We start from the raw sequence: 95929 nt of genomic DNA, 5'->3' as shown, positions 1-95929 counted from the left end.
AAAACGCTCGACTGGGATACCCCAGCCGAGCGTTTACGTGATCTAATTCAAAGCACCTAAACCATCAGGTGTTGCAACGACCGCTAGAAACCGCCATGGTTCCGGGGCTTGACTCACTGTTCGGTGGGGGGTCAGTGCACGTATTCGAGCAGGTCGAGCCCGACCGAGCGCATGCCGTCCAGCACCGAGAGGCGGGAGGACAGGTTGTGGTCATCGAAGAAAATCGACACGGCATAGGCGACGCCGGCGCGCGGTCCGCGCAACACGCCCACCTCGCTGCGCACCCCGTTGTCGGAGCCTGTGGAGTTCACCAGTAGCACGCCGTGCGACGCCGACCGGTGGGCGTGCGGCTCGAAGCCGAACGCGCTGGCCACCATGGACAGGTCGGAGTTCAGCGACAGCCAGCCGAGCACCCGTTCGCTGCCCTCGTCGTCGAGGATCTCCCCGCGCGCCAGGGCCGTGAACAGCCAGGTGAGTTCGCGGGCGCTGCCCACCGACAGGTTCGGGGCGTCGTCGGGGCCACGGGCGTCGCGGACGAGGTCGAGCAGGCCGGTGCCGCTCAGGCCGAGTTCCTCGGTGCGACGGCGCACGGCCTCCAGGCCCACCGCGCGCAGCAGCACGTTGGTGGCCAGGTTGTCGTTGGTGGCCCCCACCAGTGCGGCGAGGTCGGCGACGGGCAGCGACGGCGCCTGCAGGTGCTGCCAGAGCCCGGAGCCGTCGACCGAGTCGCGCACCGAACGGTCGAGGATCGTGTACGCGCCGAAATCGGCGTCGCGCAGCCGCGAGGCCACCTCGATGAGCAGCAGCACAGTGCCGACGCCGGCGGTGGGCATGACGACGTGGTCATCGACGGAGAACAGCACCCGGCCGGTGGCCAGGTCGGTCGCCCGCGCCGACACCTGCGCACCGCCCATGGCGAGCTCGCCGAGCGAGTGGAAGCCACGCTCGAAGCTGGACGGCACCGAGGATTCCCGGTGTCTGCCGCCGCGTTCGATCGCGTGCCTGGACCGGCGTTCGGATTCCTGTGCTGGCGCGACCACTACTGCGTTGTCCTCTGACTATCGGTACTGCGACATCCCCGCGAACACCCTAACCCACGGGTCGCGGGGCCGGAGAAGACCGCTACCAGATCGTGACGCGCTTCTCTGGGGCGAGCCACGCGGCATCCGTCTCGGTCACGCCGAACGCCGTGTAGTACTCGTCGATGTTGCGCACAATCTGGTTGCACCGGAACTCGTTCGGCGAGTGCGGGTCGATCGCGAGCAGCCGGATGGCCTCCTCGTCGCGCATCTTCATCTGCCACGCCTGCGCCCAGGAGAGGAAGAACCGCTGGGCCCCGGTGAACCCGTCGATGACGGGCGGCTCGGCGCCCTCGAGGGACAGCAGGTACGCCTCCCAGGCGATGGAAAGGCCGCCGAGGTCGCCGATGTTCTCGCCGATGGTGAGGGCACCGTTCACGTGGTGATCGGGCACCTGCGCCGGGTGCAGCGCGTCGTACTGCTCGATCAGCGACGCCGTGCGCTGCTCGAACGCGGCCTTGTCGGCCTCGGTCCACCAGTCGGTGAGCCGGCCGTCGCCGTCGTACTTGGAGCCCTGGTCGTCGAAGCCGTGGCCGATCTCGTGGCCGATGACCGCGCCGATCGCACCGTAGTTCGCTGCGGCATCCCGGTTCACGTCGAAGAACGGCACCTGCAGGATGGCCGCGGGGAAGACGATCTCGTTGAAGCCCGGGTTGTAATAGGCGTTGATGGTCTGCGGGGTCATGAACCACTCGTCGCGGTCCAGCGGGTTGCCGATCTTGCCCAGCTCCCGGTGGAACTCGAACTCGCCGGTGGCGCGCACGTTCTTGATCAGGTCGCCGGGCTCGATGGCCAGGCTGGAGTAGTCACGCCACTTCACCGGGTAACCGATCTTGGGGGTGAACTTGTCCAGCTTCTCCAGGGCGCGAACCCGGGTCTCCTCGGTCATCCAGTCCAGACCCGAGATGCTGGCCCGGTAGGCCTCGACGAGGTAACCGACGAGAACGTCCATGCTCGTCTTGGCGTCGGGCGAGAAGTGCCGATCGACGTAGATACGGCCGACGGCCTCGCCGAGGGCGCCCTCCACGAGCGAGACGCCGCGCTTCCAGCGGGCACGGATCTGCGGGGTGCCGGTGAGGGTGCGGCCGTAGAAGTCGAAGTTCGCCTCGACGAAGTCGTTCGACAGGTACGACGCGCTCGAGCGGATGACCTGCCAGCGCAGCCAGTCCCGCCAGGCGTCGAGCCGGTCTTCGGTGAGCATCTCGGCCAGGCCGACCACGAAGCTCGGCTGGCGCACGACGACCTCGGCGAAGGACACGGCCGGGGCGTCCAGGCCCTCCAGCCACAGGTCGAGGTCGGCGCCAGCGGCGAGCGCGGACAGCTGGTCCCAGGTCTTGAGGTTGTAGGTCTTCTCGCTGTCGCGGGTGCGCACGTTGTCCCAGTGGTGGCTGGCGAGCTCGGTTTCCAGGGCGAAGATGCGCCCGGCGCGCTCCGCGGCGGCGTCGACGCCGGCGAGGGTGAGCATCCGTTCGACGAAGGCAAGGTAGGCCTCGCGCACGCCGGCGAACTTCTCGTCACGGTAGTAGGACTCGTCGGGCAGGCCCAGGCCGGCCTGCTCGACGAAGACCAGGTAGCGCTCGGGGTTGCCCGGGTCGTTGTCGACGAAGAGCTGGAAGGTGCCCGCGACGCCGGACCGCTCGAGGCGGCCGAGGGTGGCGAGGAACACCGGCACGCTGCTGATGCCGTCCACGGTGGCCAGGTCGGCCGCGAGCGGGGTGGCGCCGAGCTGCTCGATGCGTTCCTCGTCCATGAAGCTGGCGTAGAGGTCACCGAACTTGCGCTCCTCGGTGCCCTCGGCGGCGGTCTGCGCCTCGAGGATGATGGCCCGCACGGCCTTCTCGGCCTCCTCGGCGAGCAGGTAGAACGAACCCCAGCGGGCCTTGTCGTTCGGGATCTCGGTGCGGGCGATCCACTTGCCGTTCACGTGGCGGAAGAGGTCGTCCTGCGGGCGCACGCCCGGGTCGAGTTCGTCGGTGTCGATTCCGGATGCCGTCGCCTGATCAGTCATCGCACCAGCCTAAACCTCACCGTGAAATGGTGGGGGATCTGGCGGGCGTGGGACCATGGGCCGTGGTGGGGGATGCGGCGGCATGGGAGCATAAGGACAACGGCGCTCCACACGGGTCGCCCTCGACCCAGGAGATCCCCATGCGCGTCATCACCCTGCCCGAGTTCGGCTCCGCCCTCGAACTGACCGAGATCGACACCCCTCAGCCGTCTGCGGGCGAGGTCCGTGTGCGCGTGCACGCGGCATCCGTCAACGGGTTCGACCTGGCCGTGGCCGCCGGCTACCTCAATGGCCTGATGGAGCACCGGTTCCCGGTGGTGCTGGGCAAGGACTTCGCGGGGATCGTGGATGCCGTCGGCGACGACGTCACCGCATACGCCGTGGGCGACCGGGTCTTCGGCGTCGTCACCAAGGCCCACCTGGGCGACGGTTCGTTCGGCGAGTTCGTGGTTGTCCCCGTCGCGACGGGTCTGGCGAAGCTGCCCGAGCAGGTCGACTTCGCCCGTGGCGCCGCCCTCGGGCTGGCCGGTACGGCAGCGCAGGCCGCCGTGGATGCCGCCGAGCTCAGCGCCGGCAGCACCGTGCTGGTCGTCGGCGCCACCGGCGGTGTCGGCAACCAGGCGCTGCAGCTCGCCGCCGCGGCGGGCGCCACCGTGATCGCCACCGCCCGCACCGCCCTCGGCATCGCCCAGGTGCGCCTGCTCGGCGCCAGCGAGGTCGTTGACCACACCCAGAACCTCAGCGAGGCCGTGCTCGCCGCCCACCCCGACGGTGTCGACGTCGTGCTGCACTTCGCCGGCGATGCGGCCACCGTGCTGCCGGCGCTGCGCACCGGCGGTCGCCTGGTCTCCACCCTGATCGGCTCGCCCGACCAGCTCGCCAGCGACACCGTGACCGTGGTGCCGATCCTCGCCGACCCCACCCCCGAGGTGCTGACCCGTCTGGCCGAGAGCCTCGCTGCCGGCCGCACCTCCGTGACCGTGCAGGGCAGCTACGCCCTCGCCGACGTTGCCGAGGCCTTCGACGACTTCGAGTCCGGCGCGCGCGGCAAGCTCGTCATCCTGCCGTAGAGCGTGTCGCCGGCGCCCGGGCTACCGGGCTGCCGGCGGGTCGAGCCGATACGATCTGGTGTATGCGGGCACGGGCACTGGGACGATCGGTCGGCCTCGTTATCGCGGGTCTGGCCATCAGCGCAGCGGCGCTGCTGTGGTTCGCCGTCGCAGCCGGGAATCCGACGCCCGACGCAGCCCCCTTCCGGTACCTGATCTTCGGCGTGCTCCCGGTCTTGTACGATCCGAGCCGGCCGGCGCTCTGGGCGATCCTGGGGGCCATCGCCCTCGCCGTGCTCTTCGCCGCCGGTATAGCGATGCTCGAACGCCGGGCCACGAACAGATCCCGCCGGTCCTCGAACTCAAGCCGTAACCCGCTGTCGCCGAGAATCGTGATGGCCAGGGACGGGGGCGTCTTCGCCGGCCCCGTGACGGTGACCGTGCTGATCCCCGCGCACAACGAGGAGCTCTCGCTGCCGGCGACCCTGGCCTCGCTCTTCGCCCAGTCGCATCGGCCGGAGCAGGTCATCGTCGTCGCCGACAACTGCACGGACGACACCGTCGCCATCGCCCGCGCGCACGGCGTCGAGGTCTTCGAGTCGGTGGACAACAGCAAGAAGAAGGCCGGCGCCCTGAACCAGGCCCTCAGCCGGGTGCTCCCCGGGCTACTCGACAACGACGTGGTCATGGTCATGGACGCGGACACCGCACTCGACGACGGGTTCCTGGCCGAGGCCGTCGCCCGTTTCACGAACGATCGGGCCCTGATGGCGGTCGGGGGCCTCTTCCGCGGTGAACCGGGGTTCGGCCTGATCGGGCTGCTCCAGCGCAATGAGTACGTGCGGTACTCCCGGGAACTCGCCCGGCGGCGCGGCCGCGTCTTCGTGCTCACCGGCACGGCTTCGCTGTTCCGGCCGGTCGCGCTGCGTTCCGTCGCCGAGAACCGCGGCGTCACCCTGCCGGGCGTGCACGGCGATATCTACGACACCCACGCGCTCACCGAGGACAACGAGCTCACCATCGCCCTGAAATCGCTCGGCGCCCTGATCACCTCCCCCGCACACTGCACAGTGGTGACCGAGCTGATGCCGACCCTGCCCGCCCTCTGGCAGCAGCGCCTGCGCTGGCAACGCGGCGCCCTGGAGAACATCGGCGCGTACGGGCTGACCCCGGCGACGCTGCGCTACTGGTCGCAACAGCTCGGCATCGGCTACAGCGTGATCGCCCTGACCTCGTTCCTGACCCTGATCCTGGTCACCCTGCTCGCCGTGAGCAGCTGGGTGTGGTTTCCGTTCTGGCTCGGCCTCGGCGCGATCTTCGCTGCCGAACGCGTGGTCACCGTGTGGGAAGGCGGCTGGCGGGCCCGGTTGCTCGCGCTCACCGTGCTCCCCGAACTCTGCTTCGACATGTTCCTGAACGTGGTCTACGTCAAGGGCATCATCGACATCACTCTCGGCCGACAGGCCAACTGGGAACACGCGAACCCGTCGACCCGCACGGTGAGGGCGGTCTGATGCCGGTGCCAGTGTTCCTCCCGGTGCTCTCCCCCACCGGCATCCTGTTGCCGGATTCGGCCGTGGCCACGCACTTCTTCGCGATCTTTTCCGCGTTCGTCGGGATCAATACAGTCATCTATGTTGTGCTCGCTGTGGCGAAGATCCTTCCGAAGATCTACCTCACGGATTGGCTCGGGGGCCGGAACCGTCGGTCCGTGGACCGCAGCATCTACGGCGCGGATCCGGCGCCCGGGCAGCCGGCAGAGCGCGTGCGCGACACCGCTCCTCCGCACCCGCAGTAGCGCGCTGGCCGGCACCGCCTCACAGCGCGAGGTCGCGGCGGCGGATGCCCACGGCCGCAACGGCCGCCAGCAGCACGGCCAGCGCCGGCATCCACCACGCCCCGCTCCAGTCCACCTCGGCGGCGGCCACGATCGGCGTGTGGCTGAACGGTGAGAGGTCGCGCAGCCACTGGGGCAGGTCGAGCAGATCGCCGAACTGACCCACGACCACCGCGGCGAGCAACAGGCCCCAGCTCAGGCCGATACTCAGGCGCGGCAGCAGCGCCACGAGCACCGCGGCGACGCTGAGCAGCAGCAGCGCCGCCGGCAGCTGGGCGGCACCGGCCGCCAGCACGCTGTCGATGCGGTCGCCGGCGTTCGCGGAACGGAGGAGCCCGGCCGCCGCACCGGCCACGGCGGCCGCGAGCACCAGCACGATCCCGGCCAGGCCGACGATGACGTAGTCGAACAGCCAGCGGATGCGGCCGAGGCTCGTGCTGAGCATGGCCTCGGCAATCCCGGCGGCCTCCTCCTGACGCGCCCGGAGCATCGCCTGGATCGCGGCGGCCGTGGCCAGCACCCCGACCAGGCTGAACAGGGTCGCGGTGAACAGGTCGATGATCGCGCCCCGGCCACCGGCCAGGCCCACCAGCACATTCTGGAAGACCGGGTTCCCCTCCATCAGCTCGACCACGGTCTCGCCGAGGCTGCCGGCCAGCAGCCCGAACAGCAGCCCGGTGATGGCCCAGCCGAGGATCGCGGGCCAGTGCAGCCGCCAGGCCAGTCCCAGCGAGCCGTGCAGCAGCCAGCCGGCCGCCGGTCGGCCGGCCCGCTCGGCGAAGACGCTCGAGCCGGTGTCGCGGCGGGACTGCAGCAGTACGGCAACGGCCACGAGCAGGCCGGCGAGGGCGACCGCCAGCAGCAGCGGTGCCGGGTTGTTCTCGGTGAACGCACGGGTGCGCTGGCCCCAGCCGATCGGGGACAGCCAGCTCGGCCAGGCGCTTGTCAGGCTCAGGCCGTCGGCGGACGGGGTGCCGCCCGCGTCGCCGGCGGCGCGCAGCACATAGGCCAGACCGACCACCGCGGCCGCCAGTCCGTTCGCACCGCGGGAGGTGCGCATCAGCTGCGCGGCCACCACCCCCACACCGAGAAACGCGACACCGGTGGCGGCCAGAGAGGCGCCCGTGACGAGCGAGCCGAGCGGGTCGAGCCCGGCGATGACCAGGGCCAGCGCCACCGCGGCTCCCGCGGCCAGGCTCGCGACGACGCCGAACAGCACCGTGGCCAACAGTGGCACCACCCGTCCGGCGACGGTGGCGCCGATCAGCTCGCTGCGGCCGGCCTCCTCCTCCGCGCGGCTGTGCCGCACCGCGAGGAACGTGCTCATGAACGCCACGGCGGCGGCGAGGTTGGCGAACATGCTGAAGAACAGCAACGCGTCGGTGGTGGGGCCCCTCGGTTCACCGCGGAGCATCAGGATGCTCGGCGTGCCCACGGCGATCTGCACGAGAGCTTCCCGGTCGGCGAGTGTGCCGAAACTGGCGGGCACGGCGATACCGGCGAGCAACGCGATCACCGCGAGCGAGAGGAGCCAGATCGGCAGTTGCAGGCGGTCCCGTCGCAGCCGCAGCCGCAGCATCGGCCACAGGGTGGGCACCGCTGCTCGCACGTACGTCGGGGCTGCCTGGCGTGCCGGGGCTGCCGGGGCCGTCATCGCCGGTGCCGGTGCTGCGGAGAGTGAGCGCCGGCCGGGTCTGAACCGACGTTCTCCGGCCCGTTCGGGGCGGCCGACGCGTCATCGTAGTGGCGCAGGAACAGGCTCTCCAGGGTGGGCGGCGCCACGGTGAGCGCCTGCACCCGCAGCTCGGCGAGTGCCGGCAGCATCCCGGGCAGCGCCTGGGCGTCGACCGTGAAGCTCACCCTGTCGTCACCGACCGAGAGGTCACGCGCGCCCGGCAGCCGTGCGGCGAGGCCGGCCAGTTGGGCATCCGTGAGCCCGGCGGCGGCGAAGGCCACCTCGGTGCGGGTGAGGTGGCGCAGCTCGGCCAGGGTGCCGGTCTCGATGATCCGGCCGGAGCGGATGATGCTCACCCGGTCGCAGAGGCGCTCGACCTCGCTGAGGATGTGGCTGGAGAGCAACACCGTGGCACCGTCGGCGGCCGCGGCGACGATCTCGGCCCTGAAGACGGCATCCATCAGCGGGTCAAGGCCCGAAGTGGGTTCGTCGAGGATGAGCAGGTCGGCGGGCACGGCGAGCGCCGCGACGAGGGCCACCTTCTGCCGGTTGCCCGTCGAGTAGGTGCGGCCCCTCTTGGTCGGGTCGAGCTGGAAGCGCTCCAGCAACTGCCGGCGCCGCGCCTGATAGGCCGGATCGCCGGTGCGGGCCCCGCGCAGCCGGGCGAGCAGGTCGATGGCCTCGCCGCCGGAGAGGTTGGGCCACAGGCTCACGTCGCCGGGGACGTAGGCGATGCGGCGATGCAGCACGGAGGCATCCGCCCAGGGATCACCGCCGAACACGCTGGCCGAGCCGCCGCCGGCGCGCATCAGGCCGAGCAGGATGCGGATGGTGGTGGATTTGCCCGCGCCGTTCGGGCCGACGAAACCGTGCACCTCCCCCTCGGCCACCGACAGGTCGAGGCCGGCGAGGGCCTGCACCCGGCCGAACCGCTTGGTGAGGTCACGCGTCTGAACAACGGGGCTCATAGCCGTGAGAATACGCCCGAACCATGGTCGGCGTCCTCCCCCGTCGGTGCGGATAACTAGAGTCGAAGCATCGAACTTCTACGCCCGCAACCCATCGACCGTGAGATCCGCCGGCTGGCCCTGCCTGCCCTCGGCGCCCTCATCGCCGAGCCCCTGTTCCTGCTGTCCGACTCGGCCATGGTCGGCCACCTCGGCGCGGTGCCGCTGGCCGGTCTCGGCCTGGCCAGCGCGGTGCTGCAGACCATCATCGGCCTGATGGTGTTCCTCGCGTACAGCACCACCCCCGCCGTGGCTCGCTGGCTCGGTGTCGGCGACCGGCGCCGTGCGGTGTCGGTGGGGGTGGATGGCCTGTGGCTTGCGCTCGGCCTCGGCGCCGTGCTCGCCGTGGCCGGCTGGTTCGCGGCCCCCGCGCTGGTGGCCGCGTTCGGTGCCGACCCCGAGGTGACCCGCGCCGCCGCCGACTATCTGGCCCTGTCGATGCTGGGTGTGCCCGCGATGCTGCTGGTCTTCGCCGCGACCGGACTGCTGCGCGGCCTGCAGGACACCCGCACCCCGCTCTGGGTCGCCGGGCTCGGCTTCCTGACCAACATCCTGCTCAATCTGTGGTTCATCTACGGCATGGGCCTCGGCCTGATCGGGTCGGCGCTGGGCACGGTGCTCGCCCAGTGGGGCATGGTGGCCGTGTATCTGGTCATCGTCGTGCGGCACGCCCGCCGCGAGCGTGCGCCGCTCCGACCGCACCGTGCGGGGCTGCTCCGCGGGGCCACCAGCGGCGGCTGGTTGTTCCTGCGCACCGCGAGCCTCCGCGCCGCCATGCTGTTGGCGGTGTTCGTGGCCACCAGCCTCGGCTCCCCCGAGCTCGCGGCATTCCAGATCGCGATGACCCTGTTCGCCACGCTGGCCTTCGCCCTCGACGCCCTCGCCATCGCCGCTCAGGCCCTGGTGGGCCGGGGTCTCGGCGCCGGTGACCTGCAGCAGGTGCGCCAGGTGCTGCGCCGGTGCCTGGAGTGGGGCATCGGCGGCGGCGTGCTGCTCGGCCTGGTCGTGGTGGCCGCCAGCGGGGTGCTCGGCGGGGTGTTCACCAACGCCGCTGAGGTCACCTCGCTGCTGCCGCCGACCCTCGTTGTGCTCGGCCTGTCCGTGCCGCTGGGCGGCCTGGTCTTCGTGCTCGACGGGGTGCTGATCGGCGCCGGCGACGCCCGCTACCTCGCGATCACCGGCCTGGTCAACCTGGCCGCCTTCGTCCCGCTGGCCGGCCTGGTGCTGCTCTTCGCTCCCGCCGGTGCCGCGGGGCTGGCTTGGCTGATGGCCGCGTTCGTCTTCGGTTTCCTCGGCGCCAGAGCGGTGACCCTGTCCCTGCGCGCCCGAGGCACCCGCTGGGTGCGCCTGGGCGCCTGACCGGCCCGCGAACTGTGAGAAAAGCCCCAGAATTTCGCGATTTCTGGGGCTCAGCTCACAGTTCGCGGGGGCGGTAGCGTGGGTGGAATGACGAAGACTCGCGGACGGCGCGAACTCACCCGCTGGCGGAACGCCATCTTCATGCTGTTTTTCGTGAGCGGGCTCGGGCTGGCGTCGTGGGTGTCCCGCATCCCCACCGTGCGCGACGATCTGGCGCTCCGCACGGACCAGGTGGGCCTGCTGATCTTCGGGCTCTCCGCGGGCTCGATTCTCGGACTCGTCGCGGCCGTCTGGCTGCTGTCGGCGTTCGGCGCCCGCCGGGCCCTGGTGATCAGCATCGCCACCTCCTCGGCGGGACTGGTCCTGGTGGGCGCCGCGGCCACGGTGTGGGGGTCGTCGCCGATCGCGTTCGCCGCCCTGGCCCTGGTGGGCTTCGGCATGGGCTCCACCGACGTCATGATGAACGTCGAGGGGGCAGCGGTCGAACGCGAACTCGGCGTCACCCTGATGCCGTTGCTGCACGCCTGCTTCAGCCTGGGCACCGTGGCCGGGGCGCTGCTCGGCGCCGGGGCCGCCGCCCTCGCCGTGTCGGTGGTCTGGCACCTCAGCCTCGTCGCCGCCCTCGCGCTGGCCGCCGCCGCGATCGCGGTACGGTTCGTGCCGCTCCGCCCGGCCCTCGGCGACCCCGCAGACCAGTCCGCCGCGCACACCGTCGTGCGGCCGAACTGGGCCGAACGGATGCGCACCAGCCTCGCGGTGTGGCGCGACCCGAGCATCCTGCTGATCGGGGTGATCGTGCTGGGCATGACCTTCGCCGAGGGATCGGCCAGCGACTGGCTGGCCCTGGCCGTAGTCGACGGGCACGGCCAGAGCGACGCCACCGGGGCGCTGGTCTTCGGGGTGTTCGTCTCGGCGATGACGGTGGGCCGGGTGCTCGGCGGCCCGGTGCTGGACAGGTTCGGCCGGGTTCCGGTGCTGCGGGCCTGCTCGGTGCTCGGCGTGGCCGGCCTGCTGCTGGTGATCCTGGCGCCGGCCATCTGGCTGCTCATCGTCGGCACCGTGCTGTGGGGCCTCGGCGCCTCGCTCGGCTTCCCGGTGGGCATGTCGGCCGCCGCGGACGACACCGCCAACGCGGCCGCCCGGGTGAGCGCCGTCGCCATGATCGGCTATTTCGCGTTCCTGGTCGGGCCACCGGTGTTGGGCTTGATCGGCGAGCAGTGGGGCATCCTGAACGCCCTGTTCGTGATCGTGGTGCTCATGGCCCTCGCCGGGCTGGCCGCCCCGGCTGCACGCGAGCGCACGCAGACCGCCGCCGCCGGTTAAGCTCGTTCAGTGCGCCTCGTAATAGCAAGATGTTCAGTTGACTACGCCGGACGGCTCAGCGCGCATTTGCCGCTGGCCACCCGCCTGCTCATGCTCAAGTCCGACGGCAGCCTGCTCGTGCACTCGGACGGCGGCTCGTATAAGCCGCTCAACTGGATGAGCCCGCCGTGCAGCCTGGCCGTCTCGGCGCCCGACGAGCTGCAGGCCGAGGCCGGGATCACCGAGCTGTGGACGGTGACGCACGCCAAGACCGCCGACCAGCTCATCGTGAGCCTCTACGAGGTGGAGCACGACTCCGCGCACGAGCTCGGCATCGACCCGGGCCTGATCAAGGACGGTGTCGAGGCGCACCTGCAGAAGCTCCTCGCCGAGCACATCCACCTGCTCGGCGACGGCCACACCCTGGTGCGCCGCGAGTACATGACGGCGATCGGCCCCGTCGACATCCTGGCCAGGGACGCCCAGGGAGCCTCGGTGGCCGTGGAACTCAAGCGCCGCGGCGACATCGACGGCGTCGAGCAGCTCACCCGCTACCTCGAGCTGATGAACCGCGACCCGCACCTGGCGCCGGTGGTGGGCGTGTTCGCCGCGCAGCAGATCAAGCCGCAGGCGCGCACGCTGGCCGAGGACCGCGGCATCCGCTGCCTGGTGCTGGACTACGACGCCATGCGCGGGCTCGACGACACCGCGTCCAAGCTCTTCTAGGCTCCCGTGCCTGACCGGTCCCCTGCCGTGTCGTCCGAGGCGGCCGGCGATACCGCGCCGCTCGACCTGCTCGCCCGGCGGGTGCTCGGCCTCCTGCCCATCGAGGGCCGCATCGTTGTGGGCATCGCCGGCAGCCCCGGGGCGGGCAAGACCACCCTGGCCGAGCGGCTGGCGCGGCGCCTCACCGAGCTTGCCGGGGCGGATGCCGCCGTTCCGCTGGCCGTGCACCTGCCGATGGACGGCTTCCACCTGGCCAATGCCACCCTCGACAGGCTCGGCCGGCACGACCGCAAGGGTGCCATCGACACCTTCGACGGCTGGGGCTTCGTGGCGCTGCTGCGACGCCTCAGGGCCGAGACCGACCACCCTGTCTACGCCCCGACCTTCGACCGTGCGGTCGACGAGGGGGTGGCGGGCGCCCTAGTTGTGGAACCGGGCACCCGCATCGTGATCGTCGAGGGCAACTACCTGCTCGTGGACCGGGAACCCTGGAACCTGGTGCCCGGCCTGGCCGCTGAGGTGTGGTTCTGCGAGACCCCGGGCGCCGAGCGTCTGCAGCGCCTGGTGGCGCGGCACCAGCGGCACGGACGCAGCCCCGGGGCCGCCCGGGACTGGGCCGAGAACGTCGACGGAGCCAACGCCGTGCTCATCGAGCGGTCAGCGCCGCGCGCCGCGTTGCGAGTCTCCGGCCTCGACGCCACGGTCATCCCCTCGGCCTGACCGGCCCCGCCGCCGCAACTGTTCCCCGTGCGGGCACAGTTGGCCGGGTTCTCGGAGAGAGGCACGACCCGGCGGCATCCGCTCGCCGGCAGGGATGCGGCCGGCCGCGGGGTCGCGCGCATACCTTGTATCAACCTCGCATGCAAGGGTTTGCCCCCTCCGGCCCTAGGATATTGCGAGTGAACCCCACTCTGACGCGCACCTGGAGCGCCATCCTCTTCGACCTCGACGGAACCATCACGGATTCCGCCCCGGCAATCACGAACTCGTTGGCGCGCACCTTCGCTCTGCTCGGGCGCCCGGTTCCCTCCGACACCGAGCTGATGAAGTACGTCGGCCCGCCGCTGCTGGCCGCGTTCGGCGAGTACGCCGGCATGACGCCCGACGAGGCCCAGGAGGCCCTGGCCGTGTACCGCGCCGACTACCAGGGCCCCGCGTCGCTGGACACCGCCGTGTACCCGGGCGTCGCCGGCCTGCTCGAGCGCATCCACGAGTCCGGCATCCCGCTCGGCTTGGCCACCAGCAAGCCCGAGCACACCGCTATCGCGATCCTTACGCACTTCGAGCTGGCCCAGTACTTCACCGTCATGGTGGGCGCCACCGAGAACGAGACCCGCAGCAACAAGGCCGACATCGTCGAAGAGGCCCTGGTGCGCTTCGCCGCCGTCGGTGTCGACACCTCCGCCGTCGTCATGGTCGGCGACCGCATCTATGACGCCGAGGGCGCCAACGCGAACGGCGTTCCCACCATCCTCGTCGAGTGGGGCTACGGCTCCCCCGCGGAGGCCGCTTTGGCCACCGCCGTGGTGCACTCCACCGACCAGCTCGGCAAGCTCCTCCTCGGCTGACCCGTCGCCTTCCGGCGGCGCCGAGTTGCCGCACAGTGCCCCGTCACGTGTCGTGGTGGGGCACTTTTCGGCAAGTCGCAACGGCACGGGCGGCGATGACCAGCCCACCCGGATGGGTAGGCGCAGTCAGGCCGGCCGGCCAGATCCGGGTAGGCTGACGCGGTGAAGTCGCTCGCCAACCCCCGCTCAATGGAACTGCTCGACGCCCTGCACGCCGTCGTGCAGAGCTCCCCGCCCGACGTCGCCGGCGGCTTCTCGGCCCTGCTGGAGCCGTTCATCGGGCACAGCGCGCTGATGATTCTCACCGACGACTGCACCGGCCGGCCTCAGAAGGCGGCCGGCGAGCCGTCGGTCATCGACGACGTCACCCTCGTCGAGCTCGACGCCGTGCGCCGCTCGCTCACCAGCGAACCGTCCGACCCGTGGGGCCGGCGTGCCGTGCTCGGTGGCACCGACCGTCCTGTCACGGCCTGGACCGCTTCCACCGGCGCCCTGCTGGTGCTCACCGACCCCGAACTCACGCCGGCCGGCGCGGCCGACCCCGAGGCGACCCTCGCGCTCGTCGGCCGGTTGTGGCAGCTCGTGGCCACGAGCATCCGCCAACAGGTGGCCGCGGCCAGTCCCGCCCACCTGCTCGACACGCGGCCCGCGTCGGCCGAGCGTGCCAAGCTCATCGCCGATCTCACGGATGCCCATTCGACCACCCTCGAATCCCTGCTCGCGGTGCTGCGCTCGCCCACGGTCAGCGCCGAGGCCGCCCGCCAAACCGCCACCGATCTCGCCGCGAGCGCCATGGTGAACCTGCGGGCGGTGTCTGACCGTTCGCTCGCCCAGGAGCCGGTGGCGGCGGCCTTCGCCAGGCTGCGGGACGATCTGCGGCCGTTGGTGCGGTTCGGTGACCTCGACGTGCAGTTCGTCGAGCCGCCGGCGGACGGGCCTGCCCTGCCCGGTGAGGTCGCGCACGCGGGCCGCGCCATCGTGCGCGGCGCCGTGCTGGCCCTGGTGGAGCAGGCCGGGGTGAGCCGGGTACGCGTGCAGTGGGATTGCGACGGCCGCAACCTGCTGATCCAGATCCGCGACGACGGCGCGGGCGTCCTCAGCACGGACTCCCCCGGTGTCGTCCCTCTCACGGCCAGGGTCGCCGCGCTCGGCGGCACCTTCGGCGTGCAGGCCACCGCCGGCTGGGGCTCCGAGCTCACGGTGTCGCTGCCGTTGGACGCACCGTCGGCCCCGCTGGCCCCCGCCACCGAGTGGGGGTTGAGCCCACGGGAGCAGGGGGTGCTCGCCCTGGTCGCCTCCGGCGCGCGCAATAAGGCCATCGCCGCCGACCTCTCGATCAGCGAGAACACGGTGAAGTTCCACGTGGCCAACCTGCTGCGCAAGGTGGGCGCCTCCACCCGCGCCGAGCTGGCTTCGCTGGCCCGCTAGCGTCGCACTTTCATCAGGAAAAAGGTCGCTTACAAGGACCCGAAGCCCGTTTCCGTCCTTGCAACCTCACTTTTCCCCACAAACGGCGCCGTGCTGCGCCGGGTCGCCTAGTCCCTGGGCAACCGGATCGCGCTGGTCCAGCCGAAGTCGCCGGCATCCGCGCCGCCGGCCGTGGCGGCCCGGGTGACGTGGCTGCGAGCGTGTTCGATCGCGGCGTCAAGGTCGATGAAGAGGTGGTTACGGTGCCGCAGCGACGTGATCACGCCCACCCGGGTGACGAGTTTGAGGTGCCGCGGCTGGATGCCCTTGACGAGCACCGTGATGCCGCGCCGCTCGAGCGCCTGGATCATCTCGGTGATCACCCGGGCGCCGGTGGCGTCGAGGATCTGCAGTTGCGACATCCGGATGATCACCACGGTGATGTGGCTGGTCTGGTTGACCCGTTCGAGCATCCGCTCGGCCGCACCGAAGAATAGGGCGCCGTCCAGCCTGAACAGCGCGATGCGCTCATCGCCGGGAACCGGGGTGCCGGGCAGTTCCTCCCGGTGCACGCCGCTGGAGGCCGACACCGCCCGTAGCGCGAAGAACGCGGCGACGGCGATGCCGATACCCACGGCCACGATGAGGTCCACCGAGACCGTCACCAGGGCGGTGATGACGAACACCGTGGCATCCGACCCCGTGGAGCCGATGATGCTGCGCACGGTGGCGATCGAGATCATCCGGGCCGCGGTCACCATGAGCACCCCGGAGAGCGCGGCGAGCGGGATCTGCGAGACCACCCCGGTGGCGAGGTAGACCACGCCGACGAGCACGATCGAGTGCACGATCGCCGCCAGCCGGGTGCGGCCGCCCGAACGGATGTTGACCGCCGTGCGGGCGATCGCGCCGGTGGCCGGCATGCCGCCGAAGAAGCCGGAGGCGATCGAGGCCAGGCCCTGGCCCACGAGCTCGCGGTCAGCGTCGTACGGGCCGGTGTCGGACAGGGTGACGGCCACCCGCGCGGAGAGCAGGGACTCGATCGCGGCGAGCGCCGCGATGGTGAGGGCGGGGCCGACCAGGGAGCTCAGCAGGGCGGGGTCCAGCTGCGGCAGCGCGGGCGACGGCAGTGAGCTGGGCAGTTCGCCGATGCGGGCCAGCGGCAGGTTGGCAAGGTTGGCGATCACGGTCACCACGATGATGGCCACGATCGACCCCGGCAGCTTCTTGTGCACCAGGGGCGCCAGCAGCATGATCGCGGCGACCACGAGCACCATGGCCACGGGGACGATCACGGTGGACCAGTCGACGGTCTGGAACGACTGCACGGCGGCCACGAAGGCGTTGCTGCTCGGACCGGCCTGGGAACCGATCGCGGCGGGCACCTGCTGCAGGAAGATGATCACGGCGATGCCCAGGGTGAACCCCTCGATCACCGGCCAGGGGATGAAGCTCACCGCTCGGCCGAGCTTGAGCGCGCCGGCGATGATCACAATGAGGCCCGCCATGAGGCTGAGCACCGCGACGACGCCGACGCCGTGGGCGGCCACGACCGGGCCGAGCACCACGACCATGGCGCCGGTGGGGCCGGAGACCTGGATGTTGGAGCCGCCGAACACCGCGGCGATGACGCCGGCCACTATGGCGGTGATCAGGCCGCTCTCAGCGCCGGCACCGGAGCTGACCCCGAAGGCCAGGGCCAGCGGCAGCGCGATGATGCCCACGGTGAGGCCGGCCACGATGTCGCCACGCCAGGTGCGCTTCACATCGCGGTAGTCCTGCCAGCTGGGCAACAGCGCGCGCAGGTAACGGCCGGTCCTGCCGGCGGCGACGGTGATCACACTCACCGGGACACCGCGTCACTGGAGACGGCAGCGTTGGACGCCGCATCCGTCGACCCGAGCCGGGGTCGGCCGACCGTGCTGATCAGGCGCTGCTGGGTGGTCTCGAGGATCTCGACGAGCAGCTGCCGGGCCACCGCGAGCAGATCGGCGACCTGCGGGTAGGCCAGGCCGTAGAAGACCAGGCTGCCGCGGCGCTCTGCCACCACCAGGTTGTGCCGGCGCAGCACCGACAGGTGCTGGGAGAGGTGCGAGGCCTCCAGGCCGGTGTCGGCGAGCAGGTCGGAGACCGATAGGTCGGTGTCCGCGTGGGCGAGTACCTCGAGCACCCGCACCCGAACCGGATGCGCCATCCCCTTGAACAGGTTGGCCTTCACCTCATACAGCGGACGGTTCGCATCCGTGAAGGTGTCGGTCCGGTCGTCATTCAGCGATTCCATGAATTCATCATATCGCGCTACCAGCGGATGACCCCGGACCAAGGTCCCGTCGCCGGTGCCGGCAAACGGCCGGGCTTCGGGTTACTCCGCGTTGGGGTCGGCTACCGTGGCGGCCGGGGCGGCGGCCGGCACGTTGCGGTGGGTGCGCCAGAAGTACTCGCGCTTGAGGCTCTCCCAGCGGTCCATGCTGACGGCGTTTACTGAGGTCGACTTTTGGTCGGACACGAATTGCTCTTTCTCTTGACGTGCTGTCACCACATCGAGCGGCGTTCGATGTGGTGGGGCAGGGCGTCATTCAGGAGGTTGCCGTGATGAGCGTGGCGCCACTGTCGGTGGGTTTCGGTCGCCATCGACCTTCTCGGCCTGACGAATTTCCGGGGCCGAATAATCAGTTTAGATCTCCGCCCTTGCCCCCGTCAGGGGACGAAGGTCCCGAACCGGCGGGTCTGGGAGCCGGCTGGGAGCACCCCGATTCAGCACATACATAGGTGCGGGGACCAGACTGGTCGAGGCCCGAATCTGACTGGAGACACCTGCGTGCGTACACTTCCCACTTTCCTCACCCTGACGGCGGTCGCCGCCGTCGCCCTGACCGGCTGCGCGGCGTCACCCGCGTCGTCGCCAACACCGTCGGCCACGACGACCCCGGTCGCGTGCACCGATCCGGGTGCGACGTCGGATGCCGTCACCGTCGCCGGTGATGCCACTGCCGAACCGACCGTGACCTTCGAGGCCCCTCTGGCCACGAAGGCGACCGAACGCACCGTCATCACCGAGGGCACCGGAGACGCCATCGAGGAGGGTGATTCCGTGGCGATCTCCTACGCCGCGTACAACGCCACCACCGGCGCCAAGCTCACCGCCGGCGGCTTCGGCGACGCCGCCGGCCTCACCGTGAACGTCGTCAACGGCCAGGGCGTCATCCCGGGCATCCTCAAGGGTGTGGCCTGCTCCAACGTGGGCGACAGGGTGGCCGTGGTCTTCCCGCCGGCCGACGGCTTCGGCGAGACCGGCAACACCGACCTGGGTGTGGCCGCCACCGACCAGCTGCTCTTCGTGATCGACATCAAGGAAAAGCTGCCGACCCGCGCCACCGGGGAAGACCAGGAGCCCACGGACGGCTTCCCCACCGTGAAGCTCGCCGATGACGGCGCGCCCACCGTGACCATGCCCAAGAGCGACCCGCCCGCCGACCTCGCCGTCGAGGTGCTCAAGAAGGGTGACGGCGCGGCCGTCACGGAGACCTCCACGGTGACCGTGCAGTACACCGGCGCCATCTGGGACACCGGCAAGGTGTTCGACCAGAGCTGGGGTGTCGGCCCCACGTCGTTCCCGGTCTCCGGGTTGATCACCGGCTTCACCCAGGGCCTGGTCGGCCAGACCGTCGGCTCCCAGGTGGTCATTGTCATCCCGCCGGGCGAGCTGGGTTATGAGGGCGGCAACGAGACGGCCGGCATCAGCGAAACAGACACTCTCGTCTTCGTCGTGGACATCATCGCCGCAGCCTAGGTGTCTCCCCGGCGGCCTGCCCAGTGTCTGCACAGGCCGCCGGGCTAGTCTTCCGGGAGACCGCTCACCGCGGTTCCGGACGACGGATCAGTACCCGGCACGCGACAAGACTGGCCACAGGAGTTCTCATGTCGTGGATCGTTTTGATCGTGTCCGGTGTTCTCGAAGCCGTCTGGGCGACGGCCCTCGGCAAATCCGTCGGCTTCACCAAGCTTTGGCCCACCGTGATCTTCGGTGCCGGCCTGGTCTTGAGCATGGCCGGCCTCGCGTTCGCGATGCGCAGCATCCCGATCGGCACCGCATACGCCGTCTGGGTGGGGATCGGCGCGGCACTGACCGTGCTCTATGCGATGATCTTCGGCGGCGAACCGGCGTCGCTCATCAAGATTCTGCTCATCCTGGGCCTCGTCGGCTGCGTCATCGGCCTCAAGCTCGTCGACGGCGGCCACTAGCCCTCCCTCCTCCGGCTCGCGACGTCTCTCACGATCGGCGGATGCTGCCGCCACCGTGATCGTCGCTGCTATATCAGCGCCTGTCGCCCCGGTCCAGGTGTAGGCCTTCCCCAGCGGCGGGGCTCTTGCTGTTCAACTTGATGAGCGACTGCCCGGGATCAACACTGGCCGGGGGTCGCAGCCAATAGACGCCCCGGTTCTCGAAGATTTGCCAGCCCTGGGCGTGGAGCAGCCGGTGGTGTGGGGGGCAGAGCAGGATGCCGACGCGGATGTCGGTGGCGCCGTGATCGCGGACCCATTCGTCGAGATGATGCGCCTCGGTTCGGGAGGGTGGCCTGTCGCAGTCGCCCCATCGGCAGCCGCCGTCGCGGGCAGCCAGGGCGATGCGTTGCGCTGCGGTGAAGATGCGTTCTTCGCGGCCGAGGTTGAGGGGTTGGCCGTCGTCGTCGAAGGTGATCTCGACGGTGCCGCTGGTGCAGATGATCCTGTCGACGCTCTGCTGGGACACGGGTGCGGGATTGCCCTCGATGAAGCCGTGCCCGCTGCCGTCGGGAATCGGAACGAGAACCTCGGCCGGGTCGACTGCCGGCGCGAGTGCTGGTGCGGGTGAGGGAGTGGCTGTTCCGGCCAGCCCGTCTCCGGCGGGCACCGGGGACGGCGCCGGAACGAGGATCCGAACCGCCGGGGTGCGGCCGCCGAGCATGCGGTTCGGGTTGACCGTGCCGCCCGCCTTGAGCAGTTCGATGAAGGTGTCGGCCGTGAGTTGGTCGGTGCTGCGCGGGTCGTCCTGGACGGCTTGGGCCCAGGCGGCCCGGTTCGGGTCGACGAAGCGCACGCCGCCGCGGCGCGGTCCCGTGGCGCTGTCGTACACGGAGAGCAGGAAAGCGCCCTGCTCGGGTGGGAACTGTCCGTTCAGGTGCACCTGGCCGGAGTCACCGGTCCAGATCCGCAGGTACCGGTCGTCCCACGCCTTCTGTTCCCGGGTGGCGATGCCGGCTTCGTCGATGGTGTCGCGCACGCGGCGGGACCGTTTGAGCAGCTCGTCGACAGTCATCTCTGTGGCGTCGGCGAGGAGCTCCTGTACGGCAGCCCGAAGGGCCTCGGCGGTGATCACCTCGTCGATTTTCCCGAGGCCTGCACGGATCGCGTGTGCCGCGGCGACGGAGAGGGTTCCGGTGGCGACGGCGGCCGAGATCGGGCTATACCAGGGCAACAGCGCCGCTTCGGCACCTGCGTCAGCCGTGTCACCTTTACCGAGCCCGTCCTGGCAGGCGCCATCCAGCCCGACCTCCTCGCCGAGGAGCCGGCGGGCCGCTTCGTCCTCCGCAGCGGCGGCCTGAGCGACCTCGGTATCGCCGAGCATCGTGCCCACACCCACAAGCTTCCGGGCCTCGGCGCGGGTAGAACCGGTGAGGGTCTGGATCAGCTCGGCCGGCGACAGAAAACCCTGCCGGGCGGCGAGGCCCCGTTGGCCCAACTCGGGCCGGGAACGGTGCGCGAGGGTCTTCGCCAGCCATACCGATCGGGTCTCCACCAAGCCACGCAACCTGGCCAGGTCTCTCTGGCCGGCGATCAGCTCCGCGTCGGAGAGCGCGTCGTAGTCGGCGCTGCACGCACCGAGGTGCTCCACCGCTTCTACCGCGGCGCTCAACGACCCCGGCAGCGGAGCCGTCGGCGCCGCGCCATCCGGCGCGGAACCGGGTTCGGAGACAGCTACGATGGTGACCATGCGATGAGAATAGCTCAATATCGAACGTTTGTGTGGTGGAAGCCACGGCTGTGGAGAACTTTTTCACACGTTCTCAGCCATCCGATCCGGGTGCCATGATTCTCCTCGGCGCCCGACAGGCAGCGAAGCTCAGAGAGCGTGGGGCGGGCGCTCCAGGTCGTCATCGCCGTCGGCAGCGGCCGGGTCGGTGCCGACCGAGATGATCGCGTTCTGCGCATCCACGTGCACGACGGTGGGCTGGTAGACCCTGGCCTTCTTCGTGCCCATCTGGGCGTAGGAGATGATGATGACCAGGTCGCCCTCGTGTGCCATCCGTGCTGCTGCGCCATTGACGCCGATCACACCGCTGCCGCGCTCCCCGGCGATCAGGTAGGTCTCGAAGCGGGCGCCGTTGTTGACGTTCACGATGCTCACCAGCTCGCCCGGCAGCAGGTCGGCGGCGTCGAGCAGGTCGAGGTCGACGGTCAGCGACCCCACGTAGTGCAGGGCGGAGTGCGTCACGGTGGCACGGTGGATCTTGGACTTGAACATGGTGCGGCGCATCGGAAAGAGCCTTTCGAGGATCAACTTCTCCACGATACGCGTGCCGAGCAGGGTCAAGTGTCAGGGGGCCGAACTAGAGTCGATCGAATGCCTCACTCTTCCCTGACTTCTTCGGCACCCACTTCTCCGGCCCTTCCCGCGGACCTCGCCGCCCACCCCGGCGCCGACGGCTTCGTGCGTGTGCGCGGCGCCAGGGAGAACAACCTGCAAGACGTCAACGTCGACATTCCCCGCGACGCCATCGTCGCCTTCACCGGAGTCTCCGGCTCGGGCAAGTCGTCCCTGGCCTTCGGCACCATCTTCGCCGAGGCCCAGCGCCGGTTCTTCGAGTCCGTCGCGCCGTACGCACGCCGCCTCATTCAGCAGGGTCACACCCCGCACGTTGACCTCATCACCGGGCTACCGCCGGCCGTGGCCCTCCAGCAGCGCCGCGGCTCGCCCAGCTCCCGCTCCAGCGTGGGCACCGTCACGACCCTGTCCAACTCGATGCGGATGCTCTACTCCCGCGCCGGCACCTACCCCGCCGGGTCGGACCTGCGCCTGGACTCCGACGCCTTCTCGCCCAACACGGCCACCGGCGCCTGCCCGGAATGCCACGGCCTGGGCATCTCGCACACCGTCACAGAACCCCTCCTGGTGCCCGACGCGAGCCTGAGCATCCGCGATGGCGCCATCGCAGCCTGGCCCGGCGCGTGGCAGGGCAAGAACCTGCGCGACATCACCGGGGTGCTCGGCCACGACATCGACCTGCCGTGGTCGCAGCTCAGCCGCGAGTCGCGCGATTGGCTCCTCTATACCGAGGAGCAGCCCGTCGTGGAAGTCACCCCGCAGCGAGACAGGGTCGCCAAGCCGTACAAGGGCCGGTTCTGGAGCGCGAAAAGCTACGTGATGCACACGCTGGCCGATTCGAAGAGCGCCCAGATGCGCCAGCGGGTGCTCGCGTTCGTGGAGACCGGCCCGTGCCGGCTCTGCGGCGGCAGCGGCCTGCGCGCCGAGGCCCTCGCGGTGCGTTTTGCCGGCCGGCCGATCAACGAACTCAACGCCCTCACCCTCAGCGACCTCGCCGAGGTGCTGCGGCCCACCGCCGAGCTCACCGGGGCCACCGGTTCGCACCGCTCCGCGCAGTCCGGCGAGGTCACCGAGGTGGCCGTCACCGTGGCCGGCGACCTGGTGCGCCGCCTCGAGGTGCTCATCGACCTGGGGCTGGGCTACCTCAGCCTGAGTCGGGCCACCCCCACCCTGTCCCCCGGCGAGATGCAGCGGCTGCGCATCGCCACCCAGCTCCGCAGCGGCCTGTTCGGCGTGATCTACGTGCTCGACGAACCCTCCGCGGGGCTGCACCCGGCCGACGCGGAACCGCTGCTGGTGGTGCTCGAACAGCTCAAGGCATCCGGCAACTCGGTCTTCGTGGTCGAACACAACATGGACGTCGTGCGCCGCGCCGACTGGCTCGTCGACGTGGGCCCGCGCGCGGGCGACGGTGGCGGCGAGGTGCTCTACAGCGGCCCGGTACCGGGGCTGGCCGAGGTCGAGACCTCCGTCACCCGCGGCTACCTGTTCCCCTCAATGGGCGACTCGGCGGCGCCGGCGCACCGTGAGCCGGCCGCCTGGCTGGGCCTGACCGGTGTCACCCGGCACAACCTCGTCGACCTCGACGTGCGGGTGCCGCTCGGCGTGCTGACCGCCGTCACCGGGGTCTCGGGGTCGGGCAAGTCCACCCTGGTCAGCCGGGTGCTGGCGGATGCCGTGGGCCGGGAACTGCGCCAGGGCCCGGTCGACGCCGAGCCCGCCGGCAGCGCTGCCGGAGACGGCGCGGCCGACCAGCAGGCCGCCCAGGACGCCGATGATGACGAGACCGGTGCGGACCGGGCCAGCACCGTCGTCGACACGGTGACCGGCGCCGGGGCCATCGACCGTCTGGTGCGCGTGGACCAGAAGCCGATCGGCCGCACCCCGCGGTCCAACCTGGCCACCTACACGGGCCTGTTCGACGCCGTACGGTCCACCTTCGCGGCGACGGATGCGGCGAAAGCCGCCGGCTTCGGCGCCGGCCGGTTCTCCTTCAACGTGGCCGGCGGCCGCTGCGACACCTGCCAGGGAGAGGGCTTCGTGGCCGTGGAGCTGCTCTTCCTGCCCGGCAGCTACGCACCCTGCCCGACCTGCGACGGCTCCCGCTACAACGCCGAGACCCTCGCGGTGCTCTACAAGGGCAAGTCCGTCGCCGACGTGCTGGGACTCACCGTCGACGCGGCCGCCGACTTCCTGGCCGAGGTGCCCAGCGCCGCCCGCAGCCTGGCGACCCTCCGCGAGGTGGGCCTGGGCTACCTGCGGCTCGGCCAGCCGGCCACCGAGCTCTCCGGCGGTGAGGCGCAGCGCATCAAGCTGGCCACCGAGCTGCAGCGCGCCCGTCGCGGCCACACCCTGTATCTGCTCGACGAGCCCACCACCGGGTTGCACCCGGCCGATGTGGAGCTGCTGATGACGCAGCTGGGCCGGCTCGTCGACGCGGGCAACACCGTCGTCGTGGTGGAGCACGACATGGGTGTGGTGGCCGCGGCCGACTGGGTCATCGACCTGGGCCCGGCCGGCGGCAGCGCGGGCGGCCGCATCGTGGCGGAGGGCACTCCGACGACTGTCGCGGCGCATCCGCGCAGCCGCACGGCGCCCTACCTCGCCCAACGCTTGGAGCTGGCTGTGTAAACGGTGCTACACCCGGTCAAACGGGACTTTGGTCCCCATTCCCGGAACAGCCGCGAATCTAAGCTGAGCCTGGAGTTGAGACCTTATGAAGCGCAGCACGCTGTTCCGCAGGCCCGCCGCCGAGCGACTCGACACGGGCCGGTCGGGCGATTTCGGTTACCTGCAAGCCGGTGAGGTCTACCTCGACGCCGCCTGCCAGAGCCTCCGCCCGCAGCCCGTGATCGACGCCCTCACCGACTACTACACGACCTATAACGCCTGCGGCGGACGGGTGAAATACGCCTGGGGCCTGAAGGTCGATGCCGCGGTGGCCGACACCCGCAAGGCCGTGCTCGGCTTGTTCGGACTCTCGAACAAGAGCCACGCCGTGTCGTTCACCCTCAACACCACCTACGGCCTCAACCTGCTCCTGCAGCAGCTGCCGCTGGACCGCTTCACCAGGGTCGTCACCAGCCACGTCGAACACAACTCGGTGTTCCTGCCCACCATCACCGCCGCCCGCCGGCTGGGCGTCGACCGCCTCGTGCTGGGTCGCGCCGCCGACGGCGCCCTGCTCTACGAGCCCGCGCAGCTGGAGAAGGCCGTCGTCGTCGTCAACGCCACGTCCAACATCGACGGCCGCCAGCTCAGCAACCTCGCCGACCTCGTGCGGGACACCCACGCCCGCGGCGGCATCGTCATCGTCGACGCCGCCCAGGCCATGGGCCACAGCCGGGCGCTGCTGCAGAAGACCGAGGCGGATGCGATCTGCTTCTCCGGCCACAAGATGTACGCCGCCAGCCTCGGCGGCGTCGTGGCGCGGCACGAGCTGCTCAGCTCCCTCGAGCTCGGCTTCGTGGGCGGCGGCATGGTCTCCGACGTGCGCGAGAACGACTTCGACCTCGTTCAGGGTGACCCGGCGGCGCTGCTCGAACCGGGCCTGCAGGCCTGGGGCGAGATCATCGCGCTCGGCCGGGCGATCGAGTGGCTCGGCGACGTCCGCCCCGGCGGGCTCACCCCCGCTGAGCACATCACCGGCCTGTCCAGGCGGCTCCACGACGGCCTCGCCGAGATCCCCGGACTCACACTGCTGAACACCGAGCCCAGCCCGGTGATCAGCCTCTACGCGCCCGCGCAAGACTCGCACCGGCTCGCGGTGTTCCTCTCGCACTCGCGGATCTCCGTGCGCAGCGGCTACTTCTGCGCCCACCACTACCTGAAGGAACAGCTCGGGCTACCCCCGCTGCTGCGCCTCTCCCTCGGCCTGCACTCGACCGAGTCGGACATCGACTCGGCCACGCAGGCCCTCACCCGGCTGATGAAAGGCCTCTCCTAAGTGTTCTGCATCGCCGCATTCATCGTCCTGGTCGTCATGGCCGCCTTCTCGGCCAAGTACCGCCGCTACGTCGGCAAGGCCTGGAACTGCACCTGGCGCCGGGTCACCTTCCGGCCCTGCGACACCACCTTCAAGCAGGACATCAAGGACCACCTGCTCGCGCCGATCGCCGTGCGCCGGCCGGGGCTGGTGCGTCCGGCCAGCATCGGCCTCGAGATCCTCGCCGTGCTCGTTCTGGTCACCACCATCTGGTCGGGCTACACCGTGGTCAAAAGCGCCGTCAACCTCTACGTCTACGGCACCTGCAACAAGCAGGATTCGGCATCCTGCACCCTGGGCGCCGAGGCCTGCTCGATCCCGGATGAGACACCGGGCTTCATGGAGTCGTTGGGTGAGTTCGACGTGCTCGGCGCATTCGGCAACGAATTCGGCAGCCTCGGCGAGACCTTCGCGGCCATCCCGGCCCGCCTGCAGACCTGGACCGCCGAGGACTACCTGCCCGCCAACGCCAGTTACCTCACCGAGGACACCGCCAACCCCGTCGCCGTCGAGGTCATCGACCCCGGCTGCACTTTCTGCAAGGCGCTGTTCCAGAACATCGAGGAGGCAGGCTTCGAATCGGCCTACAACCTCACCTACATCGCCTACCCGATCGCGGGCACCGAGGGCTACAAGTTCCCCAACTCGCTGCTGGTGACCCAGTACCTCGAGGCCCTGCGGCTGCACCCGCTGGACGGCGCCGAGACCCCCGTCGACTGGCAGGTGCTCGAGCGCATCTTCACCGAGAAGGCCGAGACCGGCCTGCCGTGGCAGGAAACCATCAACTCGATGGATGCCGACGAGGCCACCGCGACCCTGGTCGACTGGCTCGGCGAGTTCGGCCTCTCCGCCGACCAGATCGACGTGGTCGTGACCGAGGCCGCTTCGGACACGGTTACCGACATCATCGCCGCCAACAAGACCCTCGTGGAGGAGAAGATCGCCACCGTGAAGATCCCCACGATCATCTTCGACGGCCGCCGCCACGACGGCCTGGTCTCGGTCGACGGCCTGCAGTAGCCGGCCCCGCCCCTCGCGAGCCGTGAGAAAAGCCCCACGAATCGCGAACCTGTGGTGCTCTACTCACGGCTCGCGGCGCGAGGGTGGCATAGTGACCTCACACACCGAGGGAGCCCGATGACCGAGTGGCGTATCCGCGATTTTCATACCGACGATCTCGACGGCATCCTGCGCCTGTGGGAGGAGATCACCGCCTCCAGCACCGACCCTGTCTACGCCCTGTCTGAGGTGCTCGCCTCCTGCCAGAAGGACGATGCCGTCGTGGCCGTGCACGGCGACGAGGTGGTCGGCGCCGCGGTCGGCCGGGCCGCCCACGCGCAGGGCTGGATCGTGTTCCTCGCCACCACCAAACCGTGGCAGAGCCACGGCATCGGTTCGGCCCTGCTCGCCGCCCTCGAACGACGGATGGCACCGCACGGCCTGACCAAGCTCTCGGCGCTGATGCCGGAGACCGCCACCAGAGTCGACGCGTTCCTCAACCGCGGGTTCGAAATCAAGAACCACCTCAGCTACTTCGAGCGCCGCATCCCGGTGCAGGGCCAGTCGATCAGGGCCCTGGCCGACCTCGGCGGGCGCATCCTGCCGCGGGACCTGTGGGCGAGCGTGGGCGGCATGGTGCGCGAGAAGGAACTGCTCGAGCGGCGCCTGGTGATGCCCCTGGCCCGGCCGGAGATGGCCGAACAATACGGCGTTGTGCCGCCCAAGGCCGTGGTGCTCTTCGGCCCGCCCGGCACCGGCAAGACCACCTTCGCCAAGGCCATCGCGTCCAGGCTGGACTGGCCGTTCGTGGAGGTGTTCCCCTCCCGACTGGCCAGCGACCCGCAAGGACTGGCCGGGGCACTGCGGGAGACGTTCCACAAGATCGACGACCTCGACAACGTGGTGGTCTTCATCGACGAGGTCGAGGAGATCGCCGCCCAACGCGGTGGCGAACCGCCCTCGCCGCTGCAGGGCGTGACCAACGAGCTGCTCAAGCTCATCCCGGCGTTCCGCGAGCGGCCCGGGCGGCTGCTCGTCTGCGCCACCAACTTCATCCGCACCCTCGACTCGGCGTTCCTGCGGCACGGCCGATTCGACTACGTGGTGCCGATCGGGTTGCCGGATGCCGCCGCCCGGCAGGCCATCTGGGAGCGCTACCTTCCCCCGGCCGTGGCCGGCACCGTCGACGTCGCGGCCCTTGTCGCGGCCAGCGACGGCTTCTCTCCAGCCGACATCGAATACGCCGCCCGGCGGGCTTCCCAGCAGGCCCTGGAGGATGCCCTCTCCGCGGGCGCCGACGAGTCCGTGCCCGGCGGGCCGGGCACCCAGGACTACCTGGCCGGCATCCGCGGCACCCGCACGACGGTGTCGGCGCAGGTGGCCGCCGAGTTCCTCGAGGACATCGACAGGCTCGCGCGGCTCTGAGCGGGCTCAGGCCCGCCACAGCGTGCGCGACACGCCACAGCCGGCGCGGCTCCGTGGGACTAGCCCGCGGTGGTGTGGGAGCCGACCGACTCCTGCACGAACTCAGTGAGGGTGGCCTCGAGGGTGGCATACGCGCAGGAGTAGGCGGCATCCTCGTCGCCCGCGACGATGGCCTCGGCCAGGTCGTTGTGCCGATGGGCGGACGGTGGCGTGTACTCGGTGATCGTGAAGCGCTTCTCCTGCTCCCGGGTGCGCAGCAACGCCGCCACGGTGCTCGCGAAGTGGCCCATCACCGCGTTGCCGGAGCCCTGCAGGATCAAAGTGTGGAAGTCGACGTCGGCCTCGAGGTACCGCCGGCCGTCCTGGGCCTGGTCGGACTGGACCATGACGGCGGCGGCCCGGGCGACGGCCTCCCGTTCCTCTGTCGTCATCAGGCGCGCGCTGAGCCGCGCAGCCACGGGTTCGATGCCCAGGCGCAGCTCGAGCATTTCGCGCATCTGGGCGAAGTAGTCTCCCTGGCCGCGCCACTGGATGATCTGCGGGCTGAAGAGGTCCCACAGCTGCCGGGGCAGCACCTGCGTGCCCACGCGCTGCCGGGGTTCGACCATGCCCAGCGACTGCAGCACCCGGAGTGCCTCGCGCAACACCGAGCGCGACACGGTGAACCGTTCGCTCAGTCTGTCCAGATTGAGGATGTCGCCGGGCGCGTAGGCGCCGTCGACGATCTCCTGGCCGAGCGCATTCACCACTCGCGCGTGCAATCCCCGGTCCCGCCAGGTTTCGTCGCCCACTGCAGTCACTGTCACACCCTCACTCACCCGGCGCGACCCCGTCGCACCGATCCGTCCCAGCCTGCGTCATCGCACTCTGCACTCCGGTGATGTTGCCCACATCGCCGTCATTGTGTAACACTTCATAAATCCGATTAATCAGATTAATCAGATTACGTACTTCCTCCTTCACTATGCCGCATCCCGCGGCGAGAGGGCGACTTACGTGTTCACCACATGACGAAGGGGTCGCAGGGACGCGGCCTCGGAACGGATTCTCGAGATGAATGTGACCCGCGCGATTCAGGCGGTGGAACCAGTGGTTCCCGCCGGCAGCACCCTGCAACTCATCCTCGCGGCGACCATCGGCGTCGCCGTGATCATCGTGCTGATCACCTGGCTCAAGGTGCATCCGTTCCTGGCCCTCTCCATCGGCGCCGTCGGCGTGGGTGTGGGCGCCGGCATGGCCCCCAACGCCGCGGTCACCAGCTTCGGCGCCGGTTTCGGCTCCACCATGGCCGGCGTGGGTGTGCTCGTGGGCTTCGGCGCCATGTTCGGCAAGCTGCTGGCCGACTCCGGCGGAGCCGACCGCATCGTCGATGCGCTGGTGAGCCGTTCGAGCGTGCGCACCCTGCCGTGGACCATGGCCCTGATCGGTGGCCTCATCGGCCTGCCGATGTTCTTCGAGGTCGGCCTGGTCCTGCTCATCCCCGTGATCATCCTGGTCGCCCGGCGCAGTGGCCAGTCGCTCATCCGTATCGCCATCCCGGCCCTCGCCGGCCTGTCGGTCATGCACGGCCTGGTGCCGCCGCACCCCGGCCCGCTCGTGGCCGTCACCACCCTGAACGCCAACCTCGGCCTCACCCTGGCCATCGGCGTGCTCATCGCCATCCCCACGGTGATCATCTCCGGACCGTTGTTCAGCAAGTTCGCTGCCCGCTGGGTCAAGGTGCCCGTTCCCGAGATGTTCATCACCGCCGCCGACCAGGGACTCGAAGAGAACGTCAAGCGCCCGAGCTTCATCGCCACGGTCTCAGGAATCCTGCTGCCGGTCGTGCTGATGCTTGCCAGGTCGATCGCCGACGCGATCAACCCCGGCTCGACCGACCCGCTCAACGCCACCCTGGACTTCCTCGGCACCCCGATGATCGCGCTCGGCATCGCCGTGATCTACGCCATGATCGTGTTCGGTCGCGGCGGCGGCATGGACCGCGCTGCGGTCTCGAAGTCGCTCGCCGACTCGCTTCCCCCGATCGCCGGCATCCTGCTCATCGTCGGCGCCGGCGGTGGCTTCAAGCAGGTGCTCATCGACACCGGCATCGGCACCGTCATCGCCGACGCGGTCAACGGCTCGAGCGTCTCGGTGCTGCTGCTGGCTTGGGTCGTCGCCGCGCTGGTGCGCGTCGCCACCGGCTCGGCCACCGTCGCCACGGTCACGGCCGCCGGCATCCTCGCCCCGGTCGCCGCGAGCTTGAGTTCCACGGATGTGTCGCTCATGGTGCTCGCCATCGGCGCCGGTTCGCTGTTCCTCTCGCACGTCAACGACGCGGGCTTCTGGCTGGTCAAGGAGTACCTCGGCACCAGCGTTCCGCAGACCCTGAAGACCTGGACGGTCATGGAGTGCCTCATCTCCGTCACCGGCCTGGCCGGCGTCCTCCTCCTGAACATCGTGATCTAGCCGTGTTGGAGAATCAGCAACCCGTGCTCGTGATCATGGGAATCTCCGGATCCGGCAAGTCCACCGTGGCGGGAATCCTGGCCGGCCAGCTCGGCTGGGACCTCGAAGAGGGCGACGACCTGCACCCGCAGGAGAACATCGACAAGATGTCCTCCGGCCAGCCTCTCAACGACGAGGACAGGGCGCCGTGGCTGGACACGATCTCGTCGTGGATCATCGAGCACTCGATGGCGGGCGTGCCCGGCATCATCACCTGTTCGGCGCTCAAGCGTCGTTACCGCGACGTGCTGCGGGAGCACAACGTGATCTTTGTGCACCTGGCCGGATCGAAAGACCTGATCGGACGCCGCCTCGCCACCCGGCACGACCACTACATGCCCACCTCGCTGCTCGACTCGCAGGTGGACGCGCTCGAGCCGCCGGAGCCCGACGAGAACGCGATCACCATCGACGCGGGCCGGAAGCCGGCCGAGGAGGCCGCCGAGATCGTGCGTCGCCTGGGCCTCACGCCGAGCCCCGGTTCGTCGACTCTCGGCGCGCGCGATCCCGGCCAGTCCTCGGTCACCCGCTAGTCCAGCGCCACATCTGTGCCCGATTCGGACATCTGCACCCGGCACACCGGGCGCAATTGTCCGCACCGGGCACAGTTGGTGCGGGTGCGGGTGCGGTCAGGGGAGCTGGGCAGCGCGCGTCAGGCCAGGTCAGGATGCCCGGCAGGCAGCGCGTGCCGCTGGCCGGCAGCGTGAAGCTTCTGATTCTTGCTCTCCCAGTCGCCCAGCGCCTGGCTAATCGGGCTGAGTGCACGTGTTTCGGGGCAGGCGGCGGCGGACTTGCCGCAACCGCACCGCTGTGAGTCCGCGGGGGCGGTGCGGTGCAACCGGTCGATCTCCCAGAGCACGGCCATGGCCGCATCCGTTCGCCGCTGGCCGAGTTCGGCCTTGCGCTCGGCGCGTTTGAGCACCTCGGTCTCGAGCAGGCCGCGCAGACCGGCGTCGGGCCCGCGGTCGAAGCGGCCGGCCACGATGCCCGTGAGGTCGGCGACCTGGGCGGCCAGCGCCGCAATCTCGGCGTCCCGCTCGGCGATCGCCGCGGTGGTCGTCGCGTCAAGCTCCTGAAGAGTCTCTTGCTGCGCGGCGAACTGCCCCAGCCATAGCTTGATGTGGTCGGCGTCGCGCTGCTCGGCCTTTTCGGGCCCCAGGTGCCGCAGGCAATGGCCGCAGACGACCTGGTCGGTCGCCGAGGTGAAGTGGAACGGCTGCAGCGACTGGCAGCAGAAGCACTGCGCCAGCACGTTCACATACAGCGGATACGAGTGGGCCACGGGCTCTCCAGTGTCGAGGTGCTGACACCGAGCCTAGCCGGGCGCTCCCCCTCGCCAGCGCGGTCGAACGGTCACCTCCGCGGCCACGGGCAACCACGCGGCCGCTCTCGCGGCAGGCAAGGCAGGCACGCCCGGCAGGCCCGGCTCAGAGCAGGCCGGCCCGCTGCGCCAACCCGCGCACGTAGGTGGCCTGACCGGCGTGCTGCAGATCGTCGGCGATCACGCTGACCAGCCGCACCGCCAGGGTAACCGGCGGGGTCCAGCGGGTGTCGACGATGCGACTGAAATCGTCCTCGTGCAGGGTGGCCAGGTAACCGAGGGTGCGTTCGTGCACCGCGTCGAAGTAGCCCTGCAGCAGGTCAGCCCCGGCCCGCACCGCGGCCACCTCGGTGGAGCCCTGGCCGTAGCCGGTCGCCGTCGGCACGAAGGGGAGGTTGAACCGTTTCTGCCAGCCCGCCGACGTCCACAGTTGGGGCTCGCCCATGAGATCGGCCACGTGGTTGTCTTGCACCCGGGTGAGGTGCCAGACCAGCCACGCGATGGTGTTCGCCTCGTAGTCGGCTCGGTACCCCAGCAGCTCGGGGCCGGCGCCGATGAGGGCGGCGTGCACAGCCCCCTGCACGCGGCCGAACGCATCCGTGATCAGGTCGGTCGACAGCATCCGGCACCTCCTGTGGGTCGACGACCGGCCCACCCGAGGACCCGTTCACGCGCCACCCTAGCCCGCTGTGGTGATCCGGCAAGTGTCTCGTATCTGAGACACCAAGTCGGCTAAGCCCCGTGCGCCGAGGACCGGGCAGGAGTCAGATGGACTCATGCACACCGTCGACACCGTCCTGCCCCCCACCAGCATCACCCCGGCCCCCATCACCGTGGGCACCGGCCCGGTCTCCGTGGCGGATGTCGTCGCCGTCGCCCGCCGCGCCGCCCCGGTGCTGCTCGGCGAGGACGCCCGCGCCGCCGTGACCGCCAGCCGGGCCACCATCGAGGTGCTCGCCACCGACACGGCGCCGCACTACGGCATCTCCACGGGCTTCGGCGCCCTGGCCACCACCTTCATCGACACCGCCGACCGCACCCGGCTGCAGCAGAGCCTGGTGCGCTCGCACGCGGCCGGGTCCGGCCCCGAGGTGGAACGGGAGACCGTGCGCGCCCTGATGTTGTTGCGCCTGTCCACCCTGCTCACCGGGCGCACCGGCATCCGTCTGTCGACCGCCGAGGCGTATGCCGGCCTGCTCAACGCCGGCATCACCCCGATCGTGCGCGAATACGGCTCGCTCGGCTGCTCGGGCGACCTGGCCCCGCTGGCGCACTGCGCCCTGGCGCTGATGGGCGAGGGCACCGTGCGCGACCGCGCCGGCACCGAACTGCCCGCCGCCGACGCCCTGGCCGCCGCCGGCCTCGAGCCGGTCCTCCTGGCCGAGAAGGAGGGCCTGGCGCTGATCAACGGCACGGATGGCATGCTCGGCCAGCTCAGCCTGGCCCTGTACGACCTGCAGACCCTGTTGTCCACCGCCGACGTGGCCGCCGCGATGAGCATCGAAGCCCTGCTCGGCTCCGATGCCGTGTTCGCCGCCGACCTCGCCGACCTCCGCCCACAGCTGGGCCAGCAGGCCTCCGCCGCCAACCTCCGCCACCTGCTCGCCGACTCGCCGATCGTGGCCAGTCACCAGACCCCGGAGTGCACCCGGGTGCAGGATGCGTACTCGCTACGCTGCGCCCCGCAGGTGCACGGCGCCGCCCGCGACACCGTCGACCACGCGAGCCGGATCGCCGACCGCGAACTGGCCTCGGCCATCGACAACCCCGTCGTCACTCTCGACGGCCGCGTCGAGTCCAACGGCAACTTCCACGGCGCCCCGGTCGCCTACGTGCTCGACTTCCTCGCCATCGCCGTCGCCGACGTTGCGAGCATGTCCGAGCGCCGCACCGACCGGATGCTCGACCCGGCCCGCAACGCCGGGCTGCCCGCGTTCCTCGCGCACAACGTGGGGGTCGACTCCGGCCTGATGATCGCCCAGTACACCGCCGCCGGCATCGTCTCCGAGCTCAAGCGCCTCGCCGTGCCGGCCTCGGTCGACTCGATCCCCTCCTCGGCCATGCAGGAGGACCACGTGTCGATGGGCTGGCACGCCGCCCGCAAGCTCCGCACCGGCATCGACGGCCTCGCCCGGGTGCTGGGCATCGAGGTGATGACCGCGAGCCGCGCCCTCGACCTGCGCACGCCGCTGAAGCCCGGGCCCGCGACCGGTGCCGTGCTGGCCGAGGTGCGCCGCGAGGTCGCCGGCCCCGGCCCCGACCGGTTCCTCTCCCCCGAGATCGAGTCGGTGGCGGCCTCTGTGCGAAGTGGCGCCGTGCTGGCCGCCGCCCAGAGCACCACCGGCGACCTGTACTGACCCACCCACCTCAGCTCTCGAGAAAGCAGCCCCGCTCATGCCCGACCTGACCGAGACCAGCCCCACCGGCACCAGCACCGCGGCCACCGATGCGCCGGCGCCCGACGCGCATCCGCCCCGCGTCGTGCGCGCCGCCCGCGGCACCACCCTCACCGCCAAGAGCTGGCAGACCGAGGGCCCGCTGCGGATGCTGATGAACAACCTCGACCCCGAGGTCGCCGAGCACCCGGAGAAGCTCGTGGTCTACGGCGGCACCGGCAAGGCCGCCCGCAACTGGGCGGCGTATGACGCCATCGTGCGCACCCTCACCACGCTGGAGAAGGACGAGACCCTGCTCGTGCAGTCCGGCAAGCCGGTGGGCGTGTTCCGCACCCACGAGTGGGCGCCGCGGGTGCTGATCGCCAACTCCAACCTGGTCGGCGACTGGGCCACCTGGCCGGAGTTCCGCAGGCTCGAGGCCCTGGGCCTCACCATGTACGGCCAGATGACCGCCGGATCCTGGATCTACATCGGCACCCAGGGCATCCTGCAGGGCACCTACGAGACCTTTGCCGCCGTGGCCGCCAAGAGGTTCAACGGGACCCTCGCCGGCACCCTCACCCTCACCGGTGGTGCCGGCGGCATGGGCGGCGCCCAGCCGATGGCGGTCACCCTGAACGAGGGCGTCGTGCTCATCGTCGACGTCGACCCCTCACGCCTGGCCCGCCGGGTGGAGCACGGCTACCTCGACGAGATGACCGACGACATCGACGAAGCCGTCGCCCGGGTGCTCGCCGCCAAGGCCGAGCGCCGGCCGCTCTCCGTGGGCCTGGTCGGCAACGCCGCCACGGTCTTCGCCGAACTCTTCGCCAGGAAGGTGCCCATCGACATCGTCACCGACCAGACCAGCGCACACGACCCGCTCGCCTACCTGCCCGAGGGCGTCTCGGTGGCCGACTGGCACGCCTACGCCGCCGACAAGCCCGAAGAGTTCACCGACCGGGCCCGCGCCGCGATGGCCAAGCAGGTGCAGGCCATGGTCGACTTCCAGAACCACGGCGCCGAGGTCTTCGACTACGGCAACTCGATCCGCGCCGAAGCGCTGCTCGGCGGCTGCGAGCGCGCGTTGGACTTTCCCGGCTTCGTGCCCGCGTACATCCGGCCGCTCTTCGCCGAGGGCAAGGGCCCGTTCCGCTGGGCCGCGCTCTCCGGCGACCCGGCCGACATCATCGCCACCGACAAGGCCATCGTCGAGCTGTTCCCGGAGGACGAACACCTGCGCCGCTGGATCACCGCCGCCGGCGAAAAGGTGCGCTTCGAGGGACTGCCCGCCCGCATCTGCTGGCTCGGCTACCAGGAACGCCACCTGGCCGGCCTCAAGTTCAATCAGATGGTCGCCTCCGGCGAGCTGTCCGCCCCGATCGTGATCGGCCGTGACCACCTCGACTCCGGCTCGGTGGCCTCGCCCTACCGCGAGACCGAGGCCATGAAGGACGGTTCAGACGCCATCGCGGACTGGCCGCTGCTGAACGCTCTGCTGAACACCGCCTCCGGCGCCACCTGGGTCTCGATCCACCACGGCGGCGGGGTCGGCATCGGCCGCAGCATCCACGCCGGCCAGGTGATCGTGGCCGACGGCACCCCGCTGGCCGCCGAGAAGATCGAACGGGTGCTCACCAACGACCCGGGCACCGGCGTCATGCGCCACGTCGACGCCGGCTACGAGAGGGCCGAAGAGGTGGCCCGCGAACGCGGCCTGCGGGTGCCGATGTGGGAGACGGATGCGCCAGCGGAAGCGCCGCATGCCTGACCTCGTCGCACATGGCCTGCTGGCCGGCCTCGACGAGATCGCCGATACCGGCAGGGACCGGCGCGCCGGCGGTTACTCCCGGCACCTCTGGCAGGGCGCCGAGTTCGAGCTGCGGGCCTGGTTCACCGAACGTGCCGAGCGGCTCGGGCTGGCTGTGGAGACAGACCGCAACGGCAACACCTGGGCCTGGTGGGGCGAACCGGGCGCGGATGCCGTGGTGGTCGGCAGCCACCTCGACTCGGTGCCCGGCGGCGGCGCCTACGACGGCCCGCTCGGCGTGGTCTCCGCCCTCGACGCCGTCGCCCGACTGCAGGCCGCCGGTTTCGTGCCGAGTCGGCCCTGCGCGGTGCTGGTGTTCGCCGAGGAGGAGGGTTCCCGGTTCGGGGTGGCCTGTTTGGGCTCCCGACTGCTCTCCGGCGCGATCGACGCCGATGCGGCCCGCGCCCTGACCGACCGGGCGGGAATCACCCTCGCCGAGGCGGCGAAGACGGCCGGGCTCAACCCCGCACACCTGGGCCGGGACCAGGCCGCCCTCGACCGCATCGGCACATTCCTCGAATTGCATGTGGAGCAGGGTCGTGGCCTGATCGACCTCGGTGAGCCTGTCGCGGTGGCCTCCTCGATCCTCGCCCACGGGCGCTGGCGGCTGAGTTTCACCGGCCAGGGCAACCATGCCGGCGCCACCCCGATGACCGGCCGCCGCGACCCCATGGTGGCCGCGGCACACGCCATCGTCGCGGTGCAGCAGGCCGCCCTGGCCAACCCGGGGGCCCGAGCCACCGTCGGCCGCATCGAGGCGATACCCGGCGGCACCAACGTGATCCCCTCCGCCGTCACCGCCTGGCTGGACGCCCGCGCGGACACCGACGACCAGGCCCGCGCCGTGGTCGCCGAGGTCACCGCCCGGCTGCAGGCCCCGCACTCCGGCTGCGCCGCGACCGTGGTCGAGGAGTCCTGGACCGGCACCGTCACGTTCGACCCGGAGCTGTCCGCCCGCCTGGCCCTCGCGCTCGGAGGCGTGCCCGCGTTGTCCACCGGAGCCGGCCATGACGCCGGAGTGCTCGCCGCCCGGGTGCCCACCGCGATGCTGTTCGTGCGCAACCCCACCGGCATCTCGCACTCCCCCGAGGAATTCGCCACCCTGGCGGATTGCCTCGCCGGCGTCGAGGCCCTCGACACCCTGCTGCGGGAGCTGCTGTGACCCCGCCACCGGTCGCGACCTACTGGTGCGAATCGCTGCTGGTCGACGGCGTCACCACCGTCGAGGTGCGCCTCACCGTGGGCGCCCACGGACGCATCACCGATCGGGCCGACGGCGTCCCAGCCGAGCCCGGCGACATCCGCCTCGGCACGGTGCTGCCCGGCCTCGCCAACGCGCACTCGCACGCCTTCCACCGGGCGCTCCGCGGCCGCACCCACGACCAGGGCGGCGACTTCTGGCGCTGGCGAGAGTCCATGTACGCCGTGGCGCGGGCGCTCAGCCCCGAACGCTACCGGCAGCTGGCCCGGGCCGTCTTCGCCGAGATGCTGGTCAGCGGCTACACCGCCGTGGGCGAATTCCACTACCTGCAACACCAGTCCGGCGGGGCGCCATACCCACAGGCCCATGCCATGGAGCTCGCTCTGGCGACCGCGGCCCGCGAGGTGGGCATCCGCCTGGTGCTGCTGGACACCAGCTACCTGGCCGGCGGTATCAATACCCCGTTGCGGCCCGAGCAACGCGGCTTCGGCGACGGTTCGGCCGCCGGCTGGCTGGCCCGCTGGGCGCGTCTGCGCGACACTCTCGACGCGGATGACGCCGCCCGGCCGGCCGAACCTGCCCTGATCAGCCTCGGCGCCGCGTTGCACTCCGTGCGGGCGGTCCCACGAGAGGCCATGCGCGAGATCCTCGCCGGGTTGCCGGCCGACGTGCCGCTGCACATCCACCTCTCCGAGCAGCCGCAGGAGAACGCCGACTGCCTGGCCGCGTATGGGCTCACGCCGACGGAGCTGCTCGACGGCCTCGGGGCGCTCTGCCCACGGTTGAGCGTCGTGCACGCCACCCACCTCAGCGATCACGACCTGCAGCTGCTCGGCCGCAACGGTGTCACCGTGGTGATGTGCCCGAGCACCGAGGCCGACCTCGGCGACGGCATCGGCCCGGCCCGGGCCGTGGCCGACGCGGGCTCACCGATCGCCCTGGGCTCCGACCAGAACGCCGTGATCGACCCGTTCCTGGAGCTGCGCGGACTGGAGATGGGCGAACGCCTGGCCTCCGGCTGTCGCGGCCGGTTCAGCCCCGCGGCGCTGCTGCGGGCCGCCGGCACCGACGGGTACGCCGCTCTGGGCCTCGGCCGGGCACGGCTGGCGCCGGGTGACCCGGCCGACCTGGTCGAGGTCGATGCGCGCAGCATCCGCACCGGCGGAGCCTCCCCGGACCAGCTGGTGCTCGCCGCAACGGCGGCCGACGTGCTGCGGGTGATCGTGGCCGGCCGACTCGTGGCCGACAACGGCCGTCTCGTGGGCACCCCGGCCGCCGCATCCGCAGCCGACGGCTCGCCCGCCGCCCTCCTCCGCGACGCGCTCCACGCCCTCGATCCCTTCGACGCCCTCAGCTCCTCCGACACAGGCAGCTTCCCCGCCGCCCCGAGCCCCGCATGACCACCCCTGCCCGGCTCTTCTGTGCCCCATGCGGACAATTGTTACCGGCGCACCGGCCACAATTGTCCGGAACGGGAACAGTTGCATCGGGCCGGATGCCCGGGCCGCGGTCCGCCGAGAAACCCCGCCTCGCTCAGCCCGACCCGACTCCGTCCGTTCTCCTCGCCAACCGGAAGGCCCCACGATGACCGCCGAACTGCTCACCGGGATCGCCGAGCTCACCACCCAAGCCGCCGAGTTCAGCCACGACGACGACCGGCTGACGCATGCCGCGCTCGTGATCGAGAACGGCCGCATCGCCTGGATCGGGCCGGCCGCCGACGCGCCCGCCGCCGACAGCTCCGTGGATGTGCACGGCCGCGCGGTGCTCCCCGGCTGGGTCGACACCCACACCCACCTGATTTTCGCCAGTGACCGGGCCGCCGAGTTCGAGGCCCGCATGGCCGGGCAGAGATATGCCGCCGGCGGCATAGCCACCACGGTGGCCGCCACCCGGGACGCGAGCGAGGTCGATCTGGTCGCCAATGCCCGCCGCCTCCGCCGGGAGGCCGCGGCCTCTGGCACCACCTTCCTGGAGACCAAGACCGGCTACGGCCTCGATCTGGCCAGCGAACTCCGCGGTGCCCGGGCGGCGGCCGAGGTCGCCGACGTCGTCACTTTCCTCGGCGCCCACCTGGTGCCGCCGGGCATCGACCGGCGCGACTACCTCGACCTGGTGACCGGTCCGATGCTTCACGCGGTGGCCCCGCACGTCGACTTCATCGACGCGTTCTGCGAGACCGGGGCATTCGACGTCGACGAGTGCCGCGAGGTGTTGCTCGCCGGCCGGGCCGCCGGGTTGGGCCTCCGCCTGCACGGCAACCAGCTCGGCACCGGCGGCGGCGTGCGGCTCGCCGTGGAGCTCGGCTGCGCCAGCGTGGACCACTGCAACCACCTCGACGACGCCGACATCGATGCCCTGGCCGGCTCGGATACCGTGGCCACCCTGCTGCCGGCCTGCGACCTGTCCACCCGGCAGCCGTTCCCGCCCGCCCGACGGCTGCTCGATGCGGGCGCGCCCATCGCGCTGGCCAGCAACTGCAACCCGGGCACCTCGTACACCACGTCGATGCCGTTCTGCGTGGCCACGGCGGTGCTGCAGATGGGCCTGACCGTGCGCGAGGCGGTCTGGGCGGCCACCCGCGGCGCGGCGCGGGCGGTCGGCCGTGAGCACGGGCCCGATGCCGTGGGCTCGCTCCGCATCGGCGGCCGCGCCGATCTGCAGGTGCTCGATGCCCCGTCGGTGGCACATCTGGCCTACCGGCCGGGGGTGCCGCTCTGCGTCGCCACCTGGACAGAGGGTGTGCGCGCCCACCCCCACGCGAGCCGTGACTCAAGCACCTGAAGCCGCGACTTTGTGGTGCTCAAGTCACAGTTCCCGGACTAGGAGACCGGCCAGCCGTGCCGGGCGAGGGCCTCCCGGGCCAACGCACGGGCCGAGTACGGCGTGCGCACGCCCCGAATGTCGCGGTAGTCCTGGTGGCCGGGTCCGGCCCAGAGGATGGCGTCGCCGTCCCTGGCCAGGTCGACCGCGTAGTCGATCGCGGCCTCCGGCGGGGAGACCTCCACGATCTGCTTGGTGGGGAAGGCTTCCCTGGCGGCGTCCACGAGCATCCGTCGGATGCTGGCCGGGTCTTCGAAGCGAGGGTGGTGGTCGGTGATGACCACGATGTCGGAGCCGGCCGCCGCGACACGCGCCATTTCGGGGCGCTTGACCGGGTCCCGGTCGCCGTCGGCGCCGAAGAGCATGATGACCCGGCCCGTGGTGACGGCCTTGACCGCACGCAGGGTCTTCTCGAACGCGTCAGAGCTGTGACCGAAGTCCACGTAGACGCGCGGCCCGGTCGGACCGGACACGCTCTCGGTGCGGCCGGGGATGTACACCTCGATGCCGTCCTGCAGCGCCGCCTGAACCCGGGCGGCGTCGTAGCCGGCCTCGACGATCATCGCCACGGCCAGCCCGGCGTCCGCGACGAGGTGGTCGCCCAGCAGCGCGACCGTCGTTTCGACGGATTCGCCGGCCCGGTTCTGCACCCGGAACCGGGTGGCCTCCGGCAGGGCCTCGAGGATCTCGAGGCGCCAGTCCGGGTCGGTCTTGGCATCCGCCGAGATCGACGCCACCGGAATCTTCGGCTCGGACAGCAGCTTGAGGCCCCAGGGGGTCTCCATGCTCACGACGCCTCTGCGGGCACGGTCCGGCCGGAACAGAAGCTCCTTGGCGTCGAAGTAGTTCTCCATGGTGCCGTAGTCGTCGAGGTGGTCGATCGAGAGGTTGGTGAAGCCGGCGACGTCGAAGACGATGCCGTCGACCCTGCCGTGGGTCAGGCCCTGGGCGCTCACTTCGAGCACCACGGCCTCCACCTGCTTTTCCTTCATGCGGGCGAGGAGCGCGTGCACGTCGGTGGCCTCGGGGGTGGTCAGCTTGGAGACGAAGACCTCACCCGCGATGTGGCGTTCGGCCGTGGTGGACAGGCCGGTGATCAGGCCCATCTGGCGCAGCACGGCCTCGAGCACGTAGGCGGTGGTGGTCTTGCCGTTGGTTCCGGTGATGCCGAAGATCGTGGGGGCGCTGTCGGCGGTGCCGTAGATGAAGGCGCTGAGGTCGCCCAGGCGACCGCGCAGGTTGTCGCTCACGAGAACGGGCACGCCGGCGGCACGCGCCTCGGCCTCGCCGTCTGCATCGGTGAGCACGGCGACCGCGCCGGCCTGCACCGCGCCGTCGGTGTATGCGGCGCCGTGGCCGTTCTTGCCGGGCAGGGCAACAAAAAGGTCGCCCGGCTGCACCGACTGGGTGGAGAGGGCGATGCCCGTCACGATAGTGCCCGCGTCGGCCGGGGCGCACGAGGTGTCGGCCCGAACGGCGACATCCGCCAAGCGAACCCGCGGCGGGATGCTCGGTCTAACGACGGGTGGGGTACTTTCGATTGCCAAAACAGATGCCTCCGGATTCACCCCCCGAATGAGGGCAGAATATTACCGTAGGCTCCCGTTCTGCAAGGGACCTGCGATAGCGGCCCGTTCTGGCACACTCATGTCAATTGCATAGAAAGCGGCGCCGCGGGGCCGGTCTCGGGTTGCGCGGCGGCGTCAGCTCAGGATGTCCTTGGTGGCGAATCGTCCGTAGGCGAGCGCCCCGAAGACCAGCAGATAGCCGCCCTGCAGCAACGCGTTGGCGCCGAACGAGGTGAAATCGATCGGTTGGCGCAGCAGGTCGGCGAAGTCGAGCCAGTAGTGGCTGAACAGCCACGGATGCAGCCACTCCAGTTGCGGCAGCGAGTCGAGCACCTGCGCCACGACCGAGAGCACGATGGTGGCGGCCATCGCCCCGACGGGCACCACGGTGAGGGTGGAGAAGAACAGCCCGATGGCCGAGAGGCCGAGCAGTGAGACCGTGACGTAGCCGGCGATGAGCAGGGCCCGCAGGAATGACTCGGCCAGGCTGATGGTGTCTCCGGAGAGCAGGGTCAGCGGGCCGACCGGGAACAGTGCCAGCCCGGCGAGCACCCCGGCGGTGACGACGGTGAGCGTGGCCGCGAGGCAGAACACCGCGGCGCCGATGTACTTCACCACGAGCAACCAGACCCGTCCGGCCGGGGCCGCGAGCAGGTAGCGCAGGGTGCCCAGGCCGGCCTCGCCCGCGATGGTGTCCCCAGCGACGACGCCCACGGTGAGCGGCAGGAACAGCGGGATCGACACGATCAGTCCGGTCACGGCGACGAACAGGCCGTTCTGGGTGACCTGGTCGAGGAACGGCGGACCGCGGCCGGGGGTCGGCTCCTGCGAGGAGAGCCGCACGGCGACGGCGATGAGCACCGGCACCGCGGCCAACGCGAGCAGCAACGCCCAGGTGCGGCGGCGACGGAAGAGCACCGTCAGTTCGGAGACCAGCAGCGCCCAGGCTCCGCCGGGTCGGGGCGAGCCGGCCGGCGCCGGGGATGCCGCTGGCCCGCTCTCGGGCGACGTTCTGTCGGACAGCGACCCACCGGACACCGACCTATCGGACACCGTCTTATCGGACAACGTCGAACCCCTCTCCGGTGAGAGCCACGAAGCGGTCCTCGAGGCTGGTGTCTTGCAGGTGGAAACCTCGCACCCGCACCCCGGCGGCGACGAGCGCCGCGACGAGTGCCTCGGGGGCGGGCCCCTCGCCGAGTTGCCCACCTTCGGACGAGTTGCCCTGCTCTACCGGGGCAGCTCGTCCGCTGCGGGGCAACTCGATGGGGGCGCTCACCCAGCGGTCGAAACTCTCGGCGCCGCGCTCGTCCGGCGCGGACTCCAGCTCGGCCACCAGGCCGGCGGCGGCCAGCACCCGGATCGCCGCCGCGGCATCCGGGGTTCGCACCCGCACCCTGGCTTCACCGGCGCGCAGCTCGTCGAGGGTGCCCTGGGACACCAGGCGTCCGGCGCTCATGATGGCCGCGTGCGTGCACATGTGCTCCACCTCGGCGAGCAGATGGCTGGACACGAAGACCGTGGTGCCCTCGCCGGCCAGGGATCGCACCAGGGCGCGCACCTCGCGGGTGCCCTGCGGGTCGAGCCCGTTGGTCGGTTCGTCCAGCACGAGCAGTCGGCGCGGCATCAGCAGGGCGTTCGCGATGCCCAGGCGCTGCTTCATACCCAGCGAGTACGCCGACACCTTCTTGCCCGCCGCGTTCGACAGGCCCACCCGGTCCAGCGCGCGGTCCACCCGGGCCCTGCGGCTGCGGCCGGGCGCGGCGCGGTCGGCGGAGTCGAGCCGGCGCAGGTTGGCGGCGCCGGAGAGGAACGGGTAGAACGCGGGACCCTCCACCAGGGCGCCCACCTGCGGCAGCACCCTGGCAAGGCGGCCCGGCATCGACTCACCGAGCAGGCTGACCTCGCCGCTGGTGGCCGCGGCGAGGCCGAGCATCACCCGGATGCTGGTGGTCTTGCCCGATCCGTTCGGGCCGAGGAAGCCGAACACCGAGCCCATCGGCACGGCCAGGTCGATGGCGTCCACGGCGATCTGGCGGCCGAATCGCTTGGTGAGAGCCCGGGTCTCGATGGCCAGGTCGCCGGCCCGGGCGGGGATGGTCACTCCTGGGCTGCGGCGGCCTGCAGCCGCTCCACGGGGACGGAACCGGCGAGGACCCGGCCGTCGTCGGTGATCAGCACGCTGATGAGGGTGGTGCTCAGGACCCGGCCGCCGTCAACGGCGTCGGTGAGCTGGCTGTACAGGGGTGAGGCGGTGAGTTCGGCCATGGCCGCGGCATCCGCGCCGGCCGGCACAGACACGACGGCGTCCCAGCCGGAACCCGTGACGGTCACGCCGCTGGTCTCACCCTCGGGGTGGCCGGCCGCGTCCTTGGTGGGCAGGGTCTCCTCGGTGACCGTGGCTCCGGCCGGCGCGGTGAAGACGAACAGGTCGGCGGGCGGGGCGTCGAAGCTGAGCGAGCTGAAGGCCACGCTGATCGCGGGCTCCGCGGCATCCTGTGCCTCGACCTGCACGCGCAGCGGCAGCCCGGTCTCGGAGTCGACCGCGATCGAGACGGATCCCACCAGGGTGTCGTCGGTGTTCGGGGTGAGCACCAGCTCGTACGCGGTGCGACCGGCCACCTCGGTGTTCGCACCCAGGGTCACCTCGGTGCTCGGCGCCACCTCGGCGAGGAACGTCTCGGCCATCTCGCTCGGCGTGTAACCCGGCGCCGACCGGTCACCCGTGTCGGCCGGCAGGGTCGTGTGCGCGGCGGTGTTGTCGACGGAGTCGTAGAGCCAGAGGTCGGCGCCGTTCTGAATCAGGTTGCGCTCGGACATGGTGTCCTGCACCTGTACCCGGCTCTGGTCCGGGCCGTTCTGGTAGACCCGCACGGTGTGACTGCCGGTGAGCAGGTCGAGGGCGTCGGCGAACTCGGCGGCGGCGGCGTCCCCGGTGCTGGGGATCTCGGGCAGTCCGAGTTCCAAGGTCTGCTCGATGGTGCCGGAGAAGGTGTCGACGGTTCTGCCGGCCGCCAGTTCGAGCACGTCCTGCGGGGTCTTGTCCGGCAGGTCAACGGCCGCGCCGGCCTGCAACGGAACCGCGAGGACCCCCGCGACGATCACGGCGGGAACCGCGACGGCGGGCATCCACTTCAACCAGGTACGGGACATGACAGAAGACCTCCAGTGTCACCACATAGAACTGCGCAATGCGTATCCCCGACACTACGCTCCGATGCTGAAAGTTCCACTCGACTTATCCCCGTCGTTCAGGCTTTCCAACAGGAGGTCCGCCACGGCAGGGGCGGTTCGGGCGTGCCAGGTGGGAATGGCGTCGCCCCGCGCCCAGGCCAGCGACAGACCGCACCAGGCGATGGTCCACTCCGCTAGCGTCACCGGGTCGATGCTCGCCTGGCGGCTGATGGTGTTCAGCCGCGCCGCGAGATTGTCGAGCGCGGCCGTTTCGGTCGGGTTGCAGAGGATGTTGGCGAAGTCGAAGGCGCGATGCCCGATCAGGCCCTTCGGATCGATCGCCGCCCAGCGGTCGCCGAAGTCGAGCACATTGCCGTGGTGGATGTCGCCGTGCAGCACCGCAACATCCGCCGGCGACGTCGTGGCCAGCAGCCGTTCGGCCTGTTCGGCCGCCCGCTGCAGCACCGGGTCGTCGGAGCGGGTGGTGAGCAGAACCTGGAACCAGTCGCGGAGGGCGACGAGAGGCACCTCTCCGGAGGAGGGCGGTGTGCGCTCGTGCAAGGTCAGCGCGGCCTGCACGAGGACGGCTGTCGCTGCCGCATCCTGACCCGCCGCCGCCATGACCGTCAGATCGCGAGAACCGGTCGCTCGCACCATGAGCGTCGCCCGGTCGGTCCGCGCCAACACCCGCGCGGCTCCGTGCCCGCCCCACCACTCGAGGAGGGTGGCACCCCGAGCTTCCTCCTCCACCAGTGCGATCTTCAGCATCACGGCTTCACCCCCGCGGGTGCCGGGCATGAGCTCGCTCGACGGTGTCGAGAACCCCGTCCCCACGGGTGTCACACCCCACGCGGTCAGCCGCGTGCGCATCTCGGCCGAGGGCTCGTTCATCCGCTCAGGCTACCCGCGCAACCCGGGGCGAGCAGCCGTCAGATCAGGCCGTGGCGGCGGAACGCGTTCCAGACGCCGTCGTCGAGGACCGAGGTGGTGACCTCGTCGGCGTGCGCCTTGACCGTGTCGGTGGCGTTGCCCATGGCGATGCCGACGCCGCAGACCTGCAGCATCTCGATGTCGTTGGTGCTGTCGCCGATACCGATGGCGGATGCCGCGTCGATGCCGAGCTTGTCGAGCAGCTGCAGGAGGGTCGTGCCCTTGTTCACCCCGTCAAGGGTGACCTCGCCGCTGCCCTTGCCCAGGTGCGGGATGGTGCCGGTGATCACGTGGAAGTCGCCGCTGAGCGCTTCCGACACCCTGTCGAAGGCCGTGAGGTCGGCGGCGAGGAACACCGACTTCGCGATGCCGGTGTAACGAAGCGGGCGCACGTCGGCGAAGGCCTTCAGCGCGGGGTGCTCGTCGGCGTCGGTGACGGAGGCCAGGTCGGTGCGGGTTTCCCCCTTCCGCTCGCTGTCGTCGTCGAGGTACGCCGCGAACCGACCCCGGACCCCGGGGCTCGGGAAGAGCTCGTCGTAGGACTGCAGGTAGAAGTCGTACCCCGACTCCTCATAGAAGCCGACCATCCGGGCGACCGCATCCTCGGGCATCGTGCGGGAGATCACGAGTTCGTCGCCGATCTCGGCGAAACCGCCACCGGCGGTGATGGCACCGTCGAAGCCGATGTCGCGGATCGCCGCGTAGATCTCCACCGACGCCCGCCCGGTGCTCAGGTAGACCAGGTGCCCGTTGGCCCTGGCGGTCTGCACCGCCTCGATGGTGGACGGGGCGATCACTTCGCCCGAGTCGATGAGGGTGCCGTCCACGTCGAGAAAGGCGATGCGCGGGGAAATCATGTGGAGCTCCAAACGAGGCGGTCTCCCGGGCCGAACCGGGTCCGGGAGACCACCCAAGGGTTAATACGTATACATCGACGCTAGCGGGTGAGGCTGGCACCGTTCGACTCGATGACCTCGGCGTACCAGTCGAACGACTTCTTCTTGTACCTATCGAGGGTGCCGCTGCCGTCGTCGTTGCGGTCGACGTAGATGAACCCGTAGCGCTTGCTCATCTGTGCCGTGCTGGCGCTGACGAGGTCGATGCAGCCCCAGGGTGTGAAGCCCATCACTTCCACACCATCGGTGAGCGCCTCACCGACCTGCACGAGGTGGTCGTTCAGGTAGGCGATGCGGTAGTCGTCGATGACGGTCTTGCGGCCGTCGATCTCGACGAGTTCGTCCTTGGCGCCCAGACCGTTCTCCACGATGAACAGCGGCTTCTGCCAGCGGTCCCAGAACTGGTTGAGCACGATGCGCAGGCCGACGGGGTCGATCTGCCAGCCCCACTCGGATGCCTTCAGCGTCGGGTTGCGCACGCCGGGGAAAATGTTGCCCTCGCCCATCACCCGCTGCGAATCGTCGGCCGTCTCGGCCACACTCACGTAGTAGCTGAACGAGACGAAGTCGACGGTGTTCTCTTTGAGGACCGCGCGGTCCTCGTCGGTGATCTCCAGGTTGACGCCCTGGTCGCGCAGGCTGCGCAGGTAGTAGCCCGGGTATTCGCCGCGCACGTGGATGTCTCCGAAGGCGAGGTTGGTGCGCTCGGTGGTGAGTGACGCCATCACGTCGTCGGGGTCTGGCGTGAGCGGATACGTCGGCATCGCCAGGATCATGCAGCCGACCTGGGCGGTGGGCGCGAGCTCGCGGGCGGCCTTGGTGGCCAGGGCGCTGGCGACCAGCTCGTTGTGCACAGCCTGGTACAGGTCGGTCTTGGACAGCCGGTCCTTCGGGGTGTTGATGCCGCCAGACATCAGCGGGGCGTGCAGCACCGAGTTGATCTCGTTGAAGGTGAGCCAATACTTCACCCGGCTGCCGTAGCGGGCGAAGAGCACCCGGGCGTAGCGCTCGTAGAAGCCGATCAGGTCGCGGTTGACCCATCCGTCGTAGGTCTCGCTCAGGTGCAGCGGGGTCTCATAGTGCGAGATCGTCACCAGCGGCTCGATGCCGTGCTTCTCGCACTCGTCGAGCACGCGGTCGTAGAACGCGAGGCCCTCCTCGTTGGGTTCGGTCTCGTCGCCGAGCGGGAAGATACGGCTCCAGGCGATGGAGAAGCGGAAGGTCTTGAAACCCATCTCGGCGAACAGGGCGATGTCCTCGGCATAGCGGTGGTAGAAATCGATGCCCACCTGCTTGAGGTTGTCGTCGGTCGGGCCGGCGGCGCGCGGCGTGGTGATGCCCTGGGGCATGACGTCCTGGATGGACAGGCCCTTACCGCCCTCGTTGTACGCGCCCTCGATCTGGTTCGCCGCGGTGGCGCCGCCCCAGAGGAAGTCAGCGGGGAAGGTGGATGTTGAATCGGTCATTCGTGTACTCCTCTATTACGCACTGCAGATGTGGTGCAGTGCACGGGGTGGAAGAGCGGCAGGGCCGCTCCTCCACCGGGACGTGCTGGGTGTGCTTACTAGGCCAGGGCCAATTCCTCTTCGGCGACGGCCAGGAAGAGGGTGTCGCCGTGGGCCACCGGGCCCGCGGCCGGCGAGCCGATGGCCGGGTACTTCTTCGGGTTCGTGATGATCACAGGGGTGGTCACGTCGTAGCCTGCCGCGGTGATCGCGGCGATGTCGAACTCCACCAGGAGGTCGCCGGCTTTGACCTGCTGTCCCTTTTCGACCTTGAGGGAGAAGTGCTTGCCGCCGAGCTTGACAGTGTTGATGCCGATGTGGATCAGCGCTTCAGCGCCGTCGGCGTGCTGCAGGCCGATGGCGTGACCGGTCGGGAACGCGGCGACCACGAGAGCGTCGAACGGGGCGTACAGAGCGCCGACGCGGGGGATGATCGCGACACCCTTGCCGAGTGCGCCACCGGCGAAGACGGCGTCGGGAACCTCGGTGAGCGGAACGGCGGTGCCGTCCAGCGGGCTGAGGACAACAAGGTCGGTGCCATCCACCGGGGCGGCGGTCTCAGCGACCGGGTCCTTGAAGCCGACGATGACGGTGAGGAGGAACGGCACCAGGACGGCGACGGCGAGGCCGAGGACCAGCATCACGATGCTTCCCTCGCTGAACAGAGCGGGAAGGCCCAGTGCCGAGGGGAGCACGAAGGCGTTGCCGGCCACACCGCCCGCCGAAATCAGCCCGCCGCCGATGACACCGCCGATGATTCCATACAGGAACGGGCGCTTGAGTGGCAGATTCACGCCGTAGATGGCTGGCTCGGTGACACCGGCCAGGAAGCCGGACAGCGCGGCGGGGGCCGCGAGGGACCTCAGGTTCGCATCTTTGGTGCGAACCCAGACACCGGTGACGGCCGCGGCCTGCGCCAGAACTGCAGCGAAGAGGGGCGCCAGGAGGTAGGTCAAACCTGTGCTCTGCAACTCGGCCGTCATCAGGGGAACAAAGCCCCAATGCAAACCGAAGATTACGAAAACCTGCCACAGACCGCCCATGATTGCGCCGCCGAGCCACGGCAGAACGGTGAAAATCCAGCCGATGCCGCCTGCGAGGCCGCCACTGATCACGTTGGAGAGCGGGCCGATGGCGAGGAAGGTCAGCGGAACGAGGACAACAACCAGGAGCATGGGGGTGACGAACCGGCGGATCGCGGCGGGAAGCTTGGCGTAGAGAAAGCGCTCGGCGTGGCTCTGCAGCCAGACGATGACGATGATCGGGATGACACTCGACACATAGCTGACCATTGTGACGGGGACACCGAAGAAGGTTATGTCGGGCGCCCCGTTGAGGGCGACGATCGACGGATAGACGAAGGCGCCGGCGATCGCGAGGGAGGTGAACTGCTCGGCCTTGAAGTACTTCGCCGCCGTGATCGCCAGTGCGAGCGGCAGGAAATTGATGAACGCATCCGACAGCGCGTTGAGGATCACGTACGTCGTGGTCGTGTTGTCGAGCCAGCCGAAGGTGACCGCCGCGGCGAGGAACGCCTTGAGCAGTCCCGTTCCGGCCAGAGCCCATACCAGCGGGGTGAAAATCGCCGAGATCATCGCAATGAAACGGTTGAGCAGGTTGCCCTTCGGGGCATCCGTCGTGGCACCGGTCGTGTTCGTCGACCCGCCCGTCAGGTTGGAGATCTTGCCGATCTCGGCGAACACCTCTGGCACCTCGTTGCCGATGACGACCTGGTACTGGCCGCCGGCTTCTGCCGTGGCGATGACGCCGGGCGAGGCCTTGACGGCCGCCTTGTCGATCTTCGAGTCGTCCTTGATGACAAACCTCAGGCGCGTCGCGCAGTGCACGAGCGACGATACGTTTTGTTCGCCACCAACGCCCTTGAGGACCGCAGCAGCAGTCTTGGAATAGTCCATCTGTGTCATTCGCCTTCCGCCGCGGCATCGCGACTTCTGTCTCTGAGAAGCGGCTCACGGTGTTTTGGGCAAAAAAAAGACCTGAACTCAGACATCGCGCTATGCGATGAGAGTCCAGGTTTTGCCTGCTTGCGCAGTAACAATCCGAAGAGCTTCCACAGGTCGTCTTCGCCCTGCGACGCTCACGCTAGCACACCGTCAGGGCGCTGCGCCATCCACAACCTGGTTGGCCAGGCGCTCCACGTGCACGATCACGTAGAGGAGTTCTTCATCGGTGAGATCGGAGCCGGTGGCTTCGCTGACGTATAGCTTGACGTCGGCAGCGATCGCGTACGAGCGCGGATAACTGTGTTTGGCGAACTCGAAAAACGACGTGTCGGAGCCTCGCAGCATCGTCTGGGCCACGAGTCGCTGCAGGAGGAATTGGATGTGCAGGATGAACCGCGCGTAGTCCGGGCTCGCCACGTCCAGCTGCACGCCGAGGCCGCCCTCCACCGTGGTGACCACGTGCTGTACCCGACGGAAGAGCAACGCCGCGGTGCCGTTGGGCTCATCCCGGGTCGCGTTGAGAATATGCATCGTGAGGAATACGGCCTCCTCCGCCGGGAGGTCGGTCTGCAGACTGGCACTGACGGATCGTGCCATCGCCAGCGCCGCGTCGAACTCCTGCGGGTGCAGCACGCGCAGTTCGGGCATCGCCGTGCTCGGGATCCGAATGCCCTTCTGCATGCGCTCGAGCACGTATTGCACGTGGTCGATGATGGCCATCGGCAGCCGCCGACCGAGGCTGCGCCCCAGGATCCGCTCGGCCTCATCGACGGCGGCCGTGACGGCCTCGATGACCGGATACGGCACCGAGGCGAGCAGCTGCCGGGCGTGATCGGCTCCGCTGCCCTGCTCGAGGATGAAGGTCTTCTCCACCCTCGCCGGGTCGATGGTGTCGGTGGGCTGCAACTGGAATCCCAGCCCGCGTCCCATCAGTACCCGTTCCTGGCCGGCGCTGTCGACCGAGATGACGACGTTGTTGTTGAGCACCTTGTGCGCCACAACGGCCGGGCTGCGCGCCACGCTGCGGTCCGTCGTCATGGCCGAAGTTTACAGCGTCGGCCGTTCGAGTGACCGGATCGCTGACGTCCGGTCAGCGCGACACGTCGTGCAGGTGGTGCGTCGGGTCGTGGATGAAGTACTGGGCCAGCGTGGTCACGGTGAAGCGGGCGCCGTCGCTGCGGCGGCCGGTGCGCTGCCGGTCGGCGGGCGGCACGGCCGCGAAGGCTTCGGCAACGGATGCCGCGGCCGCGGCCAGTTCCGCCGCCACGACCTGTGGATCCTGCTCGTTGTAGCGCTCGGCCACCGCGGTGGCGTCCTGGTCCCAGTTCGCGAAGAGCGGGTCGTCCTCGGCGCGGATCAGGCCCAGCCGCAGGTCGAAGATGCGGAACACGTCACGCACGTGGGCCGCGTATTCCAGCACCGACCACGTGGTGTCGTCGGGCCGCACCGTAACATCCGGTCGGTCGAGCACGGGTGCCCAGGCGGCCGCGTTCTGGCGCACAAGGTCGGGTACGTCGTCGTAGCGGAGCTCGGCGGCGGAGAATCCACACTCGGCGCAGGGGCGCTCGAGCACCCAGGTCCAGTCTTTGGTGTCGGGGGTGATCGGCATCTTCACAGCCTAGGGAAACCGGCCGGCCGGCTGCGGGAACCGACTGCCACAAATGGTGCAGACTCTGCCAATCGCATCCGCGCCACAACGGTGAGCTAGGTGCCCGGCGCCTCGGACTCGTAGCGGCGCGGTTTGCCCTCGCCGAGATCGAGCAGGGTCGGCACCGCGGTCACGGTCACCGACTGCTCCAGCAACCGTCCGAGCGCCGCACCGATCTGCCCGGCATCGCCGCCCACCACGGTGGCGGTCACGCTGCCGTCGACGCCCTGTCGCACGGCCCAGCCGCGCGCCCCGCCGGCCTGCAACTGCTGGGTGAGGTCGGCGCAGGGCACCAGCGCACCGTCCAGCGCCAGGAACCGGGTGGCCTCCCGGCCCTCCAGGTCGGCCAGTGCGGGCCGGCCGGCCACGTCGACCAGCCGGCCGAAGTCCCCGGTGCGGTACCGCACCAGCGGCAACAGCGGGTTTTCCCCCGCGGTCACCACGATCTCGCCGCGCTCCCCGGGTGCCACCGGGTCGCCGGAACCGTCGAGCACCTCCACGTGCACCCGCCGATCGAGGATCACGAAGGGTCCCCCGTCGGCGCTGGCGGCGATCGGCCGGGTCTCGTGCAGCCCGTAGACGTCGATCACCGGGCAGCCGTATGCCGCCTCCAGGTCGCGGCGGAGGGCCAGACTGAGCGCCATCGCGCCGCTGAACAGCGCGAGCGGCCGCAGCCCCGCCACGAGATCGGGGTGCAGCAGCTCCGCCAGGCTGGTGGGGTTGCCGGTGATCACCTGCGGCTGCTGGTCCAGCAGAAACCCGGTGCGCTGCCCGGGCGCCGGCCACTGCGACGGGTGCAGGTTGAGCCTAGCCATGGTGGCCTGACCGAAACTGCTGATCGAGGACGTATACGTGAACGCCTGCCGCTGGTGCACCAGGTAGGCCAGCGCCATCCGTGCGGGGTCGGGCCGCCAGTCGATACCCTGCTCGGCCACCAGGTTCACCAGCAGGTGGAAGCTGCGAGCGACCTCCTCGATGTCGTCGGGGATCTGCAGCGCCCGCCCGGTGGTGCCGGAACTGGAGCCCTCGATCATCCGATCGAGGTCGGCATCCAGCGGCACGAACGCCGACACGTTCTCGAGCAGATCGTCGCGGGTCACGGTGGGCCAGGTGCCCAGCTCACCGAGGGTGTCGGCGACCCTGCGGTAGGCGGGCAGCCGGCGGGCGATGGCGAGGTGCTCGGCCAGCCAACCGGTGACGGGCAGCGCCGCCTGGGCCCTGGCCACACCGTCGGCGGTGAGCCTGTCACCGGTCCGGTGCACCCAGGCCGGGGCGAGCGGATGCCGCTGCACGGCATCCAACCGCGCCGCGCCGGCCACATCGAGGGTGGGCCACCGTTCGGCGTCGGTGAGCGCGACGGTGCCGCCCGGGACGTATTCGACCAACGCCAGCGGGTCGTCCGGGTCGGGCACTGCCATGGCCGGCCCCGGTCGCTTACTCATTCGAGTACCGGGCGGCGGCCTCCCGGGCCCTGGCCTCCTGCAGCCGTTTGGTCACCTGGAGCCGGTGTTCGTGTTCGGCCATGGTCTGGGCCAGCGCCGCGTTCTGCTGCAGGGAGTCGCGCATGGCGAGGATCGACCTTGCGGTGGCCTCATCCTCGCCGGCCGGCAGGTGGCCGGACCAGAGCAGGAAGGTGCGGGCCGCCTCGTCGCGCCGGTCGGCCGTGCGCACCCACTCGGCCGGGTCGACCACCGCCGCCAACCGAAACGAGAGCGCGGCCATGGCGCGGCCATACCAAACCGGGCTCAAGGGCACCGACAACGGACCGTTCAGGTCCTCGCTGGCCCAGAGCCACAGCACCAGGGCCGCGCCCCGGCGGGCGGCGGTCGACCCGGTGGCCCGCACCTGGTCCACAATCCGGAGGACCTCCTGCCCCCTCCGGTCCGGCGGCGTTGATCCGACGGCGCCGTATTCCATTTCAAGAATATTCTCGGCGAGCGGGAGGATAGCCACGTCGTCGGCGAGGAAGGACGCCGGAACCAGGGACAGGCGGGTGGCGATCTCGGCGGTACTCGCCCCGGGCAGGCAGGTGCGCCAGACGAGCACGTCGTCCTGCTCACGCGCGAACCACACCGCGAGAAGCGCCTCCGAGTCAACTGCATCCGGCGTGGCGCCGGCTGGCTCCGCGTCGGCCGCCGGGCGCGGCACCCGCGCGGTGGGAGGAGAGAACGGCGTGGCGTTCGTCGCCAGCTCCCCCCGGTCCGGGGCCCTGAGCCCGGCGGAGTTGGTCAGCCGGCGCCAGAACGGCGCGGGTCTCTCAGCCACGGAATCCTCCTGGTGATCGGGTGGCATGGCGCGGATCGCTCTCCGTCAATCGCCGGGCGAGCCGGGCGCAGGCGGCCGGGGCATCGTCCATCCGCTGGATGTACTCGACGTCATAGCCGGCCGCAGCGGCAGGCTCGGCGACGGAGCGGCGGGGGTCCTGCAGGATCAGCGTGGCCGTGTCGAGCCCGCGGCGCACCCGGGCGGCGACGTCGGCGTACTCTGGCTGCCCCGCGCCGAACATCGAGAGCAGTCCCTCGTCGGAAAGCACCACCACGTGCCGGCGCACACTCGCGCTGGTGCGGCCCCGGCCGCGATACCGGCTCCCGTACAGGTCGAGCGGGAAGACCGTGCCCCAACCGAAGTAGGTGGTGAGGTCACGCAGCGCCTCGAGGCGGTCCCGGGTGAATCTCTCGCCACCGGCGACCTGTCCGGCCGCCGAGAATGAGGTCACCCGCACCCGGCCGCCGCCGCGCAGCACCGAGAGGATGAGGATGCTGCCGGCCAGGACGGCCGGCGACTCGTTGGCGGGACTCACCATCGACCCCGAGGAGTCGATGTACAGGTCCAGATCGAGGCTCGCGGTGGCCACGGGCGGCGCGTCGGGCAGGTATTCCCGCTGCCGGGTGGTCACCCCGGGCACGACCGTGGGGCTTCTCGCCATCGACGCGGCCCAGTCGATGTCGGCGAGGTCGTCGCCGAGCTCCCACGCTGCCAGGGGACCCGGGATCTCGGCGTCGGCCGGGGGCGCATCCGGAGTGCGCTGCAGCAGCGGCTTCACGTAGCTGCGCGCCCGGGTCTGATACCAGGCGGCGATCACAGCGTTGGCGCCGCTGTCGCGGTAGAGATCCAGTGTCCGGGCCAGGCCGTAGCCCTGGCCGGAAGGCGCGGTGGGCCGGCCGTCACCCGGCGAGTCCGGGGCGCCAGGCACCGTGCCGGCGCCGGAGCCGGCCGTGGTGAGGCCGCGGGCCTTGGCCACCGCCGGATGCTCCGGATCTTCCCTCAGGCGCGCATCCCCCAGCACCGCGACCAGCTCACCCGCGGTCGCCGGGGTCGCTCCGGACTCGCCGTCGCAGACTCCCCCGTGCACCACCGACCCGGGGCGGTGCCTGGTGGGCCCCTCGGCCACCAGGTACGGCGCCAACAGCATCCCGAAGCGCAGCGCCCCGCTCACCGGATCGTCACCGAAGGTGCGCACGGTCTCGGCCAGCAGCACCGCGTCGAGCCGCGGGTCGGTGAGCGCCAGGGCATCGAACTCGCGCTGCACCTCGGCGGCCAGCTCCTCGGTCCGCTCCGACAGCTGCAGTTCGGCGAGCTTCTTCGGGTCTTTGGTGGCCAGGACCTCATTGAGCCGGTTCTTCTTCTGCCGCGCGTCGGTGATCTTCGATATCCGCTGCCGCACCACCTCGTCGGGGTCGATCGCGACGGCCGGTGGCTCGGCCGGGCAGAGGGCCCCGGCCGCGAGCACCCACAGAATCTCGTAAGCCCGCAGGAGCACCCACCAGAGCCGATCGGCGCTGTCGTTCCCGCCCAGCACCGCCCACATCCGCACCATCTCCGGCGGCGTGGCCTCGCCGTCCCGCCGCCGTTGCAGCTCGGCAACCCGCACGTTGATGAGCATGTCCGACCACAGGTTCGAGAGTTTGTGAACCTGGTCGGCGACATCCGGGATGCGCGCGGCATCGGTGGCCGCGAGCGCCCGCGCGATTTGGTGCCGGATTTTCAGGCTCGTCAGCCGGGTCGAGGGAGAAAGAGCGTGGTGGCCGATCTCGTGCGCGAAGATGCTCTCCAGAAACGCCCCGACGCCCAGCCGCTTTGCCTGCGGAAGGTCGAAGGTCACCTGCGGCGGGAAGCTGAACCAGGCGAAGGACGCCTCCTTCGCGTCCGGCGCGAGCTCGGGGTCGTGCAGTTCGACGCCCCAGAGCGCCTGGGCGCTCTGCCAGGCGCTGCGCTGCTCGGGGGTGAGCGGCGCAGCCGTCACGGCCGCTCCTCCGGGGTCCACAGCTGTGCCGTGTAGGCGCGCACGGTCAGCACGGCGCCGGCCGCACCGGTCTCGGCGAGCCCCTGCGCGGTATCGCACGCCGCAGACCACCGTGCGTCGGCCGCAGCGTCGACATTCCCCTGCTCGTCGGTCGCGAGCCGCACGAGGGTGTGCCCGAAGACATCGGCGGTGAGCAGCCAGTCCTCGGCCGTGGCAGCACTGCCGGTGCGGATCAGGAAGCTGCCCGGCCGGTCGCCGGCCAGCGCCGCCACCGGGGGTGCCAGCCACGGGCCGTAGAGGCCGCGGAAACCGCCGATCACGGCGAGGAGGTCTCCGGGGGCGTGCAGGCCGGGCCAGCCGAACCGGGAGTTCAGTTGCAACGCGGCGAACGGGGCCACCCCGCCCTCACCCAGGCCCAGCGCCGCGGCGAGGGCGGGCAGGCCGGTGCGTTCGTGGGCCAGGGCCAGGTCGAGGCGACGCAGCGCATCCGTTCGGAACGCCAACGCGCCGCTTCTCCAGGCGGCGAGGGCGGCGAGGGTGAGCAGGTCGTCCCGGTCGGCGTCGGGCGCTGCCGCCACGGCCCGGCCGACGAAGTGGCGGTAGCGGGCGCCGGCCGCCTCGCCGTGCCGCTCCTGGATGCGGGTCGCCGAGAGCTCGAGGTCGACCGTGGTCTCCGGCAGGGCCTCGTCGGTGAGCTCCAGCGTCTCGTTCACGAGGTGCCGGGGGCGCTGGGTCACCCGCTGAACCCCAGCCAGCTGACGTAGTTCGTGTAGCGCTGGTGCAGGTACTTGAGGGCGAGCAGGTCGTCGAAGTGCCGACCGTAGAGCTTGCCCTGCTTGGCGATGCCGCTGATCAGGGATTCAATGCCGGTGAGGCGCTGCGCGGCCTCCGCAGAGCTGACTGCGTCCAGGCCCTGGTTGAACAGGTCGAGGGCGTCGCTGATCGGGTCGTTGCCGCCGAGGCCGAGGGCGGTGAACTGCCGGCGGGACTCGGTGAACAGGTCGGCGAGCCAGCTGATCGAGTCGGTGGCCAGCTCCCGGTCGGCACCCACGTCGAAGCGGGGGTGCAGTTCGTTGGGCAGCAGTTTGCCGCGCAGCGCGAACGGCAGCACGGCGGCCAGGTCGTCCAGGCCCACCACGGGCCGGCCGCGGAAGTAGGCCATCGCCTTGGCGTAGCGGATGAGGGTCTGCAGCGACCGCACCGAGAGGCTGTTGCTGGTCTGCGAGCCGAGGTCGACCTGCAGGTCGGCGCCGGAGTTGGCCTCGATCACCTCGGCCACCTCGCCACCGCCGGTGCGCACGGTGTCCTTGGTGCGATATTCGAACCGGCGGCCGCCCTGCTGCACGAATTCGAAGTGGCTGGCGAAGAACTCCAGCTGGCGACGCACCGCACCGGGCAGCGGCACGGCCCGGATGGCCGCCTCGAGCAGGCGCTGTTCGTCGGCGTCGAAGATGAGCTCGGGCGGCAGGTGGTCCTCCGGCCGCTCGCCGGCCTCGACGCGGGCGACGAGTTCGTCGAAGAACCGGTTGTTGAAACCCTGCGCGGCGACGGTCACGTCCATCCGGTCGCGGAGCGCCTGGATCACCGGGAAGGTGCCGCCGCCGGCGTCGTCGTTGGCGGTGAAGAACCAGCTCTCCACCCCGGATTCCGGCGCGGTCGAGTGCATCTGGTCGTGGCTTTCCACGTAGCCCTCTGCCACCATCGTGAGCAGCGCCGACTGGGTCTTGGTGGGGATGCGGTTGTACTCGTCGATGATCTTCACCGGCTGGCTGAGCCAGCTGCGCCAGGCGATCTCGATCTCGGCCAGGCTCCCGGCGGTGACGAGGTCACGCGGCAGCGGCATCCCGACCAGGTCGCTCACCGTGACCTGGGGCTGGCCCTGTTGCACGTTGCGGCGCACCTCGCGGGCGCCCGACCCGGCGAGCACGCCCATCAGGATGGCCAGGGTGGTCTTGCCGCGCCCGGGGCCGCCCACGAGCAGGCACTTGCCGCCCACCGCGAAGGTGAGCAGCGGCAGCAGCACGTTCGAGGAGTAGGACTGGTCGGTGGGCAGGTGCAGTTCGGCGCCGGCGTCGCCGAGTTCGAAGATGACCGGGGAACCGGTGGAGAATTCGACGTCGTAGAACGGCGAGATCACGGCCCGGTTCACCAACCAGAAGTAAGCCTGGCGCAGCTTCTCGTCCAGCGCCGTGTCCACCACCGCCGGCGCCTCGGTGAAGAGGTCCTCCGCGGTCAGCTCCTCGGCCAGTGTGGCGGCGTTAGCGCGCGTCGGTGATTCGGATACCTTGTTCCAACGATTCCCCAGCGCCATGGTTTTCAGCCTATCGGGCGGGCCCGGCGGTTCCGGCGGCCTCGAGCGCCGCATGCTGTTCCAGGGGCAGCGCGAAGTCGAAGACTCCGGCGAGCATCCGGTCAATGGCCACGGCCGCCTGCGCGAGGCGCTCCGGCACCGACCCGGTCACCTCCAGCCACGGCACGTCCTGCCCGGCCAGCGCCTGTCGAAACCGGTGCTGCATGGCGTGCCGGATGTGCTCGCCGTCGCGCAGGCCGTCCTGCACGAACGGGATCTCGTCCCCGGTGAGCAGGTACAGCGCGGGCGGATGCGCGGCGGCGCGCGCCACGAGCCCGGCCGGGGTCGGTCCCACGTAGCGTTCGTGCCAGAGGGTGGTGGCCAGCACGTCGGTGTCGCAGATGAGCAGCGGCCGCGGCACCCGGCGCAGGGCCTGGTTCTCCCAGCCGATCTGACGGTCCACGATGACGTCGAACTCGTCACTGCGCCACGGGGTGTCCAGGCCGCCCACCCGGGTTTCGCTGTGCTCGCGGCCGTACTCCGGCACCCACGCGGTGTCGTAGTGGTCGGCGAGGGCTTCGGCGAGGGTGGTGGAGCCGGTGGATTCGGCGCCGAGCACCACCACGCGCGGGGTCAGCCAGGCGCGCACGGCGGGGGCCAGCGCCCACCAGTGGCCCGGCACATCCGCCCGGATCGCGGTGCCGGAGACCGGGGTGTGCCGCCGGCCGGGGTCGACCTGCACCCACGCGGCGCCCAGGCGGGCGGCGAGTTCGGCGCCGTACGGGTCGCTGGAGAACACGGCGTCGACCGGGGCATCCAGCAGCGCCCGGATCAACACCATGTGCTCGTCCCAGGCGTCGGCGGAGTCGAAGTCCACCGGGGCGTCGTCGATGGCGCTCACGACGTGCGCGGTGGGGTGTTCCTCGCGCAGCCACCCCTCGCGCACGCTCAGCGGGATGGATTCCACGCTGGCCCCGAACAGTTGCACGGTGACCCTGTCACAGCGGCTGAGCGCCGTGCGGATCAGGGCCGAGTGCCCGGCGTGCAGCGGGTAGAACTTGCCGAGCACCAGGCCGTGCCCGAAGCGGGTCGCCGGCACCGGCACAGCCGCCGTCAGCGGGTCAGGCACCGGCTCATTCACCCGTCGTGCCGGCCGGCACCGGTCGGCGGAGCGAGGCGCCGGCCGCCCCGGAGTCGCTCGCCGTCTGGTCTGTGCGGGCCCGCATCCAGCCGCGAAGGCCCCAGACGCACAGGCCGATGAAGAGCAGGTAGAGCGCGGCAGTGATGTTCAGTCCCTTATAGAGGAACAGGCCCACATAGGCCAGGTCGACGGCGATCCAGACGAACCAGTTCTCCAGCCAGCGCCGGTTGAGCATGTACTGCGCGACCAGGCTCACCGAGGTGGTGGCGGCATCCGCGATCTCGGTGGTGGAGTCGGTATAGGAGTGCAGGGCGTAGGCGATGATCGCGGTGCCGGCCAGCGCGGCCGCGACCAGCGGCAGGATGGCTTGCCTGGGCATCCGGCCGATCAGCGCGCGGTCGTCGGCGGCCCGGTGCCGGGACCAGCCGAGCCAGCCCATCACCCCGAGCACCAGGTAGACGACCTGCAGGCCGAGGTCGGCGTACAGCGCGGCGCCGAAGAACAACACGATGAAGACCAGGTTGTTCGCGATACCGAGCGGGAAGGTCCAGATGTTGCGGCGCGCGGCCAACCACACGCACGCGGCCCCCGTTCCGAATCCCAAAACCTCGGTCCAGTTGTCGATCAGCCATTCCCCCATGCTCCCCAGTCTAAAAGACCGGCAACTGTTGCCCGTGCGGACAAATGGTGCCGGTGCGCCGGACGCAATTGTCCGATTCGGGAACATAACCGGGGGATTTCGGTTGAACCATGGGTACCTCATACCGGGGTCGCACCTGAGCCCGTTCCGTTAGGACCCCGATGACCGACTCCGCCGTCACCACCGCCCCCGCGCCCGCCGCGCCGACCGGCAATGCCCCGGATGCCGCCGGCACCAAGCTCGTCATCTCGCTGCTGCTGGTGTCCGCGTTCGTCGTCATCCTCAACGAGACCATCATGGGTGTGGCGCTGCCGCACCTGATGAAGGACCTGAACATCACGGCCGGCGCCGCCCAGTGGCTGACGACCGCGTTCATGCTCACCATGGCCGTGGTGATCCCGATCACCGGCTTCCTGTTGCAGCGGTTCAACACCCGGCCGGTCTTCCTCGCCGCGATGACCCTGTTCAGCTCGGGCACCCTCATCGCCGCCATCGCGCCGGGCTTCGAGGTGCTCATCGTGGGCCGGGTGGTGCAGGCCATGGGCACCGCCATCATGATGCCGCTGCTGATGACCACCGTGATGACCCTGGTGGCACCGGCCGCCCGCGGCAAGACCATGGGCAACATCTCCATCGTCATCTCGGTCGCCCCGGCGATCGGCCCCACCATCTCCGGCCTCATCCTCAGCGTGCTCGACTGGCGCTGGATGTTCATCCTCGTCCTGCCGATCGCCCTCGGCTCCCTGGCCCTCGGCGCCGCGCGCATCAAGAACGTGACCACTCCCACCGCGGTGCCCCTCGACGTCGTCTCGGTGATCCTCTCGGCGTTCGGCTTCGGCGGCCTGGTGTACGGGCTGAGCAACCTCGGCGAATCCGCCACGGGCAATGCCGCCGCCGGCCTGGTGCCGCTGGCGATCGGCGTGCTGGCCATCGCCCTGTTCGTCTGGCGCCAGCTCACGCTGCAGCGCACCGACCGGGCCCTGCTCGACCTGCGCACCTTCGTCTCGCGCACCTTCAGCTTCGCCATCGTGATGCTCGCCGTGAGCATGATGGCCCTGTTCGGCACCCTGATCCTGCTGCCGATCTACATGCAGACCGTGCTGGGCCTGGATGCGCTGACCACCGGCCTGTTGCTGCTGCCCGGCGGTCTCACGATGGGCCTGCTCGCCCCGTTCGTCGGCCGGTTCTACGACAGGTTCGGTCCCACCGTCCTGCTCGTGCCCGGGTCGATCATCGTCAGCGCCGCGTTCTGGTTCCTCACCATGCTCACCGCCACGACGCCGGTCTGGTGGGTGCTCGTGGCCCACGTGACCCTGAGCTTCGGCCTGGCGTTCCTGTTCACTCCGCTGTTCACCTCGGCGCTCGCCTCCCTCAAGCCCAAGCTGTACTCGCACGGCAGCGCCGTCGTCGGCACCGCCCAGCAGTTGGCCGGAGCCGCGGGCACGGCCCTGTTCGTCACGGTGATGTCCTCGACCGCGGCCACGCAGATGGCCAACGGCGCCGGCGAGGTCGCCGCGACGGCGGCGGGCACCCAGAGCGCCTTCCTCTACGGAGCGGTCATCTCGCTCTTCGCGATTCCGCTGGCGTTCTTCATCCGCAAGCCGGCCCTGTCGGTCACCGACACCCACGACGCGCCGATGATGGCGCACTGAGCGTTCAGCGAGGCGGCATCACAGCGCGCCGAGTCCGCCCGAATGGCAACAGAATGTTAACACTCCGGCACCATGCTGGACCGGTCCGCGACCTAGGATCGACTTGCACGTGCTCGGCCTCCCAGACCCTGGGGCGTACGCCTTCGGAATTTCGTGATCCGCAGAGCAGGTGACAAGCTCGACTACCCGGTTTTAGCCATCTGTTCGTCACGCACCTACCAAGCAGGGCTCCATATTGACTTCCCCCCACTCCCCCCTTACGCCAGCTGAGACCCGAGACCGGGTACTTGGCGCGCGCGGCGTGCTCTTCGACCTTGACGGTGTTCTCACCCCCACCGCCGAGGTGCACATGAGCGCGTGGTCGCGACTGTTCACCCCGTTCCTCGAGTCGAAGGGCGTCAAACCGTACACCGACGCCGACTATTTCGGCTTCATCGACGGCAAGCCCCGCTACGACGGCGTGCGGTCACTGCTGGCCTCCCGCGGCCTGTCCCTGCCCGACGGTGAGCCTACGGATGCGCCGGAGCTCGAGACCGTCTGCGGTCTCGGCAACCGCAAGAACAAGGCATTCAACGAGACCCTCGCCGAGGACGGCGTGAGCCCGTACCCCGGTTCGCTCCGGTTCCTCGATGCGGTCGTCGCGGCCGGCATCCAGGTCGCCGTGGTCACCAGCTCCCTCAACGGCGAGATGGTGCTCACCGCCGCGGGCCTGCGTGACAGGTTCGAGATCGTCGTCGACGGTGTGCGCGCCCGCGCCGAGAAGCTCGCCGGCAAGCCCGCCCCCGATACCTACGCGTTCGCCGCCGAGCTGCTCGGTCTCACCGCCGCCCAGTGTGTCGTCGTCGAAGACGCCGAGTCCGGCATCCAGTCCGGCCGCGCCGGCGACTTCGGCCTGGTGCTCGGTGTCGACCGCGGCGTCGGCGCCCCCGTGCTTTTCGAGGCCGGGGCCGACACCGTCGTCACCGACCTCGACGAACTCCTGCCGCTGATCGGCAGCACCGTCCTGACCCCGAGTGGAGTGCGCGCATGACGCTCGACGCGACCATCCAGAACCTCTCCGACCCGCTGGACCGCAGCCGGTTCCCGCTCGACGAGTGGGCGCTGGTGGAGACCGACTTCTCCGGTGAGGACATGGGCCGCACCGAGACCCTGTTCGCCGTCGGCAACGGTTACCTGGGCCTCCGCGGCAACGTCGACGAGGGCCGCGACGGCCACGTGCACGGCACCTTCATCAACGGGTTCCACGAGACCTGGCCCATCCGGCACGCCGAAGAAGCCTTCGGTTTCGCCAGGGTCGGCCAGACCATCGTCAACGCACCGGATGCGAAGATCATCCGCATCTACGTCGATGACGAGCCCCTGGTGCTCACCCTCGCCGAGCTGCTCAGCTACGAGCGCCGGCTCGACTTCGCCGACGGCATCCTGTCGCGGTCGCTGGTCTGGCGCACCCCGTCGGGCAAGCAGGTGCTGATCCGCTCGCGCCGCCTGGTGTCGTTCACCGAACGCCACCTCGCTGTGATCGAGTACGAGGTCACCATGCTCGACGCCGACGCGTCGGTCGTCATCTCCAGCCAGACTCTCAACCGGCAGGACGGCATCGGCGAATACGACCGGCCCAAGTCCGGTTCGGCGAACGACTGGGATCCCCGCCGCGCCGAGACGTTCACCGACCGGGTGCTGCAGCCGCGGTTGAAGCGGGCCAACAACGGCCGCTACATCCTGGGCTTCCGGTGCACCAACTCCGGCATGACCATCGCCACGGCGTCCGACCACTCGATCGACACGATCAACGACTTCGACGAGTCGTCGCAGCTGGGCGACGACCTGGCCAAGCACGTGTACAAGGTGAAGGCCAAGATGGGCAACCCCATCCGCATCACCAAGCTGCTCAGCTACCACACCTCGGCCGGGGTGCCCACGCACGAGCTCGCCGACCGGTGCGACCGCACCCTCGACCGCGCCAAGGAGGCCGGCGTCGCCGCGATCATCCAGGAACAGCGCGACTGGCTCGACGCATTCTGGGCCCGCACGGATGTCGAACTGCCCGGCCAGCCGGCCCTGCAGCAGGCCACCCGGTGGAACTTCTTCCAGCTCGCCCAGGCGTCCATGCGCGCCGACGGCCAGGGCGTCTCGGCCAAGGGGGTGTCCGGGTCCGGTTACGGCGGGCACTACTTCTGGGACACCGAGGTCTACGTGCTGCCGTTCCTCACCTACACGTCGCCGAACGCGGCCAGGAACGCCCTGCGGTTCAGGCACGGCATGCTCGACCACGCCCGCGCCCGCGCCACCGAGCTGAACCAGCTCGGTGCCCTGTTCCCGTGGCGCACCATCAACGGGCTCGAGTCCAGCGCGTATTACGCGGCCGGCACGGCGCAGTACCACATCGACGCCGACATCTCCTATGCGCTCAGCCAGTACGTCGCGGCCACCGGCGACGAGGACTTCCTCGCCCGCGAAGCCATCGACATCCTGGTGGAGACCGCCAGGATGTGGGCCGACCTGGGCTTCTGGCGCGGCAACGGCAACGACGTCTTCCACATCCACGGCGTCACCGGCCCGGACGAGTACACCACCGTCGTCAACGACAACCTGTACACGAACATCATGGCCCGCTCCAACCTGCGCGCCGCGGTGAAGAGCGTGCGCCGGCTGTACTCGGTCGACCGGGCCTCGTTCGACTCCATGTCCGCGCGGTTGAAGCTCGATGAGGCCGAGGTGATGGAGTGGTCCTTCGCCGCCGAGGCGATGCACATCCCCTTCGACCGCAACCTCGGCATCCACCCGCAGGACGCCCAGTTCCTCGAGAAGGAACGCTGGGACCTCACCGCGACGCCGCCGGAGAACCGGCCGCTGCTGCTGCACTACCACCCGCTGGTGATCTACCGTTTCCAGGTACTCAAGCAGGCCGACGTGGTGCTGGCGCTCCTGTTGCAGGGCGACCAGTTCACGCCGGAAGAGAAACGTGCCGACTTCGACTACTACGACCCGCTGACCACGGGCGACTCCACGCTGTCGGATGTCGTGCAGTCGATCATCGCCGCCGAGGTGGGCTACCACGAGCTCGCGCTGAACTACTTCACCTCCGGGCTGTTCGTGGACCTCGCCGACCTGCACCACAACGCGCAGGACGGCGTGCACGTCGCCTCCGCTGGTGGCGTGTGGAGCGCGCTGGTCTACGGGTTCGGTGGCCTGCGCGACCACAGCGGGCGCATCACGCTCGACCCGCGCCTGCCGGAGGACTGGGATGAGCTGATCTTCAGGGTCACCCTGAAGGGCTCTCGCCTGCGCGTGGCCGTCACGCAGACCAGCGTGCACCTCAGCATCGAGGAGGGCACAGAGGCGCGGCTCACCGTGCGCGGCCTGCAGGTCATCGTGACTGCCGGCCAGCCGGAGACCGTTCCGTTGTCGCACCAGGGCGCCCGCGACCCCGGCGCTCCCACGGCGGCGCTCATCGAGGACACCCGTCGCGCCGACGGCACCGTGATCACCTCGTCGATCCCCACCATCGCGCACATCACCGAGCAGCTGCCCACGCTCGACTAACGTTCGCACCGGCGCAGGGCCGCGCATCCACCCGGATGCGCGGCCCTGCTACGTTAACGTCACTGATCCGGCTCGCAGCGAGGACCTCCATGACGATCCAGGCGTATTTCGACACCATCAAGGACAAAACCGGCCTCGACCCGGATGATTTCCGCGCCGCCGCGGCCGCCAAGGGCCTGCTCGGGCCCGACGTGAAGACCGCCAGCATCGTGGCCTGGCTGAAGGAGGACTACGGTCTCGGCACCGGCCATGCGATGGCCATCGTCTCGGCCCTGGGGCAGGTTTCCGGGCAGCGCCTGCCGGTCGACGAGAAGATCAACGCTCAGTTCGGCGGCGCCAAGGCGCACTGGCGGGGTACCTACGACGCCCTGGTCAGCCACGCCCGTGAGAGCGGCGAGGTGAACCTGGCTCCCACGAACAGCTACATCAGTCTGCTCAAGGGGACGAAGAAGTTCGCCATCGTGCAGGTCACCGCCGGCCGGCTCGACCTGGGCCTCAAACTGCCCGGCGTCGAGGGCGCCGACGCGCTCGAGGCATCCGGCAGCTGGAACAGCATGGTCACCCACCGGCTGCGCCTGGCCGAGCCCGCCGATCTCACCGCCGAGGTGCTCGACTGGCTGCGCCTGGCCTACGAGGCTGTCTGACCCTCCCCGGTTACGGCTTCCAGACCATCAGCACGGTCACGCCGACCAGCAACAGGGTGACGATGCCGGATCCGGCGGCGATCCGCGGGTACCCGGCCACCCTGGCGGTGCCGGACGGGTTGGCCGTCACCTCCTCGGCGGATGCGCGCAGCGCCGGCACGACCAGGAACAGGTTGATCGCGAGCGCGAGCGCGTAGAGAACGATCGACAGCCAGATCCAGGTCGACGCGAATGAGGCGCGGTCGCTCATGCCCAGCGCGCCGAAGCCGAACAGCGCCACCAGCACCGACAGCAGCGTGAAGATGTTCACCGACTTCGCCAGCACCGTGATCGATCCGGCCTCCCTCGCGCGGAGGGCACGGAGCCCGGTCATCGGCAGGATGGCCATCGGCCCGATGATGAAGACGGCGGCCACGATGTGCAGAAGCTCGAATGCGGTTCCCATACGCACACCCTAGAACGGATGCCCCGCCCGGTCTCCCCCACCCGCGACGGACGAGCTCTAGAGTCGGCGCAGGGTTTCCAGCACCACCACGGCCGAACGTTCGGCCGCATCGTCAACGTGGGTGAGGTGATCGCCCACGGGTCCGCACAGATCCGAGATGCCGCGGATGGCCACAAACGGCACCCCGTAGGCGAAGCAGGTCTGCGCGATTCCCACGGTTTCCATGTCGGTGCAGAGCACCCCCGGGAACAGCTCGCGCAGGGTCTCGGCGAGCTCGGAGCCCACGAACTTGTCGTTGGAGACCATCAATCCGCGCTGCACGACCAGGGCCGACCCGTCGGGCATCCGGGTGGGCGTTTCGGCGGCGTCGAGGGCGGCGGCCGCGCCGGCGTACCGGGCGGGCATGCCGGGCACCTGGCCGAGGGCGTAGCCGAACGGGCGCGCATCCGCGTCGCTGTTCAGGCAGTCGCTGCCGATCACGACCTCGCCGACCCGCACCGCCACGCCCACGCCGCCGGCCGAGCCGGCGCTGATCACCAGAGGCGCGGCCACAGGGTCACCCGCCCGGGCGGCGAGAATCGCGGACGTCGTCGCGCCGGCCGCGTTGACCAGCCCGATACCGCCCTGCACGAGCAGCACATCGCGCCCGGCCAGCGTCAGCCGGTAGTGCAGGGCCTTGCCCACGGTGACCGGCTCGGCGGCGACGGTGGCCGCCGCCAGGAACGGCGCGGCCTCCTCCGCCATCGCGACCAGGACGATCGCGTCGGGGCTGTCAGGGATGAGGCTGCGCGCGCCGAGGGTGTCTACGCTGCTCATGCGGTGACGTCGGCCCAGCCGTCGCGGCCGGCCAAGAACACCGTCACGGCCTCCTGGGCGGCACTCAGCGAGTGGTTCGCGCCCCAGCCGCACTGCACCTCGTTGGCCGCCGGCACCTCGGAGGCGCCGAGGATGTCGGTCATGGTGGCCTCGATCAGCTCGAGCACCTCGGTGAACTCCGGCCGCCCCTGCAGGATCAGGTAAAAACCCGTCTGGCAGCCCATCGGCGAGAAGTCGATGACCCGCTCCGAGTGGTTGCGGGAGTGCTCGGCGAAGAGGTGCTCGATCGAGTGCACCGCCGGCATCTCCAGGTGGGCGACGTTGGGCTGAGTGAAGCGCACGTCATATTTCACGATGACATCGCCCAGCGGCAGCACCTTGGTGTCGGCCAGGCGCACGTACGGCGCGACGACGGTGCGGTGGTCGAGGTTGAACGACTCGACGTTCATGCGTGGCTGGTTCACGTGAGCTCTCCCTGCAAACAGTGGTGTCGGCCCGATACCGGGCGACCCATCGACAGTAACAGGCGGGCCTCACGCACCCCAGATCTGCCGAAGTGCGGAATACTGAACCGATGGTGACACGGGGGTTCGGCCGGGCGATGGTGTGCGCCGTGCTCCTCGCGATCGCCACGTCGATGTCCGGCTGCAGCCTGCTGACCGAGCCGCCGCCGGAGGTCACGGCGGCGATCGACACCGCAACGGAGGCGATCCGTCAGAGCGCGGGCGTGGCCGAGGTGACCGCCGACATCTACCCGGTCGACCTCAAGGATGGCGGGCCGCTGACCGACCCGGACGCGTGGACGGCGAGCATTACCGTCGAGGCCGAGGCATCCGGCGTGGACGTGCGGGCCCTGGCCGGGTCGGTCGGGCAGAACGTCGCCGTCGGGATCGTCTCCACGCGGGCCGTGCTGCGGATTCCGGGCGAGAACGGTGACGCCGACGCCCAGCTCACCTTCACGCCGCTCCCCCACGGCTCCACCGTCATCACCGAGCCCGACGAGATGGCCGACGCCGCGCTCGCCCTGCGCGAGCTGGGCGGAGCCCGATCGGTCACCGTGTTCGACCACGGCGACCCGGCCGTCGTCCGGGTGGATTCCGCCGACCGCTGGGCCGGCCTGACGGAAGCCCTGCGTGCCCTTCCCGGCTTCGGGCTCGACGCCCTGTCGGCCGTGACCCTGCACACCGTGGGGGACGGCCCGGCGCGCGGCGATTCCTGGCTCACTATCGATACTGAGTCGCCCCAGGTCGCCTTCGTGCGCTTTCTCGGCGAGCTCAGCACGGATGGGGCCGTCTTCTCGGTGTCGTTCACGGGCATCGATACCAGGCTGGACGCCTCCGCGCAGCGGCCGGCGCTGCGGGTGCAGGTGTCCACCGCCACGCAAGTCACCACGGTCGCCGGGATGCTCACCGCTCTCGAGGATGCCGACACCACGGTCCGGGGTGTGCCGAGGGCCACCTTCGAGGTCGCCACTCGCACCACCGACCCCGACCTGACCCGCACCGGCTATCTGGGCCTCCCGCTGGGCTCCGCTGAGCCCGACGACCGCGTCTCCGACATCCCAAACGCCGCTCCCCTCGACCCAGGAGCTGCTCCCCTCGACAGCCTCGACCCCGCCGCCGCGGCCGCCCAGCTCGAGGGCGACCGGGCCCTGGTGAGTGCCCTGCTGGATGCCGCGGGCGACGCCGCGGGCATCCGCGGGCCGGCGACGGTGACGATCGGACCCTGCGGCGACGGCGCCAACGAGCAGGTGCACGGCTCGGTCATCATTCCCATCTTCGAGATCGCGGACAGCGCCGACGAGGCCTTCGACGCCATCACCACCGCCTGGGAGCGCCGGGGAATCACCAAGTCCGACCGCGCCATGGGCACGGATTTCTACACTGCCGCCGACGACAGCCTCGACACGCTCTCGATTCGGGGCGGTACCGCGGGCATCTCGATCACCGTCACGACACCGTGCATCGTGACCGGGTGAGCAACCGGCTACGAGGAGCTCAGGGCACCCGGTAACCCGCGGCCCGGAACAGCTCGTACCATTCGGCACGGGTGAGCGGGATCTCCGAACCCAACGCCGCCGCGGCCACCCGCTCGGGGCTGGTGGTGCCGAGCACCACCTGCATCTGTGCGGGGTGCCGGGTGATCCAGGCCGTGGCGATGGCGATCGCGGGAACGTCGTAGGCAGCGGCGAGACGTTCGATGACGGCGTTCAGTTCGGGGTACTCCGCGGAGCCGAGGAAGACCCCGGTGAAGAAGCCGGCCTGGAACGGCGACCAGGCCTGAACCGTGATGTCGTTCAGCCGGCAGTAGTCCAGGATTCCACCGCCGTCGAGGGTGAGCGACTGCTGCTCGCCGGCCATGTTCGCCGCCACTCCCTGCGCGACGATCGGAGCATGGGTGATCGAGAGCTGCAGCTGATTGGCAACGAGCGGCTGTCGTATGTACTTCTTGAGCAGGTCGATCTGGCGCGGGGTGTGGTTGGAGACACCGAACGCGCGCACCTTGCCGGCGGCTTCCAGCTCGTCGAAGGCCCTGGCGACCTCTTCGGGTTCGACGAGCGCATCGGGGCGGTGCAGCAGCAGGATGTCGATGTGGTCCGTGTCGAGCGCGGCCAGTGATCCGTCCACCGACTCCATGATGTGCTCATAGGAGAAGTCGAAGTACGGCCCATCCCCCACGATCCCGGTCTTGGTCTGGATGGTCAGCTCGTCACGCTGCGACGGGGTGAGCCGCATCGCCTCGGCGAACCGGCGCTCGCACCCGTGCAGGTCGGTGCCGTACACATCGGCGTGGTCGAGGAAATCGATGCCGGCGTCACGGGCGGTACGCACCAGTTCGCGCACCTCGTCGTCGGTCTTCTCCGCGATCCGCATCAGGCCCAGCACAACGTTCGGGGCGACGATCTCGGTTCCGGGCATGGTGAAACGCTTCACGGTGGTCCTCTCGGGTGATGCACCGGCGGCGGGTGCTGCACGATCGAGCCTCTCGCGCCGCTGCGGTGTACTTCCACCGTAGGGACGAGCGGTACAGAAGTACAACAACACTCACCGATGCCATTGAGAACCAGGACAGGTGAATCCGGGGAGAGCGTGACAACGCGTGCAGGTGTATCAACCACCGAGAATGACGAAAGGCCCCCGGTTTCCCGGGGGCCTTTCCTGTTCGCGCAGATTATTCATCCATCGTGCACTTATTCACTGTGCGCGAGGGGGGACTTGAACCCCCACGTCCTTTCGAACACTGGCACCTGAAGCCAGCGCGTCTGCCAATTCCGCCACTCGCGCGAACTTTGAAATCCTAGCATTCCGCAGGGCCTGAACGCCATTCGAGGGTTTCTGCCCCGGCTCAGCCTGCCTCGGACCCGCGGAATGCCCCCCATTAGTGGTCTGACCGCGCTACCCCCGTAGGATGACTTCCCGTGCCCTGACCCGCCCATTGGGCGAGTTAACACGTGAGGCAAGTAACATGCTCATAGCCAAACGGACCGGATCGGGAGACCTGTGGGCATACTGGATAACTTTGAGAAAGGTCTTGAGCGCGCCGTAAACGGTGCTTTCGCCAAGACTTTCAAGTCGGGCGTGCAGCCGGTGGAGATCACCTCAGCGCTGCGTCGTGAGCTCGACACCAAAGCCGCGGTCGTGTCGCGGGATCGTATCCTGGCGCCCAATCGCTTCACCGTGCGCCTGGCCCAGGCCGACTTCGGCCGCATGAGAGATCTGGGCCCCGCCCTCATCGACGAACTCGTCCAGCTCGTGCAGCAGCACGCGTCCTCGCAGGGTTACCAGTTCACCGGCGTCGTCTCGATCACGTTCGCCAACGACCCCGGCCTCAGCGAGGGCATGGTGCAGATCGATTCCACCTCCGTCAACGGCAGTGTGGCGTGGACCCCGGTCGTTGACATCAACGGGCACCGTCATCAGCTCGTCAAGTCCCGCACGGTGATCGGCCGCGGCTCGGACGCCGACATCACCATCGACGACACCGGCACCTCCCGCCGCCACGTCGAGATCATCTGGGACGGCGCCCGCGCCCAGGTACGCGACCTCGGCTCCACCAACGGCTCGCAGCTGAACGGCTCCCCCGTCAAACAGGCCATCCTCGAGCCCGACTCGGTCATCACCATCGGGCGCACCAGCATCGTCTTCAGGGTCGTCGCCCAGGCCGGCACCGACAGAACCGAGGCCCGCCGGGTCGACGAGTCCACCCAACGGCACGATATGGGCGGTTTCTGGGGGCCGAACGCATGAATCCCAGTGAACTGACCCTTCTTGTCCTGCGCCTGGCGTTCCTGCTGGTGCTGTGGCTGTTCATCTTCGGCATCGTCTACGCCCTCCGCAGTGACCTGTTCGGCCAGCGAGTGCGCAAGATGTCCACGGATGCGCCCGCAGCGGCACCCGTGCCCTTCGCCACCCCGCCGCCCGCTCCGGTACCGGCCGGAGCGTTCGCGCAGCCCCCGGCGGCCTCGGCGTCCGCTCCCACCGAGCAGTTCTCCCGCCAGAAGGCCGCCCCGCTCCCGCAAGCCGGGCCGGAGAAGGCCACCGCGCAGACCGCCACCCGCCTGGTCATCACCTCGGGACCCAAGGCCGGCACCGAGTTCCCGCTCGGCACCGAGCCCGTCACCATCGGCCGCTCCAGCGATTCGAGCCTGGTCATCCGGGACGACTACACCTCCACTCACCACGCCCGGCTGATGCTGTGGCATGACGACTGGATGGTGCAGGACCTGGATTCCACCAACGGCACCTTCCTCGACGGCAAACGTGTTGCCGTGCCCACGTCGGTGCCGCTGAACGCCACCGTGAAAATCGGCGCCACGAGCTTCGAGCTTCGGCGGTAGTGCATGGCATCGGTTAGTCACAGCGCAGCCGCGTCCAACGTTGGCAAGATTCGGTCCAACAACCAGGACTCCGGGTACGCGGGACACACCCTGTTCGTCGTGGCCGACGGCATGGGCGGACACGCCGGTGGTGACGTGGCCTCGGCCATCGCCACCAAGCGCATCATGGAGGCCGACACGACCTACCTGTCGGCTCAGGACGCCGAGTTCGCGCTACAGGCTGCGCTGATCGCCGCGAACTCGCAGTTGGCCGAGACCGTTTTCGAACACGCCGAACTCACCGGCATGGGCACCACCGTCAGCGCCCTCGTGGTGCTCGATGACCAGGTCGCCATCGCGCACATCGGTGATTCCCGGATCTACCTGTTCCGGGACGGTGAGCTGTCGCAGATCACCACCGACCACACCTTCGTGCAGCGCCTCGTCGACAGCGGTCGCATCACCGAGGCCGAAGCCATGGTGCATCCGCGCCGGTCGGTGCTGATGCGGGTGCTCGGTGACGTCGAGTCCTCTCCGGAGATCGACACCTCGATCCTGGCCACCCGCGCCGGCGACCGCTGGCTGATCTGTTCCGACGGGCTGAGCGGCGTGGTGTCGAACACGGGCATCGGCAACGCCCTGAAATCCTCGCTCGACGCGCAGGCCGTCGCCGACCGCCTGGTCAAGGAGAGCCTGGACGGCGGCGCGCCAGACAACGTCACCATCGTCGTCGTCGACATCGGCTCCGGCGGAGAACGACTGGGCGAGCCGATCGTGGTCGGCTCCGCCGCGGCGCCGCTGGCGTTCGGTGAGGAGCCGGTGCGCACCCGCGCGCCCCGCATCCCGTCGCTGCGCCTGCACCCCGTGCGGGAAACCCACTTCGAACCCGACTCCCAGGACTACCTGTCCGAACTCATCGAGGAAGACGCGCGCCGCGCCACACGCCGCAAGGTCACCTGGCTGGCCGCCATCGTGCTGCTCATCGTGACCATCGTCGGTGCCGCGCTGCTCGGCTACCAGTGGACGCAGAGCCGGTACTTCGTCGGCGTCGAAGGCAGCACCGTCGCGATCTACCAGGGCATCCAGCAGGACCTGGGCCCGCTCAAACTCTCCAGCGTCTACGAAGACACCAACGTGGAGCTGAACCAGCTGCGCGTCTACGACCGCCAGCTGGTGGAGCGCACCATCAACGCGTCATCCCTGGAAGACGCCAAACTCATCGTGGAACGGTTGAGCAATGCCCCGGCAGAGTAAATCGACCTCGGATGCCCGCGAGGCGGCCCCGCAGACCGGCAAAATCCGCCGGTTGCACCTCCCGCAGAAGCTGCGCAATCTCGAGCTGTTTCTGCTGATCCTCGCCTGCGGCATCAACCTGGGCGCCGTCGTGCTCGTGCAGCTGGGCGCACTCGGCCAGATCGACACCACCCTGGTGCTCCTGGGCGCGAGCTTGTCCGGCCTGGTGTTCGCGATGCACATCGTGCTGCGTTTTGTCGCGCGGGAGGCCGACCCGTTCATCCTGCCCATCGCCACCCTGCTCAACGGCATCGGCATCGCGATGATCTACCGCATCGATATCGCCAACGAGGAGGCCGGCTGGGCCAGCGCCGCTGTGCGGCAGACGGTGTGGAGCGGGTTGGCCATCGCCCTCGCCATCGCCGTGCTCCTCATCATCCGCAACCACCGCGTGCTGTTCAGGTACACCTACGTCGCCGGTTTTGTCGGCGTTCTGCTGTTGCTGCTGCCGCTGGTTCCCGGTCTCGGCCGCGAGGTCAGCGGTGCCAGGGTCTGGATCGGCTTCGGCTCGTTCGCCACCTTCCAGCCCGGCGAGATCGCCAAGATCGCCCTGGCCGTGTTCTTCGCCGGCTACCTCGTGCGCAACCGCGACAGCCTCTCCATGGTCGGCAAGAAGTTCCTGGGAATGCGTTTCCCGCGTCTGCGCGACCTCGGCCCGATCCTGGTCGTCTGGGCCCTGTCGATGTCGGTCATCATCTTCCAGCGCGACCTGGGCACCGCCCTGTTGTACTTCGGACTGTTCCTGGTGATGCTGTACCTCGCCACCGGCCGGCTCAGCTGGGTGCTGCTGGGCATGGGCCTGTTCCTCGGTGGAGCACTCATCGCCAGCCAGACCCTCGAGTACGTCAACGGCCGGTTCACCAACTGGCTGGATGCGCTCAACCCGGCCGTGTACGACGCCGCCGGCGGCAGTTACCAGCTCGTTCAGGGTCTCTTCGGCCTCGCCAAGGGCGGGTTGATCGGCACCGGCCTCGGCCAGGGCCGTCCGGAACTCACCCCGGTCCCCCAGAGCGACTACATCATCGCCAGCCTCGGTGAAGAACTCGGCCTGGCCGGCGTCTTCGCGATCCTGGCCCTGTACCTGCTCCTGGTCGCCCGCGGCTTCCGTATCGGCTTCGCCGGGCAAGACGACTTCGGCAAGCTTCTCGGCGTCGGACTCTCCTTCGTCATCGCCCTGCAGTGCTTCATCGTCATCGGCGGTGTCACCCGTGTCATCCCGCTCACCGGCCTCACCACCCCGTTCCTGGCCGCCGGTGGCTCCTCCCTCGTCGCCAACTGGATCATCGTGGCCCTGCTGCTGCGATTGTCCGACACTGTGCGCAACCAACCTCGGCTGGTGGTCTAGATGAATCGTGAACTCAAGCGCGTGAGCATCGTGGTGATGCTCATGTTCGCCGCCCTGCTCGGATCAACCTCCGTCGTGCAGGTCTTCCAGGCCGACAACCTCGCGGCGGATGACCGGAACACCCGCACCCTTCTCGACAGCTACTCCGTCGAGCGTGGCGCGATCCTCGCCGGCGGCGAGCCGATCGCCCAGTCGATGCCGGTCGATGACAACTACAAGTTCCAGCGCACCTACAGCAACGGCTTGCTTTACGCCCCGATCACCGGCTTCATCCCGGTCAACGGTGCGCCCACCGGGCTGGAGCAGGCCCTCAACGGCGAGCTCAGCGGCACCTCGAATGCGCAGTTCTTCGACCAGGTCTCCAGCCTGGTCACCGGCCAGGACCCCAAGGGCGCCTCGGTCGAGACCAGCATCGACCCGGTCGCGCAGCAGGCCGCCTGGGACGCGCTGGGCGACAACACCGGCTCCGTCGTCGTCACCGAGCCCAAAACCGGCCGGGTGCTCGCGATGGTGTCCAAGCCGAGCTACGACCCCAACACCCTCGCCGTGCACGACAGTGCCGCGGTCAACGACACCTACGACGCCCTCGTGAACGCTCCGGGCAATCCGCTGATCAACCGGGCCATCAATTCGCTCAATCCGCCCGGTTCGGTGTTTAAGCTCGTGGTGGTGGCCGCGGCCCTGGAATCGGGTCAGTACACCCCGGAGAGCACCTTCCCGAACCCGGCGACCTGGATGCTGCCCAATTCCAGCTCCGTCGTGATCAACTCCGGCGGCGGCACCTGCGGTTCGGGCGACACCGTCACCATCGCCACGGCGCTCAAACTGTCCTGCAACATCCCCATGGCCGAGCTCGGCCTGGCGCTCGGCGACGACGCCATCCGCGCCATGGCGGAGAAGTTCGGTTTCAACTCCGAATTCACCATCCCCCTGTCGGTCACCGCCAGTGAGTACCCCGAAGACCCCGACGACGCGCAGACTGCCCTGTCGGCTTTCGGCCAGACCAGCGTGCGTGCCACACCACTGCAGATGGCGCTGGTCTCAGCGACGATCGCCAATGGAGGTATCGAAATGCAGCCCAACCTGGTCGATGAGATCCTGGCACCGGACCTCAGCGCGTTGCAGACCTTTGAACCCGTCGCCGTCGACCGGGTGCTCAGCGCCGAAACCGCGGCGACCATGACCCAGATGATGGTCAACGGGGTCCAGGACGGGGCCGCGAGCAATGCAAGAATAGACGGAGTCGACGTGGCGGGAAAAACGGGGACTGCGGAGAACGGCGCCGATGACCCATACACACTGTGGTTCACCGGATTCGCCCCCGCGGCAGACCCGCAATACGCGATCACCGTTCTCATCGAAGATGGCGGGGGACTCGGTCAGACGGGGTACGGCAACTTGCTTGCCGCACCGATAGCGAAACAGGTACTAGAGGCGGTGCTGAATAAATGAGACCCACAGCAGGGCTCACCTTCGGGGGACGATACGAGCTGCAATCCCGCATCGCCATCGGCGGTATGGGCGAGGTTTGGCAGTCCGTCGACCTGGTGATCGGGCGCACAGTCGCCATCAAGATCCTCAAGGACGAGTACCTTGGCGACCCTGGATTCCTCGAGCGCTTCCGCGCTGAGGCCCGGCACGCCGCCCTGGTCAACCACGAGGGCATCGCCAACGTCTTCGACTACGGCGAAGAAGACGGCAGCGCCTTCCTCGTCATGGAGCTGGTGCCCGGTGAGGCGCTCTCCACGATCCTCGAACGCGAGCACACCCTGCCCGCCGACAAGGTCCTCGACATCGTCGCGCAGACCGCCGCCGCCCTGCATGCCGCGCACGCGGCCGGGCTCGTGCACCGTGATATCAAGCCGGGCAACCTGCTGATCACGCCAGAGGGCCGCGTCAAGATCACCGACTTCGGCATCGCACGTATCGCCGACCAGGTTCCCCTCACCGCGACCGGCCAGGTCATGGGCACGGTGCAATACCTCTCGCCCGAACAGGCGAGCGGACGCTCGGCCTCGCCGACCACCGATATCTACTCCCTGGGCATCGTCGCCTACGAAAGCCTCGCCGGCCGGCGCCCGTTCACGGGCGAGTCCCAGGTGGCGATCGCGATGGCGCAGATCAACGAGCAGCCACCGCCCCTGCCCGAAACGGTCTCGGAGCCGGTCCGTAACCTGGTGATCTCCTGCCTGGCCAAGAACCCAGCCGAGCGCCCCGCCTCGGCGGCGCACCTGGCTCGTGCCGCCATCGCGCTCCGCCGCGGTGACGTCGCGGCCGCCGCCGCATCCGTCCCGGCCGTTATGACGGGCCTCACGCCCACAGCGGCCACCATGCTGATGCCCGGTGCCGGCAACGACCAGACCACCCAGCTGATGCCGTCAGCGTCCGGTGTGACCCAGCCGGGCACCCGCGCTGAGGCGGCCGCCGCGGCAGCCGCAGCGGATCCCAAGAAAAAGAAGAAGCGCAGTCCCTGGACCTGGCCGCTGGTGGCGCTCATCTCCATCCTCGGTCTGGTACTCGTCGGTACCCTGGTCACGCTGTTCATGCAGCCGGCCGCCACGCCGGAACCGGCACCCACGGCAACCTCCCAGACGCCGACCCCGCCGAAGACCACGCCAACGCCGACACCGACGCCGACCACCAACATGGTGGAACTCGACCAGAACGAGTTCCTCGGCATGACCAGCTCCGAGGCACGGGACCGGCTCAGCGAGCTCGGTCTCAGCGCCAACGTGGTGGCGGACAAGGCCGCGCCCGACGCTGACCAGGTCGACAGGGTCTACGGGATCAACCCCACGGGTCGGGTCGCCGAGGGCACGCCGATCGAGGTGCGGGTCTATTCCGACTTCGTTCCGGCGCTCCCCGACGCGCCCTCAGGCACGCCGTCGGCCACGCCGTCCACCGTCGCCCCCGCCGGTACCGTCACGGTCACCTGGCCCGGGCAGTCATGCCCTGCCGGTCAGGAGCTCTCCGGCTACGAACTTCTCGCCGAGGGCAACGGGGTCTCTTCCCCCGCTCGCACCGGAGCGGACACGACCACGACCACCGTCACGGCGGGCACCGGGAACTTCACCGTGAAGTTCCGGTACTTCTGCGGCGAGACGGCCTCCGACTACTCGGGCGCCAGCACGGTCACCGTCACGGCGCCGGTTGTGCCCGTCCCGACCCCCACCACGCCCGCAGGGTAGGTGCACCCGGTGGGCGCCCGCCGGTGCCCACCGGATCTTGACTAAAATGATCAACATTGTCCGCGAGCAGGGAGTTTTGCATTGAGTGATGAGGGCCGTCTGCTTGCTGGTCGATACCGCGTGGGGGCGTCGATCGGCCGCGGAGGCATGTCCGACGTGCACATCGGCACCGACTCCAGGCTCGGCCGCACGGTGGCCATCAAGCTCCTCAAGTCCTCCCTCGCCGCCGACCCCGCCTTCCGCACCCGGTTCCGCCAGGAAGCCCAGGCGGCCGCGCGAATGGCACACCCGACGATCGTTCGGGTCTTCGACGCCGGCGAAGAAACCATTACCGAGGACAACGGCAACGAATCGCAGATCCCGTTCATCATCATGGAGTTCGTCGACGGGCGTCTGCTCAAGGACATCATCCGTGAGGGTCCGATCGACTCCGTCGAAGCCGTGCGCATCATCGATGGGGTCCTGACCGCCCTGGAGTACTCGCACCGTGCCGGTGTGGTGCACCGGGACATCAAGCCCGGCAACATCATGATCACCAAGGCCGGCCAGGTCAAGGTGATGGACTTCGGTATCGCCCGGGCCATCTCCGACTCCGCCACCACGGTCGCCCAGACCACCGCCATCCTCGGCACCGCCTCGTACTTCTCCCCCGAGCAAGCCAAGGGCGAGTCGGTGGATGCCCGCACCGACCTGTACTCCAGCGGCGTGGTGCTCTTCGAAATGCTCACGGGCCGCCCACCGTTCCGGGGCGACACCCCCGTCGCCGTGGCGTACCAGCATGTCAGCGAAGCCCCGGTCAAGCCGAGTTCCATCAACCCCAAGGTGTCCCCCGCGCTGGATACCGTGGTGGTACACGCCCTGGCCAAGGACCGCTTCGGCCGCTACCAGAGCGCCGTCGAGTTCCGCAATGACGTCGAAACGGCCGGCGCCGGCCACATTCCCGTGAAGCGCCCGGCGGACGATGTCGCCGGCGGCCTGTTCGGCGCGCCCCCAGAGGTGGAATCGAGTTCGGAACTCGCCCTCAAACAGCTGGCCGAAGACCAGACCATGGACCGTACCCAGCGTCGCCCCCCGGTGATCTGGATCTGGGCCGGCATTGTCAGTGTCATCGTCATCGTCATCGCCGTGATGTTCTGGGCGCTGAGCCTCACCCCGAGCAACAACCTGCCCGACACGTCCCGCCGGGTTCCGGTTCTCACCGGCTTCAGCTACGACGATGCTCAGGATGCTCTGCTGGAATTGGATCTCGCAGCCACAAAGGCCGAAGAGAGCAGTCCCACGGTGGCCAAGGACGAGGTCATTCGCACCGATCCGCCGTCCGGCACCATCGCACCGCCGGCCACCGTCGTCAAGGTCTACGTGTCGTCTGGCGCTGAGCTCGTCGATATGCCGGATACCACCACGCAGCCGTTCGCCGCGGCCGAACCGTTCCTCACCGAACGCGGCTTCGTGTCTGGCTCGGTGACCACCGAGAACTCTCCGGACGTTCCGGAGGGCATCGTTCTGAAGACCATCCCGGCTCCGGAAGAGAAGACGCCGGTCGGCTCCACGGTGGACTTCACGGTGTCCAGCGGCCTGGTGACCATGCCCAACGTCGTCGGCCAGGCCCTCACCGCGGCCACCGCGCTCCTGCAATCCGACGACACGCAATTGGAGTTGGAGCTCGAGCCCGACTACACCTGTGACAGCGCCGACGGCTCACCGGTCACCAAGCAGTCGCTGCCACCCGGCGATGTGCCGCAGAAGTCTGAGGTCGTCCTCACCTACTGCGCCGGCTGACCAGCCGCCAACGCCACGCAGGCCGTCTCACCGGGCCTGGACCGGCTCGACCTGCACTGGGCACGCCCTCGAGCCTGTCCGGACCACCTCAGGCCGCGGAGCCGTCAGTTGAGCTTGAGCATCGGGGTGAGGTGTTTGGCCCTCTCGCGCGCATCCGGCAGGCCGGCCAGCGCCAGCCAGTTGGCCACCATCAGGTAGCCACCCTCCGTCAGCACCGACTCCGGGTGGAACTGCACCCCGAGGATCGGTGCCGAGACGTGCCGCAGTCCCATGATCACTCCGCCCTGGGTGCGCGAGGTCACCACCAGATCGCTGGGGACGGTTCCGTCCACCACGGCCAGGGAGTGGTACCGGGTGGCCGTGAAGGGCTGGGGCACCCCGTCGTAGAACTCGCTGCCGTCGTGAATGATCTGCGAGGTCTTCCCGTGCATGAGCTCTTCGGCGTTGGTGACCGTCGCACCGAAGGCCTCGGCGATGGCCTGGTGGCCCAGGCACACCCCGAACAACGGCTGGTTGGTCGCGAGGGCCGCTTCCACCGCGGCGATCGAGACCCCGGCGTCGGAGGGCTTGCCGGGGCCGGGGGAGACGAGCACCCCGTCGAACTCGGCGAGGCGGGCGGCCACTTCCGTCGCCGGGAAGGCGTCGTTACGCACGACCTCGGTCTCGGCGCCCAGCTCCCGCAGGTATCCGTTGAGGGTGTAGACGAAGCTGTCGTAGTTGTCGATTACAAGGATGCGGGTCATGGGACGCCCACCGTCACTTCCTGATTGTTGACCATCGTGTCGACCCAGGGAAAAACCCAGGTGGCGAGGGAATAAAGCACTGCGGCCAGGAGCACCAGAACGAGCAGGATGCGCACCCAGACCGGTCCGGGCATCAGGCGCCAGATTGCTGCGTACATCGGATGTTCCTTCGGTCTTCTGTGTCGCGGGTGGAGGGAGGGGCCGCTAGGCGGCGGGGAGCAGCGCCGCCAGCTCGGCCGGCGGCCCGGCCGAGGTCGGCTGCCACGACTCGAACACGCCGTAAGCGATGATCCGTTCCGCAGTGGACAACAGCGGGTTGCAGGTGGTGAGGGCGATCAGCCGGTCCACGGGTGTGCCGTCTGGGTCGTGCGGGACCGGTGCGATGGCCTCGACGGCGCTCGGCGGCACGTACTCCATGTCGCGGAACCGGTAGGTGTAATAGCCGTCGGCGGTCTGCACGTAGATCGCATCGCCCAGCTGCAGCTCGTTGATCAGGTGCATCCCGCCGCCATTGGCGCTGCGGTGGGAGGCGATCGCGAAGTTGCCCACCTCACCGGGCATCTGGGTGCCCGGGTAGTGGCCGATGCCGAGGTCGGGGCTGTTCAGTACATTGGTTCCGATGCCCTCGGCGATGGTGCGCTTGTAGGTGTCGCCGAAGCGCGGCACGTACAGCACGGCGAAGGCCGTCTGATCACCGGGGGCCGTCGCAACCACGGGATCACCGAACCCCGCCTCGGCAGCCGGAGCCGGTGCCGGGTCCGGCTTGACGTCTTCGACCCAGCCCTGGCTGATCGACTCCGCCGCACGGGACTGGGACGCAGCCATCACGGCGTCGTTCCACCAGAGCTGCCAACCGAGGAAGAGCAGCACGAGCACGCCGCCCGTGATCAGCAGTTCCCCGAGGACGCCGAACACGCTCACCCGGGGGCGCACCCGCGCCTTCGGCCCGCGAAGGGCTCTCCGCCCGCGCAGGGCCGGAACTTCGGTCTTGGCCGACTCGGTCATGCAGTCGATTCTAATCGGGGCGCACATGGTGATCCGCCGACAGTTCCGGCAGGCCCGCGCAGGCAGTGACGCTAGAATCGCAGGCATGGCACGCACAAATCCCCGAACCAAGACCGCCCGCCCCGAGGCCCGCGCGGGCGAGGAAGCCCCGAACGCCGTCTGGTTCAAGCCGGTGATGTTCGGTTTCATGCTCATCGGGCTGGCCTGGATCATCGTCTTCTACGTGAGCCAGGGCGCCCTGCCCGTCGCGGCGTTCGGCTCGTGGAACATCCTCGTCGGTTTCGGGATCGCCTTCATCGGCTTCCTGATGACCACCCGCTGGCGCTGAGCCCGGTTGTTCACCACCCGTTCCACGTGAATTAACCACCCGTTCCACGTGAATTAACCACCCGTTCGGGTAGTCAATTACAGCAGTGTAATTATCCCCAATGTGGAAACTCCTGTGGATAACTTTCTCCCGGGGTGTGGATAACCCTGGGGAAACGTGGTCTAGATGAACAGCTTGGTCAGGCTCAACGCCACCAGCAGCGCAGCGAAACCGCCGATCAGGGCGAACTGCAGGGTGCGCTTACTGCGCTGGCGGGTCTGCACGTAGATCAGGCCGATGACGGCACCGCCGATGAGACCACCCACGTGGGCCTGCCAGGCGACGTTGAGCCCGGGCAGGAAGCCGATCACCAGGTTGATCCCCACCAGGATCAGCAGTTGGGTGGCGTTGCCGCCGAGCTTCCGCTGGATGACCAGGAACGCGCCCATCAGGCCGAAGATCGCCCCGGAGGCGCCCACCACGGCCACGCGCGGGTCGGCCAGGAACAGCACACCCAGTGAACCGGCCAGGCCGCTGAGCAGGTAGAGCGTGAGGAATCGGCCGCGTCCGAGCATCCGCTCGAGGATCTGGCCGAAGATCCACAGGGTGTACATGTTCAGGAGCACGTGGAAGAAGAACCCCGTGGAGTGCACCACGATGCTGGTCAGCATCCGCCACGGTTCGAAGGCGACCGGGTAGGAGTACAGGCCGGCGTAGAGCAGCCGGTTGGTGACATCGAGCCCGGGAACGAGCTGCAGCAGGAAAACCACCACAGTCAGGGCGATGATCGAATAGGTGACCACCGGCTCGCCGGCAGCGGTCATGCGGCCGAGCCGGGTGCGGGCGGCCGACTTGGTGCGGGGCGCGCTCTGGCGCTGCTCCCGCATGCACTCGGGGCAGATGACACCGACGGCGGCCTGGGTCTGGCACTCGGGGCAGATGGTGCGTCCGCAGCGCTGACAGAGGATAAAACTCTGCCTGCCCGGATGCCGGTAACAGAAGTTGGCGGCGGTTCCGGGCAGGCTCATGAGCTGGTGGTCCTAGACCTGCTCGACGGTGATGCTCTCGATGACGACGTCGGTGAGCGGACGGTCGCGGCCATCGGTCGGAACGGCAGCAAGCTGCTCGACGATCGCACGGGACGCCTCGTCCTCGACGGCGCCGAAGATGCTGTGCTTGCCCTGCAGCCAGGTGGTGGGCACGACGGTGATGAAGAACTGCGAACCGTTGGTGCCCCGGCCGCCCTGGATGCCGGCGTTGGCCATGGCGAGGACGTACGGCTGGGTGAAGTCGAGTTCGGGGTTGATCTCGTCGTCGAACTGGAAGCCGGGTCCGCCGGTGCCCTGGCCCAGCGGGTCGCCGGCCTGGATCATGAAGTCCTTGATGATGCGGTGGAAGACGGTGCCGTTGTACAGCGGGTCGTTGGAGGTCTTTCCCGTGGCCGGGTGCTTCCACTCGATTTCGCCGGTGGCGAGGCCGACGAAGTTCTTGACGGTCTTCGGAGCGTGGTTCCCGAAGAGGTTGACCTTGATGGGTCCGAGGGTGGTATTGAGCGTGGCGACGGCAGTGTGCTTAGACATAGGGACAATTCTTGCACAGCAGCTTTATCCGAATCCGTATGCCGGTCAGGCATTCAGAGCGCTCACAGGGTATTCAGTGGCAAGATGGGCAGTGTTCACCACAAGAAACGATGGAGGGTCCAGATGAGCCTGTCACGCAAGCGCCGAAAGGAACTCACTCGTCTGCGCAAGAGCGCGGACGAACTGTGGAGTAATCAGCAGGAAGTTCTCGACCGCGCCAACGAGATTGCACGTGAAGCCGGCCGTCAGGCTGGTGTGCTCACTCGTGAAGAAGTTGTACCCCGCGTTCGCCAGGGATACGAGCACTACCTGCTCCCCGGCGTGCACGCTACCCAAGATTTTGCCGGTGGCGTTCGCCACCAGGTCACTGACAAGGTTCTGCCGGGGATCGGAACCGCACTGGGCACTGTCATGTCGGTGGGGGATATCGCCAAGGACGCGCGTATCGCCGCTCTCAACCGGGTTCGCTTCCAGAAGCCCGTCGTGATTGAGAAGCAGGGTCTGGGCGCGGGCACGTACATCGCCATCGGAGTCGGCATCGCCGCCGCCGCCGGGGTTGCCTACGCGATTTGGCAGACCTTCCGTGCCGACGACGAGTTGTGGGTCTCCGAAGACGAGTCGCTGCTTGACTCGCCGATCGAGAAGTCCTCGGACATCTAGCTCCCGCACTGTGCAGAAGAAGGGCCCCCGTCATCCGACGGGGGCCCTTTTCTGTGCTCTTTCGCCCGACCATACCTTCAACGGCGCTGAGTGCTGGTGTGAGCGGACGCGCAAGCCCACATGGACACGGGAGGCCCGGGCGCGACCTGCGATGTACAGAGGCCCGCTGAAGCCCACTGGGGGACAGGGAAGGGGACAATGAGAAAACCCCCGGCCGGCAGTGCCGACTGGGGGTTTTCTTCTGTGGAGCCACGGGGAATCGAACCCCGGACCTCCTGCTTGCAAAGCAGGCGCTCTACCAATTGAGCTATGGCCCCGAACCGGATCTTCACGGGTGAGGATCTGGCGGAGATGTAAGGCTATGAAGTAAACGGTGTGTGCATACACGGTGTCTACGTACTGCGTGGGGATACCGGGATTTGAACCTGGGACCTCTTCGTTATCAGCGAAGCGCTCTAACCAACTGAGCTATATCCCCCCATTGGGCAGGTTTCAGACTAACGGAAACTGGCGAAAAGTCCCAATCGAGGCCGCAAGCGACCATCGATTGGGCACACATCCATCAGTTGTTGGTGAATCCGACGAGCAGGCCTCCGGTGACCTTGACGCTCAGGTTGTACAGCACGGCGAAGATTGCGCCCAGCGCGGTGACGACGACGGTGTTGATGACGGCGACGACCACGGCGAAGCCCATCACGTTGCCGATCGACAGGATCGTCGTGAGCTCAGACGCGCTCCCGGCGATATCCGTGTACAGGGCGTCGATCTGGGTGAAGATGCCGGTTCCGTTGAGCACCGTGAAGGTGAGGAACGTGGCGACGATGGTCACCACGGCCAGGCACACGGCGATCAGGAAGGACAGCTTGACGGCCGACCAGAAGTCGATGTAAACGAGCTTCAGACGTACCTGCTTGGACGACATTGCACCCCGACTCGACTTTTTGGCCAGTTTCTCGGCAACACTACTCATCTGCTGATTCTACTTTCCCCGAATCAATCTCGGTGGCCGCCTCGATTTCGAGGGCGACCAGATTGCGTTCGGTGTTCTTCGCGATGGCGATGATTCGATCTTCGGTCGCGAACTTTGCAAAAACGACGCCCATGGTATCCCGGCCCTTGGCCGGCACTTCGGCGACGTCAGAGCGTACCACCTTGCCGCTGGCAAGGACCACAAGGACCTCGTCCTCCTCGTCGACGATGAGAGAACCGACCAGATCGCCGCGGTCATCGTTCAACTTGGCCACCTTGATGCCCAGTCCGCCGCGGTTCTGCAGGCGGTACTGGTCGGCGGCGGTGCGCTTGGCATAGCCGCCCTCCGTGACGACGAACACAAACCCGTCGTCGGAGACCACGGACGCGTCCAGCAGGGTGTCCTGGCCACGGAAGTGCATACCGATCACGCCTGAGGTGCTGCGGCCCATCGGGCGCAACGCCTCGTCGGAGGCGGTGAACCGGATGGACATGCCCTTTTTCGACACCAGCAGCAGATCGGAATCCTCGTCGACGAGCAGCGCGGAGACGAGTTCGTCGCCCTCGCGCAGCTTGATCGCGATGATGCCGCCGGTGCGGTTGGTGTCGTACTCGCTCAGCGCGGTCTTCTTGATCAGGCCGTCACGGGTGGCCAGGGTGAGGTACTGGGCCACGCCGTAGTCCCGAATGTCCAGGATCTGGGCGATCTCCTCGCCCGGCTGCAGCGCGAGCAGGTTGGCCACGTGCTGGCCCTTGGCGTCCCGACCGGATTCCTGAGCTTCATAGGCCTTGGCCCGGTAAACCCGGCCGGTGTTCGTGAAGAACAACAGCCAGTGGTGGGTCGTGGTGACGAAGAAGTGCTCGACCACGTCGTCGGCGCGCAGCTGGGCGCCCTTGACGCCCTTGCCGCCGCGGTGCTGGTTGCGGTAGTTGTCGCTGCGGGTGCGCTTGATGTAGCCGCCGCGGGTGACGGTGACCACCATCTCCTCTTCGGGGATGAGGTCCTCGACCGACATGTCGCCGTCGAAGCCGAACATGATCTCGGTGCGACGGTCGTCACCGAACTTGTCGGTGATCTCACCGAGCTCGGTGCTCACGATGGTGCGCTGACGCTCGGGGCTGGCCAGGATCGACTTGAACTCGACGATCTGCAGTTCGAGTTCGGCGGCCTGGTCGATGATCTTCTGTCGCTCGAGAGCGGCGAGGCGGCGCAGCTGCATCGTCAGGATGGCGTCGGCCTGGAGCCTGTCGACCGTCAACAGGTCCATCAGGCCCTCACGGGCGTCGTCCACGGTGGGGGAGCGGCGGATCAGGGCGATGACCTCGTCGAGAGCGTCGAGCGCCTTGAGGTAGCCGCGCAGGATGTGCGCATCCGCCTCGGCCTTGTTCAACCGGAACTGGGTACGGCGCACGATGACGTCGATCTGGTGCGACACCCAGGCGGTGATGAAGCCGTCCAGGGCCAGGGTGCGCGGGATGCCGTCGACGATCGCGAGCATGTTCGCGCCGAAGTTCTCCTGCAGCGGGGTGTGCTTGTAGAGGTTGTTCAGCACCACCTTGGCCACAGCGTCGCGCTTGAGCACGATGACGAGGCGCTGACCGGTACGGCCGCTGGTCTCGTCGCGGATGTCGGCGATGCCGGTGATCTTGGCGTCCTTGACCAGGTCGGCGATCTTGATGGCCAGGTTGTCCGGGTTCACCTGGTACGGCAGTTCGGTGATCACCAGGCAGGTGCGACCCTGCAGTTCCTCGATGCTCACCACGGCGCGCATCGTGATCGAGCCACGGCCGGTGCGGTAGGCGTCCTGGATGCCCTTGATGCCCAGGATCTGCGCGCCGGTGGGGAAGTCAGGGCCCTTGATGCGCTGGATCAGCGCTTCGAGCAGCTCTTCGCGGCTGGCATCGGGGTTTTCGAGGTACCACAGGGCGCCGGCGGCGACCTCGCGCAGGTTGTGCGGCGGGATGTTGGTGGCCATACCGACGGCGATGCCGACGGAGCCGTTCACCAGCAGGTTGGGGAAGCGGGCGGGCAGCACCGTGGGCTCGAGGGTCCGGCCGTCGTAGTTGTCCTGGAAGTCGACGGTGTCTTCGTCGATGTCGCGGACCATTTCGAGGGCCAGCGGAGCCATCTTGGTTTCGGTGTATCGCGGGGCGGCGGCGCCGTCGTTGCCGGGGGAGCCGAAGTTACCCTGGCCGAGGGCCAGCGGGTACCGCAGGCTCCACGGCTGCACCAGGCGCACCAGGGCGTCGTAGATCGAGGAGTCACCGTGCGGGTGGAACTGGCCCATCACGTCGCCGACGACGCGGGCGCACTTGGAGAACGCCTTGTCGGGGCGGTAGCCGCCGTCGTACATGGCGTAGATCACGCGGCGGTGCACGGGCTTCATGCCGTCACGCACGTCCGGCAGCGCGCGCCCGACGATGACGCTCATGGCGTAGTCGAGGTAGGAGCGCTGCATTTCCAGCTGCAGGTCGACCTGGTCGATCTTGCCGTGCTGGGTGAGGTGCGCGGCAGCTGCCGCGACGCTGGCCGCGTCGGGGGCTTCCGGCGTGGTGCCTGTGGTGTCGTCAGATGTCAAGGAAACGCACGTCCTTCGCGTTCTTCTGGATGAAGTTGCGTCGGGATTCGACGTCTTCGCCCATCAGGGTGGAGAAAATCTCGTCGGCGGCTGCCGCGTCGTCCAGGGTCACCTGGAGCAGGGTGCGGGACTCGGGAGCCATCGTGGTTTCCCACAGCTCCTTGTAGTCCATCTCACCCAGGCCCTTGTAGCGCTGGATGCCGTTGTCCTTGGGGATCCGCTTGCCGGCGGCCGCGCCGTCGGCGAGCAGGGCGTCCCGCTCCGCATCCGAGTACACGTACTCGTGGGCAGAGTTGGACCACTTGAGTCGGTACAGCGGCGGCTGCGCGAGGTACACGTAGCCGAGGTCGATCAGCGGTCGCATGTACCTGAAGAGCAGGGTGAGCAGCAGGGTGGTGATGTGCTGGCCGTCGACATCGGCATCGGCCATCAGCACGATCTTGTGGTAGCGCACCTTGTCCTGGTTGAAGTCTTCACCGATGCCGGCGCCGAACGCCGTGATCATCGCCTGTACTTCGGCGTTGCCGAGGGCACGGTCCAGGCGCGCCTTCTCCACGTTGAGGATCTTGCCGCGCAGCGGCAGGATCGCCTGGGTCTCCGGGTTGCGGCCCTGCACGGCGGAGCCGCCGGCCGAGTCGCCCTCCACGATGAAGATCTCTGAGGCGGCGGGGTCCTTGCTCTGGCAGTCCTTGAGCTTGCCCGGCATGCCGCCACCCTCGAGCAGGCCCTTGCGTCGGGCGGTCTCGCGGGCCTTGCGGGCGGCCATCCGAGCGGTCGCAGCCTGCAGCGACTTGCGGATGATCTCGCGGGCCTGAACCGGGTTGCGGTTGAACCAGTCGGAAAGCTGGTCGCCGACGACCCGCTGCACGAATGCCTTGGCCTCGGTGTTGCCCAGTTTGGTCTTGGTCTGGCCCTCGAACTGCGGTTCGGCGAGCTTGATCGAGACGACCGCGGTGAGGCCTTCGCGCACATCGTCGCCGGAGAGGTTGTCGTCCTTCTCCTTCAGGATGCCTTTTTCCCGCGCGTACTTGTTCACCAGGGTGGTCAGCGCCGCGCGGAAGCCCTCTTCGTGGGTACCGCCCTCGTGGGTGTTGATGGTGTTCGCGTAGGTGTGCACGCTCTCGGTGTACGCGGTGGTCCACTGCATGGCCACTTCGAGCGCGATCTTCTTCTCGGTGTCCTCGAACTCGAAGGAGATGATCTCCTCGTTGACCAGTTCGGCCTTCTTGGCCCGGTTGAGGTAGGCCACGTAGTCCATCAGGCCCTGCTCGTACATGAAGCTGTTGCGCAGCGGCTTGTCCTCGGTGTCCAGGCTGTCCGCACGCTCATCGGTGAGCGTGAGGCGCAGGCCCTTGTTGAGGAACGCCATCTGCTGGAAGCGCGCGCGCAGGGTTTCGTAGTCGAAGACCGTCGTCTCGAAGGTCTCCGCGCTCGGCCAGAAGGTGATCGTGGTCCCGGTCTCGTCGGAGACCTCGTCCTGGTGCAGTGACTCGTTGGGCACACCGTTGTGGAAGCTCTGGCGCCACACATGGCCCTGCCGGCGCACCTCGACCTCGAGGCGGCTGGAGAGAGCGTTGACCACCGAGCTGCCGACGCCGTGGAGTCCTCCGGAGACCGCGTAACCGCCGCCGCCGAACTTTCCACCGGCGTGCAGCACGGTCAGGACGACCTCGACGGTGGACTTGCCTTCCGCCTTGTGGATATCGACAGGGATACCTCGACCGTTGTCCTGCACGCGCACGGCGCCGTCGGGAAGGATACGGATGTCAATGGTGTCGCAATAGCCGGCCAGGGCCTCGTCGACGGAGTTGTCGACGATCTCGTAGACCAGGTGGTGCAAACCGCGTGGACCGGTTGAACCGATGTACATTCCGGGTCGTTTGCGAACAGCTTCGAGGCCTTCGAGAACCTGGATGTCCTCTGCGCCGTAAGCGTGCTGCTCCGGCTCAGTTTTCGGTTCAATTGTCATGTGAAATTGGGCTCCTGACCGTCGCACAGGCGACCCCTCAGCCTACCAAACAGCCCAAGCCCCAACGGCCAAAACCGCCGTTTGACGCGTTTTATTCGTAAGGGTGACCTGTTTTGGCTACCTAGCCATAGGTATCGCGTGGACCACGCCCTGGGATTGATCTGGGACCCTTTTTCCAGGAGGGGGCGTTGGGTCCTTGAAAACGAATTGCGGCGATGCCGGCATCCGGGAACTTCTGCATGATCTGAGTCATGATTTCCACGCGCATCATGCGCAGCTGGGTCGCCCACGCCGTCGACTCGCAGTGCACGGTCAGGATGCCCTCGTCGATGCCGGCCGGGGTGGAGTGTTTCGCGGTTTCCTCACCGGCGAGTTCGATCCAGGAGCCGAGCAGGTCCGACTGGGCCATCGGTGAATTCCAGCCCAGCTGGGCGGTGAGCGAATTTATGGTTTCGCCCAGTCCCCGCGGGTCCCGGCCGGCGCCGAACGGCACGCTGGACCCGATTTGAGGGCTGGCCTTGCGCCTGGCGCGGGTTCGCTTCGCGTTCGGGTCGCCGAAGACATCCTTGAACCGGAGGTAGACCTTGGCGGCTTCACTGTGTTCAGCCACGGTCCGTCCCGCTCTCGGCCTCTGGCGCAGCGACCACGGCGCCGGCGTGGATGTGGATGGCGTGGGCAGCGAGCACGGCAGGGACGTCTTCGTAGACGGCGGCGGTGATGAGCACCTGTTCGTACCCGGTGACGGCTTCGGCGAGGCGCCGGCGGCGAGATTGGTCGAGCTCGGCGAACACATCGTCGAGGATCAGCACCGGGTCACCACTGGAGGAATCTCGTCGGAGCAGCTCCGCCGACGCGAGTTTGAGCGCAAGCGCGAAGGACCAGGATTCGCCGTGGCTGGCATAGCCCTTGGCCGGCAGATTGTTGAGTTCGAAGACCAGATCGTCACGGTGCGGTCCGGCCAGGGTCATTCCGCGGTCCAGTTCCTTGCGCCGCAGGCCGGCCAGCGCGGTGCGGAAGGTGTCTGCGGTCGCGGAACCGGCGCTTGCACTCGGCGAAGCTGCGGCGGGGGAGGCGGTCTCGTCGGCTTCCTCATCGGCGCCGAGAATACTCAGCGATGCGACCAGGTTCGGTCCGTGATCCGCGCCGGCCACCGATTTGTACGCCTTCTGCAGCGGCGGCATCAGCTCAGCCACCAGATCCGCGCGGGCATCGATGATTTCGGAGCCCAGTGCCACCAGCCGTTCGTCCCAAATGTCGAGAGTGCCCAGCTGGGTGGTCTTCAAACCGGAAGCCCTGGCGGACTTGAGTAAGGTATTGCGCTGTTTCAGCACCCGGTCATAGTCGGCAAGCACCCCGGAGAGCCGGGGGCTCCGCAACACCAGCAGCTGGTCGAGGAATCGTCGGCGACCGGACGGGTCGCCGCGCACCAGGGCCAGGTCTTCCGGTGCGAACAGCACGCTGGAGAAATAGCGGGGAAGTTCGCGGGTCTTGATGACCGACCGGTTGATCTGGGCCCGGTTGAGTCCGGACCGGTTGATCTGCACCTCGGCGAGGATGTCCCTGCCGTTGTACTCGAGGCGGGCGCGGATGATCGCGGACTCCGCGCCGGAGCGCACCATCGCCCCGGTCTGGGACACCCGGTGCGAACTCAGGGTGCTGAGGAATCCGAGCGCCTCGACCAGATTGGTCTTGCCCTGGCCGTTCCGGCCGACGATCAGGTTGGGTCCGGGGCCGAACGGGACTTCGGCTTGCGCATAGTTGCGGAAGTCAGTGAGGGAGAGGTGTGTGACCCGCACTCGGGATCAGTCTGCCTTCTTTATGGCATGCCCACCGAACTGGTTGCGCAGCGCGGCCACGGCCTTCATAGCCGGGGAATCGTCCTGGCGGGAGGCGAACCGGGCGAAGATCGACGCGCTGATCGCGGGCACCGGAACGGCATTGTTGATGGCTTCTTCGATGGTCCAGCGTCCCTCGCCGGAGTCTTCGACGTAGCCTTCGATGTCGCCCAGCTGCGGGTCGTCCTTGAGGGCACGCACCAGGAGTTCGAGCAGCCAGGACCGCACGACAGTGCCGCGCTGCCAGGCCGTGAAAATGCCGGGCACATCCTGGATGAGGTCGTCGCGCTTCTCCAGCAGCTCGTAGCCCTCCGCATAGGCCTGCATCAGCGCGTATTCGATGCCGTTGTGCACCATTTTGGCGTAGTGACCGGCGCCGACCTTGCCGGCGTGCACGAACCCTTCTTCGCGCGGGCCCTCCGGACGCAGCGCGTCGAAGACCGGCATGGCCGTTTCCACATCGGCGGCGGAACCGCCGACCATGAGGCCGAATCCGTTGGTGAGACCCCAGACCCCACCGGAAACACCGGCGTCGACGTAGTGGATCCCGTTTTCGGCGAGCAGCGCTTCGTGAGTGAAGTCGTCGGTGAACCTGGAGTTGCCGCCGTCGATGACCAGGTCGCCGGGGGAGAGCTTCGTGGCGAGGTCCGCGATCACCGCGGTGGTGATGGCTCCGGCCGGAACCATGACCCAGACCAGCCGGGGAGACGGGATCGCCTCGACCAACTCGGCGGTGCCGGCGACGTCGGAAACCTCGGGATTACGGTCGTAGCCGGTGACGGTCAGACCGGCGGCGCGCAGGCGGTCGCGCATGTTGGCGCCCATTTTGCCCAGGCCGACGATTCCGATGTGCATGGCAGTCCTTCGTGGTTCGCGTCGTGCTGGTGAGGCCGGCGGCTTAGCGCAGGAGCAGGTTGGGCTGCAGCAGGTACCGGTAGCTGTCGGCGCCCGGCTGTTCGCGCGACGTCTGGCTCGTGATGAGCACGGGACCCGGCTTGTTGGGGTTCTCGGTCTTGGTGAACGAGATCCGCACGAACTCGGAGTGCACGGCGCCGAGGCCGTCCAGCAGGAACTGCGGCTTGAGCGAGACGACGGTGTCGCCGCCGGCGAGGATCGCGTCGATGGTCTCAGAAGCCTGGGCCTGTTCCGAGCCGATGGCCTCGAGGGTGAGGCCGTCGGCCGTGAAGCTGAACCGCAGGGCGGCCTCCCGCTCCAGGACCAGCTGCACGCGGCGGGTGGCCTCGATCAGTTCGGCGGTGTTCATCACGGCGTAGTTGTCAACGTTGTCCGGGAACAGGCGACGCACCGGCGGGTAGTTGCCCTTGATCAGCAGCGACGTGACGGTCTTCTTGTCGGCGGTGAACGCGATCAGTTCGCGGTCGTCGGTGTTGGTGATGGCCACCGAGATCGTGCCGCTGTGGCCGAAGGTCTTACCGACCTCCTGCAGGGTCCGGGCCGGGACCAGGGCCGTGATCGGTTCCTGGGCCTGGTTGGCTCCCGGGTCCCAGTCGATCTCGCGAACGGCGACACGGTACCGGTCGGTGGCGACGAGGCTGATGCTGTTCTCGGTGATCTGCAGCTGCACGCCGGTGATCACCGCGGTGACGTCATCGCGGGATGCGGCGACAGCGACCTGCGAGACTGCCGCGGCGAATTCCTCGGCGGGTACCAGGCCGGATTGGGCGCTGACCTGGGGAATACTTGGATATTCCTCTACCGGCATAGACAGCAGGGTGAAGTTCGCGGTACCGCAGCTCACGGTGATCCGGGACTCGTTGGTGGAAAACCGTACCGGAGCGTTCGGCATCCGGCTGGCGATTTCGGCCAGAAGGCGTCCAGAGACGAGCACCTTGCCGGTCTCTTCGACGTCGGCGGCGATCTCGGTCTGGGCCGACACTTCGTAGTCGAACGAGGACAGGATCAGGCCGGTCTCTGTCGCTTCGATGAGGACGCCGCTCAAAATGGGCAGGGTGGTGCGTTGGGGAAGGAGCTTGACAGCGAAAGATACGGCTTCGCTGAAGACATCCCGATTGGCCTGAAATCTCACGAAGTCACTCCTGTCGGTGGAGACCTGGATACGGCCTCAATGCTAGTCGGGTTTATCCGCTGCCCATTTCTTGTGAGCCTCGGCGAGTAAAGGTTGTTGGACCTGGAGCTAATGAAGTTAATCGTTAATCTTCTTAACCGCTGTGGAAACTGTGGATAACTCGGTGGATAGCGCTCAGCGACTGGGAACTACAAACTTGTAACTTGTGGACGCCCTGTGAGCGGTAAGCCCAATGAATGACACGAACTTGTTTCTGTAATTCGGAGTTTTCACAAGCGAGCCGTGCGTTTCTACAGATTGTGCCAAGTTGTGCGGGCAGTTTCCACAGGGTTATCCACAGGTACGAAACACAAAAAAATTTTCTCTTACTTGTAGCGGTGATCCTGCTTGATGCGGTTTGTCAGTTCCGTCACCTGGTTGTAGATGGATCGGCGTTCCTTCATGAGCTCGCTGATCTTCTTGTTCGCGTACATCACCGTGGTGTGGTCGCGGTTGCCGAACAGCTGGCCGATCTTGGGGAGCGAGAGGTTCGTCAGTTCCCGGCACAGGTACATCGCGATCTGTCGTGCGGTGGCCACAGCCTGCGAACGGGACGAGCCGTACAGGTCGTCGACGGTGAGCTTGAAGTAGTCCGCGGTGTTGGTGATGATGTCCACCGGAGCGATCACGTTGTCCTCGTCGAGGGTGATCACGTCCTTCAACACCGTCTGCACGAGATTCATGTCCACCGGGGTGCGGTTCAGGCTCGCGAACGCCGTGACCCGGATCAGGGTGCCCTCGAGTTCGCGGATGTTCGACGACACCTTCGACGCCATGAACTCGAGAATGTCGTGCGGAACCTGCAGCTTCTCGCTCTGCGCCTTCTTGCGGAGGATCGCGATGCGGGTCTCCAGGTCAGGTGCCTGGACATCCGTGATCAGGCCCCATTCGAAGCGCGATCGCATGCGGTCTTCAAACCCGGTGAGGGCCTTCGGAGGCAGGTCGCTGGTGATGACGACCTGTTTGTTGTGATCGTGCAGGGTGTTGAAGGTGTGGAAGAACGCTTCCTGGGTCTCCGCCTTGCCCTGCAGGAACTGGATGTCGTCGATCATCAGGATGTCGATGTTGCGGTACCGGTTCTGGAAGGCGGAGCCGCGGTTGTTGGCAATCGAGTTGATGAAGTCGTTGGTGAATTCCTCGCTACTGACGTAGCGCACACGGATGCCCGGATACAGGCTCATGGCGTAGTGGCCGATGGCGTGCAGCAGGTGGGTCTTGCCCAGGCCGGAGGAACCGTAGATGAAGAGCGGGTTGTAGGCCTTGGCGGGGGCCTCGGCCACGGCGACGGCCGCGGCATGTGCGAACCGGTTGGACTGTCCGATGACGAAGTTGTCGAAGCTGTACTTGGAGTTCAGCCGGGTGTCGTGGGGGCGCTCAGGGGGAGTGCTTTCGAAAACCGACTGCGGCGTGGCCGGCGTCTCGATGTCGGGCTGACGTTCGATGGGTTCCTGAACCGGGCGCAGGGACTCCTGCTCGAGCTCGGGATTGACCACGACGTAGAACGTGGTGACCGCGACCGATTCGCTGAGCTGGCCCATGGCCGTGAGGAGGGGGACCCGCATGCGCACATTGAGCATGCTCGCGGTGAACTCGTTCGGGACTTCCAGGTAGAAGGTGCCGGCCGCGATGCCCTTGGGCTCGACCAGGTTCAGGAAGCCGTACAGCATCGGAGTGACCGTGTCGTCCGACTCCAGAATGGTCAGAACTGACCGCCATGTCTCGCTGATGGGCTGTTCCCCGTCTGGCATGGTTTCCCACAATCTTCATCTGTACGTTTGCCGCCCTGAGAAATCCTTCGCGGGTGGACACAGAATGTCCCATCGGGCGATTCATCCACAACGTTATCCACCGCCTGTGGGCAAATAACGACTGGATTCTCAGGGTTTACCCACAACCTGTGGATAACTTGTCCTCACGGTAGTCAATGACCGGCGGTCAGGCCAAATTAGCTTGAAGATTGCCAGCGTGTCTGTACCGGAAATGGGAATTCAATGGGCAGAATCGAACGTTTGGGCGTCGTCAGTTTGACCACGGGCGAGCGAAGCCGTAGTTTTAATCAGTTGACCCCAGCCCGTGGGCTACCTCACTCTTTCCCGGCCGCTCGTTTTGGCCTGCGGAGATCCAATACGTGGAGATTGAACAATGAGCAAGAGAACGTTCCAGCCGAACAACCGTCGTCGCGCGAAGGTGCACGGTTTCCGTCTTCGTATGCGCACCCGCGCCGGACGCGCCATCCTCGGTGCTCGTCGTCGCAAGGGTCGCACCGAACTCTCCGCGTAAGACCTCCCGTGCTCGCTCACGCCAATCGCATCACGAGCGGGAGCGACTATAAGGCTGTCGTTCGACGAGGTGTGCGGGTCGTCGGCCCGCACACTGTGGCGTACCTCCGCCGCAACCCAGAACCCACCCCGGTGCGGTTCGGGTTCATCGTCGCCAAGAACGTGGGCGGCGCGGTGGTTCGAAACCGCGTGCGTCGTCGTCTGAAAGCGGCAAGCTTCGATCTCCTTCCTGGCGTTCCCGCCGGGACGGAGATCGTTTTTCGCGCATTGCCCACTTCTGTGCACGCCAGCTGGCCCGATCTTGTGGCCGAGCTGTCGAACGCACTGGTCAAGGGGCAGCGCGCGAGATGAACAGGGTGATACTCACGTTG

At 68.7% G+C, this 95929-nt stretch carries 85 protein-coding genes, 3 tRNA genes and 1 riboswitch (1 of these 89 running past the window's edge); of the genes, 39 read left to right on the top strand and 49 right to left on the bottom strand.

Annotated features, from left to right (window positions below; translation table 11 throughout):
• Positions 1–131: 131 nt before the first annotated feature.
• Both RCH12_RS08440 and RCH12_RS08435 read right to left on the bottom strand, forming a co-directional pair.
• Positions 132–1040 carry a serine hydrolase gene (locus RCH12_RS08440; protein ID WP_103429854.1) on the bottom strand — a complete coding sequence of 303 codons (909 nt, stop codon included), beginning with the start codon at positions 1038–1040 and terminating at the stop codon, positions 132–134.
• A gap of 82 nt (positions 1041–1122) precedes the next feature.
• Positions 1123–3087 carry a M13 family metallopeptidase gene (locus RCH12_RS08435; RefSeq protein ID WP_088454846.1) on the bottom strand — a complete coding sequence of 655 codons (1965 nt, stop codon included), beginning with the start codon at positions 3085–3087 and terminating at the stop codon, positions 1123–1125.
• Between the two features lie 140 nt (positions 3088–3227).
• Here RCH12_RS08435 and RCH12_RS08430 point away from each other — a divergent pair, with 140 nt between their 5' ends.
• The 3 genes from RCH12_RS08430 to RCH12_RS08420 all read left to right on the top strand — a co-directional run bounded on the left by RCH12_RS08430 (position 3228) and on the right by RCH12_RS08420 (position 5934).
• Positions 3228–4157, top strand: coding sequence for an NADP-dependent oxidoreductase (locus tag RCH12_RS08430; protein ID WP_327016608.1), 930 nt, complete (start codon positions 3228–3230; stop codon positions 4155–4157).
• A 62-nt stretch (positions 4158–4219) separates the two neighbouring features.
• Complete coding sequence (locus RCH12_RS08425; RefSeq protein ID WP_103429856.1) at positions 4220–5650, top strand: glycosyltransferase family 2 protein; 1431 nt, start codon at positions 4220–4222, stop codon at positions 5648–5650.
• Complete coding sequence (locus RCH12_RS08420; RefSeq protein ID WP_327016607.1) at positions 5650–5934, top strand: hypothetical protein; 285 nt, start codon at positions 5650–5652, stop codon at positions 5932–5934. The genes RCH12_RS08425 and RCH12_RS08420 overlap by 1 nt, the downstream gene beginning before the upstream one ends.
• Before the next feature lie 19 nt (positions 5935–5953).
• Here RCH12_RS08420 and RCH12_RS08415 read toward each other — a convergent pair whose 3' ends face one another.
• Complete coding sequence (locus tag RCH12_RS08415; protein ID WP_327016606.1) at positions 5954–7627, bottom strand: ABC transporter permease; 1674 nt, start codon at positions 7625–7627, stop codon at positions 5954–5956.
• Positions 7624–8616: an ABC transporter ATP-binding protein gene (locus RCH12_RS08410; RefSeq protein WP_327016605.1), complete on the bottom strand. Its 993-nt coding sequence runs from the start codon at positions 8614–8616 to the stop codon at positions 7624–7626. Before RCH12_RS08410 ends, RCH12_RS08415 begins: the two co-directional genes overlap by 4 nt.
• 177 nt (positions 8617–8793) lie before the next feature.
• Here RCH12_RS08410 and RCH12_RS08405 point away from each other — a divergent pair, with 177 nt between their 5' ends.
• From RCH12_RS08405 to RCH12_RS08380, 6 genes are all read left to right on the top strand, one after another.
• Complete coding sequence (locus tag RCH12_RS08405) at positions 8794–10014, top strand: MATE family efflux transporter (protein WP_442784568.1); 1221 nt, start codon at positions 8794–8796, stop codon at positions 10012–10014.
• A gap of 87 nt (positions 10015–10101) precedes the next feature.
• Positions 10102–11337 (top strand): MFS transporter, encoded by a 1236-nt coding sequence (locus RCH12_RS08400; protein WP_103429861.1) that lies wholly within the window; start codon positions 10102–10104, stop codon positions 11335–11337.
• A 9-nt stretch (positions 11338–11346) separates the two neighbouring features.
• The gene (gene nucS / locus RCH12_RS08395; protein WP_103429862.1) at positions 11347–12042 is read left to right on the top strand and encodes an endonuclease NucS; all 696 of its coding nucleotides are present in this window, start codon (positions 11347–11349) and stop codon (positions 12040–12042) included.
• A 6-nt stretch (positions 12043–12048) separates the two neighbouring features.
• A complete protein-coding gene (locus RCH12_RS08390; RefSeq protein ID WP_327016604.1) occupies positions 12049–12762 on the top strand; it encodes a nucleoside/nucleotide kinase family protein in 714 nt (237 codons plus the stop codon).
• Between the two features lie 179 nt (positions 12763–12941).
• Complete coding sequence (locus RCH12_RS08385) at positions 12942–13610, top strand: HAD hydrolase-like protein (protein ID WP_240632321.1); 669 nt, start codon at positions 12942–12944, stop codon at positions 13608–13610.
• Between the two features lie 162 nt (positions 13611–13772).
• On the top strand, positions 13773–15038 hold the full coding sequence (locus RCH12_RS08380) for a LuxR C-terminal-related transcriptional regulator (RefSeq protein ID WP_327016603.1): 1266 nt from the start codon (positions 13773–13775) through the stop codon (positions 15036–15038).
• A gap of 107 nt (positions 15039–15145) precedes the next feature.
• Here RCH12_RS08380 and RCH12_RS08375 read toward each other — a convergent pair whose 3' ends face one another.
• The 3 genes from RCH12_RS08375 to RCH12_RS08365 form a co-directional block, all read right to left on the bottom strand.
• On the bottom strand, positions 15146–16864 hold the full coding sequence (locus RCH12_RS08375) for a SulP family inorganic anion transporter (RefSeq protein WP_327016602.1): 1719 nt from the start codon (positions 16862–16864) through the stop codon (positions 15146–15148).
• A complete protein-coding gene (locus RCH12_RS08370) occupies positions 16861–17298 on the bottom strand; it encodes an ArsR/SmtB family transcription factor (RefSeq protein ID WP_103429865.1) in 438 nt (145 codons plus the stop codon). Before RCH12_RS08370 ends, RCH12_RS08375 begins: the two co-directional genes overlap by 4 nt.
• A gap of 81 nt (positions 17299–17379) precedes the next feature.
• Positions 17380–17523 (bottom strand): hypothetical protein, encoded by a 144-nt coding sequence (locus RCH12_RS08365; RefSeq protein ID WP_158253860.1) that lies wholly within the window; start codon positions 17521–17523, stop codon positions 17380–17382.
• 312 nt (positions 17524–17835) lie between these two features.
• Here RCH12_RS08365 and RCH12_RS08360 point away from each other — a divergent pair, with 312 nt between their 5' ends.
• Positions 17836–18807, top strand: coding sequence for an FKBP-type peptidyl-prolyl cis-trans isomerase (locus tag RCH12_RS08360; protein ID WP_327016601.1), 972 nt, complete (start codon positions 17836–17838; stop codon positions 18805–18807).
• 54 nt (positions 18808–18861) lie between these two features.
• Positions 18862–18926: riboswitch (guanidine-III (ykkC-III) riboswitch) on the top strand.
• Between the two features lie 9 nt (positions 18927–18935).
• Positions 18936–19259 (top strand): DMT family transporter, encoded by a 324-nt coding sequence (locus RCH12_RS08355; protein WP_103429867.1) that lies wholly within the window; start codon positions 18936–18938, stop codon positions 19257–19259.
• 73 nt (positions 19260–19332) lie between these two features.
• Here the strand turns inward: RCH12_RS08355 and RCH12_RS08350 are convergent, their stop codons facing one another.
• Together RCH12_RS08350 and panD are read right to left on the bottom strand one after the other, a co-directional pair.
• Entirely contained in the window at positions 19333–20988 is a 1656-nt protein-coding gene (locus tag RCH12_RS08350; RefSeq protein ID WP_327016600.1) for an HNH endonuclease signature motif containing protein, read from the bottom strand.
• A gap of 129 nt (positions 20989–21117) precedes the next feature.
• Positions 21118–21531 (bottom strand): aspartate 1-decarboxylase, encoded by a 414-nt coding sequence (gene panD / locus RCH12_RS08345; RefSeq protein WP_088454831.1) that lies wholly within the window; start codon positions 21529–21531, stop codon positions 21118–21120.
• An 87-nt stretch (positions 21532–21618) separates the two neighbouring features.
• Between panD and RCH12_RS08340 the strand changes: the two genes are divergently transcribed.
• From RCH12_RS08340 to RCH12_RS08325, 4 genes are all read left to right on the top strand, one after another.
• Positions 21619–24231 carry an excinuclease ABC subunit UvrA gene (locus RCH12_RS08340; protein ID WP_327016599.1) on the top strand — a complete coding sequence of 871 codons (2613 nt, stop codon included), beginning with the start codon at positions 21619–21621 and terminating at the stop codon, positions 24229–24231.
• A gap of 85 nt (positions 24232–24316) precedes the next feature.
• Positions 24317–25546: an aminotransferase class V-fold PLP-dependent enzyme gene (locus RCH12_RS08335; protein ID WP_327016598.1), complete on the top strand. Its 1230-nt coding sequence runs from the start codon at positions 24317–24319 to the stop codon at positions 25544–25546.
• A complete protein-coding gene (locus tag RCH12_RS08330; RefSeq protein WP_103429871.1) occupies positions 25547–26605 on the top strand; it encodes a DsbA family protein in 1059 nt (352 codons plus the stop codon). It abuts the gene before it with no gap.
• A 117-nt stretch (positions 26606–26722) separates the two neighbouring features.
• Positions 26723–28009: an ATP-binding protein gene (locus tag RCH12_RS08325; RefSeq protein ID WP_103429872.1), complete on the top strand. Its 1287-nt coding sequence runs from the start codon at positions 26723–26725 to the stop codon at positions 28007–28009.
• Between the two features lie 59 nt (positions 28010–28068).
• Here RCH12_RS08325 and RCH12_RS08320 read toward each other — a convergent pair whose 3' ends face one another.
• Entirely contained in the window at positions 28069–28809 is a 741-nt protein-coding gene (locus RCH12_RS08320; RefSeq protein WP_327016597.1) for a FadR/GntR family transcriptional regulator, read from the bottom strand.
• A gap of 253 nt (positions 28810–29062) precedes the next feature.
• Here RCH12_RS08320 and RCH12_RS08315 point away from each other — a divergent pair, with 253 nt between their 5' ends.
• Both RCH12_RS08315 and RCH12_RS08310 read left to right on the top strand, forming a co-directional pair.
• Complete coding sequence (locus tag RCH12_RS08315) at positions 29063–30457, top strand: GntP family permease (RefSeq protein WP_103429874.1); 1395 nt, start codon at positions 29063–29065, stop codon at positions 30455–30457.
• A 35-nt stretch (positions 30458–30492) separates the two neighbouring features.
• Positions 30493–31029 (top strand): gluconokinase, encoded by a 537-nt coding sequence (locus RCH12_RS08310; protein ID WP_327016611.1) that lies wholly within the window; start codon positions 30493–30495, stop codon positions 31027–31029.
• A 119-nt stretch (positions 31030–31148) separates the two neighbouring features.
• Here the strand turns inward: RCH12_RS08310 and RCH12_RS08305 are convergent, their stop codons facing one another.
• Together RCH12_RS08305 and RCH12_RS08300 are read right to left on the bottom strand one after the other, a co-directional pair.
• Entirely contained in the window at positions 31149–31778 is a 630-nt protein-coding gene (locus tag RCH12_RS08305; protein WP_327016596.1) for a hypothetical protein, read from the bottom strand.
• Positions 31779–31923: 145 nt separating this feature from the next.
• Positions 31924–32439, bottom strand: coding sequence for a mycothiol transferase (locus tag RCH12_RS08300; protein ID WP_327016595.1), 516 nt, complete (start codon positions 32437–32439; stop codon positions 31924–31926).
• A 154-nt stretch (positions 32440–32593) separates the two neighbouring features.
• On the opposite strand from RCH12_RS08300, the gene hutH reads away from it, so the two are divergent.
• From hutH to hutI, 5 genes are all read left to right on the top strand, one after another.
• Positions 32594–34174, top strand: coding sequence for a histidine ammonia-lyase (hutH, locus tag RCH12_RS08295; protein ID WP_327016594.1), 1581 nt, complete (start codon positions 32594–32596; stop codon positions 34172–34174).
• Between the two features lie 37 nt (positions 34175–34211).
• The gene (gene hutU / locus RCH12_RS08290) at positions 34212–35963 is read left to right on the top strand and encodes a urocanate hydratase (RefSeq protein WP_327016593.1); all 1752 of its coding nucleotides are present in this window, start codon (positions 34212–34214) and stop codon (positions 35961–35963) included.
• Positions 35956–37164: an allantoate amidohydrolase gene (locus RCH12_RS08285; protein ID WP_327016592.1), complete on the top strand. Its 1209-nt coding sequence runs from the start codon at positions 35956–35958 to the stop codon at positions 37162–37164. Before hutU ends, RCH12_RS08285 begins: the two co-directional genes overlap by 8 nt.
• Positions 37161–38603, top strand: a complete 1443-nt coding sequence (locus tag RCH12_RS08280; RefSeq protein ID WP_327016591.1) for a formimidoylglutamate deiminase — start codon at positions 37161–37163, stop codon at positions 38601–38603. The genes RCH12_RS08285 and RCH12_RS08280 overlap by 4 nt, the downstream gene beginning before the upstream one ends.
• A gap of 184 nt (positions 38604–38787) precedes the next feature.
• Positions 38788–39987 carry an imidazolonepropionase gene (gene hutI, locus RCH12_RS08275; protein WP_327016590.1) on the top strand — a complete coding sequence of 400 codons (1200 nt, stop codon included), beginning with the start codon at positions 38788–38790 and terminating at the stop codon, positions 39985–39987.
• 38 nt (positions 39988–40025) lie between these two features.
• Here the strand turns inward: hutI and RCH12_RS08270 are convergent, their stop codons facing one another.
• The 17 genes from RCH12_RS08270 to pnuC form a co-directional block, all read right to left on the bottom strand.
• Positions 40026–41573, bottom strand: coding sequence for a Mur ligase family protein (locus RCH12_RS08270; protein WP_327016589.1), 1548 nt, complete (start codon positions 41571–41573; stop codon positions 40026–40028).
• Positions 41574–41729: 156 nt separating this feature from the next.
• The gene (locus RCH12_RS08265; RefSeq protein WP_103429939.1) at positions 41730–42530 is read right to left on the bottom strand and encodes an ABC transporter permease; all 801 of its coding nucleotides are present in this window, start codon (positions 42528–42530) and stop codon (positions 41730–41732) included.
• A 121-nt stretch (positions 42531–42651) separates the two neighbouring features.
• A complete protein-coding gene (locus RCH12_RS08260) occupies positions 42652–43698 on the bottom strand; it encodes an ABC transporter ATP-binding protein (RefSeq protein WP_243399012.1) in 1047 nt (348 codons plus the stop codon).
• On the bottom strand, positions 43695–44747 hold the full coding sequence (locus tag RCH12_RS08255; RefSeq protein ID WP_327016588.1) for a LolA family protein: 1053 nt from the start codon (positions 44745–44747) through the stop codon (positions 43695–43697). Before RCH12_RS08255 ends, RCH12_RS08260 begins: the two co-directional genes overlap by 4 nt.
• Before the next feature lie 54 nt (positions 44748–44801).
• Positions 44802–45659: an aminoglycoside phosphotransferase family protein gene (locus RCH12_RS08250; protein WP_327016587.1), complete on the bottom strand. Its 858-nt coding sequence runs from the start codon at positions 45657–45659 to the stop codon at positions 44802–44804.
• A gap of 38 nt (positions 45660–45697) precedes the next feature.
• Positions 45698–46555, bottom strand: a complete 858-nt coding sequence (locus tag RCH12_RS08245) for a Cof-type HAD-IIB family hydrolase (protein ID WP_103429882.1) — start codon at positions 46553–46555, stop codon at positions 45698–45700.
• Positions 46556–46635: 80 nt separating this feature from the next.
• Positions 46636–48060, bottom strand: a complete 1425-nt coding sequence (locus tag RCH12_RS08240; RefSeq protein ID WP_103429883.1) for a glycoside hydrolase family 1 protein — start codon at positions 48058–48060, stop codon at positions 46636–46638.
• A gap of 98 nt (positions 48061–48158) precedes the next feature.
• Entirely contained in the window at positions 48159–50024 is a 1866-nt protein-coding gene (locus RCH12_RS08235; RefSeq protein WP_327016586.1) for a beta-glucoside-specific PTS transporter subunit IIABC, read from the bottom strand.
• Between the two features lie 189 nt (positions 50025–50213).
• Complete coding sequence (locus RCH12_RS08230) at positions 50214–51101, bottom strand: PRD domain-containing protein (RefSeq protein WP_327016585.1); 888 nt, start codon at positions 51099–51101, stop codon at positions 50214–50216.
• A gap of 52 nt (positions 51102–51153) precedes the next feature.
• Positions 51154–51672: a DinB family protein gene (locus RCH12_RS08225; RefSeq protein ID WP_327016584.1), complete on the bottom strand. Its 519-nt coding sequence runs from the start codon at positions 51670–51672 to the stop codon at positions 51154–51156.
• Positions 51673–51767: 95 nt separating this feature from the next.
• Positions 51768–53153, bottom strand: a complete 1386-nt coding sequence (locus RCH12_RS08220; RefSeq protein WP_327016583.1) for an AMP-binding protein — start codon at positions 53151–53153, stop codon at positions 51768–51770.
• Positions 53146–53976 (bottom strand): phosphohydrolase, encoded by an 831-nt coding sequence (locus RCH12_RS08215; RefSeq protein WP_327016582.1) that lies wholly within the window; start codon positions 53974–53976, stop codon positions 53146–53148. Before RCH12_RS08215 ends, RCH12_RS08220 begins: the two co-directional genes overlap by 8 nt.
• Complete coding sequence (locus RCH12_RS08210) at positions 53969–55954, bottom strand: VWA domain-containing protein (protein WP_327016581.1); 1986 nt, start codon at positions 55952–55954, stop codon at positions 53969–53971. Before RCH12_RS08210 ends, RCH12_RS08215 begins: the two co-directional genes overlap by 8 nt.
• Positions 55951–56691 (bottom strand): hypothetical protein, encoded by a 741-nt coding sequence (locus tag RCH12_RS08205; RefSeq protein WP_327016580.1) that lies wholly within the window; start codon positions 56689–56691, stop codon positions 55951–55953. The genes RCH12_RS08210 and RCH12_RS08205 overlap by 4 nt, the downstream gene beginning before the upstream one ends.
• Positions 56688–58265 carry an AAA family ATPase gene (locus RCH12_RS08200; RefSeq protein WP_327016579.1) on the bottom strand — a complete coding sequence of 526 codons (1578 nt, stop codon included), beginning with the start codon at positions 58263–58265 and terminating at the stop codon, positions 56688–56690. The genes RCH12_RS08205 and RCH12_RS08200 overlap by 4 nt, the downstream gene beginning before the upstream one ends.
• 10 nt (positions 58266–58275) lie before the next feature.
• Positions 58276–59373, bottom strand: coding sequence for an AAA family ATPase (locus RCH12_RS08195; protein WP_327016578.1), 1098 nt, complete (start codon positions 59371–59373; stop codon positions 58276–58278).
• A 4-nt stretch (positions 59374–59377) separates the two neighbouring features.
• Complete coding sequence (gene pnuC / locus RCH12_RS08190; RefSeq protein ID WP_327016577.1) at positions 59378–60025, bottom strand: nicotinamide riboside transporter PnuC; 648 nt, start codon at positions 60023–60025, stop codon at positions 59378–59380.
• 161 nt (positions 60026–60186) lie between these two features.
• Here pnuC and RCH12_RS08185 point away from each other — a divergent pair, with 161 nt between their 5' ends.
• The 4 genes from RCH12_RS08185 to RCH12_RS08170 all read left to right on the top strand — a co-directional run bounded on the left by RCH12_RS08185 (position 60187) and on the right by RCH12_RS08170 (position 65864).
• A complete protein-coding gene (locus RCH12_RS08185; protein ID WP_103429889.1) occupies positions 60187–61677 on the top strand; it encodes an MDR family MFS transporter in 1491 nt (496 codons plus the stop codon).
• A 301-nt stretch (positions 61678–61978) separates the two neighbouring features.
• Positions 61979–62707 (top strand): HAD family hydrolase, encoded by a 729-nt coding sequence (locus RCH12_RS08180; RefSeq protein ID WP_327016576.1) that lies wholly within the window; start codon positions 61979–61981, stop codon positions 62705–62707.
• Positions 62704–65220 carry a glycoside hydrolase family 65 protein gene (locus RCH12_RS08175; protein ID WP_103429891.1) on the top strand — a complete coding sequence of 839 codons (2517 nt, stop codon included), beginning with the start codon at positions 62704–62706 and terminating at the stop codon, positions 65218–65220. Before RCH12_RS08180 ends, RCH12_RS08175 begins: the two co-directional genes overlap by 4 nt.
• An 89-nt stretch (positions 65221–65309) precedes the next feature.
• Positions 65310–65864 (top strand): DUF4287 domain-containing protein, encoded by a 555-nt coding sequence (locus tag RCH12_RS08170; protein ID WP_327016575.1) that lies wholly within the window; start codon positions 65310–65312, stop codon positions 65862–65864.
• A gap of 10 nt (positions 65865–65874) precedes the next feature.
• On the opposite strand, the gene RCH12_RS08165 is transcribed toward RCH12_RS08170, so the two are convergent.
• From RCH12_RS08165 to RCH12_RS08155, 3 genes are read right to left on the bottom strand one after another with little or no spacing between them, the layout of a single operon-like run.
• Entirely contained in the window at positions 65875–66309 is a 435-nt protein-coding gene (locus tag RCH12_RS08165) for a DUF2269 family protein (protein WP_327016574.1), read from the bottom strand.
• Between the two features lie 57 nt (positions 66310–66366).
• Positions 66367–67125 carry a 5'-methylthioadenosine/S-adenosylhomocysteine nucleosidase gene (gene mtnN, locus RCH12_RS08160; protein WP_327016573.1) on the bottom strand — a complete coding sequence of 253 codons (759 nt, stop codon included), beginning with the start codon at positions 67123–67125 and terminating at the stop codon, positions 66367–66369.
• Positions 67122–67574 (bottom strand): S-ribosylhomocysteine lyase, encoded by a 453-nt coding sequence (locus RCH12_RS08155; protein WP_327016610.1) that lies wholly within the window; start codon positions 67572–67574, stop codon positions 67122–67124. The genes mtnN and RCH12_RS08155 overlap by 4 nt, the downstream gene beginning before the upstream one ends.
• 125 nt (positions 67575–67699) lie before the next feature.
• Between RCH12_RS08155 and RCH12_RS08150 the strand changes: the two genes are divergently transcribed.
• Positions 67700–69103, top strand: coding sequence for a hypothetical protein (locus RCH12_RS08150; protein ID WP_327016572.1), 1404 nt, complete (start codon positions 67700–67702; stop codon positions 69101–69103).
• A gap of 19 nt (positions 69104–69122) precedes the next feature.
• Here RCH12_RS08150 and RCH12_RS08145 read toward each other — a convergent pair whose 3' ends face one another.
• Positions 69123–70058, bottom strand: a complete 936-nt coding sequence (locus tag RCH12_RS08145; protein ID WP_327016571.1) for an aldo/keto reductase — start codon at positions 70056–70058, stop codon at positions 69123–69125.
• 267 nt (positions 70059–70325) lie between these two features.
• Positions 70326–70409, bottom strand: a tRNA-Leu gene (locus tag RCH12_RS08140).
• Between the two features lie 216 nt (positions 70410–70625).
• Between RCH12_RS08140 and RCH12_RS08135 the strand changes: the two genes are divergently transcribed.
• From RCH12_RS08135 to pknB, 7 genes are all read left to right on the top strand, one after another.
• Positions 70626–71372, top strand: a complete 747-nt coding sequence (locus RCH12_RS08135) for an FhaA domain-containing protein (protein WP_088454799.1) — start codon at positions 70626–70628, stop codon at positions 71370–71372.
• Positions 71369–71962: an FHA domain-containing protein FhaB/FipA gene (locus tag RCH12_RS08130; RefSeq protein ID WP_103429902.1), complete on the top strand. Its 594-nt coding sequence runs from the start codon at positions 71369–71371 to the stop codon at positions 71960–71962. The genes RCH12_RS08135 and RCH12_RS08130 overlap by 4 nt, the downstream gene beginning before the upstream one ends.
• A gap of 3 nt (positions 71963–71965) precedes the next feature.
• Positions 71966–73195: a PP2C family protein-serine/threonine phosphatase gene (locus tag RCH12_RS08125; RefSeq protein WP_103429903.1), complete on the top strand. Its 1230-nt coding sequence runs from the start codon at positions 71966–71968 to the stop codon at positions 73193–73195.
• Entirely contained in the window at positions 73179–74579 is a 1401-nt protein-coding gene (locus RCH12_RS08120) for an FtsW/RodA/SpoVE family cell cycle protein (RefSeq protein ID WP_103429904.1), read from the top strand. Before RCH12_RS08125 ends, RCH12_RS08120 begins: the two co-directional genes overlap by 17 nt.
• The gene (locus RCH12_RS08115) at positions 74580–76031 is read left to right on the top strand and encodes a peptidoglycan D,D-transpeptidase FtsI family protein (RefSeq protein WP_327016570.1); all 1452 of its coding nucleotides are present in this window, start codon (positions 74580–74582) and stop codon (positions 76029–76031) included.
• Positions 76028–77767 carry a protein kinase domain-containing protein gene (locus tag RCH12_RS08110; protein WP_327016569.1) on the top strand — a complete coding sequence of 580 codons (1740 nt, stop codon included), beginning with the start codon at positions 76028–76030 and terminating at the stop codon, positions 77765–77767. Before RCH12_RS08115 ends, RCH12_RS08110 begins: the two co-directional genes overlap by 4 nt.
• 81 nt (positions 77768–77848) lie before the next feature.
• Complete coding sequence (pknB, locus tag RCH12_RS08105) at positions 77849–79546, top strand: Stk1 family PASTA domain-containing Ser/Thr kinase (protein ID WP_327016568.1); 1698 nt, start codon at positions 77849–77851, stop codon at positions 79544–79546.
• Between the two features lie 104 nt (positions 79547–79650).
• Here pknB and RCH12_RS08100 read toward each other — a convergent pair whose 3' ends face one another.
• The 3 genes from RCH12_RS08100 to RCH12_RS08090 are packed head-to-tail and all read right to left on the bottom strand — an operon-like array spanning position 79651 to position 81294.
• Positions 79651–80289, bottom strand: coding sequence for an anthranilate synthase component II (locus tag RCH12_RS08100; protein WP_327016567.1), 639 nt, complete (start codon positions 80287–80289; stop codon positions 79651–79653).
• A complete protein-coding gene (locus RCH12_RS08095) occupies positions 80286–80447 on the bottom strand; it encodes a hypothetical protein (RefSeq protein WP_165787924.1) in 162 nt (53 codons plus the stop codon). The genes RCH12_RS08100 and RCH12_RS08095 overlap by 4 nt, the downstream gene beginning before the upstream one ends.
• A gap of 46 nt (positions 80448–80493) precedes the next feature.
• The gene (locus RCH12_RS08090) at positions 80494–81294 is read right to left on the bottom strand and encodes a class E sortase (protein WP_243399017.1); all 801 of its coding nucleotides are present in this window, start codon (positions 81292–81294) and stop codon (positions 80494–80496) included.
• A gap of 85 nt (positions 81295–81379) precedes the next feature.
• Between RCH12_RS08090 and RCH12_RS08085 the strand changes: the two genes are divergently transcribed.
• Positions 81380–81622, top strand: coding sequence for a cell division protein CrgA (locus tag RCH12_RS08085; RefSeq protein WP_103429909.1), 243 nt, complete (start codon positions 81380–81382; stop codon positions 81620–81622).
• A 161-nt stretch (positions 81623–81783) separates the two neighbouring features.
• Here the strand turns inward: RCH12_RS08085 and RCH12_RS08080 are convergent, their stop codons facing one another.
• Positions 81784–82629, bottom strand: coding sequence for a rhomboid family intramembrane serine protease (locus tag RCH12_RS08080; RefSeq protein WP_103429910.1), 846 nt, complete (start codon positions 82627–82629; stop codon positions 81784–81786).
• Positions 82630–82641: 12 nt separating this feature from the next.
• Positions 82642–83181 (bottom strand): peptidylprolyl isomerase, encoded by a 540-nt coding sequence (locus RCH12_RS08075; RefSeq protein WP_088454789.1) that lies wholly within the window; start codon positions 83179–83181, stop codon positions 82642–82644.
• A 123-nt stretch (positions 83182–83304) separates the two neighbouring features.
• Here RCH12_RS08075 and RCH12_RS08070 point away from each other — a divergent pair, with 123 nt between their 5' ends.
• Positions 83305–83841 (top strand): hypothetical protein, encoded by a 537-nt coding sequence (locus RCH12_RS08070; protein WP_088454788.1) that lies wholly within the window; start codon positions 83305–83307, stop codon positions 83839–83841.
• Positions 83842–84085: 244 nt separating this feature from the next.
• Here RCH12_RS08070 and RCH12_RS08065 read toward each other — a convergent pair.
• The 10 genes from RCH12_RS08065 to dnaA form a co-directional block, all read right to left on the bottom strand.
• Positions 84086–84158: transfer RNA gene (locus RCH12_RS08065), tRNA-Ala, on the bottom strand.
• A gap of 87 nt (positions 84159–84245) precedes the next feature.
• Positions 84246–84319 (bottom strand) — tRNA-Ile (locus RCH12_RS08060).
• An 84-nt stretch (positions 84320–84403) separates the two neighbouring features.
• Complete coding sequence (locus tag RCH12_RS08055; RefSeq protein WP_088454787.1) at positions 84404–84811, bottom strand: DUF3566 domain-containing protein; 408 nt, start codon at positions 84809–84811, stop codon at positions 84404–84406.
• Positions 84804–87296, bottom strand: coding sequence for a DNA gyrase subunit A (gene gyrA / locus RCH12_RS08050; RefSeq protein WP_241983703.1), 2493 nt, complete (start codon positions 87294–87296; stop codon positions 84804–84806). Before gyrA ends, RCH12_RS08055 begins: the two co-directional genes overlap by 8 nt.
• Before the next feature lie 82 nt (positions 87297–87378).
• On the bottom strand, positions 87379–89358 hold the full coding sequence (gene gyrB, locus RCH12_RS08045) for a DNA topoisomerase (ATP-hydrolyzing) subunit B (protein WP_327016566.1): 1980 nt from the start codon (positions 89356–89358) through the stop codon (positions 87379–87381).
• A gap of 121 nt (positions 89359–89479) precedes the next feature.
• Positions 89480–89968 (bottom strand): DUF721 domain-containing protein, encoded by a 489-nt coding sequence (locus RCH12_RS08040; RefSeq protein WP_088454785.1) that lies wholly within the window; start codon positions 89966–89968, stop codon positions 89480–89482.
• Positions 89961–91154: a DNA replication/repair protein RecF gene (gene recF, locus RCH12_RS08035; protein ID WP_327016565.1), complete on the bottom strand. Its 1194-nt coding sequence runs from the start codon at positions 91152–91154 to the stop codon at positions 89961–89963. The genes RCH12_RS08040 and recF overlap by 8 nt, the downstream gene beginning before the upstream one ends.
• A gap of 6 nt (positions 91155–91160) precedes the next feature.
• Positions 91161–92048 carry a phosphogluconate dehydrogenase (NAD(+)-dependent, decarboxylating) gene (gnd, locus tag RCH12_RS08030; RefSeq protein WP_088454783.1) on the bottom strand — a complete coding sequence of 296 codons (888 nt, stop codon included), beginning with the start codon at positions 92046–92048 and terminating at the stop codon, positions 91161–91163.
• Between the two features lie 43 nt (positions 92049–92091).
• The gene (dnaN, locus tag RCH12_RS08025) at positions 92092–93240 is read right to left on the bottom strand and encodes a DNA polymerase III subunit beta (RefSeq protein WP_327016564.1); all 1149 of its coding nucleotides are present in this window, start codon (positions 93238–93240) and stop codon (positions 92092–92094) included.
• A 365-nt stretch (positions 93241–93605) separates the two neighbouring features.
• Positions 93606–95027 carry a chromosomal replication initiator protein DnaA gene (gene dnaA, locus RCH12_RS08020; protein WP_088454781.1) on the bottom strand — a complete coding sequence of 474 codons (1422 nt, stop codon included), beginning with the start codon at positions 95025–95027 and terminating at the stop codon, positions 93606–93608.
• A 394-nt stretch (positions 95028–95421) separates the two neighbouring features.
• Here dnaA and rpmH point away from each other — a divergent pair, with 394 nt between their 5' ends.
• The 3 genes in view from rpmH to yidD are tightly spaced (at most 8 nt apart) and all read left to right on the top strand, a layout consistent with a single transcriptional unit that may run on beyond the window.
• Positions 95422–95559, top strand: coding sequence for a 50S ribosomal protein L34 (rpmH, locus tag RCH12_RS08015; RefSeq protein ID WP_010204566.1), 138 nt, complete (start codon positions 95422–95424; stop codon positions 95557–95559).
• Positions 95560–95567: 8 nt separating this feature from the next.
• Positions 95568–95909 carry a ribonuclease P protein component gene (gene rnpA / locus RCH12_RS08010; RefSeq protein WP_327016563.1) on the top strand — a complete coding sequence of 114 codons (342 nt, stop codon included), beginning with the start codon at positions 95568–95570 and terminating at the stop codon, positions 95907–95909.
• Positions 95906–95929 carry the start of a membrane protein insertion efficiency factor YidD gene (gene yidD / locus RCH12_RS08005; RefSeq protein ID WP_327016562.1) on the top strand. 309 nt of this gene lie beyond the right edge of the window, so only the first 24 of its 333 coding nucleotides appear in the window; it begins with the start codon at positions 95906–95908; its stop codon lies beyond the right edge, outside the window. Before rnpA ends, yidD begins: the two co-directional genes overlap by 4 nt.

This window comes from Cryobacterium sp. MP_3.1, assembly GCF_035984795.1.
GTDB classification, from domain to species: domain Bacteria; phylum Actinomycetota; class Actinomycetes; order Actinomycetales; family Microbacteriaceae; genus Cryobacterium; species Cryobacterium zongtaii.
Note: the sequence above shows the minus strand (reverse complement) of the source record. Positions and strands in the feature narration are given on the sequence as shown.

Excerpts from the sequence above, each read along its gene's own strand:
- RCH12_RS08420 (WP_327016607.1), top strand. The coding sequence starts at position 5,650 with ATGCCGGTGCCAGTGTTCCTCCCGGTGCTCTCCCCCACCGGCATCCTG.
- RCH12_RS08435 (WP_088454846.1), bottom strand. The coding sequence starts at position 3,087 with ATGACTGATCAGGCGACGGCATCCGGAATCGACACCGACGAACTCGAC.
- RCH12_RS08425 (WP_103429856.1), top strand. The coding sequence starts at position 4,220 with ATGCGGGCACGGGCACTGGGACGATCGGTCGGCCTCGTTATCGCGGGT.
- RCH12_RS08115 (WP_327016570.1), top strand. The coding sequence starts at position 74,580 with ATGAATCGTGAACTCAAGCGCGTGAGCATCGTGGTGATGCTCATGTTC.
- RCH12_RS08285 (WP_327016592.1), top strand. The coding sequence starts at position 35,956 with ATGCCTGACCTCGTCGCACATGGCCTGCTGGCCGGCCTCGACGAGATC.
- RCH12_RS08175 (WP_103429891.1), top strand. The coding sequence starts at position 62,704 with ATGACGCTCGACGCGACCATCCAGAACCTCTCCGACCCGCTGGACCGC.
- RCH12_RS08235 (WP_327016586.1), bottom strand. The coding sequence starts at position 50,024 with ATGACACAGATGGACTATTCCAAGACTGCTGCTGCGGTCCTCAAGGGC.
- RCH12_RS08250 (WP_327016587.1), bottom strand. The coding sequence starts at position 45,659 with ATGAACGAGCCCTCGGCCGAGATGCGCACGCGGCTGACCGCGTGGGGT.
- RCH12_RS08370 (WP_103429865.1), bottom strand. The coding sequence starts at position 17,298 with ATGGAATCGCTGAATGACGACCGGACCGACACCTTCACGGATGCGAAC.
- RCH12_RS08315 (WP_103429874.1), top strand. The coding sequence starts at position 29,063 with ATGAATGTGACCCGCGCGATTCAGGCGGTGGAACCAGTGGTTCCCGCC.
- RCH12_RS08110 (WP_327016569.1), top strand. The coding sequence starts at position 76,028 with ATGAGACCCACAGCAGGGCTCACCTTCGGGGGACGATACGAGCTGCAA.
- RCH12_RS08055 (WP_088454787.1), bottom strand. The coding sequence starts at position 84,811 with ATGAGTAGTGTTGCCGAGAAACTGGCCAAAAAGTCGAGTCGGGGTGCA.
- RCH12_RS08080 (WP_103429910.1), bottom strand. The coding sequence starts at position 82,629 with ATGAGCCTGCCCGGAACCGCCGCCAACTTCTGTTACCGGCATCCGGGC.
- RCH12_RS08170 (WP_327016575.1), top strand. The coding sequence starts at position 65,310 with ATGACGATCCAGGCGTATTTCGACACCATCAAGGACAAAACCGGCCTC.
- RCH12_RS08415 (WP_327016606.1), bottom strand. The coding sequence starts at position 7,627 with ATGACGGCCCCGGCAGCCCCGGCACGCCAGGCAGCCCCGACGTACGTG.
- hutI (WP_327016590.1), top strand. The coding sequence starts at position 38,788 with ATGACCGCCGAACTGCTCACCGGGATCGCCGAGCTCACCACCCAAGCC.
- pnuC (WP_327016577.1), bottom strand. The coding sequence starts at position 60,025 with ATGGGGGAATGGCTGATCGACAACTGGACCGAGGTTTTGGGATTCGGA.
- RCH12_RS08310 (WP_327016611.1), top strand. The coding sequence starts at position 30,493 with ATGGGAATCTCCGGATCCGGCAAGTCCACCGTGGCGGGAATCCTGGCC.
- RCH12_RS08185 (WP_103429889.1), top strand. The coding sequence starts at position 60,187 with ATGACCGACTCCGCCGTCACCACCGCCCCCGCGCCCGCCGCGCCGACC.
- RCH12_RS08350 (WP_327016600.1), bottom strand. The coding sequence starts at position 20,988 with ATGGTCACCATCGTAGCTGTCTCCGAACCCGGTTCCGCGCCGGATGGC.
- RCH12_RS08240 (WP_103429883.1), bottom strand. The coding sequence starts at position 48,060 with ATGACCGATTCAACATCCACCTTCCCCGCTGACTTCCTCTGGGGCGGC.
- dnaA (WP_088454781.1), bottom strand. The coding sequence starts at position 95,027 with ATGCCAGACGGGGAACAGCCCATCAGCGAGACATGGCGGTCAGTTCTG.
- gnd (WP_088454783.1), bottom strand. The coding sequence starts at position 92,048 with ATGCACATCGGAATCGTCGGCCTGGGCAAAATGGGCGCCAACATGCGC.
- RCH12_RS08400 (WP_103429861.1), top strand. The coding sequence starts at position 10,102 with ATGACGAAGACTCGCGGACGGCGCGAACTCACCCGCTGGCGGAACGCC.
- RCH12_RS08225 (WP_327016584.1), bottom strand. The coding sequence starts at position 51,672 with ATGCCGATCACCCCCGACACCAAAGACTGGACCTGGGTGCTCGAGCGC.
- hutU (WP_327016593.1), top strand. The coding sequence starts at position 34,212 with ATGCCCGACCTGACCGAGACCAGCCCCACCGGCACCAGCACCGCGGCC.
- RCH12_RS08245 (WP_103429882.1), bottom strand. The coding sequence starts at position 46,555 with ATGATTTCCCCGCGCATCGCCTTTCTCGACGTGGACGGCACCCTCATC.
- RCH12_RS08255 (WP_327016588.1), bottom strand. The coding sequence starts at position 44,747 with ATGTCCCGTACCTGGTTGAAGTGGATGCCCGCCGTCGCGGTTCCCGCC.
- RCH12_RS08070 (WP_088454788.1), top strand. The coding sequence starts at position 83,305 with ATGAGCCTGTCACGCAAGCGCCGAAAGGAACTCACTCGTCTGCGCAAG.
- RCH12_RS08230 (WP_327016585.1), bottom strand. The coding sequence starts at position 51,101 with ATGACGACGGACCGCAGCGTGGCGCGCAGCCCGGCCGTTGTGGCGCAC.
- RCH12_RS08085 (WP_103429909.1), top strand. The coding sequence starts at position 81,380 with ATGGCACGCACAAATCCCCGAACCAAGACCGCCCGCCCCGAGGCCCGC.
- mtnN (WP_327016573.1), bottom strand. The coding sequence starts at position 67,125 with ATGAGCAGCGTAGACACCCTCGGCGCGCGCAGCCTCATCCCTGACAGC.
- RCH12_RS08150 (WP_327016572.1), top strand. The coding sequence starts at position 67,700 with ATGGTGACACGGGGGTTCGGCCGGGCGATGGTGTGCGCCGTGCTCCTC.
- RCH12_RS08200 (WP_327016579.1), bottom strand. The coding sequence starts at position 58,265 with ATGGCGCTGGGGAATCGTTGGAACAAGGTATCCGAATCACCGACGCGC.
- RCH12_RS08335 (WP_327016598.1), top strand. The coding sequence starts at position 24,317 with ATGAAGCGCAGCACGCTGTTCCGCAGGCCCGCCGCCGAGCGACTCGAC.
- RCH12_RS08405 (WP_442784568.1), top strand. The coding sequence starts at position 8,794 with ATGGTCGGCCACCTCGGCGCGGTGCCGCTGGCCGGTCTCGGCCTGGCC.
- RCH12_RS08165 (WP_327016574.1), bottom strand. The coding sequence starts at position 66,309 with ATGGGAACCGCATTCGAGCTTCTGCACATCGTGGCCGCCGTCTTCATC.
- gyrB (WP_327016566.1), bottom strand. The coding sequence starts at position 89,358 with ATGACAATTGAACCGAAAACTGAGCCGGAGCAGCACGCTTACGGCGCA.
- RCH12_RS08325 (WP_103429872.1), top strand. The coding sequence starts at position 26,723 with ATGACCGAGTGGCGTATCCGCGATTTTCATACCGACGATCTCGACGGC.
- RCH12_RS08130 (WP_103429902.1), top strand. The coding sequence starts at position 71,369 with ATGAATCCCAGTGAACTGACCCTTCTTGTCCTGCGCCTGGCGTTCCTG.
- RCH12_RS08155 (WP_327016610.1), bottom strand. The coding sequence starts at position 67,574 with ATGAACGTCGAGTCGTTCAACCTCGACCACCGCACCGTCGTCGCGCCG.
- hutH (WP_327016594.1), top strand. The coding sequence starts at position 32,594 with ATGCACACCGTCGACACCGTCCTGCCCCCCACCAGCATCACCCCGGCC.
- RCH12_RS08120 (WP_103429904.1), top strand. The coding sequence starts at position 73,179 with ATGCCCCGGCAGAGTAAATCGACCTCGGATGCCCGCGAGGCGGCCCCG.
- RCH12_RS08125 (WP_103429903.1), top strand. The coding sequence starts at position 71,966 with ATGGCATCGGTTAGTCACAGCGCAGCCGCGTCCAACGTTGGCAAGATT.
- RCH12_RS08095 (WP_165787924.1), bottom strand. The coding sequence starts at position 80,447 with ATGTACGCAGCAATCTGGCGCCTGATGCCCGGACCGGTCTGGGTGCGC.
- RCH12_RS08355 (WP_103429867.1), top strand. The coding sequence starts at position 18,936 with ATGTCGTGGATCGTTTTGATCGTGTCCGGTGTTCTCGAAGCCGTCTGG.
- RCH12_RS08220 (WP_327016583.1), bottom strand. The coding sequence starts at position 53,153 with ATGAGTAAGCGACCGGGGCCGGCCATGGCAGTGCCCGACCCGGACGAC.
- RCH12_RS08410 (WP_327016605.1), bottom strand. The coding sequence starts at position 8,616 with ATGAGCCCCGTTGTTCAGACGCGTGACCTCACCAAGCGGTTCGGCCGG.
- RCH12_RS08075 (WP_088454789.1), bottom strand. The coding sequence starts at position 83,181 with ATGTCTAAGCACACTGCCGTCGCCACGCTCAATACCACCCTCGGACCC.
- RCH12_RS08090 (WP_243399017.1), bottom strand. The coding sequence starts at position 81,294 with ATGACCGAGTCGGCCAAGACCGAAGTTCCGGCCCTGCGCGGGCGGAGA.
- RCH12_RS08100 (WP_327016567.1), bottom strand. The coding sequence starts at position 80,289 with ATGACCCGCATCCTTGTAATCGACAACTACGACAGCTTCGTCTACACC.
- RCH12_RS08340 (WP_327016599.1), top strand. The coding sequence starts at position 21,619 with ATGCCTCACTCTTCCCTGACTTCTTCGGCACCCACTTCTCCGGCCCTT.
- RCH12_RS08430 (WP_327016608.1), top strand. The coding sequence starts at position 3,228 with ATGCGCGTCATCACCCTGCCCGAGTTCGGCTCCGCCCTCGAACTGACC.
- RCH12_RS08300 (WP_327016595.1), bottom strand. The coding sequence starts at position 32,439 with ATGCTGTCGACCGACCTGATCACGGATGCGTTCGGCCGCGTGCAGGGG.
- rpmH (WP_010204566.1), top strand. The coding sequence starts at position 95,422 with ATGAGCAAGAGAACGTTCCAGCCGAACAACCGTCGTCGCGCGAAGGTG.
- panD (WP_088454831.1), bottom strand. The coding sequence starts at position 21,531 with ATGCGCCGCACCATGTTCAAGTCCAAGATCCACCGTGCCACCGTGACG.